The 112,074-nt window shown below is 63.3% G+C and carries 108 protein-coding genes, 5 tRNA genes and 4 pseudogenes (1 of these 117 only partly in view); 32 read left to right on the forward strand and 85 right to left on the reverse strand.

Translation table 11 applies throughout. The annotated features are described in order from the left end of the window. Positions 1–26: 26 nt before the first annotated feature. From DM373_RS03875 to DM373_RS03890, 4 genes are all read left to right on the forward strand, one after another. Positions 27–953 carry a 4-hydroxyproline epimerase gene (locus DM373_RS03875; protein WP_110992315.1) on the forward strand — a complete coding sequence of 309 codons (927 nt, stop codon included), beginning with the start codon at positions 27–29 and terminating at the stop codon, positions 951–953. A gap of 41 nt (positions 954–994) precedes the next feature. After that, positions 995–1,942 carry a dihydrodipicolinate synthase family protein gene (locus tag DM373_RS03880; protein ID WP_110992316.1) on the forward strand — a complete coding sequence of 316 codons (948 nt, stop codon included), beginning with the start codon at positions 995–997 and terminating at the stop codon, positions 1,940–1,942. A gap of 86 nt (positions 1,943–2,028) precedes the next feature. Beyond that, entirely contained in the window at positions 2,029–3,606 is a 1,578-nt protein-coding gene (locus DM373_RS03885; RefSeq protein ID WP_110992450.1) for an aldehyde dehydrogenase (NADP(+)), read from the forward strand. Positions 3,607–3,608: 2 nt separating this feature from the next. After that, on the forward strand, positions 3,609–4,850 hold the full coding sequence (locus DM373_RS03890; protein WP_110992317.1) for an FAD-dependent oxidoreductase: 1,242 nt from the start codon (positions 3,609–3,611) through the stop codon (positions 4,848–4,850). Positions 4,851–4,965: 115 nt separating this feature from the next. Here DM373_RS03890 and xenA read toward each other — a convergent pair whose 3' ends face one another. Continuing rightward, entirely contained in the window at positions 4,966–6,057 is a 1,092-nt protein-coding gene (gene xenA / locus DM373_RS03895) for a xenobiotic reductase XenA (RefSeq protein ID WP_110992318.1), read from the reverse strand. A gap of 89 nt (positions 6,058–6,146) precedes the next feature. Between xenA and DM373_RS03900 the strand changes: the two genes are divergently transcribed. Then, positions 6,147–6,446, forward strand: coding sequence for an ArsR/SmtB family transcription factor (locus tag DM373_RS03900; protein ID WP_110992451.1), 300 nt, complete (start codon positions 6,147–6,149; stop codon positions 6,444–6,446). A gap of 198 nt (positions 6,447–6,644) precedes the next feature. Here DM373_RS03900 and mqo read toward each other — a convergent pair whose 3' ends face one another. The 8 genes from mqo to dapA form a co-directional block, all read right to left on the reverse strand. Next, complete coding sequence (gene mqo, locus DM373_RS03905; RefSeq protein WP_110992319.1) at positions 6,645–8,282, reverse strand: malate dehydrogenase (quinone); 1,638 nt, start codon at positions 8,280–8,282, stop codon at positions 6,645–6,647. Positions 8,283–8,627: 345 nt separating this feature from the next. After that, entirely contained in the window at positions 8,628–8,816 is a 189-nt protein-coding gene (locus tag DM373_RS03910; protein WP_110992320.1) for a YhfL family protein, read from the reverse strand. 371 nt (positions 8,817–9,187) lie between these two features. Further along, positions 9,188–10,738 carry a methyl-accepting chemotaxis protein gene (locus DM373_RS03915; protein ID WP_425272560.1) on the reverse strand — a complete coding sequence of 517 codons (1,551 nt, stop codon included), beginning with the start codon at positions 10,736–10,738 and terminating at the stop codon, positions 9,188–9,190. A gap of 541 nt (positions 10,739–11,279) precedes the next feature. Beyond that, a tRNA-Ser gene (locus DM373_RS03920) sits at positions 11,280–11,369 on the reverse strand. A 91-nt stretch (positions 11,370–11,460) separates the two neighbouring features. Then, positions 11,461–12,171, reverse strand: coding sequence for a phosphoribosylaminoimidazolesuccinocarboxamide synthase (purC, locus tag DM373_RS03925; protein WP_103444794.1), 711 nt, complete (start codon positions 12,169–12,171; stop codon positions 11,461–11,463). A gap of 29 nt (positions 12,172–12,200) precedes the next feature. Beyond that, positions 12,201–12,959: an MBL fold metallo-hydrolase gene (locus tag DM373_RS03930; protein WP_110992322.1), complete on the reverse strand. Its 759-nt coding sequence runs from the start codon at positions 12,957–12,959 to the stop codon at positions 12,201–12,203. Next, entirely contained in the window at positions 12,960–14,075 is a 1,116-nt protein-coding gene (bamC, locus tag DM373_RS03935) for an outer membrane protein assembly factor BamC (protein ID WP_110992323.1), read from the reverse strand. 17 nt (positions 14,076–14,092) lie between these two features. Then, positions 14,093–14,980: a 4-hydroxy-tetrahydrodipicolinate synthase gene (dapA, locus tag DM373_RS03940; protein WP_110992324.1), complete on the reverse strand. Its 888-nt coding sequence runs from the start codon at positions 14,978–14,980 to the stop codon at positions 14,093–14,095. A gap of 260 nt (positions 14,981–15,240) precedes the next feature. Between dapA and DM373_RS03945 the strand changes: the two genes are divergently transcribed. After that, a complete protein-coding gene (locus DM373_RS03945) occupies positions 15,241–15,801 on the forward strand; it encodes a glycine cleavage system transcriptional repressor (RefSeq protein WP_110992325.1) in 561 nt (186 codons plus the stop codon). A gap of 10 nt (positions 15,802–15,811) precedes the next feature. Beyond that, a complete protein-coding gene (locus DM373_RS03950; RefSeq protein ID WP_110992326.1) occupies positions 15,812–16,285 on the forward strand; it encodes a peroxiredoxin in 474 nt (157 codons plus the stop codon). Between the two features lie 133 nt (positions 16,286–16,418). Here the strand turns inward: DM373_RS03950 and DM373_RS03955 are convergent, their stop codons facing one another. Together DM373_RS03955 and DM373_RS03960 are read right to left on the reverse strand one after the other, a co-directional pair. Then, entirely contained in the window at positions 16,419–17,489 is a 1,071-nt protein-coding gene (locus DM373_RS03955) for an AI-2E family transporter (RefSeq protein WP_110992327.1), read from the reverse strand. Between the two features lie 21 nt (positions 17,490–17,510). Continuing rightward, positions 17,511–17,750 (reverse strand): sulfurtransferase TusA family protein, encoded by a 240-nt coding sequence (locus tag DM373_RS03960; protein ID WP_110992328.1) that lies wholly within the window; start codon positions 17,748–17,750, stop codon positions 17,511–17,513. A gap of 106 nt (positions 17,751–17,856) precedes the next feature. Here DM373_RS03960 and DM373_RS03965 point away from each other — a divergent pair, with 106 nt between their 5' ends. Then, a complete protein-coding gene (locus DM373_RS03965; protein ID WP_110992329.1) occupies positions 17,857–19,293 on the forward strand; it encodes a M48 family metalloprotease in 1,437 nt (478 codons plus the stop codon). A gap of 167 nt (positions 19,294–19,460) precedes the next feature. Here the strand turns inward: DM373_RS03965 and nadA are convergent, their stop codons facing one another. After that, positions 19,461–20,519, reverse strand: coding sequence for a quinolinate synthase NadA (nadA, locus tag DM373_RS03970; protein WP_110992330.1), 1,059 nt, complete (start codon positions 20,517–20,519; stop codon positions 19,461–19,463). 277 nt (positions 20,520–20,796) lie between these two features. Continuing rightward, the gene (locus DM373_RS03975) at positions 20,797–22,311 is read right to left on the reverse strand and encodes a YdgA family protein (RefSeq protein ID WP_110992331.1); all 1,515 of its coding nucleotides are present in this window, start codon (positions 22,309–22,311) and stop codon (positions 20,797–20,799) included. 525 nt (positions 22,312–22,836) lie between these two features. Between DM373_RS03975 and DM373_RS03980 the strand changes: the two genes are divergently transcribed. From DM373_RS03980 to DM373_RS03990, 4 genes and pseudogenes are all read left to right on the forward strand, one after another. Continuing rightward, entirely contained in the window at positions 22,837–24,189 is a 1,353-nt protein-coding gene (locus DM373_RS03980; protein ID WP_110992332.1) for an APC family permease, read from the forward strand. A gap of 278 nt (positions 24,190–24,467) precedes the next feature. Then, positions 24,468–25,517, forward strand: a pseudogene (locus DM373_RS29570) (methyl-accepting chemotaxis protein); the annotation flags it as partial. Positions 25,518–25,853: 336 nt separating this feature from the next. Continuing rightward, a pseudogene (locus DM373_RS29575) lies at positions 25,854–26,375 on the forward strand (methyl-accepting chemotaxis protein); the annotation flags it as partial. 173 nt (positions 26,376–26,548) lie between these two features. Continuing rightward, positions 26,549–28,318 carry a phosphoethanolamine transferase CptA gene (locus DM373_RS03990; protein ID WP_279630454.1) on the forward strand — a complete coding sequence of 590 codons (1,770 nt, stop codon included), beginning with the start codon at positions 26,549–26,551 and terminating at the stop codon, positions 28,316–28,318. 143 nt (positions 28,319–28,461) lie between these two features. Here DM373_RS03990 and DM373_RS03995 read toward each other — a convergent pair. The 18 genes from DM373_RS03995 to DM373_RS04080 form a co-directional block, all read right to left on the reverse strand. Further along, positions 28,462–28,537, reverse strand: a tRNA-Lys gene (locus DM373_RS03995). A gap of 60 nt (positions 28,538–28,597) precedes the next feature. Further along, complete coding sequence (queC, locus tag DM373_RS04000; RefSeq protein WP_110992335.1) at positions 28,598–29,272, reverse strand: 7-cyano-7-deazaguanine synthase QueC; 675 nt, start codon at positions 29,270–29,272, stop codon at positions 28,598–28,600. 10 nt (positions 29,273–29,282) lie between these two features. After that, the gene (queE, locus tag DM373_RS04005; RefSeq protein WP_110992452.1) at positions 29,283–29,930 is read right to left on the reverse strand and encodes a 7-carboxy-7-deazaguanine synthase QueE; all 648 of its coding nucleotides are present in this window, start codon (positions 29,928–29,930) and stop codon (positions 29,283–29,285) included. Positions 29,931–30,090: 160 nt separating this feature from the next. After that, on the reverse strand, positions 30,091–30,900 hold the full coding sequence (gene ybgF, locus DM373_RS04010; RefSeq protein WP_110992336.1) for a tol-pal system protein YbgF: 810 nt from the start codon (positions 30,898–30,900) through the stop codon (positions 30,091–30,093). 6 nt (positions 30,901–30,906) lie between these two features. Next, the gene (pal, locus tag DM373_RS04015; RefSeq protein ID WP_008090230.1) at positions 30,907–31,404 is read right to left on the reverse strand and encodes a peptidoglycan-associated lipoprotein Pal; all 498 of its coding nucleotides are present in this window, start codon (positions 31,402–31,404) and stop codon (positions 30,907–30,909) included. Positions 31,405–31,458: 54 nt separating this feature from the next. Next, positions 31,459–32,709: a Tol-Pal system beta propeller repeat protein TolB gene (tolB, locus tag DM373_RS04020; protein WP_244215036.1), complete on the reverse strand. Its 1,251-nt coding sequence runs from the start codon at positions 32,707–32,709 to the stop codon at positions 31,459–31,461. Positions 32,710–32,756: 47 nt separating this feature from the next. Continuing rightward, positions 32,757–33,833 carry a cell envelope integrity protein TolA gene (tolA, locus tag DM373_RS04025; RefSeq protein WP_110992338.1) on the reverse strand — a complete coding sequence of 359 codons (1,077 nt, stop codon included), beginning with the start codon at positions 33,831–33,833 and terminating at the stop codon, positions 32,757–32,759. After that, entirely contained in the window at positions 33,833–34,285 is a 453-nt protein-coding gene (gene tolR / locus DM373_RS04030) for a protein TolR (RefSeq protein WP_110992339.1), read from the reverse strand. Before tolR ends, tolA begins: the two co-directional genes overlap by 1 nt. A gap of 14 nt (positions 34,286–34,299) precedes the next feature. Beyond that, positions 34,300–34,995, reverse strand: a complete 696-nt coding sequence (gene tolQ, locus DM373_RS04035) for a protein TolQ (RefSeq protein ID WP_110992340.1) — start codon at positions 34,993–34,995, stop codon at positions 34,300–34,302. A gap of 2 nt (positions 34,996–34,997) precedes the next feature. After that, positions 34,998–35,450 carry a tol-pal system-associated acyl-CoA thioesterase gene (gene ybgC, locus DM373_RS04040; protein WP_110992341.1) on the reverse strand — a complete coding sequence of 151 codons (453 nt, stop codon included), beginning with the start codon at positions 35,448–35,450 and terminating at the stop codon, positions 34,998–35,000. Between the two features lie 125 nt (positions 35,451–35,575). Next, positions 35,576–36,622, reverse strand: a complete 1,047-nt coding sequence (gene ruvB, locus DM373_RS04045; protein ID WP_110992342.1) for a Holliday junction branch migration DNA helicase RuvB — start codon at positions 36,620–36,622, stop codon at positions 35,576–35,578. After that, positions 36,619–37,236, reverse strand: coding sequence for a Holliday junction branch migration protein RuvA (ruvA, locus tag DM373_RS04050; RefSeq protein ID WP_110992343.1), 618 nt, complete (start codon positions 37,234–37,236; stop codon positions 36,619–36,621). Before ruvA ends, ruvB begins: the two co-directional genes overlap by 4 nt. Positions 37,237–37,344: 108 nt before the next feature. After that, positions 37,345–37,869, reverse strand: a complete 525-nt coding sequence (gene ruvC / locus DM373_RS04055) for a crossover junction endodeoxyribonuclease RuvC (RefSeq protein WP_110992344.1) — start codon at positions 37,867–37,869, stop codon at positions 37,345–37,347. A gap of 122 nt (positions 37,870–37,991) precedes the next feature. Beyond that, entirely contained in the window at positions 37,992–38,744 is a 753-nt protein-coding gene (locus tag DM373_RS04060) for a YebC/PmpR family DNA-binding transcriptional regulator (RefSeq protein ID WP_110992345.1), read from the reverse strand. Positions 38,745–38,843: 99 nt separating this feature from the next. Beyond that, on the reverse strand, positions 38,844–40,619 hold the full coding sequence (gene aspS, locus DM373_RS04065; RefSeq protein WP_110992346.1) for an aspartate--tRNA ligase: 1,776 nt from the start codon (positions 40,617–40,619) through the stop codon (positions 38,844–38,846). Positions 40,620–40,713: 94 nt separating this feature from the next. Then, positions 40,714–40,935 carry an FmdB family zinc ribbon protein gene (locus DM373_RS04070; protein WP_003254776.1) on the reverse strand — a complete coding sequence of 74 codons (222 nt, stop codon included), beginning with the start codon at positions 40,933–40,935 and terminating at the stop codon, positions 40,714–40,716. A 92-nt stretch (positions 40,936–41,027) separates the two neighbouring features. Further along, positions 41,028–41,366, reverse strand: a complete 339-nt coding sequence (locus tag DM373_RS04075) for a ribbon-helix-helix domain-containing protein (protein WP_244215034.1) — start codon at positions 41,364–41,366, stop codon at positions 41,028–41,030. A gap of 183 nt (positions 41,367–41,549) precedes the next feature. Beyond that, positions 41,550–42,023 carry a Dps family protein gene (locus DM373_RS04080; RefSeq protein ID WP_016392255.1) on the reverse strand — a complete coding sequence of 158 codons (474 nt, stop codon included), beginning with the start codon at positions 42,021–42,023 and terminating at the stop codon, positions 41,550–41,552. Positions 42,024–42,326: 303 nt separating this feature from the next. Between DM373_RS04080 and DM373_RS29415 the strand changes: the two genes are divergently transcribed. Then, a complete protein-coding gene (locus tag DM373_RS29415) occupies positions 42,327–42,917 on the forward strand; it encodes a cold-shock protein (RefSeq protein ID WP_110992347.1) in 591 nt (196 codons plus the stop codon). An 18-nt stretch (positions 42,918–42,935) separates the two neighbouring features. On the opposite strand, the gene DM373_RS04090 is transcribed toward DM373_RS29415, so the two are convergent. Both DM373_RS04090 and DM373_RS04095 read right to left on the reverse strand, forming a co-directional pair. Then, entirely contained in the window at positions 42,936–43,142 is a 207-nt protein-coding gene (locus DM373_RS04090; RefSeq protein ID WP_110992348.1) for a SlyX family protein, read from the reverse strand. Between the two features lie 3 nt (positions 43,143–43,145). Beyond that, positions 43,146–43,565, reverse strand: coding sequence for an HIT family protein (locus DM373_RS04095; protein ID WP_110992349.1), 420 nt, complete (start codon positions 43,563–43,565; stop codon positions 43,146–43,148). 748 nt (positions 43,566–44,313) lie between these two features. On the opposite strand from DM373_RS04095, the gene DM373_RS04100 reads away from it, so the two are divergent. The 3 genes from DM373_RS04100 (at position 44,314) to DM373_RS04110 (ending at position 48,442) form a co-directional block, all read left to right on the forward strand. Continuing rightward, entirely contained in the window at positions 44,314–45,594 is a 1,281-nt protein-coding gene (locus tag DM373_RS04100) for an OprD family porin (protein WP_110992350.1), read from the forward strand. A 157-nt stretch (positions 45,595–45,751) separates the two neighbouring features. After that, positions 45,752–47,467 carry a proline--tRNA ligase gene (locus DM373_RS04105; protein ID WP_110992351.1) on the forward strand — a complete coding sequence of 572 codons (1,716 nt, stop codon included), beginning with the start codon at positions 45,752–45,754 and terminating at the stop codon, positions 47,465–47,467. Positions 47,468–47,488: 21 nt separating this feature from the next. Next, the gene (locus DM373_RS04110; RefSeq protein WP_110992352.1) at positions 47,489–48,442 is read left to right on the forward strand and encodes a YceB family lipoprotein; all 954 of its coding nucleotides are present in this window, start codon (positions 47,489–47,491) and stop codon (positions 48,440–48,442) included. Between the two features lie 45 nt (positions 48,443–48,487). Here the strand turns inward: DM373_RS04110 and dinB are convergent, their stop codons facing one another. Then, positions 48,488–49,546 carry a DNA polymerase IV gene (gene dinB / locus DM373_RS04115; protein ID WP_167409798.1) on the reverse strand — a complete coding sequence of 353 codons (1,059 nt, stop codon included), beginning with the start codon at positions 49,544–49,546 and terminating at the stop codon, positions 48,488–48,490. 210 nt (positions 49,547–49,756) lie between these two features. Between dinB and DM373_RS04120 the strand changes: the two genes are divergently transcribed. The 5 genes from DM373_RS04120 (at position 49,757) to DM373_RS04140 (ending at position 54,451) form a co-directional block, all read left to right on the forward strand. Then, positions 49,757–49,833: transfer RNA gene (locus DM373_RS04120), tRNA-Met, on the forward strand. 135 nt (positions 49,834–49,968) lie between these two features. Beyond that, positions 49,969–50,045 (forward strand) — tRNA-Met (locus DM373_RS04125). Positions 50,046–50,176: 131 nt separating this feature from the next. Beyond that, positions 50,177–50,253, forward strand: a tRNA-Met gene (locus tag DM373_RS04130). A 263-nt stretch (positions 50,254–50,516) separates the two neighbouring features. Next, positions 50,517–53,159: a bifunctional lysylphosphatidylglycerol flippase/synthetase MprF gene (gene mprF, locus DM373_RS04135; protein WP_110992354.1), complete on the forward strand. Its 2,643-nt coding sequence runs from the start codon at positions 50,517–50,519 to the stop codon at positions 53,157–53,159. After that, entirely contained in the window at positions 53,159–54,451 is a 1,293-nt protein-coding gene (locus tag DM373_RS04140) for a virulence factor family protein (RefSeq protein WP_110992355.1), read from the forward strand. Before mprF ends, DM373_RS04140 begins: the two co-directional genes overlap by 1 nt. Before the next feature lie 36 nt (positions 54,452–54,487). On the opposite strand, the gene DM373_RS04145 is transcribed toward DM373_RS04140, so the two are convergent. Further along, a complete protein-coding gene (locus DM373_RS04145; RefSeq protein ID WP_110992356.1) occupies positions 54,488–56,398 on the reverse strand; it encodes a potassium transporter Kup in 1,911 nt (636 codons plus the stop codon). 235 nt (positions 56,399–56,633) lie between these two features. Between DM373_RS04145 and rimO the strand changes: the two genes are divergently transcribed. The 5 genes from rimO to tsaA all read left to right on the forward strand — a co-directional run bounded on the left by rimO (position 56,634) and on the right by tsaA (position 60,551). Beyond that, entirely contained in the window at positions 56,634–57,965 is a 1,332-nt protein-coding gene (rimO, locus tag DM373_RS04150) for a 30S ribosomal protein S12 methylthiotransferase RimO (RefSeq protein ID WP_110992357.1), read from the forward strand. A gap of 94 nt (positions 57,966–58,059) precedes the next feature. Then, positions 58,060–58,515 (forward strand): GNAT family N-acetyltransferase, encoded by a 456-nt coding sequence (locus DM373_RS04155; protein ID WP_110992358.1) that lies wholly within the window; start codon positions 58,060–58,062, stop codon positions 58,513–58,515. A 120-nt stretch (positions 58,516–58,635) separates the two neighbouring features. Further along, positions 58,636–59,346, forward strand: coding sequence for an rRNA pseudouridine synthase (locus DM373_RS04160; RefSeq protein WP_110992359.1), 711 nt, complete (start codon positions 58,636–58,638; stop codon positions 59,344–59,346). A 48-nt stretch (positions 59,347–59,394) separates the two neighbouring features. After that, positions 59,395–59,856 carry a YehS family protein gene (locus DM373_RS04165; RefSeq protein ID WP_110992360.1) on the forward strand — a complete coding sequence of 154 codons (462 nt, stop codon included), beginning with the start codon at positions 59,395–59,397 and terminating at the stop codon, positions 59,854–59,856. Next, positions 59,856–60,551, forward strand: a complete 696-nt coding sequence (tsaA, locus tag DM373_RS04170) for a tRNA (N6-threonylcarbamoyladenosine(37)-N6)-methyltransferase TrmO (protein ID WP_110992361.1) — start codon at positions 59,856–59,858, stop codon at positions 60,549–60,551. Before DM373_RS04165 ends, tsaA begins: the two co-directional genes overlap by 1 nt. Before the next feature lie 75 nt (positions 60,552–60,626). Here the strand turns inward: tsaA and fpr are convergent, their stop codons facing one another. Beyond that, positions 60,627–61,406, reverse strand: a complete 780-nt coding sequence (fpr, locus tag DM373_RS04175; protein ID WP_110738446.1) for a ferredoxin-NADP reductase — start codon at positions 61,404–61,406, stop codon at positions 60,627–60,629. 120 nt (positions 61,407–61,526) lie between these two features. Here fpr and finR point away from each other — a divergent pair, with 120 nt between their 5' ends. Beyond that, on the forward strand, positions 61,527–62,453 hold the full coding sequence (gene finR, locus DM373_RS04180; protein ID WP_110992362.1) for a LysR family transcriptional regulator FinR: 927 nt from the start codon (positions 61,527–61,529) through the stop codon (positions 62,451–62,453). A 3-nt stretch (positions 62,454–62,456) separates the two neighbouring features. On the opposite strand, the gene DM373_RS04185 is transcribed toward finR, so the two are convergent. The 3 genes from DM373_RS04185 to DM373_RS04195 form a co-directional block, all read right to left on the reverse strand. Beyond that, positions 62,457–62,822, reverse strand: a complete 366-nt coding sequence (locus DM373_RS04185; protein ID WP_011535182.1) for a diacylglycerol kinase — start codon at positions 62,820–62,822, stop codon at positions 62,457–62,459. Between the two features lie 75 nt (positions 62,823–62,897). Continuing rightward, the gene (gene erdR, locus DM373_RS04190) at positions 62,898–63,548 is read right to left on the reverse strand and encodes a response regulator transcription factor ErdR (RefSeq protein ID WP_110992363.1); all 651 of its coding nucleotides are present in this window, start codon (positions 63,546–63,548) and stop codon (positions 62,898–62,900) included. A gap of 255 nt (positions 63,549–63,803) precedes the next feature. Beyond that, a complete protein-coding gene (locus tag DM373_RS04195; protein WP_110992364.1) occupies positions 63,804–64,514 on the reverse strand; it encodes a tRNA-uridine aminocarboxypropyltransferase in 711 nt (236 codons plus the stop codon). A 213-nt stretch (positions 64,515–64,727) separates the two neighbouring features. Here DM373_RS04195 and DM373_RS04200 point away from each other — a divergent pair, with 213 nt between their 5' ends. Then, positions 64,728–65,150: a quorum-sensing-regulated virulence factor family protein gene (locus tag DM373_RS04200; RefSeq protein WP_110992365.1), complete on the forward strand. Its 423-nt coding sequence runs from the start codon at positions 64,728–64,730 to the stop codon at positions 65,148–65,150. A 1-nt stretch (position 65,151) separates the two neighbouring features. Here the strand turns inward: DM373_RS04200 and DM373_RS04205 are convergent, their stop codons facing one another. Next, positions 65,152–65,352, reverse strand: a complete 201-nt coding sequence (locus tag DM373_RS04205; RefSeq protein ID WP_110992366.1) for a hypothetical protein — start codon at positions 65,350–65,352, stop codon at positions 65,152–65,154. Positions 65,353–65,657: 305 nt separating this feature from the next. Here DM373_RS04205 and DM373_RS04210 point away from each other — a divergent pair, with 305 nt between their 5' ends. Further along, positions 65,658–66,776, forward strand: a complete 1,119-nt coding sequence (locus DM373_RS04210; RefSeq protein WP_110992367.1) for an LOG family protein — start codon at positions 65,658–65,660, stop codon at positions 66,774–66,776. A 224-nt stretch (positions 66,777–67,000) separates the two neighbouring features. Here the strand turns inward: DM373_RS04210 and recX are convergent, their stop codons facing one another. The 24 genes and pseudogenes from recX to DM373_RS04330 all read right to left on the reverse strand — a co-directional run bounded on the left by recX (position 67,001) and on the right by DM373_RS04330 (position 85,156). Then, positions 67,001–67,468 (reverse strand): recombination regulator RecX, encoded by a 468-nt coding sequence (gene recX / locus DM373_RS04215; protein WP_110992368.1) that lies wholly within the window; start codon positions 67,466–67,468, stop codon positions 67,001–67,003. An 8-nt stretch (positions 67,469–67,476) separates the two neighbouring features. Next, the gene (gene recA, locus DM373_RS04220; RefSeq protein WP_110992369.1) at positions 67,477–68,544 is read right to left on the reverse strand and encodes a recombinase RecA; all 1,068 of its coding nucleotides are present in this window, start codon (positions 68,542–68,544) and stop codon (positions 67,477–67,479) included. A 104-nt stretch (positions 68,545–68,648) separates the two neighbouring features. Continuing rightward, a complete protein-coding gene (locus tag DM373_RS04225) occupies positions 68,649–69,131 on the reverse strand; it encodes a CinA family protein (RefSeq protein ID WP_110992370.1) in 483 nt (160 codons plus the stop codon). A gap of 48 nt (positions 69,132–69,179) precedes the next feature. Continuing rightward, positions 69,180–69,677 carry a lysis system spanin subunit gene (locus DM373_RS04230; protein ID WP_167409796.1) on the reverse strand — a complete coding sequence of 166 codons (498 nt, stop codon included), beginning with the start codon at positions 69,675–69,677 and terminating at the stop codon, positions 69,180–69,182. Continuing rightward, the gene (locus DM373_RS04235; RefSeq protein WP_110992372.1) at positions 69,674–70,225 is read right to left on the reverse strand and encodes a glycoside hydrolase family 19 protein; all 552 of its coding nucleotides are present in this window, start codon (positions 70,223–70,225) and stop codon (positions 69,674–69,676) included. The genes DM373_RS04230 and DM373_RS04235 overlap by 4 nt, the downstream gene beginning before the upstream one ends. Positions 70,226–70,253: 28 nt before the next feature. After that, positions 70,254–70,421 (reverse strand): annotated as a pseudogene (locus tag DM373_RS29155) (zinc finger domain-containing protein); the annotation flags it as partial. A gap of 113 nt (positions 70,422–70,534) precedes the next feature. Next, positions 70,535–71,581, reverse strand: coding sequence for a phage late control D family protein (locus DM373_RS04245; RefSeq protein WP_110992374.1), 1,047 nt, complete (start codon positions 71,579–71,581; stop codon positions 70,535–70,537). 51 nt (positions 71,582–71,632) lie between these two features. Then, on the reverse strand, positions 71,633–71,839 hold the full coding sequence (locus tag DM373_RS04250) for a tail protein X (protein ID WP_110992375.1): 207 nt from the start codon (positions 71,837–71,839) through the stop codon (positions 71,633–71,635). Further along, complete coding sequence (locus DM373_RS04255; RefSeq protein WP_110992376.1) at positions 71,814–72,659, reverse strand: phage tail protein; 846 nt, start codon at positions 72,657–72,659, stop codon at positions 71,814–71,816. Before DM373_RS04255 ends, DM373_RS04250 begins: the two co-directional genes overlap by 26 nt. Before the next feature lie 10 nt (positions 72,660–72,669). Continuing rightward, a complete protein-coding gene (locus DM373_RS04260) occupies positions 72,670–74,259 on the reverse strand; it encodes a hypothetical protein (protein WP_110992377.1) in 1,590 nt (529 codons plus the stop codon). A gap of 125 nt (positions 74,260–74,384) precedes the next feature. After that, positions 74,385–74,687 (reverse strand): phage tail assembly protein, encoded by a 303-nt coding sequence (locus DM373_RS04265; RefSeq protein ID WP_110992378.1) that lies wholly within the window; start codon positions 74,685–74,687, stop codon positions 74,385–74,387. 12 nt (positions 74,688–74,699) lie between these two features. Next, on the reverse strand, positions 74,700–75,209 hold the full coding sequence (locus tag DM373_RS04270) for a phage major tail tube protein (protein WP_110992379.1): 510 nt from the start codon (positions 75,207–75,209) through the stop codon (positions 74,700–74,702). Positions 75,210–75,222: 13 nt separating this feature from the next. Continuing rightward, complete coding sequence (locus DM373_RS04275; protein WP_110992380.1) at positions 75,223–76,389, reverse strand: phage tail sheath subtilisin-like domain-containing protein; 1,167 nt, start codon at positions 76,387–76,389, stop codon at positions 75,223–75,225. 302 nt (positions 76,390–76,691) lie between these two features. Then, complete coding sequence (locus DM373_RS04280) at positions 76,692–77,609, reverse strand: phage tail protein (protein WP_110992381.1); 918 nt, start codon at positions 77,607–77,609, stop codon at positions 76,692–76,694. Then, positions 77,606–77,971 (reverse strand): phage tail assembly chaperone, encoded by a 366-nt coding sequence (locus DM373_RS04285; protein ID WP_110992382.1) that lies wholly within the window; start codon positions 77,969–77,971, stop codon positions 77,606–77,608. Before DM373_RS04285 ends, DM373_RS04280 begins: the two co-directional genes overlap by 4 nt. Positions 77,972–77,980: 9 nt before the next feature. Continuing rightward, the gene (locus DM373_RS29160) at positions 77,981–80,431 is read right to left on the reverse strand and encodes a phage tail-collar fiber domain-containing protein (protein WP_244215035.1); all 2,451 of its coding nucleotides are present in this window, start codon (positions 80,429–80,431) and stop codon (positions 77,981–77,983) included. Beyond that, a complete protein-coding gene (locus tag DM373_RS04295) occupies positions 80,424–81,035 on the reverse strand; it encodes a phage tail protein I (RefSeq protein WP_110992383.1) in 612 nt (203 codons plus the stop codon). The genes DM373_RS29160 and DM373_RS04295 overlap by 8 nt, the downstream gene beginning before the upstream one ends. Position 81,036: 1 nt before the next feature. After that, on the reverse strand, positions 81,037–81,918 hold the full coding sequence (locus DM373_RS04300; protein ID WP_110992384.1) for a baseplate assembly protein: 882 nt from the start codon (positions 81,916–81,918) through the stop codon (positions 81,037–81,039). After that, on the reverse strand, positions 81,915–82,241 hold the full coding sequence (locus DM373_RS04305) for a GPW/gp25 family protein (protein WP_110992385.1): 327 nt from the start codon (positions 82,239–82,241) through the stop codon (positions 81,915–81,917). Before DM373_RS04305 ends, DM373_RS04300 begins: the two co-directional genes overlap by 4 nt. Positions 82,242–82,336: 95 nt before the next feature. Beyond that, positions 82,337–82,483, reverse strand: a pseudogene (locus DM373_RS29165) (Com family DNA-binding transcriptional regulator); the annotation flags it as partial. A 32-nt stretch (positions 82,484–82,515) separates the two neighbouring features. Next, positions 82,516–83,097: a phage baseplate assembly protein V gene (locus tag DM373_RS04315; RefSeq protein ID WP_110992387.1), complete on the reverse strand. Its 582-nt coding sequence runs from the start codon at positions 83,095–83,097 to the stop codon at positions 82,516–82,518. Continuing rightward, positions 83,094–83,591 carry a hypothetical protein gene (locus DM373_RS04320; protein WP_110992388.1) on the reverse strand — a complete coding sequence of 166 codons (498 nt, stop codon included), beginning with the start codon at positions 83,589–83,591 and terminating at the stop codon, positions 83,094–83,096. Before DM373_RS04320 ends, DM373_RS04315 begins: the two co-directional genes overlap by 4 nt. Continuing rightward, a complete protein-coding gene (locus tag DM373_RS04325; RefSeq protein WP_110992389.1) occupies positions 83,588–83,941 on the reverse strand; it encodes a phage holin family protein in 354 nt (117 codons plus the stop codon). Before DM373_RS04325 ends, DM373_RS04320 begins: the two co-directional genes overlap by 4 nt. Positions 83,942–84,409: 468 nt before the next feature. Next, complete coding sequence (locus DM373_RS04330; protein WP_110992390.1) at positions 84,410–85,156, reverse strand: LexA family transcriptional regulator; 747 nt, start codon at positions 85,154–85,156, stop codon at positions 84,410–84,412. 141 nt (positions 85,157–85,297) lie between these two features. Between DM373_RS04330 and mutS the strand changes: the two genes are divergently transcribed. Together mutS and fdxA are read left to right on the forward strand one after the other, a co-directional pair. Next, the gene (gene mutS / locus DM373_RS04335) at positions 85,298–87,871 is read left to right on the forward strand and encodes a DNA mismatch repair protein MutS (RefSeq protein WP_110992391.1); all 2,574 of its coding nucleotides are present in this window, start codon (positions 85,298–85,300) and stop codon (positions 87,869–87,871) included. A 139-nt stretch (positions 87,872–88,010) separates the two neighbouring features. Continuing rightward, complete coding sequence (fdxA, locus tag DM373_RS04340) at positions 88,011–88,334, forward strand: ferredoxin FdxA (protein ID WP_110992392.1); 324 nt, start codon at positions 88,011–88,013, stop codon at positions 88,332–88,334. A 468-nt stretch (positions 88,335–88,802) separates the two neighbouring features. On the opposite strand, the gene rpoS is transcribed toward fdxA, so the two are convergent. The 8 genes from rpoS to DM373_RS04380 form a co-directional block, all read right to left on the reverse strand. Continuing rightward, positions 88,803–89,810 (reverse strand): RNA polymerase sigma factor RpoS, encoded by a 1,008-nt coding sequence (gene rpoS, locus DM373_RS04345; RefSeq protein ID WP_110992393.1) that lies wholly within the window; start codon positions 89,808–89,810, stop codon positions 88,803–88,805. A gap of 105 nt (positions 89,811–89,915) precedes the next feature. Continuing rightward, entirely contained in the window at positions 89,916–90,704 is a 789-nt protein-coding gene (locus DM373_RS04350) for a peptidoglycan DD-metalloendopeptidase family protein (protein ID WP_425272561.1), read from the reverse strand. Positions 90,705–90,950: 246 nt separating this feature from the next. Next, positions 90,951–91,589 carry a protein-L-isoaspartate(D-aspartate) O-methyltransferase gene (locus DM373_RS04355; RefSeq protein ID WP_167409799.1) on the reverse strand — a complete coding sequence of 213 codons (639 nt, stop codon included), beginning with the start codon at positions 91,587–91,589 and terminating at the stop codon, positions 90,951–90,953. 38 nt (positions 91,590–91,627) lie between these two features. Continuing rightward, entirely contained in the window at positions 91,628–92,377 is a 750-nt protein-coding gene (gene surE, locus DM373_RS04360) for a 5'/3'-nucleotidase SurE (protein WP_110992396.1), read from the reverse strand. After that, positions 92,365–93,423: a tRNA pseudouridine(13) synthase TruD gene (gene truD / locus DM373_RS04365; RefSeq protein ID WP_110992397.1), complete on the reverse strand. Its 1,059-nt coding sequence runs from the start codon at positions 93,421–93,423 to the stop codon at positions 92,365–92,367. Before truD ends, surE begins: the two co-directional genes overlap by 13 nt. Beyond that, positions 93,420–93,893 (reverse strand): 2-C-methyl-D-erythritol 2,4-cyclodiphosphate synthase, encoded by a 474-nt coding sequence (ispF, locus tag DM373_RS04370; RefSeq protein WP_110992398.1) that lies wholly within the window; start codon positions 93,891–93,893, stop codon positions 93,420–93,422. The genes truD and ispF overlap by 4 nt, the downstream gene beginning before the upstream one ends. 177 nt (positions 93,894–94,070) lie before the next feature. Beyond that, positions 94,071–94,919 carry an S-formylglutathione hydrolase gene (gene fghA, locus DM373_RS04375; RefSeq protein ID WP_110992399.1) on the reverse strand — a complete coding sequence of 283 codons (849 nt, stop codon included), beginning with the start codon at positions 94,917–94,919 and terminating at the stop codon, positions 94,071–94,073. A gap of 10 nt (positions 94,920–94,929) precedes the next feature. Then, entirely contained in the window at positions 94,930–96,042 is a 1,113-nt protein-coding gene (locus DM373_RS04380; protein ID WP_110992400.1) for an S-(hydroxymethyl)glutathione dehydrogenase/class III alcohol dehydrogenase, read from the reverse strand. A gap of 108 nt (positions 96,043–96,150) precedes the next feature. Between DM373_RS04380 and DM373_RS04385 the strand changes: the two genes are divergently transcribed. Continuing rightward, complete coding sequence (locus DM373_RS04385) at positions 96,151–97,047, forward strand: LysR substrate-binding domain-containing protein (protein WP_110992401.1); 897 nt, start codon at positions 96,151–96,153, stop codon at positions 97,045–97,047. A gap of 131 nt (positions 97,048–97,178) precedes the next feature. On the opposite strand, the gene ispD is transcribed toward DM373_RS04385, so the two are convergent. The 13 genes from ispD to lpxD form a co-directional block, all read right to left on the reverse strand. Next, positions 97,179–97,886, reverse strand: coding sequence for a 2-C-methyl-D-erythritol 4-phosphate cytidylyltransferase (gene ispD / locus DM373_RS04390; protein ID WP_110992402.1), 708 nt, complete (start codon positions 97,884–97,886; stop codon positions 97,179–97,181). After that, a complete protein-coding gene (ftsB, locus tag DM373_RS04395; RefSeq protein WP_110992403.1) occupies positions 97,883–98,164 on the reverse strand; it encodes a cell division protein FtsB in 282 nt (93 codons plus the stop codon). The genes ispD and ftsB overlap by 4 nt, the downstream gene beginning before the upstream one ends. A 156-nt stretch (positions 98,165–98,320) precedes the next feature. Beyond that, positions 98,321–99,610 (reverse strand): phosphopyruvate hydratase, encoded by a 1,290-nt coding sequence (eno, locus tag DM373_RS04400; protein WP_110992404.1) that lies wholly within the window; start codon positions 99,608–99,610, stop codon positions 98,321–98,323. 154 nt (positions 99,611–99,764) lie between these two features. After that, on the reverse strand, positions 99,765–100,610 hold the full coding sequence (gene kdsA / locus DM373_RS04405; protein ID WP_110992405.1) for a 3-deoxy-8-phosphooctulonate synthase: 846 nt from the start codon (positions 100,608–100,610) through the stop codon (positions 99,765–99,767). Between the two features lie 3 nt (positions 100,611–100,613). Then, positions 100,614–102,242, reverse strand: a complete 1,629-nt coding sequence (locus tag DM373_RS04410; RefSeq protein ID WP_110992406.1) for a CTP synthase — start codon at positions 102,240–102,242, stop codon at positions 100,614–100,616. A 269-nt stretch (positions 102,243–102,511) separates the two neighbouring features. Next, positions 102,512–103,795 carry a tRNA lysidine(34) synthetase TilS gene (gene tilS / locus DM373_RS04415; protein ID WP_110992407.1) on the reverse strand — a complete coding sequence of 428 codons (1,284 nt, stop codon included), beginning with the start codon at positions 103,793–103,795 and terminating at the stop codon, positions 102,512–102,514. Between the two features lie 119 nt (positions 103,796–103,914). Then, positions 103,915–104,862, reverse strand: a complete 948-nt coding sequence (locus tag DM373_RS04420) for an acetyl-CoA carboxylase carboxyltransferase subunit alpha (RefSeq protein ID WP_110992408.1) — start codon at positions 104,860–104,862, stop codon at positions 103,915–103,917. Between the two features lie 107 nt (positions 104,863–104,969). Beyond that, entirely contained in the window at positions 104,970–108,494 is a 3,525-nt protein-coding gene (dnaE, locus tag DM373_RS04425) for a DNA polymerase III subunit alpha (RefSeq protein WP_110992409.1), read from the reverse strand. Between the two features lie 175 nt (positions 108,495–108,669). Beyond that, entirely contained in the window at positions 108,670–109,293 is a 624-nt protein-coding gene (gene rnhB, locus DM373_RS04430; protein ID WP_110992410.1) for a ribonuclease HII, read from the reverse strand. A 1-nt stretch (position 109,294) separates the two neighbouring features. After that, positions 109,295–110,422, reverse strand: coding sequence for a lipid-A-disaccharide synthase (gene lpxB, locus DM373_RS04435; protein ID WP_110992411.1), 1,128 nt, complete (start codon positions 110,420–110,422; stop codon positions 109,295–109,297). Position 110,423: 1 nt separating this feature from the next. Further along, positions 110,424–111,200, reverse strand: a complete 777-nt coding sequence (gene lpxA / locus DM373_RS04440) for an acyl-ACP--UDP-N-acetylglucosamine O-acyltransferase (RefSeq protein ID WP_110992412.1) — start codon at positions 111,198–111,200, stop codon at positions 110,424–110,426. Continuing rightward, positions 111,197–111,637, reverse strand: coding sequence for a 3-hydroxyacyl-ACP dehydratase FabZ (gene fabZ, locus DM373_RS04445; RefSeq protein ID WP_110992413.1), 441 nt, complete (start codon positions 111,635–111,637; stop codon positions 111,197–111,199). The genes lpxA and fabZ overlap by 4 nt, the downstream gene beginning before the upstream one ends. Before the next feature lie 114 nt (positions 111,638–111,751). Then, positions 111,752–112,074: the final stretch of a UDP-3-O-(3-hydroxymyristoyl)glucosamine N-acyltransferase gene (gene lpxD, locus DM373_RS04450; protein WP_110992414.1), read on the reverse strand. Its footprint extends 733 nt past the window's final position; only the last 323 of its 1,056 coding nucleotides appear in the window; its start codon lies beyond the right edge, outside the window; it ends in the stop codon at positions 111,752–111,754.

The following is a 112,074-nucleotide window of genomic DNA, read 5'->3' on the forward strand; positions in this document are numbered from 1 at the left end:
CCTTAAATCTGCAACGGATAACGCCCATGAAACAGATCCACGTCATCGACTCCCACACCGGCGGCGAACCGACCCGCCTGGTCATGCAAGGCTTCCCGCCATTGACCGGCCGCAACATGGCCGAACAGCGCGACGAACTGCGCGAATTGCACGACCACTGGCGCCGCGCCTGCCTGCTGGAGCCACGCGGCAACGATGTGCTGGTGGGGGCGCTGTACTGCCCGCCGGTTTCCAGCGACGCCACCTGCGGGGTGATCTTCTTCAACAACGCCGGCTACCTGAACATGTGCGGCCACGGCACCATCGGCCTGGTCGCCTCCTTGCAGCACCTGGGGCTGATCGAACCGGGGGTGCACAAGATCGACACCCCGGTGGGCCAGGTCAGCGCCACCCTGCATGAGGACGGCGCGGTCACCGTCGGCAACGTGCCGTCCTGGCGCTACCGCCGGCAGGTGGCGGTCGAGGTGCCGGGCTTTGGCCCGGTGCGCGGCGACATCGCCTGGGGCGGCAACTGGTTCTTCCTGGTCAGCGAACATGGCCAGCGCATCGAACTGGACAACGTCGAGGCCCTGACCGACTACACCTGGAAAATGCTCAAGGCCCTGGAAACCCAGGGCATCACCGGCGAGCACGGCGCACCGATCGACCATATCGAGCTGTTCGCCGACGACGCCCATGCCGACAGCCGCAACTTCGTGATGTGCCCAGGCAAGGCCTATGACCGCTCGCCCTGCGGCACCGGCACCAGCGCCAAGCTGGCGTGCCTGGCCGCCGACGGCAAGCTCGCCGAGGGCCAGGCCTGGGTGCAGGCGAGCATCACCGGCAGCCAGTTCCAGGGCCGCTTCGAGCGCGAAGGCGAGCGTATCCGCCCGTTCATCACCGGCCGCGCCCACATGACCGCCGACAGCACCCTGTTGATCGACGAACAAGACCCGTTTGCCTGGGGCATCTGACCCCGCTTTCTTCCCAACGAACACTGCAAGGAGTGACAACAATGACCGACAACATCTTCACCGGTTGCATGCCCGCCCTGATGACCCCGTGCACCGCGCAGCGCACGCCCGACTTCGATGCCCTGGTGCGCAAGGGCCGCGAACTGATCGAGGCCGGCATGAGCGCCGTGGTGTACTGCGGCTCGATGGGCGACTGGCCGCTGCTGACCGAGGCCGAGCGCCAGGAAGGCGTGGCGCGCCTGGTGGCCGCCGGCATCCCGACCATCGTCGGCACTGGCGCTGTGAACACCCGCGAGGCGGTAGCCCATGCCGCCCACGCGGCCAAGGTCGGCGCTGCCGGCCTGATGGTCATCCCCCGCGTGCTGTCCCGCGGCGCATCGCTGATTGCCCAGAAGCATCACTTTTCGGCGATCCTGGCGGCCGCGCCCAAGCTGCCGGCGGTGATCTACAACAGCCCCTACTACGGCTTCGCCACCCGCGCCGACCTGTTCTTCGAACTGCGCCGCGAGTACCCCAACCTGATCGGCTTCAAGGAGTTCGGCGGCGCCGCCGACCTGCGCTACGCCGCCGAGCACATCACCTCCCAGGATGACGACGTGACCCTGATGGTCGGCGTCGACACGCAAGTGGTGCACGGCTTCGTCAACTGCAACGCCACCGGCGCCATCACCGGCATCGGCAACGCCCTGCCACGCCAGGTGCTGCAACTGGTGAGCCTGAGCAAGCAGGCGGCCAAGGGCGACGCCAAGGCCCGGCGCCTGGCGCGGGAGCTGGAAGCCGCGCTGGCGGTGCTGTCGTCGTTCGATGAAGGCTGCGACCTGGTGCTGTACTACAAGCACCTGATGGTGCTCAACGGCGATACCGAATACAGCCTGCACTTCAACGAAACCGACGCCCTCACCGACGCCCAGCGCCACTACGCCGAGCAGCAGTACGCGCTGTTCCGTAGCTGGTATGCCAACTGGTCGGCCGAGCAGAACCTGGCCTGAGGCCCTGCTCGCCGGCAAGGACGGCTCCTGTGGGAGCCGGCCTGGCCGGTGCCATCCTCCAAACCCTCCGCCCCAAGGACGCCCCCATGCCCCTCACAGGCAACCTGCTGATCGGCCAGCGCGCCGTAACCGGCACCCAGGCCGCGCTCCGCGCCATCGACCCGGCCACCGACACACCTCTCGATCCGCCCTACGCCGGCGCCAACGCCGAGCAGGTGGCCCAAGCCTGTGCCCTGGCCTGGGCGGCATTCGATGAATACCGCGCAACCTCGCTGGCGCAGCGCGCACGCTTTCTTGAAACCATCGCCGAGCAGATCGAAGCACTGGGCGATGAACTGATCCACCGCGCCGTCGCCGAAACCGGCCTGCCCCCGGCCCGCATCCAGGGCGAACGCGGCCGCACCTGCACCCAGCTGCGCACCTTCGCCCGGGTGGTGCGGGCCGGCGAATGGCTGGACGTGCGCGTCGACCACGCCCAGCCCACGCGCCAGCCACTGCCACGCGCCGACCTGCGCCAGCGCCAGGTGGCCCTGGGCCCGGTGGCGGTGTTCGGCGCCAGCAACTTCCCGCTGGCCTTTTCGGTGGCCGGTGGCGATACCGCGTCGGCGCTGGCCGCTGGCTGCCCGGTGGTGGTCAAGGCCCACAGCGCCCACCCCGGCACCAGCGAGCTGGTCGGCCAGGCCATGGCCCGGGCGGTGCAGTTGTGCGAACTGCCCGAAGGCGTGTTTTCCCTGCTGTACGGCGCCGGCCGCGACATCGGCCTGGGCCTGGTCAACGACCCGCGCATCAAGGCGGTCGGTTTCACCGGCTCGCGCAGTGGCGGCGTTGCCCTGTGCCAGGCCGCCCAGGCACGCCCGGAACCGATTCCGGTGTACGCCGAAATGAGTTCGATCAACCCGGTGTTCCTGTTCGACGCCGCCCTGCAAACCCGCGGCGAAGTGCTGGCACAGGGTTTTGTCGCCTCGCTGACCCAGGGCGCCGGCCAGTTCTGCACCAACCCCGGCCTGCTGATCGCCCGCCAGGGCCCGGCGCTGCAACGCTTCATCGCTGCCGCCGGCGAACAACTGCAGCGCACCGCCGCGCAGACCATGCTCACCCCTGGCATCTTCGCAGCCTATGCCGCCGGCGTCGCCGCGCTGGCCGAAAACCGCAATGCCCGACGGGTCGCCAGCGGCCAGGCGCCGCAGGGGCCGAACCAGTGCCAGGCGCAGCTGTTCCTGACCGAGGCTACGGCGTTCCTGGGTGACCCGGCCTTGCAGGCCGAAGTGTTTGGCGCGACTTCATTGGTGGTGGCCTGTGACAGCGATGCGCAGGTGCGCCAGGTCGCCGAGCACCTTGAAGGGCAACTGACGGCCACCTTGCACCTGGACGAGGCCGACTTCGACAGTGCCCGGCAATTGCTGCCGACCCTGGAGCGCAAGGCCGGGCGCATTCTGGTCAACGGCTGGCCGACCGGCGTCGAGGTGTGCGATGCGGTGGTCCACGGTGGCCCCTTCCCCGCCACTTCCGATACCCGCAGCACCTCGGTGGGGACGGCGGCAATCCTGCGCTTCCTGCGCCCGGTCTGTTACCAGGACCTCCCCGATGCCCTGCTGCCCGCTGAGTTGCAACAGGCCAACCCGCTGCATCTGCGTCGTCTGGTCGACGGCAAACGGGAAGGCTAGGCATGCTCGAAACCCCTGAAACCGATATCGCCGTGGTCGGCGCCGGCATCGTCGGCGTCGCCTGTGCCCTGCAACTGGCCCGCCAGGGCAAGCGGGTGTTGCTGATCGACCGCCAGGCGCCCGGCCACGGCGCCTCCTGGGGCAATGCCGGGCACCTGGCCACCGAGCAAGTGTTCCCCATCGCCGACCTGTCGATCCTCAAGCGCCTGCCGGCCATGCTGCTGGACCCGATGGGCCCGCTGCGCCTGGACTGGAAGTACCTGCCCAGGGCGTTGCCCTGGTTCACCCGGCTGCTGCTCAACCTGCGCCCGGCCCCTTTCCAGCGCAGCGTGGCCGGCCTGCGCGCGCTCAACGAGGCCAGCCTGGGCGCCTGGCAGCGTTTGCTGGGCTCGATCGGGCGCGCTGACCTGCTGCATGAGGATGGCTCTTTGCTGATATTCGAACGCGCCGAATCGCGCCCGGCACTGCAGGCCTTGCGCGCACGCCTGCAGCAACAGGCGGTGCCGGTGGACTACTGGTCGGCGCAGGCCGTACACGCCGCAGCGCCACAGTTGAGCCCGTCGCTTCAGGGCGGCCTGTTCTTCCCGCGTACCGGGCATTTCGTCGACCCGTACCGGGTGGTCGGCGCGCTGTTCGACGCCGCCCAGGCGGCCGGTGTGCGGTTCGCCAGGCGGCAGGTAAGCGGTGGCCGGCTGCACGCAGGCGGGGTCACCCTGCACAGTGACCAGGGCGACCTGCAAGCCCGCCAGGTGCTGATCGCCTGCGGTGCGCATTCGGCAAAGCTGGTGCACACCTTGACCGGCAAACGCGTCCCGCTGGACACCGAGCGCGGCTACCACCTGATGCTGCCCAACGAGCAGCAGCGCCTGCCGTTCGCCGTCACTTCGCTGGAGCGCAAGTTCATCATGACGCCCATGGCCGATGGCTTGCGCCTGGCCGGCACGGTGGAGTTCGCCGGGCTCGATGCAGCGCCGAGCATGCAGCGGGCGTGGCAGTTGCATCGGTTGAGCAAGGGGTTGTTCCAGCGCGAGCTGGATGCCGAGGGGGCGACGCCGTGGATGGGTTTCAGGCCGTCGTTGCCGGATTCACTGCCGGTGATCGATCGGGTGGCAGACGGCAAGGTGTTGCTGGCGTTCGGGCACCAGCACCTGGGGTTGACCCAGGCGGCGGTGACGGCGCAGTGGGTGGGGCAGTTGATTGAAGGTTTGCGGATTCCCGAGGCTTACCGGTTGGATCGGTTTTGATAGCGGGGGCCGCTGCGCACCCCTTCGCGGGTAAACCCGCTCCCACAGATTCTGCGCCGACCTGGATGTGGGAGCGGGTTTACCCGCGAAGGGCTGCGCAGCAGCCCCCATTCACTCAGCGATAACGCTCAAGCCAGTGCGCATAAGGCGCAGGCAGCGTCCACGACGCCTTGTCCACCCCCAGCGCCTTGGCCGCGAAATACGGCCAGTGCGGATCAGCCAGGTGCGCACGCCCCACCGAGACCAGGTCCAGCTGGTTGGCCTGCAGCGCCCCTTCGGCCAGCTCCGGCGTACCGAAGCCCCACGCCGAAGTCACCGGCAGTTTCGCTTCCCGGCGTACACGCTCGGCAATCGGCCCCATGAAGGCCGGGCCCCAGGGAATGTTGGTCTCGGGGATGGTGAAGCCGACGCTGACGCTCAGCAGGTCCAGGCCACCGGCCTTGAAACGCCGCGCCAGTTCGATGGACTCCTGCAGGGTCTGCTCGTCGCGCCCGTCGTATTCCAGCACACCAAAGCGCGCCGTCAGCGGCAGGTGCTCCGGCCACACTTCACGCACGGCCGCCAGGGTTTCCAGGAGGAAGCGGCTGCGGTTGTCGAAACTGCCGCCGTAGGCGTCGGTACGCTGGTTGGCATGCTCGGAGAAGAAGCTCTGCCCCAGGTAGCCGTGGGCGAAATGCAGCTCGATCCACTCGAAACCGGCATCACGGGCACGGCGGGCGCCATCGACGAAGTCCTGCTTGACCCGGGCGATGTCATCCAGGGTCATGGCCTTTGGCACTTTCGGCAGGTGGGCGCCAAACGCGATGGCCGATGGCGCGATGGTGTCCCAGCCGCGTGCGTCGTCGGCGGCGATATGGTCGTCACCTTCCCATGGGCGGTTGGCGCTGGCCTTGCGCCCGGCGTGGGCGATCTGGATGCCCGGCACCGAACCTGCGGCCTTGATCGCCTGTACCACCGGCACGAAGGCCTGGGCGTGGGCATCGCTCCAGATACCGGCGCAGCCGGGGGTGATGCGGCCTTCCGGCGACACGGCAGTGGCTTCGACCACCACCAGGCCGGCACCGCCGCGGGCCAGGCCGGCCAGGTGGACGTGGTGCCAGTCGTTGATCATGCCGTCCTCGGCCATGTACTGGCACATCGGCGGGATGGCGATGCGGTTGCGCAGGGTGACGTCCTTGAGGGTATAGGGTTCGAACAGGGCGGACATGTCGTTACTCCGGGGGGGTGAGTTAACTTACGATTGTTCGATCATATTCGAACTATGGCAATTTGTGAAACCCCGTTATCATGTCGGCCATGCGAACCTATACCCACCCCTCCCCCGACAACCTCAGCCTGGAGCGCCTGCTCTACGCCCTGAGCGACCCTGTGCGCATGGAAATCGTCCGCCACCTGGCCAGCGTGCCCGAGGCCAGCTGCGGCGAACTGGATGGCGGGCGGCCGAAGTCGAGCATGTCCCATCACTTTCGCGTGCTGCGCGAGGCGGGGCTGGTGTTTACCCGCAATGTGGGGACCACGCACATGAATTCGCTGCGTAGCGATGAGCTCGAGGGGCGCTTCCCCGGGTTGCTGGGCAGCATTCTCGGGCAGCGCTGACAGGCGAGCACTGCGTGGGAGCGGGCTTGCCCCGCGATGACACCTCACGCTCGACACGCCAGCCTGAGCTGACAGCATCGCGGGGCAAGCCCGCTCCCACGACCGTGTACAAATTTGCAGGCACAAAAAAACCACGAGGCCGCCGGGGGCGACGCTCGTGGTTGGTGTTGCCGGGTTTCCCCGGCAAGCAGCAGGGCCTTACAGCGCCATGTCGTTAGCAGGCTTGCTCTCGACCGCGGCGGCTGGCGCAACGCTGGTGCCGACGCTCTGGTCGATCACTGGCGGCTTCTCCAGCTGCAGTACTTCGGCGGTGTAGTTCCACTCTTTCTGGGTGGCCGCCGGCGAATCGTTCAGCTTGGTACCGTAGCTCGGGACGATCTCCTTGATCTTGGCCTGCCACTCAGGGGTAGCGACCTTTTCCTTGAACACGGTCTGCAGCACGTTGAGCATGATCGGCGCGGCGGTCGATGCACCTGGGGAGGCGCCCAGCAGGCCGGCGATGGTGCGGTCTTCGGAGGCAACCACTTCGGTGCCCAGCTTCAGCACGCCGCCCTTCTCTTCGTCACGCTTGATGATCTGCACGCGCTGACCGGCCTGCCACAGGCGCCAGTCTTCTTTCTTGGCGTTCGGGAAGTAGGTGCGCAGGGCTTCGAAGCGATCGTCATCCGACAGCATCAGCTGGCCGGCGAGGTACTCGACCAGCGGGTACTGTTCGATACCGACCTTGGTCATCGGCCACACGTTGTGCATCGTGGTGCTGCCCAGCAGGTCCAGGTACGAGCCGTTCTTCAGGAACTTGGTCGAGAAGGTGGCGAATGGCCCGAACAGGATGACGCGCTTGCCGTCCAGAACGCGGGTGTCCAGGTGCGGTACCGACATGGGTGGCGCGCCGGTCGAAGCGATGCCGTAGGCCTTGGCCATGTGCTGCATGGCAACGGTCGGGTTCTCGGTCACCAGGAACGAGCCGCCCACCGGGAAGCCTGCGTATTCCTTGGCTTCTGGGATGCCCGACTTCTGCAGCAGCTTCAGCGCGCCGCCGCCGGCACCGATGAACAGGAACTTGGCGTCGGTAGCCGATTCGGTACCGTCCTTCAGGTTTTTGTACTCGACGTGCCAGGAGCCGTCCGCATTGCGGGTGATGTCCTGCACTTCGGTGGACAGCTTGAGGTCGAAGTTCTCTTTGGTCTTCAGGTGGCCTACGAACTGGCGGGTGATCTCGCCGAAGTTGACGTCGGTGCCGATCGGCGTCCAGGTCACGGCCAGCTTCTGGTTCGGGTCACGCCCTTCCATCATCAGCGGGACCCACTTGGCGATCTGCGCGTGGTCTTCGGAGTACTGCATCGGGCGGAACAGCGGGCTGGTCTGCAGCGCGTCGTAACGCTTCTTCAGGAACTTGATGTTGTCATCGCCCCAGACGAAGCTCATGTGCGGGGTGGTGTTGATGAACGAGTGCGGGTTCTTCAGCACGCCCTGGCGCACCTGCCAGGCCCAGAACTGGCGGGAGATCTGGAACGACTCATTGATCTCGATGGCCTTGGTGATGTTGACGTTGCCGTCTTTGTCTTCCGGGGTGTAGTTCAGCTCGGCCAGCGCGGAGTGGCCGGTACCGGCGTTGTTCCAGCCGTTGGAGCTTTCTTCGGCGACGCCGTCCAGGCGCTCGACCATTTCCATCGACCAGCTTGGCTCCAGCTCGTTGAGCCAGACAGCCAGGGTGGAGCTCATGATGCCGCCGCCAACCAGCAGCACGTCAACTTTTTTGGTCTCTGCTGCGTGCGCTTGCATGAAGCTCGCTGCAACAGCCAGACCCAGCAAGGTCTTGCCAGCTTTCTTGAACATTGATCGATTCCAGTGTGTAGAACGGAGGGTGGGCCTGTGGCTGGCCCAGGTATTCCATGTTCTTCAGCGCAGGCTTGTTGTGATCATTGTTCAGCAGCCAGAGAGCATTGGACGCGCCAGCCTTTGGTCGGATTGACCGGCAGGGCTGAAACGATTTACGGATTGTATCTGAATTGCCAGCACAAACAAATTGCGGGGCAACCCGCAAGGCGGTGGGTTGTCACGCGACAAGGTGCCACGCCCCAGCGGGCAGTGGCGGGCGCCAAAAACAAAAACCCCCAGCCACATCCATGGCCGGGGGTCTTGGATCAGGTCGCAAACGACCCGATCGGGGTGCTACCAAGATTACTGCTGAGGCAGTTTGTCGATCGCGCCGCAGCCGCCGATGATCTTGGAGATGGAAACCGATGGGTGGAACAGGTAGTCGTACGAGCAGTTCTTAGGCTGGTTGTAGACCTGGCCGGTGCAGCCGGACAGCAGGGCAACGCCCGAAACGAGAGCAACGGCAACAGTAGCTTTGATCAGCTTTTTCATAAAAAATCCTTTAGTCCATGATCCGCCATCATTCTGATGGCCGCCGGATCATACGGGAAAAGTTGCCCGAGTAGAAGTCAGATAGTGCATTCGTACTAACTGCCCTGCTCGCCAGCAAGTTTCACGGCAGCGACTAATCCATGTTAAAGCAGCGCACTATTGCCGACGCACAGCGCACTGCATGTAATGAACTCAGTACCTGCTGGAATGAACTCGGCCATGCGCTGCCGATAGTTCAGCGATAATCGCCAAACAGCCGAATGCGCTGGGTAAAACAAGGTACATGCTCTTGCGTTTGTGCCTCACTCCACCTGCACCCATGAAAAATAAGCCCGCACAGCCGCCAATTGCACGAGCCATCGATCACCCGATCAGAGCTTGAACTGGCCCACCAAGGTTTGCAGTTCTGCCCCGAGGCGGGCCAACTTGACGCTGGACGCCGCTGTTTCCTCGCTGGCCGCCGCAGTCTGTTCCGAGACCTCGCGCACATTGAGCACACTGCGATTGATTTCCTCGGCCACAGCGCTTTGCTGCTCCGATGCGGTGGCAATTTGCAGGTTCATCGATTCGATAGTGGCCACCGAACGGCTGATATTCATTAATGAACTACCCGCCCGGCGCGTCAATTCGACGCTGTTGCTGGTCAGTTCGCGGCTGCGTTCCAGAATATCGCCCACTTGCTGCGTACCACGGTGCAGGCCGCCAATCAGCCCTTCGATTTCTTCGGTGGAAGTCTGAGTGCGTTGCGCCAGGCTGCGAACTTCATCGGCGACTACCGCAAAACCACGGCCGGCCTCACCGGCACGTGCGGCTTCGATGGCTGCGTTCAAGGCCAGCAGGTTGGTCTGCTGGGCGACCGACTTGATCACATCCAGCACCGTGCCGATCTTGTCGCTCTCGCGCTTGAGTTCGGCCATGGCTTGCGTCGAGTGCCCCACCTCGGAGTCCAGGTGAGTAATCTGCTCGATGGCCTGATTGACCACCACGTCGCTTTCGCGCGCCTCCTGGCTGGCGTTGACCGCCGCAGTCGATGCCTGCTCGGCACTGCGCGCCACATCCTGCACGGTCGAGGCCATCTCGTTCATGGCCGTCGCCACCTGATCGGTCTCGACCTTCTGGCTGCTGACCCCTGCGCTGGTCTGCTCGGTCACGGTGGATAATTCCTCGGCCGCACTGGCGATCTGCACCACACCGTCACGCAACCCACCGATCAGATCACGCAGATTCAGGGTCATGCGCTGCATGCTGGCTTGCAGTTCACCCAGTTCATCACGCCGGGATACCTGAATGTCCTGGCTCAGATTGCCATTGGCGACCCGCTCGACGCTCTGCAGCACCTCTTTCAAAGGCACCACGATCAGGCGGGTGATCGACCAGGCGGCCAGCACTCCGAACATCAGCGCCAGCGCAGCTGCAACGATCAACCGTTGGATGAAGGACTGCACTTCGTTGTCACGCTTGCTCGACTGGCTGTCCGATAACTGCCCGAACGCCTCGAGCAGGCTCTTCAGGTTGGCTTCCAGGGCATCGAGGGCCTGGGCCGCCTGGGCATCGTTGTGCCCGTCGATGGCGCGGGCATAGTCCTGGAAATGGGCGCGGTAAAGTTCGACGGCGTTACTTGCCTGCTTGGTCCAGCGCAGGTCGTCCGGGTCGCTGAGCAATTTGGCGAGCGTATTCACCCGAAGATTGAGCTCATCAAGCGCCTTGACCAAGAGCGTTGCTTGCGCGGCACCAGGAGAGACGGTGTAGTTCAAGCGTGCAATGCGAACCTCGCGCGCCTCTTCATTGACCTTGGCGATACTGCTGAGTTTGGCACTGCGCTCACCCAGACCGTTCAACCCTCCCCACCCAATGCCCGCAATAATGATGGTCAGCAATAAAACCAGTGCAAAGCCCAAGGTCAGTTTCGACCTCACACTCATATCAGCCAGCACCTTCACACTTGCATCGAGCATTTGCACAGCCCTTATATCTATGTTCTTCAGACAACCATCGCCGGGCAATACCCGCAGCAGTCCGGTTGCACGAGGTAGGGATGCCGTCAGGTCCAGCAGAAGTGACGGCGCAAGAGAAATAGAGCAAGGCCCGTACATGATGAATGCGCGCAATTCATGCGCCCTCGCAAACACAAAGGGAAAGCCTGAGCGGATTCGAAGGAATGAAACGACGCGACACATAGCACTAAGCCATCATTCGCCGAGAAATATACAGCTGAGAGGAATTTTCGACAACATAACACCGCGCCATCTGTGACCAATAGCACAATGATATTGTGAACAATATTAAGCTGGCGTCTGCCATGTCGTTGGTGCGACGCCCCGCTTCTCAGGCAAACCTGGCATTACCTGAGACGGCGAGGGGCTGGCGTCGATGCATGACGAAGGGAGGTTATGCTCAAAGCACCCAGAAACGACGAAGCCCCCGAAAACTCAAGGTTTTCGGGGGCTTCGACTACTTCGCGTATGGCGGAGAGATAGGGATTTGAACCCTAGGTACTGTTGCCAGTACAACGGATTTCGAATCCGTCCCGTTCGACCACTCCGGCATCTCTCCAATGGCGCGCATCATACCAGCGATTTTGATTCTGGCAAACCTTTTTTGAAAAAAATTCGCGTGGTATCAGGCGCTTGCGTGAACGAGCCGCTTACAGCGGCACGCCCAGGCGTTTTGCAACTTCTTCGTAGGCTTCGATCACATCACCCAGGCCCTGGCGGAAGCGGTCCTTGTCCATTTTCTTGCGGGTCTCTTTGTCCCACAGGCGGCAGCCGTCCGGGCTGAACTCGTCGCCCAGGACGATCTGGCCGTGGAACACGCCGAACTCCAGCTTGAAGTCGACCAGCAGCAGGCCTGCGTCATCGAACAGCTTGGTCAGCACTTCGTTGACCTTCAACGACAGCTTCTTCATCTCGACCAGTTGCTCGGCGGTGCCCCAGCCGAACGCGACAACGTGCGATTCGTTGATGAAGGGGTCGCCCTTCTCGTCGTTCTTGAGGAACAGTTCGAAGGTGGACGGTTCGAGCTTGATGCCCTCCTCCACGCCCAGGCGCTTGACCAGGCTGCCGGCGGCGTAGTTGCGCACCACGCACTCGACCGGGATCATGTCGAGCTTCTTGACCAGGCACTCGTTGTCACCCAGCAGTTTGTCGAACTGAGTCGGCACGCCGGCTTCTTCGAGCTTCTGCATGATGAAGGCGTTGAACTTGTTGTTCACCATGCCTTTACGGTCGAGCTGCTCGATGCGCTTGCCGTCGAACGCCGAAGTGTCGTTACGGAACAGCAGGATCAAGCGATCGGCGTCATCGGTCTTGTAAACCGACTTGGCCTTGCCACGGTAGAGTTCTTCGCGTTTTTCCATGATGGGCTCCGCTTGCTTGAGTAGGTGGGCTAGGCGATCAGGCGCCAGTCGAGCCCATGGTCTTGATTGGCCACCTGGAGCCAGTCCGGGTCGCACCCGAGGGCGTCGACGAAGCACTGGCGGGCCAGGTGTGGCTGGTTGTTCTTGCTGCTGAGGTGGGCCAGCACCAGGTGCTGAAGGTTCTGCCAGCCCAACTCGGCCACCAGGCTTGCGGCCTGGTGGTTGTTCAGATGTCCTTGGCTGCCGCCGACCCGTCGCTTGAGAAACTGCGGGTAGTGCCCGCGTGCCAACAGGTCACGGCAGTGGTTGGCCTCGATCAGCAGGGCGTCGAGGGCCTGGTAACGCTCCAGCAGGTACATGTCGTAACTGCCAAGGTCGGTCAGCATGCCGAAGCGCCGGCGACCATCGCTGATCACGTACTGCAGTGGCTCGTAGGCATCATGCTCGACCCGTGCGGCGCTGACCTGCAGCTCGCCGACCTGCAGTGTATCGCCACAGCTGAGAAACCCCGCTACTTCAACCGGTTTGCGCAGGCCACGCAAAGTGCCCTGGCTCATGTAGACCGGTACATTGTAGCGACGCGCCAGCAAACCCACCCCATGCACATGGTCGGCGTGTTCGTGGGTGACCAGCACCGCGCTCAGTTGCGTGGCCGACACCCCGAGCAGCGCCAGGCGCCGCTCGGTTTCCCGTAGCGAGAAGCCGCAATCGACCAGGATGAGCGTGTCACCACTGGCGATCAGCGTGCCGTTTCCCTGGCTACCGCTTCCAAGAACCGCGAAACGCACTTAGCCCAGACGGTCCTGGATTGCGCTCAGCACGCGGCGGGCCACATCGGCCGGGGCCACGGTATTGATGTTCTTCTCGACGGTGACCTGGACGTTTTCACCGACCTTGCTCAGGCGTACCTGGTAACGTTCGGCGCGAGCCTCACGCTCTTCCTTGCTCGGTTCGCTGCCGAACAGACGGCTGAGGAAGCCAGGCTCCTTCTGCTTGTCGTCCGGTTTTTCCGACAGGTTGATGTAGTACAGGCCCAGGCTGCGGTTGATGTCCTCGACGCGCCACTCGCCCTGCTCCAGGGCACGGCCCACGCCGGACCAGGCACGGTCGAGGTCGGAGCCCAGGTACAGCACCGGGTTGCCGCTGCCGTCCTCGCTGAGGCTGACCTGGCTCGGCGCATCAAAATCACGCGCGGCCAGCAGCGACACCGAACCGCCCTTCTCGGCGTTGCGGTTCATGCTCGCGAGCATCTCGTCGACCAGCAGCGCGTCGGCGCCAGTGTTGCTCGAAGTGGACGGGAACTCGGGCTCGGCGGTGCTGCCTGCCGGGCGCTCGACGCTGACCACATACACTTCCGAGGTGTTGCGCTGCACGCCAGGTTCCATGCGCACGCGCACCCGGACTTCGCTGTCGGAGCTGCTGGAGGCGCTGGCCAGACGCTGGCCGAGCGACGCGGAGAGCTCGTCGAAACGCTGCCAGCTGGTGCTGAATTCGCCGGTTTGCGGGCGCTCTTCGGCAATGCGGAAGCCGTTGTCTTCGAAGAACTGGTGAGTCACCGGCCAGACTTCGGCCGGCGAGCGCTGGGCCAGCACCCAGCGGCTGCTGCCACTGCGCTGCAGGCTGAAATCGCTGATGTCGGCGGTAGCCGACAGCGGTTGCGGGCGCGGCACTTCGAACTCGCCGGTGGCGTGATCGTCGGCAACGTTGCGCGGGATCGGCAGCAGCGGGTCCATGCGCTTGACGTTGCTGGCGTCCGGCGGCAGTTGCATCGGCGCGGTGGGTTGCGCCTGCAGGTAATCGCTGCCGCGGTCGCGGAAATAGCCATCCTCGCCCCACAGCCAGCCACAACCGCTGGTGCTGGAGATGATCAGGGCAAGGGTGGAAAGACCAGCCAGTCGCTTCATGCGGTGTACTTCCTCGATTAAACCAGTACGCCGGACTGGCGCAAGGCAGTACGGACTTTTTCGTGACAGCTGTCGCTCAGCCAGGTCAGCGGCAGGCGGATACCTTTGTGCATCAGGCCCATTTCAACGAGCGCCCACTTCACCGGGATCGGGTTGGCTTCGCAGAACAGGTCTTTGTGCAGCGGCATGAGTTTTTCGTTGATCGCGCGGGCCTTCTCGGCATTGCCCTCAAGGGCGGCCTCGCACAGGTCGGCCATTTCGCGCGGGGCGACGTTGGCGGTAACGGAGATGTTGCCCTTGCCACCCATCAGGATCAGTTCGACGGCAGTCGGGTCATCGCCGGACAGGACGATGAAGTCGCTGTCAACGCCGTCGAGGATAGCCTTGGCGCGCACCAGGTCGCCGGTGGCTTCCTTGATGCCGATGATGTTCTTGACCTTCGACAGGCGGATCACGGTGTCGGCCTGCATGTCGCAGGACGTGCGGCCGGGTACGTTGTAGAGGATCTGCGGGATGTCGACGGCTTCGGCGATGTGCTTGAAGTGCTGGTACAGGCCTTCCTGGGTCGGCTTGTTGTAGTACGGGACTACCAGCAGGCAGGCATCGGCGCCGGCGTTCTTGGCGTTCTGCGTGAGGTGAACGGCTTCGGCAGTGGAGTTGGCACCGGTGCCGGCAATGACCGGGATGCGCTTCTTGCTGTGCTTGACGCGCTCGACCACGTGCTTGATGACCAGGATGTGTTCTTCTACATCCAGGGTGGCCGACTCACCGGTGGTGCCGACGGCGACGATCGCGTGGGTGCCATTTTCCAGGTGGAAGTCTACAAGTTTGTCGAGGCTGCCCCAATCAAGACGCCCTTGTGCATCCATGGGTGTGACCAATGCCACCATACTGCCCGCAATCATGTAACTGCTCCTGCCGGAAAAAGAGAGCGGTAATGGTACTGGGGGCATCGGCCTTGCACAAGCGAAGCAGGCGGGCGGAGCATTCCCCTTCGCGCCGCTTTTCGCTACCCTTGATCCTTTGATCGGTACAGCGCGGCCCGCCGGGCCGTCGACAGTGCTCCCGGCCTGTGTTCATCGCCATGAAACCGTGGCCGTGCCCCCACGCAAACAGCAGGCTTGTCCCGTCCTGTACCGACCGCTCATCGCTTTAGGAATGCTGCATGTCCACCCCCACCGTTCGCGAACAATTCCTCGTCATCAGCGCCCTGGGCCCCAACCCGATGGAGCTGGCCAATGTTCTGAGCCGCGCAGCTTTCGAAAACCGCTGCGCGGTCGTCACCTCGCGCCTGAGCCGCCACGGCGAAACCAGCGCCCTGGTATTGCAGGTCGGCGGTAGCTGGGACGCCTTGGCGCGCCTCGAGACCACGCTGCCGGGCCTGGCCAAGAAGCACGGCCTGACCCTGGACGTGGTGCGCAGTGCCGAGCAGGAAGTGCGCCCACAGGCCCTGCCTTATGTGGCCTATGTCAGCGCCGCCTATCGCCCGGACATCATCAACGAGCTGTGCCAGTTCTTCCTCGACCACCGCGTCGAGCTGGACGCGATGACCTGCGACACCTACCTGGCCCCGCAGACCGGCAGCAGCATGCTCAATGCCCAGTTCACCGTGATCCTGCCGGCCGGCACCCAGATCAGCTGGCTGCGCGACCAGTTCCTGGACTTCGCCGACGCCCTCAATCTGGACGCGCTGATCGAACCGTGGCGCCCACAGAACCCTGTCTAAGGAAGCCCTCATGGCCGTAGCACTCGACCAACCCGTTGCCGATTTCCAGGTCCAGGCCACCAGCGGCCAGACCGTCAGCCTCGCCCAGCTCAAGGGCCAGCAGGTGGTGCTGTATTTCTACCCCAAGGACAGCACCCCGGGCTGCACCACCGAAGGCCAGGGTTTCCGCGACCAGTACGCGGCGTTCCAGGCCGCCAATACCGTGGTGTTCGGCGTATCGCGCGATGGCATCAAGTCGCACGAGAACTTCAAGGCCAAGCAAGCCTTCCCCTTCGAGCTGATCAGCGACAAGGACGAGGCGCTGTGCCAGCTGTTCGACGTGATCAAGCTGAAGAAGCTGTATGGCAAGGAGTACCTGGGTGTCGACCGCAGCACCTTCCTGATCGACAAGGACGGTGTGCTGCGCCAGGAATGGCGTGGAGTGAAGGTGCCGGGGCATGTGGATGCCGTGCTCGCGGCAGCCGAGGCCTTGAACAAGGCCTGATACCTCTGTGGGAGCGGGCTTGCCCCGCGATGACGCCAGCGAGGCCGCACCTGTTGCCTGGGCAGACGCTATCGCGGGGCAGGTCGCAGCGGCGCACCGCCGCTCCCACGAAGCCCGCTCCCGCGAGTAACCCCTAGAGCATCGGCGCGACCGATGCGTCCTGTCGCGGCCACGCATCCAGCACCGCCTTGAACAGCGTCGCCAGCGGGATCGCGAAGAAGATCCCCCAGAAGCCCCACAACCCGCCAAACAGCAGCACCGCGCAGATGATCGCCACCGGGTGCAGGCTCACCGCCTCGGAGAACAGCAGCGGCACCAGCACATTGCCATCGAGCGCCTGGATGATCGCGTACACCGCCATCAGGTAGATGAACTGATCCCCCCAGCCCCACTGGAACAGCGCGATCAAGGTCACCGGCACGGTCACCACCACCGCCCCCACGTACGGCACCACCACCGACAGCCCCACCAGCAGCGCCAGCAGTGCGGCGTAGTTGAGCCCCAGGCTGATGAAGGCGATATAGGTGGCGACACCACAGATCAGGATCTCGATGCCCTTGCCGCGGATGTAGTTGGCAATCTGCCGGTTCATCTCGTCGCCCACCCGGTTGAGCAGCGCGCGCTCGCGTGGCAGGTAGCCACTGACCCAGCGGCCGATCAGTTCGCGGTCCTTGAGGAAGAAGAACACCAGGATCGGCACCAGCACCAGGTAGATCATCGCATTGACCAGCAGCGGCAGGCTCGACAACGAGAAGGTCAGCGCCCACTGGCCGAACTTGCCGATTTCACCGCGCACCGACTCGATGGCGCGCAGCACCTGCTCGTCCGACACCAGGTGCGGGTAGCGCTCGGGCAGCAGCAGCAACAGCGACTGCCACTTGCCTAACATGCCGGGCAGTTCATTGAACAGGGTGATCAACTGATGCCAGAGCAACGGCACCAGCACCAGCATGAACACCGCCAGGGCGCCCATGAACAGCGCGAACACCAGCCACACCGCCAGCCGTGTCGGCACCTTGAAGCGCTCCAGGGCGTTGACCAGCCCCTGCATCAGGAAAGCCAGGACCATGCCCGCCAGCACCGGCGCGAGCATCCCGCCCAACGTCAGCACCACGGTGAAGGCCAGGAACAGCAGGACCGCCAGCACCACTGCCTCCTCATCGGAGAAGTAGCGCTGCATCCAGTCGCGTAGCACTTTGATCATTGCCGATCCTTGAAAGAAAACTCAGGCCTTGCGCAGCCAGTACGTATACACCCCGGCCTCGGCCGTTTCGTGCAGCAGCGTATGACCGGCAAGCCGGGCAAAAGTGCGAAAGTCGCGTTGCGAGCCTGCGTCGGTGGCGATCACCTTAAGCACCGCGCCACTGGCCAGGCGATTGAGCTCCATCTTCGCCTTGAGCAGCGGCAAGGGGCAGTTCAGCCCGCTGGCGTCGAGTTCGGCGTCGCAGGTCAGGGTGTCGCTCATCGGGCGCGTCTCCACAGGCAGGGCAAAAAGAGCACTAGGATACCGCCACTGGTCGGCATCGTGCGACCCGGCTACAGTAAGGCTTTTGACCGACGCGAGCTTGTGCATGAATCTACTGCGCCCCACCCTGCTGACGCTGGCCTGCCTGATGGCCCTGCCCGGCCACGCCGACGACCTGCCGTCACTGGGCGATGCCAGTTCCGCGATCGTTTCGCCACAACAGGAGCACCAGCTCGGGCGCGCCTGGCTGAGCCTGCTGCGTGGCAACGTCAACCAGCTGAACGACCCGCAACTCAAGGATTTCGTCGAGACCAGCGTGTACAAGCTGGCAGAGACCAGCCAGGTGCAGGACCGGCGCCTGGAATTCATCCTCATCGACAGCAAGGAACTCAACGCCTTCGCCGCACCCGGCGGTATCGTCGGGGTCAACGGCGGATTGTTCCTCAATGCCCAGACCGAAGGCGAGTACGCCTCGGTACTGGCCCACGAACTGGCGCACTTGTCGCAGCGCCACTTCGCCCGTGGCGTCGAAGCCCAGCAGCGCATGCAACTGCCGATGATGGCGGCGCTGCTGGCGGGCATCGTGCTGGCGGCGGGGGGTGGCGGCGACGCCGGCATCGGCGTGATTGCCGGCACCCAGGCGGCGGCGATCCAGGAACAGCGGCGCTTCTCCCGGCAGAACGAGCAGGAGGCCGACCGCATCGGCATCCAGAACCTCGAAAAGGCCGGCTACGATCCGCGCAACATGCCCAACATGTTCGAGCGCCTGGCGCGCCAGTACCGCTACGACGCCAAACCGCCGGAATTCCTCCTGACCCACCCGGTCACCGAATCCCGGGTGGCCGACACCCGCAACCGCGCCGAGCAGGCGCCAGCGGGTGGCGTCGAGGACAGCCTGCGCTACCAGTTGATCCGCGCCCGCGTGCAGCTCACCTACGAAGGCACCCCGGGCCTGGCCGCCAAGCGCTTCCGCGCCCAGCTTGATGAGAACCCGCAAATGGACGCCGCGCGCTATGGCCTGGCGCTGGCACAGATCAAGGGCGGCCAGCTCAACGAAGCGCGGGAAAGCCTCAAGCCGCTGCTGGCCAAGGCGCCCAACGACATTACCTACAACCTGGCGCAGATCGACCTGGACATCACCAACAACCGCCTGGCCGACGCCCAGCAGCGCGCCCAGCGCCTGCAGGCGCTGTACCCTGGCAACTACCCGCTGAAACAGGTGCGCGCCGACCTGCTGGTCAAGCAGGGCAAGCCGGCCGAGGCGGAGAAAGTGCTGGATGATCTGGTCAAGAGCCGCCCGGACGATCCGGACGTGTGGTACGACGTTGCCGAAGTGCGCGGCCTTTCCGGCAACACCATCGGCCTGCACCGCGCCCGCGCCGAGTACTTCACCCTGGTCGGCGACTTCGACCAGGCGATCCAGCAGCTCGACTACGCCAAGCGCCGTTCGGGCAGCAACTTCCCACTGGCCTCGCAGATCGACCAGCGCCAGCGCGAGATCATGGAACAGCAGCGCATGGTCAAGGACATGATGGGGCGTTAGCGCCAACCGCAGGCCTGAAGGTTATTCGATCCCTGTAGGAGCGGCCTTGCGCCGCGAAAGGGGCGCGAAGCGGCCCCAGATCTCAGCTTCGCTACTCAAATCGCCGGGGCCGCCATGCGGCCCTTTCGCGGCGCAAGGCCGCTCCTACAAGGGCCTTGCAAGCAGCTTCAGGCGTTGCCCGACAACTTCAAGCGCGCCGCCTGGGTGAAATCGAGCATGCGGTTGAGCGGCTTGATCGCCTTGGGGATCAGCGTCGGCTCGACGAAGATCTCGTTACTGCCCGTGCGCAGGCAATCCAGCACACGCTCAAGGGTATTCATGGCCATCCACGGGCAGTGCGCGCAACTGCGGCAGGCCGCGCCGTTGCCGGCGGTGGGGGCTTCGACGAATTCCTTGTCCGGGCACAACTGCTGCATCTTGTAGAAGATGCCACGGTCGGTCGCGACAATGTACGTCTTGTTCGGCAGGGTCTGCGCAGCCTTGATCAGCTGGCTGGTGGAACCCACCGCGTCGGCCAGCTCGATCACCGCTTCCGGCGACTCCGGGTGAACCAGGATCGCCGCGTCCGGGTACAGCGCCTTCATGTCGGCCAATTGGCGCGACTTGAATTCTTCGTGGACGATGCAGGCACCGTCCCACAGCAGCATGTCGGCGCCGGTCTGCTTCTGGATGTAGCGGCCCAGATGCTGGTCCGGGCCCCAGATGATGGTCTCGCCGTTGTCCATCAGGCTTTCGACGATTTCCAGTGCGCAGCTGGAGGTCACTACCCAGTCGGCCCGCGCCTTCACTGCGGCAGAAGTGTTGGCGTACACCACCACGGTGCGCTCGGGGTGCTGGTCGCAGAAGTCCGAGAACTCCTTGACCGGGCAGCCCAGGTCAAGCGAGCAAGTGGCTTCCAGGGTCGGCATCAGCACGCGCTTTTCCGGGGTGAGAATTTTCGCCGTCTCGCCCATGAAGCGCACCCCGGCCACGATCACCGTGTCAGCGGGGTGATTCTTGCCGAAGCGGGCCATTTCCAGCGAGTCGGACACGCAACCGCCGGTCTCCTCGGCCAGGGCCTGGATCACCGGATCGCAATAGTAATGGGCGACCAGCACGGCATTTTGCTTCTTCAGCTCGGCGGCGATGGCCGCACGGTACTCGGCCTCCTGCGCGGGCGTCAGCGGGTGGGGCTGCTTGGCGTCAAGGTGGGCCTGTACCAACAGGCGTTCGGAAATCTGGGTCATGATCGCAGGACCTGCAGGGCGCGTACGCGCGTCAATCGAGTGTATCACCCGGCCCTGACAGATCGGCTAGCGGTGCCGGACGGCCAGCTGGGCGGGCCCTCGCGGCCCCTCTGCGGGCGCGGATTATTATCGGACGGCGAAGGCTACAGGCAATCGGAGCGATGCAAAAGGGGTTTTTGCGTGGCGGCTCTGAATGCAATCGCGGGGCAAGCCCGCTCCCACGCTAGAGCCAACGTGGGAGCGGGCTTGCCCCGCGAAATGGGCCTGGAACCTGCGATCAGCCCTGAGGCTGCAGGGCCGCCAGGTGGCTGCTGATCAGCATGGCGAACTCTTCGACGGTCATCTTCTTGCCGTTGAAGTCGACCATGCCATCGGCATACTTCAGGCTCGAAACGACGTCAGTGCCCTGCACCGTGGCCATGCCGCTCTGCACTGCCATCATGCCGACCATTTCACCCGCCTGGCTGGATTGCTGGGCGATGGCCTGCGCGTCGGTCTCGCCACCCAGCAGTGCCTGCAGGGTGGCCAGGTCACCGACCATCGGCTTGGACACGCTCAGCTTGCTGTGCAGGCTGCTGACCAACTGCTTGCCCAACTGATCAGGCGGCAGGTCGAACGAGGTCGGGTTGGCGAAGTCCATTGCCAGGCTGAAGTGGCTCTCGCCGTTGGCAGTCTTGAACGACAGTTTTTCCAGTGCCAACTGCGGCTTGCCGGCAAGCATCTTTTGCAGATCGCCCTGGACCTTGGCCTGTTCTTCAGGCGTCATGTCGAGCGACGGCAACGCCTGCCCTTCGGCGGCCGCCTGCTGAACCTGCGGCATCTTGGTCTGGTACCACTCCATCAGTGCCTGCATGGCCGGAATGTCGATGGACTTCATGGTGAAGACCATCTCGCCGCTGCCCACCTTGCGCCCGGCATAGCTGATGTCGGCCACCTTGTACTCCAGGCGCCCAGACAGCTTGTCCTTGGCTTCGCCTTCGGCGCTGTACAGGTTGTTCTGCTGCAGCCCCTTGAGCACCAGCACTTGCTGATCGGCACCGCTGGTGATCTGGGTATCAGCCAGGGCCAGGTCGATGTTACCGACGTAAATCATGTCGTGGGCGGTCTGGCTGAGCTTGCCGCCAACCTTGAAGCCGCTGAGCAGGATCTTCACCGGCGTCTCTTGCGCATCGGCGAAATTCAGCTCCAGACGGTCGGCATTGGCGTGAATTTCGGCAGCCTTGCCCTCGCGGTCACCGCTCACCAGCAATTGCATGCCGGAGAAGTCCAGGACCTTTTCGCCATCCTGCTCGAGCTTGACCGGCGCCAGGCGGATATCGCTTTCGACCGTGCCGCCATAGCCCAGGCTGACTTGGCCGCTGACGGGCGCTTTGTCACCCGCCGCAGCGAACCACGGCGCGGTGAAGTCGTCCTTTTCCAGTGCGCTGTTGCTGGTGGCCATCACCGGCATCAGCTTGAATGCCTTGACCCGCGACCAGGGGAACGGGCCGTGCTCGATCTGGTCGACCACGCCGACGTCGAAGTTCAGCTTCTCGACCTCGCCCAGTTGGATGTCCTTGGCCTTGAGGCGGTAGTGCGCCGTGCTGGTGAAGAAATGCTGCTCCAGCGAAGCCAGTTCGATGGTCATGCTGCCGCCAGTGCCGACCAGGGCCTTCTTCAGCTCTTGGTTACCCTGCGTGATGGAGCGCTCCAGCTCCGCCGGCAGCTGTTTGCCGGTGTACCAGGCGCCAGCGGTGGTTGCGACGGCGATGGCGACGGCCAGGCCGGAAAGGATGCTTGCTGATTTCTTCATGAATAGAACCGATTGCTGTCCATAAGGGCTGCGCGTGGAGGTACGCGAGGACGCGCAGAATACCACTGTCGGGGTAAACGCATGGCACGGCAGTAGCACACGCACAGGCGAAGCGCCGTACCACCGCCCGTCTTGTCGTAAATATTTATAGACACGAAAATCCGCACAAAACAGGTAAAGCGCCAAAAAAAGGCCGAAAAACCCTTTCGATGTAGATAAAAAACAACATGACCAGTCAGTCTGTCATGTTTAACTTGACACCCTAATGACCATCGTTTTTTATTTCACCCACCTTGCAAGCGCCCATTCCACGAAGAAGAACAATCGCGCCGCCATCATGCCCAAACGCCCCTGCCCGCACGCGCCGCCTTCCTCGTCCCGGCGCTTCCAGCCCTGACACCCGCGCCCTCTCCGCGCACTTCGCAGCTCCAACATAAAAGGTGAACAACATGGAGCCCACCCGCTCGACCTTGCCGTGCCCGCCGCACGCCGTGCCTGCCGTCCAACGCCAGGAGTACCGCGCGCATGCAGCCTGACCACCGCGCCACCGGCAACGGCCAGTTCCGTAAATCCCTGCGCCTCTGGCACGTGGTGATCATCGGCCTGGCCTACCTCACCCCGATGACCGTGTTCGACACCTTTGGCATCGTCTCCGGCATCACCGCCGGGCACGTGCCCAGTGCCTATATCCTGGCGCTGGCGGGCATCCTGTTCACCGCGGTGAGTTATGGCACCCTGGTACGACGTTTCCCGCAGTCCGGTTCGGCCTACACCTACACCCAACGCGCGATCAACCCGCACGTGGGCTTCCTGGTGGGCTGGTCGTCGCTGCTGGACTACCTGCTGCTGCCCATGGTCAACGCACTGCTGGCCAAGCTGTACCTGTCGGCGATGTTCCCCGAGGTGCCGGCATGGATGTGGGTGGCCGGCTTCGTCACCGTGATCAGCCTGATCAACATGCGCAGCATCAACCTGGTGGCGCATTTCAACCTGCTGTTCGTGCTCGTCCAGGTGGCGATCATGAGCGTGTTCGTCTACCTTTGCGTGCGTGGCCTGGATCAAGGAGAGGGCCTGGGCACCGCGTGGAGCCTGGTGCCGTTCGGCGACGAGCAGACCCAGTTCGCCGCCTTGGCCGCGGGTGCGACCATCCTGTGCTTCTCGTTCCTGGGCTTCGACGCGGTCACCTGCCTGTCGGAAGAAACCCGCAATCCTGGCAAGACCATCCCGCTGGCGATCTTCCTCACCGCGCTGATCGGCGGCGTGGTGTTCATCGGCGTGTCGTACTTCATCCAGGCCTACTTCCCGACCATGCAGCGCTTCCACGACCAGGAAGCGGCGCTGCCGGAAATCGCCCTGTATGTCGGCGGCAAGCTGTTCCAGTCGGTGTTCATCGCCTGCACGGTGATCAACACCATCGCCTCGGGCCTGGCGTCGCAGACCAGCGTGTCGCGCCTGCTGTACGTGATGGGCCGCGACAAGGTGATCCCGGCCAGCGTGTTCGCCCGCCTGCACTCGCGCTACAAGACCCCGGTGCTGAACATCGCGATTGTCGGCCTGGTGGCGCTGTCGGCGATCTTCTTCGACCTGGTCACCGCCACATCGATCATCAACTTCGGCGCGCTGGTGGCATTCAGCTTCGTCAACCTCTCGGTGATCAACCACTGCTACCTGCGCGAGGGCAACCGCCAGGGGCTGGCCAACAAGATGAAGTACCTGGTGCTGCCGACCATCGGCTTCTGCATCATCGTTTCGCTGTGGCTGGACCTGAATGAACACTCGTTGTTGTTCGGCGGAGTCTGGGCGGCACTTGGCGTGCTGTACCTGGGCTGGCTGACCAAGGCCTTCCGGGTTGCACCACCGAACTACATCGCTGAATGAACCACACCCGACGCCCGCCTGACCGCGGGCGTTCTGTTTTGATCGAGAAGGAAAAGCCCATGTCGCTGCGCCGCCTCTCCATCCAGTGGAAGATCACCCTGCTTGCCGGCCTGTGCCTGCTGGCCATCGTCGCCCTGCTGGTGGCCACCTCGCTCACCCAGGCCCGGCGCAACGCCGAGCAGGTGTTCCAGGCCAACACCGAGCTGCTCGACCGCAGCGCCCGCCAGCGCCTGCAGGCCCACGGCGAGACCCAGGCGCTGCGCATCCAGCGCTACTTCATGGACGCCTACCAGTACGGCAACGGTTTCGCCCGCCTGGTGCAGGCGCTCAAGGCCCGGGGCGGCGCCGACCTGCGCAACCAGCTCAACCACGAAGCCCGCGCCGCACTGGCCGGCAACCCCGATCTGATCGGCCTGTACCTGGTGTTCCAGCCCAATGCCCTGGACCAGCGCGATGCCCAGTTCGTCGGCCAGGCCGATGCCGGCAGCAACGACAGCGGGCGCTTCTCGCTGTACTGGTCGCAAAGCAGCCCCGGCGCGCTGGAAACCGAGGCCATGCCCGAGTCGATGCTCGCCGACACCAGCATTGGCGCCAACGGCTCCCCCTACAACCGCTGGCTGACCTGCCCGCTTGAAACCGCCAAGGCCTGCGTGCTCGACCCGTACTTCGACGAGATCAACGGCCAGAAGGTGCTGATGACCAGCATTGCCCTGCCGCTGCTCGAAGGCGGCAAGGTGGTTGGCGTGATCGGCCTGGACATCGGCCTGGACAACCTGCAGCAGCTGGCCCTGGCCGGGCGCCAGGAACTGTTCGACGGCCAGGGCCAGGTGAGCATCGTCAGCCCAGTCGGGCTGTTGGCCGGCCATAGCCAGGACGCCCGGCAACTGAGCAAGACCGTGGAGCAGGCCTTCGGCAGCGCCGCCAGCGCCTTTGCCGGCCCCCTGCGCGCCGGCCAGCCGGTCGAACGCCTGGATGGCGGCATGATGCGCATCTCGCGCCCCTTCACCCCGATCCCTGGCGCCGCGCCCTGGCAGGTGCTGCTGGAGCTGCCGGAGAGCGTGCTGCAAGCGCCGGCGGTCGCCCTCAACCAGCGCCTGGACGATCACAACCAGCGCGCCAACCTGACCAGCCTGCTGATCGGCCTGGGCGCTGCCGTACTGGGCCTGCTGCTGGTGTGGCTGACCGCCCGCGGCGTGACTCGGCCGATCCTGGCGGTGGCCGCGCGCCTGAAGGACATCGCCAGCGGCGAAGGCGACCTGACCCGGCGCCTGGACTACGCCCGCGACGACGAACTGGGGCAATTGACCGGCTGGTTCAACCGCTTCCTGGACAAACTGCAGCCAGTGATCGCCCAGCTCAAAGGCTCGGTGCAGGAAGCCCGCGGCACCGCCGACCAGTCATCGCTGATCGCCAGCCAGACCAGCACCGGCATGCAGCAGCAACACCGGGAAATCGAACAGGTGGCCACCGCCGCCAACGAAATGAGCGCCACCGCCCAGGACGTCGCCCATAACGCCGCGCAAGCCGCCCAGGCCGCACGCGGCGCCGACCAGGCCACCCGCGAAGGCCTGGCCTTGGTCGCGGCCACTCGCCAGGCCATCGACCAGTTGGCCAGCGGCATGGATGCAGCCATGGAGCAGGCGCGCTCGCTGGAAAGCCGTGGCGAGCAGATCGGCTCGGTGCTCGAGGTGATCCGCGCCATTGCCGAGCAGACCAACCTGCTGGCACTCAATGCCGCCATCGAGGCCGCCCGCGCCGGCGAGGCCGGGCGCGGCTTTGCGGTGGTCGCCGACGAAGTGCGCAGCCTGGCGCAGCGCACCCAGGTATCGGTGGAGGAAATTCGCCAGGTGATCGAAGGCCTGCAGCAGGGCACCCAGGATGTCGTGGGTGCCATGCACGGTGGCCAGCGCCAGGCCCGCGAGAGCGCCGCGCAGATGGAACAGACCCTGCCCGCCCTGCAACGCATCGACCAGGCGGTAACGGTGATCACCGACATGAACCTGCAGATCGCCTCCGCCGCCGAGCAGCAGAGCGCAGTGGCCGAGGAAGTGAACCGCAATGTCGCGGGGATTCGCGATGTGACCGAATCGTTGGCCGGGCAGGCCGATGAGTCGGCACGAATCAGCCAGGCGCTTAACCGGCTGGCCAACCAGCAACAGGCCTTGATGGAGCAATTCCGCGTCTAGGAACGGCTGCGCACTCGGCATTTCGGGGCCGCATGGCGGCCCTGACAACTGTCACCGGATGTTTCGCGAGCCTTTCATCTCTTGTTGACGATCTTTTCACTTCGCCTCCTCTAGCGTCGCCTCCTTTAAGCAGCCGCCAGCCTGATGGCGGCTATCTGGCTCCTGAGGCGCACGTGACCACCCCATCCCCAACCGCAAAAAAAAACATGGACTGGGCAGGCCTCGGCTGGCTCCTGCTGTTTTTCTGGTATTTCTCCGGCGTCACCCAGGCGCTGTTGCTGTTCAGCGGCACCACCGGTTTCGCCGGGTTTCGCGACGCCTTCATCCTCAGCAGCCTGTGGCTGGCGCCGGTACTGTTGCTGCCACGCCTGACCCGCGGGCTTGCGGCCGTCATCGGCCTGGTGTTGTGGGCCAGCTCGCTGGTGGGCCTGAGTTACTTCGGCATCTACCATCAGGAGTTCTCGCAGAGCGTGATCTTCGTGATGTTCGAATCGAACACCGCCGAGGCCGGCGAGTACTTCAGCCAGTACTTCAGTGTTTCGCTGTGCCTGGCACTGCTGCTGTACACGGCGGTTGCGGTGCTGCTGTGGACCCGCATTCGCCCGGTTACCCTGCCTCTGCGCAGCCGCATCCCCGTGGTGGCCTTGCTGCTGGTGTCGCTGCTGGTCCTGCCGTTCTACAAACAGCTTGTCACCCAGCAACGCACCTTTGCCGAAGCCCGGGAGAAGGTCGAACAGCGCATGGAGCCGGCGGTACCCTGGCAGTTGGTGGTGGGCTACCGGCAATATCGCCAGCAGCTCGACAACATGCAGGAACTGCTGCAAAAGAATGCCGCCCTGCCGCCGCTGCAGAACCTGGCGGACAGCAACGGCGACACACCGCGCACCCTGGTGCTGGTGCTGGGCGAGTCCACCACCCGCGAACACATGCACCTGTATGGCTACAACCGCGACACCACGCCGAACCTCGACGCCCTGGCCGCCAGCGACAAGGGCCTGACGGTGTTCCGCAACGTGGTGTCGCCGCGCCCCTACACCATCGAAGTGATGCAGCAGATCCTCACCTTCGGTGACGAAGAGAACCCGGACCGTTTCCTGACCGATCCGTCGCTGATCAACTTGATGAAGCAGGCGGGCTACAAGACCTTCTGGATCACCAACCAGCAGACCATGACCAAGCGCAACACCATGCTCACCACCTTCTCTCAGCAGACGGACGAGCAGGTGTACCTGAACAACCAGCGCAACCAGAACGCCAGCCAGTACGACGACGTGGTACTCGCCCCCTTCGAAAAAGCGCTGCAGGACCCGACGCAGAAGAAGTTCATCATCATCCACCTGCTCGGCACCCACATGGATTACCGTTACCGCTATCCGGCAGATTACGAGCATTTCAAGGACAATGCCGGCGCCCCGGCGGCGCTGTCGCCGGACAAGGTGCAAACCTACAACTTCTATGACAACGCGGTGCGCTACAACGACTACGTGGTGTCGAGCCTGATCAAACGGTACGCGGCCACCACGCCGAACGGCTTTTTGCTGTACCTCTCCGACCATGGCGAGGATGTCTACAGCTCCGGCCAGCACGATCGCCTGGGGCGCAACGAGGGCGACCCGACCCGACCGATGTACACCATCCCCTTCCTGCTCTGGACCTCGCCAAGCTGGCAGGCCAGCCACCCACGAGACCTGCAGGCGATGGCCTCGCGCCCTTACAGCAGCTCGCACCTGATCCACACCCTGTCCGACCTGGCCGGGCTGAGCTACGACCGCTACGAGCCCGCCAAGAGCCTGGTGAGCACGCAGTTCAGCCCCAGCCCGCGCTGGATCGGCAACCCCTACGTCAAGAACGGCCTGCGTGAGTTCGACCAACTGCCCGACAGCAAGGTGCAACACGAGCAAAGCACTGCATCCAGCAACGAGGTAAAGCCTGGTAAAGGCTGACAGAGACAACGCCCATCAAAAAGCCGATACCCGAGCGATCAGGTACCGGCTTTTTTGTTGTTGCCAGGGCGATAGGGAGAGCTCTCTCCCGGCAGCGGAAACGAAAAAGCCCGCCATGAAGGCGGGCTTTTCGTACTGCAATATGGTGGGTCGTGTAGGATTCGAACCTACGACCAATTGGTTAAAAGCCAACTGCTCTACCAACTGAGCTAACGACCCGTTGGATGGCGCGTATATTACTGATTTCTCAGGGGAAATCAACACCCTATACGCATTTTTTTAAAAATAACGGGTTGGGTCCGCTACACCGGCTGCACTGAAGCCATCGGCCCGCAGGCGGCAGCTGTCGCACTTGCCACAGGCGCGCCCATCGTCATCGGCCTGATAGCAGGACACGGTCAGGCTGTAGTCCACACCGCGAGCGATACCGGCCTGGACAATCTGCGCCTTGCTCAGGTTCTGCAGCGGCGCCTGGATACGAAAACCCTGCCCTTCGACCCCGGCCTTGGTGGCCAGGTTGGCCATGCGCTCGAAGGCCTCGACGAACTCGGGGCGGCAGTCCGGGTAACCGGAGTAGTCCACCGCATTGACGCCAATGAAAATGTCACGCCCCTGAAGCACTTCGGCCCAGCCGAGCGCCAGCGAGAGGAACACGGTGTTGCGCGCCGGCACGTAGGTCACCGGGATGCCTTCGCTTGGCGCTTCCGGCACGTCAATGCTGCTGTCGGTCAGGGCCGAGCCGCCGATGCCGTTCAGGTTCAGGCCAATCACCTTGTGCTCGACCACGCCCAGGTCACGGGCGACCCGCGCCGCGGCCTCGAGCTCGGCACGATGGCGCTGGCCATAGTCGAAGCTCATGGTGTAGCAGGCGTAGCCTTCAGCCTTGGCCATGGCCACCACAGTGGCCGAATCGAGGCCACCAGAAAGCAGGATTACCGCGCGTTTTTCAGTCATGTCTTTTCTCTCAGCGTCCAGGTTCGTCGTTCCACAGCAGCTTGTGCAACTGCAGCTGGAAACGCACGGGCAGGTTGTCGGCGACGATCCAGTCAGCCAGGTCGCAGGCTTTCACCTGATGGTGGCTGGGCGAGAACAGCACCTCGCCGGCACGCTCGGCCAGGTTGTACTGGATCAGTTTGGAGACCGCCCAGTCGTAGTCTTCGCGCGAGCAGATAACGAACTTGACCTGATCGTTGCGGGTCAGCAGCTCGATGTTCTCGTAGCGGTTACGGTGCGACTCTTCGGAACCTGGCGTCTTCAGGTCGACCACGCGGCTGACCCGGGTATCGACGCCGCTGATATCGAGAGCGCCGCTGGTTTCCAGCGAAACCTCGTAACCGGCATCGCACAGGCTGCGCAGCAGCGGCAGCGCATTAGGCTGGGCCAGAGGCTCGCCGCCGGTGACGCAGACATAGCGCGGCTTGAAGCCGGCCACCTGCTCGAGGAGCGAATCGAGAGTACGGATGCTGCCGCCGGTAAAGGCATAGGCGCTGTCGCAGTACTGGCAGCGCAGGGGGCAACCGGTCAGGCGCACGAATACCGTGGGCAGCCCAGCCGTTCGCGTTTCACCCTGCAACGAGTAAAAGACTTCGGTGATGCGTAATGTGTCTTGCATGATCGCCACGGGCGTGACAGCTGAACAGGCTGTCCGCCTCCGTCAGGCACTGTCGCGGACTCGACATGGCGTTATCCGCAGCAGCGTGTTTACGAAAAAAGGGCAGTGATTCTAACGAAAAAACCCGCGACAGGCGCGGGTTTCTTCATGAAGCATTGACTCAGAGCTTTTGCAGGTCACGCTCAGCCAGTTTGGCGGCGGTGGTTTTAGGGTAGTCAGTGACCACCTTCTGCAAAATGCCTTTGACCTTGTCGGTGTGGCCCAGACGGCGCTCGACGTCGGCCAGCTTGTAGAGCGAATCCGGCACCTTGCTGTGCTCCGGATACAGCTGGCTAACCTTGGCAAAGGCCTGGCTGGCACCCTGCAGGTCGCCTTTGGCGAGGTTCACCTCGCCCAGCCAGTATTGCGCGTTACCGGCGTACTGGCTGTTGGGGTATTTGCGCAGGAAGGCGTTGAAGGCCTGGCTGGCCTTGTCGAAGTCCTTCTGCTTGATCAGGTCGAAAGCGGCGTCGTAATAGAGCTTCTCTTTCGCCGGATCACCCGGCTCGCTGCTGGCGGCCGGTGGCTGCGCGGCGCTGGCGCCGGCGGCGGCACCCGTGGCTGCGTTGTTCGCACCACCGGTGGAGGAATTATCGGGAGTCGCGGCAGGTGCCGTTCCGCTGCCGATGCGGCGGTCCAGTTCCTGATAGCGCTCGAGGTTTTCCTGCTTCATGCGCGACACATCGTTCTGCAGCTCTTCGATGATGCCTTGCTGGCGGGAAAGCTGGTCCTGCATCTGCTGCAGCTGCATGAACAGCTGGCCGTTTGCAGAAGCAGGGGCCGAAGCCCCTGCTCCGGCATAGGCGCCGCTCGTGCCATAACCCGCGGGTGGCAAGCCACCTGCGTTGTCATCTACTACGGGAACCGCAGCCCACGCCGAAAGCGGCAGGCTGAGTGCGAGGACGGTTACTACACGGCGGCACATACGCATAGGAACTTACTTACGCAGTTCTACGCGACGGTTCTGAGCCCAGGACTGCTCGTCGTTGCCGGTGGCAACTGGACGCTCTTCGCCGTAGGAGACCAGTTCCAGCTGAGCAGGGGAAACGCCCTGCAGAACCAGGTAGCGCTGAACGGCCTTGGCACGACGCTCACCCAGAGCCATGTTGTACTCGCGGGTGCCGCGCTCGTCGGTGTTGCCTTCCAGGACAACGCGGTTGCCGTTGGACTTCAGGTCCTTGGCGTGAACGTCCAGAGCGCGCATGGCTTCTGGCTTCAGGTCCGAGCTGTCGTATTCGAAGTAGAAGGTGGTGATTGCGCGCAGGGCGGCTTCTTCGCTCAGGGAGCCGTCAACAGCGCCAGTGTTGGCACCGTAGCCAGCGTTCGGATCAACAGCGCCTTCACCAGCGTTGTCACCGCCTTTCGAGGAGCAACCTACAGCTACGGCCATGGCCAGAGCCAGCGCAGCAAATTTACCAAACTTCAGCATTTCCATCTTGAAACTCCTAATGAAACCCCAATGTGTTAAGCAAAACGTGTTACGCCGCAATCAGTTCAGGTAAGGGGACCAGGACGGTTCTCTGACTTCGCCTTGAGCGGTAGGAAGCGGGAGCCTCACGCGGCCGTTAAGCGACACGAGCATCAAGACTCCCCGGCCCTGCTGGCGGGTGGCGTAGATTAGCATGGTGCCGTTTGGCGCAACAGTGGGAGACTCATCAAGACTGGTCTCGGTGAGAATCTTTACACTTCCGCGTTGCAGATCCTGGGCAGCCACTTTGAAGTTGGTGAAACCTTGTTGGCGATGGATCATCACCAGGGTCTTTTCATCCGCCGACAGTTTCGGGTTGGCGTTGTAGTTGCCCACGAAAGTTACTCGCTCGGCACCACCGCCACTCACCGACTGTTTGTAGATCTGCGGCTTGCCGCCACGGTCGGAAGTGAAGTAAAGGGTGTTGCCATCCTTGCCCCAGAACGGCTCGGTATTGATACCGGGGCCGGCGGTGACACGGCTGATCTGACGCGAGGCGACGTTCATTACATAGATGTCCGGGTTGCCGTCTTTCGACAACACGAACGCCAGGCGAGTACCGTCGGGCGACCAGGCAGGCGCGCCGTTCAGGCCTTCGAAGTTGGTGACCTGCTCGCGGCGGCCGGTATCGATGTGCTGGACGAAGATGCGAGGACGCTTCTGCTCGAACGACACGTAGGCGATGCGTTTGCCATCCGGGGCGAAGCGCGGCGACAGGATCGGCTCGCGCGACTGCAGCAGGGTGACCGCGCGGGCGCCGTCGTAGTCCGAACGCTGCAGGGTGTAACGGGTGTTGTTGGTCGAGAAACGCTCGGCGGTCACGTACAGCATGCGGGTAGAGAACGCACCCTTGATGCCGGTGAGCTTCTCGAACGACTGGTCGGCGATGTAGTGGGACATGTCACGCAGCTGATCGACACCGCCCGCGACGCTACCGGTCAGCACTTGCTGCTCGGTGGCGACGTTGAACAGCGCATAGCTGACCTGCAGGCGGCCACCGGCAGGCGCGATGCTGCCGACCATGACGTACTGCGCGCCCAGTGCTTTCCAGTCGCGGAAGATGACTTCGCTGGCCTGGGTGGGCTGGCTGATCATGTTCTGCTTCGGAATCGGCGAATAGTAGCCGGAGTTGCGCAGGTCATTGCCAATGATATCGGCCATGTCCTCGGGCAGCACGCTGCCGCCCTGCACGCCGAAGGGCACGACCGCGATTGGGGTTGCCCGGTCGCTACCGCTGGTGACCAGGATGTTCTTTTCCTCCGCCATGGCCATGCCTGCCACGCAGCAGAGCAAGACCAGGAGTCCTCTCAGACGTTTAATCACAACGCTAGATCCTCAGGTGTAAATGTCATCTTGAATGAACGATACGGATTGAATTCGTTCGGCTTCAAGCCCTGCATCTCGGTCAACCGACCAATGTTCTTCACCGCGGCCACGGCCGAGCTGTCGAACGGACCGTCGCCGCTGGACTTGGCCACGCTCACGTTGGTGAGGGTACCGTCCGGCAACATGTTGATCTGCAGAACTACCGTCATGCCTTTGCGCGCAGAGGGCGGACGCGCCCAGCCTTCGGCTGCTCGCATACGGATCAGGTCGTCGAAATCGCCGGCCACCTGGTCACCCTGCTCATCGGCCAGCGCCTGCTGGCGCTCGGTAGTGTCGGACAACAGCTCGGCAAGTGCCTGAGCCTTCTTGTCTTCCGCCGATTTGCGGGCCGCTTCCTGTGCTTTTTTCTTCTGGGCGTCTGCAGCGGCCTTTTTCTTGGCCTCTTCAGCTGCCTTCTTCTTGGCTTCCTCGGCCGCCGCTTTCTTCTTGGCGTCCTCGGCTGCTTTTTTCTTCGCGTCTTCGGCGGCTTTCTTCTTCGCCTCTTCCGCTGCTTGTTTCTTGGCCTCTTCTTCGGCCTGCTTTTTCGCTTCTTCTTCAGCCTTCTTCTTGGCGATGTCGGCCTGCTGTTTTTCAGCCGCCCTCTTCGCCTCTTCGGCTTTCTTGGCTTCTGCGGCTTTCTTCTGCTCGGTCGCCTTGGCGGCCTCTTCGGCTTTCTTGGCCTCGGCGGCTTCGCGGGCTTCCTCAGCTTTTTGAGCAGCGTCGGCTTTCTTTTGTTCCGCAGCCTTCACGGCTTCCTGCTCGACCTTCTTCTGCTCCAGCTGCTCGACCTCGGTCTGACGCGACGCGGTTTTCTTCGCTTCCCCGGCAATCTTCTGATTGGTCTGGGTGGTCGCCTGGCTTTTGGACTTGAGCTGGTAGAGCGTGGCCTGGACGATCGGCTTGGAGGGTGGCAGCTCAGGCGTCATGGCAAAACTGACGAACAGCATGCCGAACACCAGCACATGCAGGCCAATGGCCCAGACACTGGGCCAGAAGTAGCTTTCCGAGGCGGATGGCTCTCGCTGCTGCATCAGGGCGCCTCGGTAATCAGGCCAACGTTACCGACACCGGCCTTCTGCAACCCGCCCATGGCACCCATGACCGCGCCGTAGTCGACGGACTTGTCGCCACGAATGAAGACCTGGGTCTGCTTGCCCTGGTCGCGGCCGGCGGCAATGATCTTGGTCACCGCGCTGGTCATTTCCGGCAAGGTCATGGCCTTGTCCATCTGCTTGTCGGTGTCGACTTCACTGCCGAGGTTCCAGAAGTAAGTCTTGTCGGCCTTGATCGAGATGGTCAGGATCTGCACGTTGTTGTCTTGCGGCAGGGCTTCGCTGGACACCTTGGGCAGGTCTACTTTCACGCCCTGGTTGAGCATGGGGGCGGTCACCATGAAGATGACCAGCAGCACCAGCATCACGTCGATGTAGGGCACCACGTTCATCTCGGCGACCGGCTTGCGTTTGTGGCGAACTCGGGCCATGGGTTTCTACCTGATCACTCTTCGCTGGTGTGTACTTTGCGGTGCAGGATCGCCTGGAACTCGTCGGCGAAGGTGTAGTAACGACCAATCAGTACTTCACTGCGTGCGGCAAAGCGGTTGTAGGCGATGACCGCCGGGATCGCGGCGAACAGGCCGATCGCGGTGGCAATCAGGGCCTCGGCGATACCGGGGGCCACGGTGGCGAGGGTCGCCTGCTGGGCGCTGGCCAGGCCGCGGAACGAGTTCATGATGCCCCAGACGGTACCGAACAGGCCGATGTACGGGCTGGTGGAGCCGACGGTGGCGAGGAACGGCAGGCTCTGCTCGAGCTTCTCTTCTTCACGGGAAATGGCAACGCGCATCGCACGGCCAACACCTTCCATCACGGCGTCCGGGTCGACACCCGGCTGCTGGCGCAGGCGCGAAAATTCCTTGAAACCGGCACGAAATACCTGCTCGACACCCGAGTCCGGGTCCGGGTTGCTGCCGGCCTGGCGGTACAGCTTGGACAGGTCGATACCCGACCAGAAGCGCTCCTCGAAGGCATCCAGGGCACGACGACCGGCACGCAGCATGGTGCTGCGCTGGAAGATCATGATCCAGGACATGACCGAAGCGGCCACCAGGGTGAGCATTACCAGCTGAACCACGACGCTGGCATTGGCGACCAGGCTCCACATGGAGGTATGGTCGACGACGTTTGCTTCCACGCTTATTCTCCTGCGTTGGATTGAGTACCCGTACCGTCCGCCAGGAACGCATCGCGCAGTTCTGGGGGAATGGCCCGGGGCTTGAAAGTGTCGGCACGCACAGCGGCCACAAGGAACTGCCCTTCGCAGAGCAGCACTTCATCCTTTATTCGCCATACCTGCTGCACGAAGCGCAGGCTGGCGCGATTCAATTCAAGCACTTGCGCGGTTACCCGCAATTCGTCGTCCAGCCGCGCCGGCGCGTGGTAGCGCGCTTCGCTGGAGTGCACGACGAACAGAAGATTGTCACCCGCCAGTTGCGCCTGGGAAAAGCCCAGGTGACGCAGGCGCTCGGTACGCGCTCGCTCCATGAACTTGAGGTAGTTGACGTAGTACACCACCCCGCCCGCGTCGGTATCCTCGTAATAGACGCGACAGCGGTGTGCGAACGGTTCCAGCCCATTTTGCGCGCGCATACTCTAGTGCTTACTCCTGAACTTGCCAATCCGCCCAGGCAACTGTTTTTGCCGGGTTAATGTCGTATTGCCAGCGTTTGGTGGGCATGCCTGCGGTAGGACCACGAAATCGCCGGTTCGATCTGTCATTCGTCGTCCTGGGCGGAATATTCCCCGCCCTCACAGAAGCGCCCGGGAATGTTCAGGCCGAAATGCAGGTAGGCGTGGCGAGTCACCACGCGGCCTCGCGGGGTGCGCATGATATAGCCTTGCTGGATGAGGTACGGCTCCAGCACGTCTTCAATGGTATGGCGCTCTTCGCTGATCGCTGCGGCCAGGTTGTCCACGCCCACCGGGCCACCGTCGAACTTCTCGATCATGGTCAGCAACAGACGCCGGTCGGAATGGTCGAAACCGCGCTCGTCGACGTCCAGCAGGTTGAGCGCCATGTCCGCCACGGCCTTGGTGATTTCACCCTTGCCGCGCACCTCGGCGTAGTCACGCACGCGGCGCAACAGGCGGTTGGCAATGCGCGGGGTACCACGCGCCCGGCGGGCGATCTCGAACGCACCGGTATCCTCGATCGACAATCCGAGAATGCCGGCCGAACGGCTGACGATGGTCGCCAGGTCCCGATCACTGTAGAACTCCAGGCGCTGAACGATACCGAAACGATCACGCAGGGGGTTGGTCAGCATGCCAGCGCGGGTGGTGGCACCGACCAGGGTGAACGGTGGCAGATCGAGCTTGATCGAGCGTGCAGCCGGCCCTTCTCCGATCATGATGTCCAGCTGGAAGTCTTCCATGGCCGGATACAGCACTTCCTCGACTACCGGCGACAAGCGGTGAATTTCGTCGATGAACAGCACATCGTGCGGTTCCAGATTGGTGAGCATCGCCGCCAGGTCGCCCGGGCGCTCGAGGATCGGCCCTGAGGTGCTCTTGACCGACACGCCCATTTCGTGGGCGATGATATTGGCCAGGGTGGTCTTGCCCAGGCCGGGCGGGCCGAAGATCAGGGTATGGTCGAGGGACTCGTTGCGACCGCGCGCAGCCTGGATGAACAGCGCCATCTGCTCGCGCACCACCGGCTGGCCGATGTATTCCTCCAGGCGCAGCGGACGGATTGCGCGGTCCTGGACCTCTTCGCGGTCGCGTCCGGAGGCGGCAATCAGGCGGTCGGTCTCGATCACTTGGTAATCATCCCTTTGAGGCTGCGACGGATCAGTTCTTCACTGCTGAGGTTGGCCTTGCCTTCGATGGCGGAAATTGCCTTGCTGGCCTCCTGCGGCTTGTAGCCCAGCGACACCAGCGCACTGACCGCGTCCGCCTCGGCCGTGTTGACGCTGGCCACCGGCAGTGGGCCGTCGGACACCAGGGCGAACATCGCCGGCGAGGTTTCCCAGGCCTTGAAGCGGTCCTTGAGCTCGACCAGCAGGCGCTCGGCGGTCTTCTTGCCGACGCCCGGCACGCGCACCAGCACGGCGGCGTCCTGCGCTTGCACGCACCGCACCAGATCGTCGACTTCAAGCCCGGACATCAACGCCAGCGCCAGCTTCGGGCCAACGCCATTGAGCCGGATCAGCTCGCGGAACAGTTCACGCTCGCGCTTTTCAGCGAAGCCGTACAACAGGTGGGCATCTTCACGCACCACCTGGTGGGTATGCAGGGTCACGACCTCCCCCACCTTGGGCAGGCGATAAAGGGTGGTCATCGGCACTTCGAGCTCGTAGCCCAGGCCATTGACGTCGACAATCAGGTGCGGCGGCTGTTTTTCCGCCAGGGTGCCGCGCAAACGTCCAATCACGTTCCGATCCTTTCTCTGGGGCGCCGGTCAGAAACCGCACAACCCTATCAGCAAATGCTTCGGGCGAACGGGTCACCCGGACAAAATATGTATCAGCGCATGAAGCGGTTACAGACGCAAGCGCCCGCCGCGCCGCCGCGCCGTGGTCAAACCATGGGGGATCAGGCTGGACCGGGTATGGGCATGGCACAGGGCGATGGCCAGGGCATCGGAGGCGTCGACTTGCGGTTTCTGGGTGAGCTTGAGCAGGTGCATGACCATCAACATCACCTGGTCCTTGTTGGCCCCACCGGTGCCCGCCACCGCCTGCTTGACCTGGCTGGCGGTATATTCGGCGATCTCCAGGCCCGCTTCTGCGGCAGCAACGATCGCAGCACCACGCGCCTGCCCCAGCTTGAGCGCCGAATCGGCATTGCGTGCCATGAACACCCGCTCGATACCCATGGTCACCGGGCCGTGCTGGCGAATGATCTCGCTGACGCCGCGAAAGACGACCAACAGCCGATCATGCAGCTCGCCATCACCGGTGCGAATACAGCCCGAGGCGACGTACTCGCAGCCGCGCGCGGTCTGCCGGACCACACCGAAGCCGGTGATGCGCGAGCCGGGGTCGATACCAAGAATCAGAGTCATAACGCCTACGGATATTTACGAATTTGCCGGCCCTATCGCGGGACAAGCCCGCTCCCACAGCGCGCATGCAAAAGCCGCGTGGGAGCGGGCTTGCCCCGCGATAGCGCCTGTCGCCGAAACTATCAGCCCAGTGCTTCCATGATCTCGTCGGAGATCTGTGCATTGGAGTAGACGTTCTGCACGTCGTCCAGGTCCTCGAGCATGTCGATCAGCTTGAGCACCTTCTCGGCGCCCTCCTGATCCAGCTCGGCACTGGTGGTCGGCTGCATCACGATCTCGGCATCCGAGGCCTTGAAGCCCGCCTCTTCCAGCGCATTACGCACCGCGTAGAAGCTGTTGAACGAGGTGAACACATCGAAGGAGCCATCGTCGTTGGCCACCACGTCGTCGGCATCGGCCTCCATCGCGGCTTCCATCAGCGCATCTTCGTCAACGCCCAGTTCTGCGGCGAAGCTGATCTGCCCCTTGCGCTCGAACAGGTAGGCCACCGAACCGTCGGTGCCCAGGTTGCCGCCACACTTGGTGAAGGCATGGCGCACGGCCGCGGCGGTACGGTTGCGGTTGTCGGTCATGGCTTCGACCATGATCGCCACGCCACCCGGCCCGTAGCCCTCGTAGCTGAGCTCTTCGACGTTGTCGCTTTCGTTGGTGCCGGCACCCCGGGCCACGGCGCGATCGATGATGTCGCGGCTCATGTTGGCACCCAGGGCCTTGTCCAGCGCCAGGCGCAGACGCGGGTTCGAAGCCGGGTCACCACCGCCTTGCTTGGCGGCGACGGTCAGCTCGCGGATCCACTTGGTGAAGATCTTGCCCCTCTTGGCATCCTGGCGCTCTTTGCGGTGCTTGATGTTCGCCCACTTGGAATGACCAGCCATAACGACTCCAAATCCTTGAAACAGAAACAGGTTCCGCCCCGAAGGGCGGAACGCGTGAAATACGTGGGCGCAGCGCTACCGTTGCGCCCGAGGTCGTAGTTACTCGACCTTGGTCTGCTCGCGCAGACGGATGTGCAGCTCGCGCAGGGCCTTGGCGTCGACCAGGCCAGGGGCCTGGGTCATCACGCACGCGGCGCTCTGGGTTTTCGGGAAGGCGATCACTTCACGGATCGACTGGGCGCCGGTCATCAGCATGACCAGGCGGTCCAGACCGAAGGCCAGGCCACCGTGGGGCGGCGCACCGAATTTCAGGGCGTCGAGCAGGAAGCCGAACTTCTCTTCCTGTTCCGCCGCCTCGATACCCAGCAGACGGAAGACCGCCTGTTGCATTTCTTTGCGGTGGATACGGATCGAGCCGCCACCCAGCTCGGTGCCGTTGAGCACCATGTCGTAGGCACGGGACAGTGCAGTGGCCGGGTTGGCCTCCAGCTCTTCCGGGGTGCATTTCGGCGCGGTGAACGGGTGGTGCAGTGCGGTGAAGCTGCCGTCTTCGTTCTCTTCGAACATCGGGAAGTCGACGACCCACATCGGGGCCCACTCGCAGGTCAGCAGTTCGAAATCGTGGCCCAAGCGGATACGCAGCGCGCCCAGGGCTTCGCTGACGACTTTGAACTTGTCGGCGCCGAAGAACACGATGTCGCCGTCGACCGCACCCACGCGATCGAGGATGTTGTTGAGGTTGGCCTCGGGGATGTTCTTGACGATCGGCGACTGCAGGCCTTCGACGCCCTTGGCGCGCTCGTTGACCTTGATGTAAGCCAGGCCCTTGGCACCGTAGATGCCGACGAACTTGGTGTACTCGTCGATCTTGCTGCGCGGCATGCTCGCGCCGCCTGGCAGACGCAGGGCGGTGACGCGGCATTTAGGATCGTTTGCCGGGCCGGCGAAGACCTTGAAGTCCACGTCCTTCAGCTGGTCGGCAACGTCAACCAGCTCCAGCGGGTTGCGCAGGTCGGGCTTGTCGGAACCGTAGCGACGCATGGCCTCTTCGAAGGTCATGTGCGGGAACTCACCGAATTCCAGATCCAGCACTTCCTTGAACAGCTTGCGGATCATGCTCTCGGTGAGGCCCATGATCTCGGATTCGTCGAGGAAGCTGGTCTCGATGTCGATCTGGGTGAATTCCGGCTGGCGGTCGGCACGCAGGTCTTCGTCACGGAAGCACTTGGCGATCTGGTAGTAGCGGTCGAAGCCCGCGACCATCAGCAGCTGCTTGAACAGCTGCGGCGACTGCGGCAGGGCGAAGAAGCTGCCGGCGTGGGTGCGGCTCGGCACCAGGTAGTCGCGGGCGCCTTCCGGGGTGGCGCGGGTCAGGATCGGCGTCTCGACGTCAAGGAAGCCATTTTCGTCGAGGAAGCGGCGGATGCTGGTGGTGATGCGCGAACGCAGGCGCAGCTTCTCGGCCATCTCCGGGCGACGCAGGTCGATGAAGCGGTAACGCAGGCGGGTTTCCTCGCCAACGTCGGAGTATTCGTTCAGCGGGAACGGCGGCGTTTCGGCTTCGTTGAGCACGGTCAGCTGGTAGCCGAGGATTTCGATGGCGCCGGAGGCCATGTTGGCGTTCACCGCGCCTTCCGGACGCTTGCGCACCTTGCCGGTGATCTGCACCACGTATTCGCTGCGCACGCGGTCGGCGGCGGCGAAGGTTTCGGCGCGATCCGGGTCGAAGACGACCTGGGCCATGCCTTCGCGGTCACGGATATCGAGGAAGATCACCCCGCCGTGGTCGCGACGACGATGGACCCAGCCGCAAAGGGTGACTTCCTGGCCGTCCAGGCTCTCGTTCAGTTGGCCGCAATAATGGCTGCGCATCATGGTCGTGGTTTCGCTTCTCGTGATTCGTGTATTCGGTGGAGGTCTTCGCCGCCCAAGGGGCTAATACTGCAAGACCCGGTCGGTGCAATTCAACTCAGTCGGCCTTGTCGCCGCCTGCCAGATTCTTTTTTGCCCCGGTCTTGAAGTCGGTCTCGTACCAGCCGTTGCCACTCAGGCGAAAGCCGGGGACCGACAGCAGCTTTTTCAATGCCGGGGCCTGACACGCCGGGCAATCGGTCAGCGGCGCGGCACTGATCTTCTGCAACACCTCCATGCGGTGTTCGCAGGATGCACATTGATAGTCGTAAAGGGGCATGGTGTCTCTCGTCAACCACATTGCAGGCTGCCCACGGCAGCAAAGAGCGGGATTATATATGGTTAACCGGAGCAGTGCAGCCCGCCCGGCGATCAGCGTGAATCCGGCGCATCCTGCAGCCATGCCACGCAGATCACCCGGACCAGGCCACTGAAGTTCCTCACCCCGCCATGGCGCAGGTGCACTTCACGGTCCACATAGGACAGCACAGCGCTCACCGAACACCGATTGGCCTGGGCAATCCGTTCGAGGATCCGCCAGTAGACCGCCTCCAGGCGCAGGCAGGTTGCAAAACCATTGAGCCGCACGGAGCGCGACACCGGCCCGGCCTGCTGCATGTCGAAATCCACCTTGAACGGGTCAATGCGCGGCCGACCACTGCCCTGCCCCTGCCTGCTCCCAGCATTTACACCTTGCGTAACACCGTACATCGCTTCGCTCCATCGTCACGAACCATCCCCGTCCGTCGCTGCGGGCGGGGTTCTAGACGTCAATGAAGCGCCGCCTGGCATGCGGATAGCAGCAGTAAAGCCTTCCCTCCAAATGAACAGGGCACGGCACCCTCTCTGGTGCCGCTCTCTGCCTTCAATGCTTGCGCAAGAGTCAAGCAGCAATTACTTCCCGTCGAGCAAAACCCGCAGCATCCAGGCCGTTTTCTCATGCACCTGCATGCGCTGGGTGAGCAAGTCGGCGGTTGGCTCGTCGCTGACCTTGTCCACCACCGGGAAGATGCTGCGCGCGGTGCGCACCACCGCCTCCTGGCCCTGCACCAGCTGCCGGATCATTTCATCGGCAACGGGCACACCCTCTTCCTCCTTGATCGACGAATGGCGCGCATAAAAGGCATAGGAACCCGGCGCGGGGAAACCCAGCGCACGGATGCGCTCGGCAATGGAGTCCACCGCCAGCGCCAACTCGTTGTACTGCTCCTCGAACATCAGGTGCAGGGTGCGAAACGACGGCCCGGTGACGTTCCAATGAAAATTGTGGGTTTTCAGGTACAGCACATAGGTATCCGACAGCAATCGGGACAACCCTTCGACGATGGACTTGCGATCCTCTTCACTGATACCGATATCGATAGCCATGACGTTCCCCTCTCCTTAATAGGCCTGGTTGATCAAGCGGGCGTCTGTCACTGCCAAACGCGCCTGCGCGACAACCCTACAAACCCTAGCAAGAGATTCCTCGCCACGCAGGCCGCGATGGCCAGCCGGCGCACGCGGTTTGAGAAGCCTGCGCCTTTGCTGTTAAATAGGCAGCGTGCCACCCGTGCGGACTGTTATTGCCGGGTGCATAGGCTGGCCTGTCACGTTTTTGCGCTTACACCTCACGCGCACCGTGCAGCCAGCTCATCCTGTGATCGGCCTTATCAATGCGAGCCAAATCAAATGTTCAAGATCGTCCATCTGGTGACGGGCGTGGCTGCCTTGCTGCTATCGCTCATACCCAGCCTCAGAACCGACGCCACACCCCTGCTGCAACAACCCGAGGCCGTATACCTGGCCTTGCTCGGGCTGCTCAACCTGATCCTGGCCCCGGCCCTGCCGCTGTACTACAACGGCATGCGCCAGCAATTGCAGCGCGCGACCAGCATCCTGCTGGTACTGGCCGTAGCCCTGCAGACGCTCACCCTGCTGGCACGCCCGGAACTGGGCAGCCTGCCCGCACTGGCCTGCGCCATCCTCGCCAGCGCCTTGCACCTGGCGGCAGGCTTTGCCCGCACGCCACGCAAAGCCCGCAGCCAGGGTGTAGCGCAAGACGCAGGCCTGCGCGATACCGGTACGGTGAAGTGGTTCAATACCTCGAAGGGCTTCGGCTTCATCTCCCGCGATACCGGTGACGATATCTTCGTGCACTTTCGCGCCATCCGCGGCGAAGGCCACCGCGTCCTGGTCGAAGGCCAGCGTGTGGAATTCTCGGTGATGCACCGTGACAAGGGCCTGCAGGCCGAGGACGTGGTCGCGGTCTCGCGCCGCTGACCACTGACTCCGCCGCCTTCAATAATGAGGCGGCGGAGCCTCCTCTCCCTCGCTGCCGTACTGGCCGACCATTTCTTCGTAACGCTTGATCAACTCGGCCACCTGCAATTGCAGGCGCTCGATCACCCGCCCCTGTTCGACCACCACGTCATTCAGCGCCTGGATGGTGTCATCCTGGAACGCCTGTCGGGTTTCCAGTTCGACGATCTGCATTTCAAGCGACATGCCTCAGGCCTCCTTGAAGCTTTCACCGAGCAACGCACGCACGCGCTGGCGAATGCCTTCCACCTGTTCCGGCGCATAGCCGATGGCCGGTACCTTGCCCCACACCGGCGCAGGCCAGGCGGCATCGCCGTGGCGACGGACGATGACATGCATGTGCAACTGACTGACAACGTTACCGAGCGTGGCGACGTTCATCTTGTCGGCAGCAAAGGCATCCTTCAACGCCTCGGCCAACGCATTGGTTTCCTGCCAGAGCTGCTGCTGATCAACCTCGTCGAGGTCGAAAAGCTCGCTGATGTCGGCACGACGCGGCACCAGGATGAACCAGGGGTAGTTGGCATCCTTGCTCAACAGCAAGCGGCATAGCGGCAGATCGCCCAGCACCAGGGAATCCTGCTGCAGGCGCGAATCGAGAGTGAACACGGCGTACCTCCTGAAAACAATGACGCCCCACAGGGCGAAAACAGGGGCGAAGGATACCCTGCTTCCTCTTTTGCCACATCAGCGAGGACACGCACCCAACAGGTACGCGCCCTCGTTTGAACCGGCGACGGTAACACCACGCTACTTTTCGCACCAAAATGATGCCAATCGTCACCGCACCACCACACTTCCTTCACACAAAACACGCAGGATCAACAGTGACGGGTAACACCTTGACTTTGAAGGCAACTGTTGCAAACAAGCAGGACATTGATCCATGGCACACCATAAGACAGGCGTCGCCCCGTGTTTACGGTGATTTCCACCCTGGCGCTTCGGTAACTGTGAAAATTTCATCAAGCGTTCGTGATTTTGAGCACGCTTGTTGCATTCGTTTGACGCCAAGTCGGCACGACACCTGCATCGTCGGGTGGACGCGACAAATAACAACAGCGACATCGGATCCACCAGGGAGTTTTCTGGCCACAACTTTGTGATTACGCACTCTTGATGGCTTGACAACAGCGCTGGCGTTGTACGCCCAACTAAACAGGGCGTGATTTGCGACATGGAAATAACTGTACGCGACACGGCCATAAAGTTATCGAAAGGTTGTTTTTGCCCGTATCGCCAAGAATAGTCAGCGTGATATACATTTTCGCCGACATAACAAGAAAGAGCTGCACCCTATAACTAAAACACCAGGGCGCAGCGGTACTCTTCCTAAAAACCAAAGGAGCAAATCACGATGCGCGTGATGAAGTGGAGCATGATCGCCCTGGCCGTAGCAGCAGGGACCTCGCAATTTGCTGTCGCCTCTTCGCAGGATGAATCCAAGGGTTTCCTCGAAGACAGCAAGCTCAACGTCAAGACCCGGATGCTGTATTTCAGCCGTGACTTCCGCAACAACGAACGCGACAAGGACGGCAACCGTCAGAGCCGCGCGGAAGAAACCGGCCTGGGCTTCCTGGGCACCTATGAGTCCGGCTTCACCCAAGGCACCGTCGGTGTCGGCGTCGACGCCATCGGCATGCTGGGCCTGAAACTGGACAGCGGCAAAGGCCGCGCCGGCACCGGCCTGTTCCCGACCGCACTCGACGGCCACTCGCAGGACGATTACTCGAAGGGCGGCGGCGCGGTCAAATTCCGCGTATCCGACACCGTGCTGAAGGTCGGCGACCAGTTCACTGCACTGCCAGTATTCGCCACCGACGACAGCCGCTTGCTGCCAGAGATCGCCCAAGGCGGCCTGATCACCAGCAACGAAATCAAGGGCCTGACCCTGCACGCCGGTCGCTTCACCAGCCTGACCGCGCAAGCCGAGACCAACCGCGACAGCCTGCACCTCAAGGAAGCTGACGTACTCGGCGGCACCTACGCCTTTACCGATACCCTGAGCACCAGCCTGTACTACTCCAAGGTTGAAGACTACTGGCGCAAATACTACGCCAACATCAACTGGGCACTGCCGATCTCCGACAAGCAAGGCCTGGTGTTCGACTTCAACATCTATGACACCAAGAGCGACGGCGCTGCCCTGGTCAAAGCCTTCGACGGCGACAAACTGGACAACCGTGCATTCAGCCTGTCCGGCGCCTACAACATCGGCGCCCACACCTTCACCCTGGCCTACCAGAAGGTCAGCGGTGACGGCGACTACGCCTACGGCGTGGACGGCGGCGGCACCATCTTCCTGGCCAACTCCATTGCCCGTTCCGACTTCAACGCCGAAGACGAGAAGTCCTGGCAGGCTCGCTACGACCTGAACTTCGCCGAGTACGGCATTCCAGGCCTGTCGTTCATGACCCGTTATGCCCACGGTACCGGCGCCAACGTCGCTGGCACCAACAACGGCAAGGAATGGGAACGCGACGTGGACATCAAGTACGTACTGCAGGAAGGCCCGGCGAAAGACCTGAGCTTCCGCGTCCGTCAAGCCACCTACCGCTCCAGCGATGGCGTGTACTACGGTTCGAGCTCGATCGACGAACTGCGCCTGATCGTCGAGTACCCGCTGAGCATCCTGTAAGCCTGTGCTTGCAACGCTTCGCGAATGAAAAAGCCCGGCCTAGGCCGGGCTTTTTCATGGCTGACACAACCGCATGACTGCTGCATTCTGTACGCTTTCGTCTCGCCCCCGTACAATGCGGGGTCATTTCACACTCAGGCAATCGACACGGCTCACCATGCGCACCAGTCAATATTTGCTCGCCACCCAAAAAGAAACCCCGGCAGATGCCGTGGTCATCAGCCACCAGCTCATGCTGCGTGCCGGCATGATCCGCAAGCTGGCCTCCGGCCTCTACACCTGGCTGCCGATGGGCCTGCGGGTGATGCGCAAGGTCGAGGCCGTGGTCCGCGAGGAAATGAACGCCGCCGGTGCCCTCGAAGTGCTGATGCCAAGCATCCAGCCCGCCGAGCTGTGGCAGGAATCCGGCCGCTGGGAACAGTACGGCCCAGAGCTGCTGCGCCTGAAGGACCGCCACAACCGCGAGTTCTGCGTCGGCCCGACCCACGAGGAGGTCATCACCGACCTCGCGCGCAACGAGCTGTCGAGCTACAAGCAGCTGCCGCTGAACATGTACCAGATCCAGACCAAGTTCCGTGACGAGATCCGTCCGCGCTTCGGCCTGATGCGCGGCCGCGAGTTCATCATGAAGGACGCCTACTCCTTCCATGCCGACCAGGCTTCCCTGCAGGAAACCTACGACCGCATGCACCTGGCCTACAGCAACATCTTTACCCGCCTGGGCCTGGACTTCCGTCCGGTGCAGGCCGACACCGGCTCCATCGGTGGCAGCTACTCCCACGAATTCCACGTGCTCGCCTCTTCCGGTGAGGACGACGTGATCTTCAGCGACAGCTCCGACTACGCCGCCAACATCGAAAAGGCCGAGGCCATTCCGCGCGAAACCGTGCGCCCAGCCCCAACCGAAGAACTGCGCCTGGTCGACACCCCAGACGCCAAGACCATCGCGCAACTGGTGGAAAACTTCGGCCTGGCGATCGAGAAGACCGTCAAGACCCTGATCGTGCATGGTGCCGAAGAGGGCAAGCTGATCGCCCTGATCGTCCGTGGCGACCACGAACTCAACGAAATCAAGGCCACCAAGCTGGAACAGGTTGCCGAGCCGCTGGTCATGGCCAGCGAAGCCGAACTGCGCGACGCCATTGGTGCCGGCGCCGGCTCCCTCGGCCCGCTGAACCTGCCGCTGGAATGCATCATCGACCGTTCGGTCGCCCTGATGAGCGACTTCGGCATCGGTGCCAACATCGACGACAAGCACTACTTCGGCGTGAACTGGGAGCGTGACCTGCCGGTTCCACAAGTCGCCGACCTGCGCAACGTCGTCGAAGGCGACCCGAGCCCGGACGGCCAAGGCACCCTGGTCATCAAGCGCGGCATCGAAGTCGGCCACATCTTCCAGCTCGGCACCAAGTACAGCGAGGCACTCAAGTGCCAGGTACTGGGTGAAAACGGCAAACCGGTAGTGCTGTCGATGGGTTGCTACGGCATCGGCGTATCCCGCGTGGTCGCCGCCGCCATCGAGCAGAGCTACGACGACAAGGGCATCATCTGGAACGACGCCCTGGCGCCCTTCCAGATCGCGCTGGTACCGCTGCGCTACGAAACCGACGTGGTACGCGAAGCCACCGACAAGCTGTACGCCGAGCTGACCGCTGCCGGTTTCGACGTGCTGCTGGACGACCGCGACAAGAAGACCAGCCCCGGCACCAAGTTCGCCGACATGGAATTGATCGGCATCCCGCACCGCATCGTCGTCAGCGATCGCGGCCTGGCTGAAGGCAACCTGGAATACAAGCACCGCACCGAGCAAGACGCCCAGGCGTTGCCGCTCAACGAAGTGCTGAGCTTCCTGCAGGCCCGTATCCGCCGCTGATAAACCGTTGCGCGAGTGATCATGTCCAAGCGAAGTACCTACACCCTGGGGGGCGCCGCACTGTGCGGCGCCCTGCTCCTCAGCGGTTGCGCCAACCAGATGCCCCAGCGCAGCGACCATGAAGAGCGCGTCGAGCGCAAGCTGCTCGAACACAGTCTGCAGATCGATGTCGGCGAGCCCAAGGTCATGGAGCTTCCGCAAAGGCGCGTGCGCATTCACGAACAGCAGCGCTTCGAGGTCACCGAATTCGAGGTGACCCGCCGATACGACCGCTACACGCCCTACCAGCCTTGGCGGGAGATCTACGAGATCCCGCTGGGTGCGGTTGCAGTGGTTGCCGGTATCGGCGCCAACGTGGCCAACGTGTTCGCCCTCGGCAACCTGCCCGAGAGCATGACCCACGACTGGCTCAGCTATGGCGTGGCCGGGCTCAACCCCTTCATGAACACGCCGTCCAATGGCCGGGCGCAACAGAACCTGGCCGGCATCAGCGAAGTGGAGAAAGGCAAGCGCGAAGAGTTCACCAGCGTGCCTTGGAACGAGCGGCTGGTCGAGGTCAAGGCCGGCAAGATGACCCACGAGCTGACCACCGACAAGAACGGTGTTCTACGCCTGAACCTGCTCGACAGCCCGTTCTCCGAGCAGAACCTCAAGCACGTAGGCACCCTGCACCTGCAGGTGGTCGACGAGGACAACGGCGTACGTGGCGATGCCAGCCTGCTGGTAAGCGGCAGCCTGCGTGGCAAGCTGCTGGAAGCGCACGAACTGATTTTCGATGACCTCGAAGACGACGATGTCGGCCAGTGGGTACATCGGGTCAAGCGCCTCTCGGAGCTGGGCCTGGAAGAAGAAGCCAGCGAGCTGGAGCAGAGCCTGATCGAGCTGACTCGCAACGATCCGGAACTGCAGCAGGACTTCCTCAAGACGCTGACCAAGGAAACCGGCCGCCTGGTCGCCGACCCTGGCGCGCAATGAATAGCTTGACGCAATAACAGGAAGGGGCGCACATCGCGCCCTTCTTTATGTGTCGTCGAACAACTCCAGCTGTTCATGGGCACCGCGCAAATCACGCAACCTCACCCCTACACCCAGTAAGCGCACGGGTTTACCCCCGCGGGCGAACGCCTGGCTGAGCAACTGCCGGTAACCCTCAAGGTCACGCCCTGCCCCAGCCTGTTCCAGGGTGGTTTGACTGAAGTCATGGAACTTCACCTTGACGAAAGGTTTGTCGGGCCGGTAGCTGCTGTCCATCCGGGCAATACGCTCGTTCAGGCTGGCCAGCAGGTCGGGGAGTTTTTCCAGGCAACTGGCCAGGTCCGGCAGATCTTGATCGTAGGTGTTTTCCACGCTGACCGACTGGCGACGGCTGTCAATCTGCACCGCACGTTCATCGATACCCCGCGCCAGCCCCCACAAGCGCTCGCCGAAACTGCCGAACTCACGGACCAATGCCAGGCGCGACCAATCACGCAAGGATAGGCATGTATCAATGCCCAGCCGCGACAGCTTGTCCGCCGTAACCTTACCTACCCCGTGCAGACGAGCGACTGGCAGCGCGGCGACGAACGCCTCCACCTGATCCGGCGTAATCACGAACAGGCCGTTGGGCTTGCGCCAGTCACTGGCAATTTTGGCCAGGAACTTGTTGGGCGCCACCCCGGCAGAAACCGTGATGTGCAACTGCTGTGCGACACGCCTGCGGATATCTTCGGCAATGCGCGTGGCGCTGCCGGCAAACCACTGGCTGTCACTGACGTCCAGATAAGCCTCGTCCAGCGACAAGGGTTCGATCAGCTCGGTGTAGTCACGGAAGATCGCGTGTATCTCTCGCGAGGCTTCACGGTAGGCCTCGAAGCGCGGCTTGACGATCTGCAGGTCCGGGCACAGCTTCATGGCATGCCCCGAGGACATCGCCGAGCGCACGCCATAGGCCCGCGCCTCATAATTGCAGGTGGCAATCACCCCACGCTGCCCTGGCTGCCCACCCACTGCCATGGGGCGCCCCACCAGGCGCGGGTCGTCACGCATCTCGATGGCGGCGTAGAAGCAGTCACAGTCGACATGAATGATCTTGCGCAAGGACATGGACGACAGCCAGTACTGTAAATTCATACAGATAGTACCCCAAGCCCCATGAGCGGAGACAGGGTGTACGCGACAATTGGCCTGGAACCCCCGCCAACACTGGGTCAGCCACCGATCTGGCACGCTAAGAGCCTGAACAGGAAAGGTTTTTTTGATTTAAATGTTGACATCGGGAAGGAATTCCGTAGAATTCGATCTCACAGGCGCGGGATGGAGCAGCCTGGTAGCTCGTCGGGCTCATAACCCGAAGGTCGTCGGTTCAAATCCGGCTCCCGCAACCAGATTAAAGAAAAGGCCACTGTTTCGACAGTGGTCTTTTTTATTGATCTCTGAAAAGCATTTCGGATGAACCATCAAGACTTTTGAGCATTAATGCTTGACAGCTTTCGGATAATCCGTAGAATGCGCCCCTCTGACGCGGGATGGAGCAGCCTGGTAGCTCGTCGGGCTCATAACCCGAAGGTCGTCGGTTCAAATCCGGCTCCCGCAACCAGATTCTAGAAAGGCCACTGTTTTTACAGTGGCCTTTTTTATTGCCCGCGTTCAGCTGTTTAGAAAAATCCAAGCAAATCAAGCATTTGTGCTTGACAGCCATTCGCTAATCGGTAGAATGCGCACCACTGACGCGGGATGGAGCAGCCTGGTAGCTCGTCGGGCTCATAACCCGAAGGTCGTCGGTTCAAATCCGGCTCCCGCAACCATATCGTCAGAACAAGCCCCGCCTATCGAAAGATAGTGCGGGGCTTGTTGCATTCCGGCCCATCGCATTGAGCCAATCAGACCAGGCGCAGTGCGCCTCCTGCCTCGCCCCGCCCCTGATCCACATAGCTGAATGAACTATCTTTAACTATCCTGAAACAGATTAACTACATGGGCCGGAGTAATATCTGGACACGTTTTTCCAAAGGGACTTTCACTTGGCCGTAGCTCGCTTGCACCTCGCGCTGACCGCACGGGGTACCCCATGACCGCCCCCACCCCCGAAACCCAGGCACCGCTGACTGCGGCCTTGCCTACGGCTGCGCAACGCCTGCCCTGGCTGGAACGCCTGAGCAAGTACCGCCAACCCCTGGGCCTCGCGCTGACCCTGGTGCTGTTCACCATGGGCCTGATTGCCTGCCGCCACCTGTTGAGCGAGCTGGACATCTACGCACTGCATGACGCCATGCTCAGCGTGCCGTCCAACGCTTTGCTGGGGGCACTGCTGGCTACTGCAGTCGGCTTCCTGATCCTGCTGGGCTACGAATGGTCTGCCAGCCGTTTCGCGGCGGTGCAGTTGCCGCCGCGAACCCTGGTGCTAGGCGGTTTCAGCGCCTTCGCAATTGGCAATGCCATCGGCCTGTCGATGCTCTCCGGAGGTTCGGTACGTTATCGCCTGTATGCCCGCCAAGGCCTGAGCGCCGCGGAAGTCGCACGCATGACCGTGTTCGCCAGCCTGTCGCTGGGCTGTGCGCTGCCGCCGCTGGCAGCCCTGGCCACCCTCAGCGACCTGCCGGCCGCAGCCACTGCGCTGCGCCTGCCCGCGCCGCTGCTGGGTGGGATTGCCGTGGCAGTACTGGCCCTGACCGCTGCGTTGGTAATGGGCCTGTACCGTCGCCGCCTGGCAGAGCAACCGCTCAAGGACAGCCTGCTGGTTCAGTTCGGCCGCCGCACCCTGCGCCTGCCAAGCGCTCGCCTGGCCGCCCTGCAACTGCTGATCACCGCGCTGGACGTAGCCGCCGCCGCCACCGTGCTGTACCTGCTGCTGCCGGAAGCGCCGCCATTCGGTGCCTTTGTACTGGTCTACCTGCTGGCTCTGGCTGCCGGCGTGCTGAGCCACGTGCCCGGCGGTGTCGGTGTATTCGAGGCGATTTTGCTGGCCGCCTTTGCCAACCAGTTGGGCGCCGCACCACTGGCCGCCGCACTGCTGCTGTACCGGCTCATCTACGTTGTACTGCCGCTGCTTGTGGCGTGCGTACTGCTGCTGGCCAACGAAGCGCGCCGCCTGCTGTTCGCCCAACAAGCCATCCGTGCGGCTTCCGGGCTGGCTGCACCGGTACTGGCGATCCTGGTGTTCCTCTCCGGTGTGGTGCTGTTGTTCTCCGGCGCCACCCCCGAAATCGACAGCCGCCTGGAACACATGGGTTTCCTGATTCCGCACCGGCTGATCGATGCGTCGCACTTCGGCGCCAGCCTCATCGGCGTGCTGTGCCTGCTGCTGGCCCAGGGCCTGCGCCGCCGTCTGTCAGCCGCCTGGCTGCTGACCACCGTGCTGCTGCTGGCAGGCGCAGTCCTGTCGCTGCTCAAGGGCTTCGACTGGGAAGAAGCCACGCTCATGTGCCTCACCGCGGCCCTGCTGGCACTGTTCCGCCGTTCGTTCTATCGCCCCAGCAGGCTGCTCGAGCTGCCGTTCTCGCCGGTGTACCTGGTGGCCAGCGCCTGCGTGGTCGGCGCGTCGATCTGGCTGCTGCTGTTCGCCTATCAGGACGTACCCTACACCCACAAACTGTGGTGGCAGTTCACCCTGGATGCCGATGCCCCACGCGGCCTGCGCGCGGCCATGGGCAGCGCCGTACTGTTGGTGATCGTCTCCCTGACCTGGCTGCTGCGCACCGCGCGCCCGGTGATCCACCTGCCCACCGAAGACGAACTGCAACGCGCCAACCGCATCCTGCTGGCCTCCGACCAGCCAGATGGCGGCCTGGCGCTGACCGGCGACAAGGCCCTGCTGTTCCATCCCAGCGACAACGCCTTCCTCATGTACGCCCGCCGTGGCCGCAGCCTGGTGGCGTTGTACGACCCGATCGGGCCGGCCCAGGAGCGCGCCGAGATGATCTGGCAGTTCCGCGACCTGTGCGACCTGCACCACGCCCGCCCGGTGTTCTACCAGGTGCGCGCGGAAAACCTGCCGTTCTACATGGACATCGGCCTGACCGCGATCAAGCTGGGCGAGGAAGCCCGCGTCGACCTGCGCCGCTTCGACCTCGAAGCCAAGGGCAAGGAAATGAAGGACCTGCGCTACACCTGGAACCGCGGTGGGCGCGACGGCCTGAGCCTTGAGGTCCATGAGCCCGGCCAAGCGCCGCTGGCGGAGCTCAAGGAAATCTCCGACGCCTGGCTCGAAGGCAAGAACGTGCGTGAGAAAGGCTTCTCGCTCGGCCGCTTCAGCCCTGAATACCTGCAGCACTTTCGCATCGCGCTGATCCGCTTCCAGGGTCGCCCGGTGGCCTTTGCCAACCTGCTGGAAACCCACAGCAACGAGCTGGCCAGCCTGGACCTGATGCGCGCCCACCCGGACGCGCCGAAGCTGACCATGGAATTCATGATGGTTGGCCTGATCCTCCACTACAAGAGCCATGACTATGGCCGTTTCAGCCTGGGGATGGTCCCCCTTTCCGGCTTGCAGCCGCGGCGCGGCGCACCCTTGACCCAGCGCCTGGGTTCGATGGTGTTCCAGCGTGGCGAGCAGCTGTACAACTTCCAGGGCCTGCGGCGCTTCAAGGACAAGTTCCAGCCGGACTGGGAACCCCGTTACATGGCCGTGCCGGCCGGGCTCGACCCGCTGGTGGCACTGGCTGATACCGCCGCCCTGATCGCTGGTGGCCTGACTGGATTGGTGAAACGTTGATGATCCGACGCTATTGGCTGTACGTACTGATTCCCCTGCTACTGGCCGCCCTGGCCGGCGGCGCGGCCTTCTGGCTGTGGACCCGCCCTGCGCCAGAAGCGCGCCTGGACCACCTGACCCTGGGCGACGGCAGCAGCCTGACCCGGGCCACTCCTGGCGTGCATGCCAAGGCCCGGGTAGCCATCGGCGTGCCGCAGGAGCAGGCCTTGAGCGACAAGCAGCTGCTGGACCTGAGCCAGGCCGGCGAAGCTCAACTGGTGCAGGTGATCCTGCCACCGGCCGACTGCGGCAAACAGCAAGCGGCCATGAATGAGGCACTGGCCCAGTTGTCCGACAAACCCACCGTGGTCGCCGGCATCGGCCCCGGTGCCGCCCAGGCCTGGCGCTGGTTGGCCACACAGAGCGATGACAAGGCCCGCGCCATCTCGGTGGACTTCAACCTTGAACAGCCGGGCTGCCAGGTTGCATTGCCCAAATCCGCCGCCCACGGCCACTGGAACGTGGCCTGGAACGACAACCCGGACGATGCCAGCGCCGCCTTCGTGCGCGACCAGGCCAACGCCGAGACCAGCATTGCCGACTACGACATCCACCTGCCCCAGGTACTCAAGGCCCAGCTCACCCAAGCCCTGGTCGGTCAGGACGGCAATGCCCTGGCGATCCCGGTGGTCGAAGTCCCGGCCGGGCAGACCACCGACACCGTCACCCTGTTCCTCTCGGGCGACGGTGGCTGGCGCGACCTGGACCGCGACGTCGCCGGCGAGATGGCCAAGCTCGGCTTCCCGGTGGTGGGTATCGACACCCTGCGCTACTACTGGCAGCACAAGACGCCGGAGCAAAGCGCCGCCGACCTGTCCGAGCTGATGCAGCACTATCGCCAGAAATGGGGCACCAAACGTTTCGTGCTGACCGGCTACTCGTTCGGCGCCGACGTACTGCCTGCCATCTACAACCGCCTGCCCGAAGAAGACCAGAAGCGCGTCGATGCGGTGATCCTGCTGGCCTTCGCCCGCAGCGGCAGCTTCGAGATCGAGGTCGAGGGCTGGTTGGGCAAGGAAGGCCAGGAAGCCCCGACCGGGCTGGAGATGGCCAAGCTGCCCGCCTCCAAGGTGGTCTGCGTGTACGGTGTCGAGGAAACCGACGAAAGCGGCTGCACCGACAAGACTGCCGTGGGTGAACGCATGAAACTGCCCGGCGGTCACCACTTCGACGAAAACTACCCGGCACTGGCCAAGCGCCTGATCAACGAGATCGAGACCCGCCAGGGGAAGTCCAGCGTCGCTGAAAAATGATGTGAAAAGGGGCCGCTATGCGGCCCCTTGTTCATTCTAGATCTCGACCTGGGTTCCCAGCTCGATCACCCGGTTCAACGGCAGGTTGAAGAAGCGCAGGTTACCGTTGGCGTTCTTGAGCAGGAATGCGAACAGGTTGCTGCGCCAGCGCGACATGCCCTCCAGCCGCGATGCAATCACCGTCTCGCGGCTTAGGAAATACGTGGTGCGCATCGGGCTGAAGTCCAGCTGGTCCAGATGGCACAGTTTCAAGGCCGCCGGCACGTCGGGCTCATCCATGAAACCGAAGTGCAGCAGCACCCGGAAGAACCCGTCGCCATAGGCCTCCACTTCGAAACGTTCGCTCTCCGGGACCCGCGGTCGGTCCTCGCTGACGACCGTCAACAGCACCACCTGGCTGTGCAGCACCTGGTTGTGCAGCATGTTGTGCAACAGCGCGTGGGGCACGGCGTCCGATCGCGCGGTGAGGAACACCGCCGTGCCCTCGACCCGGTGCGGTGGTTGCACTCGGATGCTGCCGATGAACAGCGGCAGCGGCAACGCGCCTTCGTCGATGCGCTCGACCAGGATCTGCTTGCCCCGCTTCCAGGTGCTCATCAGCACGAACAGCACGATCCCCGCCAATACCGGGAAAGCACCGCCCTGGACGATCTTGGGCACGTTGGCGGCAAAGAACAGGCCGTCGACGAACAGGAAGCCCAACAGAATCGGTACCGCCAGTACCGGTGGCCACTTCCACAGCAGCAGCATCACCGCCGACACCAGGATGGTGGTCATCAACATGGTGCCGGTCACCGCCACCCCATAGGCCGCAGCCAGGGCGCCGGACGACTCGAAGCCGATCACCAGCAGCACCACGCCGACCATCAGCGTCCAGTTCACCGCACCGATGTAGATCTGGCCCTGCTCGTCGCTGGAGGTGTGCTGGATCTGCATGCGCGGGATGTAGCCGAGCTGGATGGCTTGGCGGGTCAGGGAAAAGGCACCCGAGATGACCGCCTGCGAGGCGATCACCGTGGCCATGGTAGCCAGGCCCACCAACGGCAGCAGTGCCCAGCTCGGTGCCAGCAGGTAGAAGGGGTTACGGGCGGCTTCGGGGTTCTGCAGCAGCATCGCCCCCTGGCCAAAGTAGTTGAGCACCAGCGCCGGCAGCACCAGGATGAACCAGGCACGGGCGATCGGCTTGCGGCCGAAGTGGCCCATGTCGGCATACAGCGCCTCGGCACCGGTCAGCGCCAGCACCACGGCGCCGAGGATCGCCACGCCCATACCCGGATGAACGATGAAGAAATTCAACGCCCAGCCTGGGTTGAAGGCCTTGAGCACTTCCGGGCTCTGCGAGATGCCATGCACGCCGAGTGCCCCCAGCACCAGGAACCAGGTGACCATGATCGGGCCGAACAGCTTGCCGATCGTCTCGGTGCCGTGCTTCTGCACCAGGAACAGCCCCACCAGCACCACCAGCGAGATGGGCACCACCCAGTGATCGATGCCGTCGAACGCCAGGCCCATGCCCTCCACCGCCGACAGCACCGACACCGCCGGGGTGATCATGCTGTCGCCATAGAACAGCGAGGCGCCGATCAGGCCGCAGATGACCATCAGCGCGCGCAGCTTGGGATGGCTGGCCGTGGCCCGCCGTGCCAGCGCGGTCAGTGCCATGGTGCCGCCCTCGCCCTGGTTGTCGGCGCGCAGGATGAACATCACGTACTTGAACGACACCACCCACAGCAGCGACCAGAGGATCAGCGACAGGATGCCCAGCACCCCATCGTGGTTGACCGGTACGCCATAACCACCGCTGAAGACCTCTTTGAGGGTGTACAGCGGGCTGGTGCCGATATCGCCATAGACCACCCCAACAGCTGCCACGAGCAGGCCCAGCGACCGCGTCGCACCCTGCTTTCCCTCGTGCCCGCCCTCGGCGTGACTGCTTGCCTGAACCATCGACCACTCCCGCAGAAGGCCTGTTAGACCGATTGAATTCCCATCCGCGTCGGGGCATCCCGCAGGCCCCCGCGCAACGGCGCGAAGCATAGCGCAGCGTTCGTCGTATTTCTGCTGGTCAAGCGACCTTGCGCTCGCTAGAATTGCGCACTTTTTGATCAGAGGCGCGAAAAGCGCCCGCCAGGATCGCCCCCGTTACCGGCCGGGCGACCTGTATTCAATACCGAGGTTAGCCATGTCCACCACTCCCGCCACCCCTAAGGTCGGCTTCGTTTCCCTGGGTTGCCCCAAGGCCCTGGTCGATTCCGAGCGCATCCTGACCCAGCTGCGCATGGAAGGCTATGAAGTCGTGCCGACCTACGAGGACGCCGACGTGGTGGTGGTCAACACCTGCGGCTTCATCGACAGCGCCAAGGCCGAGTCGCTGGAAGTGATCGGCGAAGCCATCAAGGAAAACGGCAAGGTCATCGTCACCGGCTGCATGGGCGTCGAAGAGGGCAGCATCCGTGACGTGCACCCGAGCGTGCTGTCGGTCACCGGCCCCCAGCAGTACGAGCAGGTGGTCAACGCCGTTCACGAAGTGGTACCGCCACGCCAGGACCACAACCCGCTGATCGACCTGGTGCCGCCTCAAGGCGTGAAGCTGACGCCGCGCCACTACGCCTACCTGAAGATTTCCGAAGGCTGCAACCACAGCTGCAGCTTCTGCATCATTCCGTCGATGCGCGGCAAGCTGGTCAGCCGCCCGGTCGGTGAAGTGCTGAGCGAGGCCGAGCGCCTGGTCAAGGCCGGCGTCAAGGAAATCCTGGTGATTTCCCAGGACACCAGCGCCTACGGCGTCGACGTCAAGTACAAGACCGACTTCTGGAACGGCCGCCCGGTCAAGACCCGCATGCTCGAGCTGTGCGAAGCGCTGAGCAGCCTGGGCGCCTGGGTGCGCCTGCACTACGTCTACCCGTACCCGAACGTGGACGACGTGATCCCGCTGATGGCCGCCGGCAAGATCCTGCCGTACCTGGACATCCCGTTCCAGCACGCCAGCCCCAAAGTGCTCAAGGCGATGAAGCGCCCGGCCTTCGAAGACCGCACCCTGGCCCGTATCAAGAACTGGCGCGAACAGTGCCCCGAGCTGGTGATCCGTTCGACCTTCATCGTCGGTTTCCCAGGCGAGACCGAGGAAGACTTCCAGTACCTGCTGGACTGGCTGACCGAAGCCCAGCTCGACCGCGTCGGCTGCTTCCAGTATTCGCCGGTAGAAGGCGCCCCGGCCAACGACCTGGGCCTGGACGAGGTACCGGATGACGTCAAGCAGGAACGTTGGGACCGCTTCATGGCCCACCAGCAGGCCATCAGCACCGCCCGCCTGCAACTGCGCATCGGCAAGGAAATCGAAGTGCTGATCGACGAAGTCGAAGAGCAGGGTTCGGTAGGCCGTAGCTTCTTCGACGCGCCGGAAATCGACGGCAGCGTGTTCATCGATGGCGACCACGGCTTCAAGCCAGGCGACAAAGTGCGTTGCCGCATCGTCGATGCCGATGAATACGACATGTGGGCAGAGCCAGTCTGACAGCCCGCCGCACTGAAAATACCCCGCCCACTGGCGGGGTATTTTTTTGCATCTATGTTTGTGCAGAGGCCAACGCACACCGGAGCCGCCGAGGATGAAACCGACGCTGACCCTGCACACACCCCGCTATGCCGACTACCCGGAACTGGTGCGGATCTGGGAGGCTTCGGTACGGGCTACCCATGATTTCCTCCCCGACGCCTACATCCATCTGTTGCGTGAGCATGTGCTGTCCCAGTACCTGGATGCCGTGATGCTGGTCTGCTGCAAGGACCGCGACCGGCGCATCCTTGGCTTTGCTGGCGTGGCCAATGGTCGCGTCGACCTGCTGTTCGTCGCTCCCGAACATTTCGGCCGGGGCGTCGGCCAACGCTTGCTGCGTCACGCAGTGGCAGAACTGAATGCCGAACGCCTGGATGTCAACGAACAAAACCCCCAGGCCCTTGGCTTCTACTTGCACGAAGGCTTCGAGATCATTGGCCGCTCGGCAACGGACGGCCTGGGGCAGCCTTACCCACTGCTGCACATGCAACGGGGCCGAACGCCGTGAAGCGCGGCCTACGAGGTAGCGGTTGTTTGCCGAAATGGCGCAAATGACACCAATTTGCAGCCCCAAACCTGGCGGGGCAGGTACAATGAGCGCTTTCCCTGCCCTGCGAACTCATTGTCCATGTCCGAGCCTATCCGCCTGTCCAAACGCCTCATCGAACAGCTTGGCTGCTCGCGCCGAGAGGCCGAACTGTACATCGAAGGAGGCTGGGTCACGGTCGATGGCGAAGTGGTCGAACAGCCGCAATTCAAGATCCTCGACCAGCGCGTGGAACTGCTGCCTGGCGCCCGCGCCGAAACCCTGGAGCCTGTGACCTTGCTGCTCAATCAGCAAGCCGGCCAGAACGTGACAATCGCCCAGGCAGGCATGTCCATGGCCACCCTCAGCGAAGCCCACCGCGAAGGCCTGCGCCCGCTGCACGGCCACTTCACCCGCCAGGACTGCATCGCCCCACTGCTGCCGGGCGCCAGCGGCCTGCAAGTGTTCACCCAGGACTGGCGCGTCAGCCGCAAGGTCGACGCCGACCTGCGACGCCTCGAGCAGGAATACATCGTCCAGGTCAGCGGCGAGGCCAAACCCGGTGCGCTGGAACGCCTGGCCCGCGGCGTGGAGCGCAAGGGCGTGGAGCTGCCCAAGGCCAAGGCCAGCTGGCAGAACGAACAGCATCTGCGCATGGTGCTGAAGAACCCGCAACGCGGGCAAATTGAGGCGCTGTGCGAAACCGCTGGCCTGAAGGTGCTGGGCATGCGCCGCATCCGCCTGGGCGGCGTGTCGATGGGCAAGCTGCCAGCGGGGCAATGGCGCTATGTCGCCGCCACCGAACGTTTCTAGCATTACTGCCGCGCGGACAGGTGCGGCACTTGAACAGGATTTGCTCCAATGAACCACAACGACGTCATGCGTAGCCTGCGCTACATGATCAAAGCCAACGACCAGAAAATGGCCGAAATCATCGGCCTGGCCGGCCTGCAGGTAAACGCAGAGGCGATTGCAGGCTATGTGAAGAAAGAAGAAGAGCCCGGCTTCGTACAATGCCCGGACAAGGTCATGGCCTATTTTCTCGACGGCCTGGTGATCCATCGCCGCGGCCGCGACGACAGCCGCCCGCCACAGCCTGTCGAGCTGCCGGTGACCAACAACACCATTCTCAAGAAGCTGCGAGTGGCCTTCGAGCTGAAGGAAGACGACCTGCACGCGGTGCTCAAGGCGGTCAACTTCCCGGTGTCCAAGCCCGAACTGAGCGCGCTGTTCCGCAAGGTCGGCCATGACAACTACCGCCCTTGCGGCGACCAGCTGCTGCGCAACTTCCTCAAGGGCCTCACTCAGCGCGTGCGTGGCTGATGCAACACATTGTCTCGCCGGTCGGCATCGTCCGCTCCTGCTTCAAGGAGAAGTTCGCCATCCCGCGCCAGCCACAACTGGCGCCAGCAGCGCGGGGCGTGCTCGAACTGCTGCCGCCGTTCGACCAGGGCGACGCAGTAGAGGGGTTGGAGCAGGTCAGCCACGTTTGGCTGTTGTTCCTGTTCCACGAAGCGCTGGAAGACAAGCCACGCCTGAAGGTGCGCCCGCCGCGCCTGGGTGGCAACAAGAGCATGGGCGTGTTCGCCACCCGCGCCACCCATCGCCCCAACGGCATCGGTCAGTCGGTGGTGCGCCTGGAAGGCGTCGAGCCTGGGCGCCTGCTGCTTTCAGGCATCGATCTGCTCGACGGCACGCCGGTGCTGGATATCAAACCCTACGTGCCCTATGCCGATAGCATCCTGGAGGCGACCAACCAGATGGCTGGCGCGGCACCCGCGCCCATCGCCGTACAGTGGAGTGAAAGCGCCCTGCCCCAGGCTCGCGAACATGCACTGCGCCTGGACGAGCCACTGGTGGCGTTGATCGAACAGTGTTTGGCACAGGACCCGCGGCCCGCCTATCAGGTACCGCCCGTCGAGCGGGTTTACGGGGTGAAGTTCTGGGATGTGCAGGTGCGCTGGCACTATCCTCAGCCTGATCGGATCCGGGTGCTGGAGGTCGTGCGGGATTCATGAGCCTTCGGCTTTGCTGAATCCAGGCATAAAAAAACGCAGGCCAAGGCCTGCGTTTTTTCGTTTACCGCGCTCGCCTTACTTCTCGACGAAGGCGCGCTCGATCAGGTAATCACCTGGCTCGCGCATGCGCGCCGAGATCTTCAGGCCGAAGCTGTCCAGCACTTCGCTGGTCTCGTCGAGCATGCTCGGGCTGCCGCAGATCATCGCGCGGTCATCCTGCGGGTTGATCGGTGGCAGGCCGATATCGCTGAACAGCTTGCCGCTGCGCATCAGATCGGTCAGACGGCCCTGGTTCTCGAACGGCTCGCGGGTCACGGTCGGATAGTAGATCAGCTTGTCGCGTACGGACTCGCCGAAGAACTCGTTCTGCGGCAGGTGCTCGGTGATGAACTCGCGGTAGGCGACTTCGTTCACGTAGCGCACGCCGTGGACCAGGATCACCTTCTCGAAACGCTCGTAGGTCTCGGGGTCCTGGATGACGCTCATGAAGGGCGCCAGGCCAGTGCCGGTGCTCAGCAGGTACAGGTGCTTGCCCGGGTTCAGGTCGTCAAGCACCAGCGTGCCGGTAGGCTTCTTGCTGATGATGATCTCGTCGCCTTCCTTCAGGTGTTGCAGCTGCGAGGTCAACGGACCATCCGGCACCTTGATGCTGAAGAATTCCAGGTGCTCTTCCCAGTTCGGCGACGCGATGGAGTAGGCGCGCATGAGCGGGCGGCCGCTTTCCTGCTGCAGGCCGATCATCACGAACTGACCGTTCTCGAAGCGCAGGCCCGGATCGCGGGTGCACTTGAAGCTGAACAGGGTGTCGTTCCAGTGGTGAACACTGAGGACACGTTCGTGGTTCATGTTGCTCATCGATGGGGCTCCTGAAGAAAAACGCAGCGCGCACAAGGCGCACAGTTGCGCGATAGTTTAGGGGCAGCGACAATATCTGTTAACTGAATTATCAAGATATGTGTTATCGGTTATATAGATATGCGATTTACACTTCGTCAACTTCAGGTCTTCGTCGCCGTCGCCCAGCACCAGAGCGTGTCCCGGGCCGCGGGCGTGCTGGCCTTGTCGCAGTCAGCCGCCAGCACCTCGATCACCGAACTGGAGCGCCAATCCAGTTGCCAACTGTTCGACCGCGCCGGCAAGCGCCTGAGCCTCAACGCCTTGGGCCATCAGTTACTGCCCCAGGCAGTGGCCCTACTCGACCAGGCCAAAGAGATCGAGGACCTGCTCAATGGCAAGTCCGGCTTCGGCTCGTTGGCGGTCGGAGCCACCCTGACCATCGGCAACTACCTGGCCACCCTGCTGATCGGCAGTTTCATGCAGGTGCACCCGGAGAGCCAGGTCAAACTGCACGTGCAGAACACTGCGCATATCGTGCAACAGGTCGCCCACTATGAAATTGACCTGGGTCTAATCGAAGGTGATTGCAACCACCCTGACCTGGAAGTACAGCCCTGGGTGGAAGATGAACTGGTGGTGTTCTGCGCCCCACAGCACCCGCTGGCCAAAGTCGGCCACGCCAGCATCGAGCAGCTCTCCCATGAGGCCTGGATTTTGCGTGAACAGGGCTCTGGCACGCGCCTGACCTTCGACCAGGCCATGCGCCACCACCGCGCCAACCTCAATATTCGCCTTGAGCTGGAACACACCGAAGCGATCAAGCGCGCGGTGGAATCAGGCCTGGGGATCGGCTGCATCTCGCGCCTGGCCCTGCGCGACGCCTTCCGCCGCGGCAGCCTGGTACCGGTGGAAACCCCGGCCCTGGACCTGGCGCGGCAGTTCTATTTCATCTGGCACAAGCAGAAGTACCAGACCTCGGCCATGCGCGAGTTCCTCGAACTGTGCCGCAGCTTCACCGCAGGCGTGCAGCGCAGCGACGAAATCGTCCTGCCGCCGATCGCCTGAAGGTCAGCCCAGCAGGATCACGCCCCACACCACCGCCACCATGGACATCGCCACCAGTTGCGCGGCGCTGCCCATGTCCTTGGCGTTTTTCGACAGTGGATGGCGCTCCAGCGAAATACGATCGATGGCCGCCTCCACCGCCGAGTTGAGCAGTTCGACGATCAACCCCAGCAGGCACACGGCAATCAGGATCGCCCGCTCGACACGGCTCACCGGCAGCCAGAAAGCCGTCGGGATCAGCAGCACATTGAGCAACACCAGTTGGCGGAAAGCGGCTTCGCCCTTGAAGGCGGTGCGCAGGCCGTCCAGCGAGTAGCCGGCAGCATTGAAAATCCGTTTGAGGCCGGTCTGGCCCTTGAATGGCGACATGTGTCACTCACTTCATCGATGAAAGCCTGGCAGGCTAATCCGACGCTGGTCAAAAAAGCGTGAAGGCGCAGGGACTTAGCTGGTCGAAACCGATTCAAGTTGTTGCAACAGCAACGCGGCCTGCGTGCGCGTGCGCACCCCGAGCTTGCGGAAGATTGCAGTCACATGGGCCTTGATGGTCGCTTCCGACACACTCAGCTCATAGGCGATCTGTTTGTTCAGCAAGCCTTCGCAGACCATGGTCAGCACCCGGAACTGCTGGGGTGTGAGGCTTGCGAGGCCCTCGCTGGCGGCCTTGGCCTCAGCCGATACATCGACCTTCTCGAATGCCTGGGGTGGCCACCAGACATCGCCATCGAGCACGTTGCGTACCGCTTCCTGGATCTTGCTCAGCTCGCTGGACTTGGGGATGAAACCACTGGCACCGAATTCACGGGATTTCACCACGACCGCCGCTTCTTCCTGCGCCGACACCATCACCACCGGGATTTGCGGGTACTGCCCACGCAACAGGACCAGGCCGGAGAAGCCATAGGCACCGGGCATGTTCAAGTCCAGCAGGACAAGGTCCCAATCGGACTTTTCCGTCAGGCTGGCTTCCAGCTCGGCGATGCTCGCCACTTCAACCAGCCGCACGTCCGGCCCGAGGCCGAGGGTAACGGCCTGGCGCAGTGCGCTGCGAAACAACGGGTGGTCATCGGCAATCAGGATTTCGTATGTGGCCATCGATCTATGGATCCTGTTCTGTGCCAGGCGAGGGGATACGGGATACGCCTGGCAGGCAACTCAAGGCGCGAACGGCAGGGCCGCCGGCCGGGACGGCACGGCGAAGTCCGGGGTAACAGCAGCTTCGTCGTGCCCGAATCGGCGCCAAGGATGACGAGCACGCACCGAGTGGTCAAGCCAATTGCCCGGTCGTACCCACCTCCCTGGCTGCCAGCTCCGTCAGTATGAACCAATCCGCAGCGCCCGCCCCTTGGACTATAGGAAGGTATGCAAACGCTGGTGTACCTCATCCTGCTCATCGAGCGGCAGGCGCCGCTTGCCACTGAGGTAATGCAGGCTGAACACATCCAGATAGGCATCCAGGGCCTGCGAAGCCTGGCTGTCGCCGGCCAGGTCCAGGCACATGGCCGCCACTTCCGCCGTGCAGAAATGGTCGTCGCGCTTGGAACGACGCAGGCGATAGCGCGACATCTGTTCGGCCTGCAGGCTCAGTACCGGGAATTTGTCGAGGTACGGGCTCTTGCGGAACATCTTGCGCGCTTCGGTCCAGGTGGCATCCAGCAGGATGAACAGCGGGCGCTTGCCCGGTGCGCAGACGACCTCGCCGACCACCCGCTCCTGGGCGACGAACTCACCGGGGAAGACGATATAGGGCTGCCATTGCGGATGTTCCAGCAGCGCCAGCAAACCCTCGTCCACCGACGTGCGCAGCCAGCCGAAGGCCGAGGTGTCCTCGATCAGGTCGGCGATCAGCCAGCCAGTATTGGTAGGTTTGAGTGGCTCGGTGTCATGCATCAGCAGGCACATGCCGGACTCGGCCTGCACCCTGGGCTTCCAGGCACACAGGCAATGCGTGGCGATGACCCGGCACTGCGGGCAGCGTTCGGCACGCGAGCCGCGGGCGACGAAAGGTTTGATGCTGCGGGCCAGGCGCTCGGCGCGCAGCCGCGCTACCGCATGGCTCATGGCTGCAGGCCTTGGCGTTGAGAAGGGACGAACACAAAAAACGACTCTACGGATGACAAGGCGCCAGTCTACCAGAGGCAGCGTCATTTGCCGTGCAGCCCCGCCTGCGGCTCCTTTATAATCGCCGGTTGTGGCGGCCGGAAACACCGAGTTTCAGGGAACGCCGCCTGCCGGCGCAGGTCAAAGCGCCAGTCATCGAACCAGGAGAGATCCATGCTGCGTCTAATTGCCCCGACCCTGAGCCTGCTGCTCGCCCTGCCCCTGGCCGCCCAGGCCGCCTCCAAGCAGGAATACGAGCTGAAACAGACGCTGGAGAAGGTCGCCAAGGAAAGCAGCGTCGGCACCCCACGCGCCATCAACGAAGACATCCTCGACCAAGGCTACACCGTCGAAAAAGGCAAGGCGCTGGTCAACCACCTCAGCGTGCGAGAAAGCCATGCCGAACGCATGCGCGCCAACCCGCAGCAGGTACGCAGCCAGCTGGGTGACAGCGTTTGCCGCAATACCGGCTACCGCCAGCTGATGTCCAAGGGCGCAGTGCTGGTCTATCGCTTCACCGTCTACAAGACCAACCAGCCCATCATGGATCAGGCCTTCGATGCCGCCAGCTGCGTGGCCGGCAACAAGAAGAAGTGATTCAGACCACCTGATCGCTGGCGCGCCGTTGCTCTTCCTCGGCGCGCAATTCGGCCAGCAAGGCCTGTAGATACCGTGATTGCCGTTCTGCACCTTGCAGGCGACGCAGGCATTCACCTTCAATGCTCAGGTGATGGGCCTGCGCCTCGCGCGCCAGCAACTGAAACAGTTGCCCATCCACCTCGATCACCAGTCGATGCATACCGCCACCTCCCGCGCGCGCTTTAACACCCCTCCAGTAAACCAAAGTCCCGTGAAGGCAGGGCCTGATCTGACCGGCGGCCCGCTTGCAGGGCAAGCGGCGCAATGGCGCGCCAGCGTCTAGATTGATAACGAGCCCCACAACAACGACAACAAGATGGAATTGCCACTGCATCATGGCCTTGAAGGCCTACTGCAATGCTCGGGGTGCACACTCGAGCCATAGCAGCCAGCGGCACACGCAGTGCCGCGGCCGGGACACACCATCGACCCGGTCAGAGGTTTTGCTGCAGAAGGAGACGTTGAATGCCTTACCAACCGAATGAGCTTCTGTTCAACCATTTCAGAGACCAGGGTATCGACCTGGGCAACATCGACCAGCAACTGCAGTTGGTCGCCCCGAACAGCCCCAACCTGCCGCTGTACCGCGACATGATGCTGACCATCCTGCGCATGGCTCATGACGACCGCAACCGCTGGAACGCCAAGATCACATTGCAGGCCCTGCGTGAGCTCGACCAGTCGTTCCGCAGCCTCGAACGCTACAAGGGACGGCGCAAGGTGACAGTCTTCGGCTCGGCGCGCACCCCGCTGGAACACCCGATGTACGCCCTGGCCAGGGAACTGGGTGCGACGCTGGCACGCTCCGACCTGATGGTCATCACCGGTGCCGGGGGCGGCATCATGGCCGCTGCCCACGAAGGCGCCGGCGCCGACCACAGCCTGGGTTTCAACATCACCCTGCCCTTCGAGCAGCATGCCAACCCCACGGTCGATGGCACCGATAAACTACTGCCGTTCCACTTCTTCTTCATTCGCAAGCTGTTCTTCGTCAAGGAAGCCGACGCGCTGGTGCTATGCCCCGGTGGTTTCGGCACCCTCGACGAAGCCCTGGAAGTATTGACCCTGATCCAGACCGGCAAAAGCCCGCTGGTGCCTGTGGTGCTGCTGGATTCGCCCGGCGGCAGCTTCTGGCGCGACTGCCTCGATTTCATCAGCCGCCAGCTGGAAGAGAACCGCTACATCCTGCCCAGCGACCTCAAGCTGGTGCGCCTGGTGCACAGTGCCGACGAGGCAGTGGATGAGATCAACCAGTTCTACAGCAACTACCACTCCAGTCGCTGGCTGAAGAACCAGTTCGTCATCCGCATGCACCATCCGCTCAGCGAAGCGGCGTTGCATGACGTCGAGGAAGGCTTCGCCGACTTGCGCTTGAGTGGCCGTTATCACCAGCAACCGGACAGTGGCGCCGAACATGAGGAGGGGAATTTCAGCCACCTGACACGCCTGACATTCGCGTTCAATGGCCGAGACCAGGGGCGCCTGCGTGAGCTGGTGGACTTTATCAACATGCCGGAAAACTGGGCCAAGCCACAGCCGATGCACACCACCCAGCGGGCGCGAGAAGCCTTGAAGGTGAGCTGAACGCAAAATGCCCTGCATGGCCCCGCTTCGGGTGGCCATGCAGGGCATCAGTAGGCTTTGTACGAAAAGTGCCTGCGCGACGATCATGCTGCGTTGAAAACAGGCTGGTGCGCCAGCCCGGTCGGAATGCTCATTTGCAACCAGCAAAGTCGAGCGCGACCCCGGCCGTTCCTCGCCTGTTTTCGCCTTGCCTGATCGCCGCTCGGCGACTTTTCGTACAAACCCTAGTCGTCGAGATCCCGACCGCTGAGCAGCCGCCCGATCATCTCCATGGAAAAACCACGGTAAGCGAGAAAGCGTGTTTGCTGCCCACGGCTGCGTGGGTCATGTGGGCGCTGACCGGCGAACTTGCGCTGCCAGACATCCTGCAACTGCGCCGCCCAGTCCACCTCGCTTTCACGCAAGGCCTGGTCAATGTCACTGCGGGCAAGCCCACGCTGCCCCAGCTCCTCGCGAATACGCGCGGGGCCATAGCCAGCACTGGATCGGTAGCGGATAAAACTTTCGAGGTAGCGGGCCTCACTGAGCAGCCCTTCTTCGGCAAGCCGATCGAGCGCGGGCTCGATCAGCTCATCCGTTGCGCCGCGCTGACGCAATTTGCGCGTCAACTCCACGCGACCATGCTCGCGGCGTGCAAGCAGGTCCATGGCTGTCCGCCGCACGGCGACCGGGGTGTCGAGTACGGCGGACATGGGGCAGATCAATAACCGGCGTCGGCGTCGGCCATGTCGTCGGCATCAGCCTCGACGGCAGCGGCCTTGCCAGCAGCAGCGACGGCGCCAGCAGTGAGCAGCTTCTCGCGGATCTGCTTCTCGATCTCTGCACCGATTGCCGGGTTCTCTTGCAGGTACTTGGCGGCATTAGCCTTGCCCTGGCCGATCTTGTTGCCCTGGTAGCTGTACCAGGCACCTGCCTTCTCCACGAAGCCGTGAGCAACGCCCAGGTCGATGACCTCGCCGTTACGGTAGATACCCTTGCCGTAGAGAATCTGGAATTCGGCTTGACGGAACGGCGGCGAGACCTTGTTCTTGACGATCTTGACGCGGGTTTCGCTACCCACCACCTCGTCGCCTTCCTTGACCGCGCCGGTACGGCGAATGTCCAGGCGTACCGAAGCATAGAACTTCAGGGCGTTACCGCCGGTGGTGGTTTCCGGGCTACCGAACATCACGCCGATCTTCATACGGATCTGGTTGATGAAGATCACCAGGCAGTTGGCGTTCTTGATGTTACCGGTGATCTTGCGCAGCGCCTGGGACATCAGACGCGCCTGCAGGCCGACGTGCATGTCGCCCATCTCGCCTTCGATCTCGGCCTTGGGTACCAGTGCAGCCACGGAGTCGACGATGATCACGTCGACCGCGTTGGAGCGCACCAGCATGTCGGTGATTTCCAGAGCCTGTTCGCCGGTGTCCGGCTGCGAAACCAGCAGGTCGTCAACGTTGACGCCGAGCTTGCCAGCGTATTCCGGGTCGAGGGCGTGTTCGGCGTCGACGAAGGCGCAGGTGGCGCCGTTCTTCTGGGCTTCAGCGATGACCGACAAGGTCAGCGTGGTTTTACCGGAGGATTCCGGACCGTAGATTTCGACGATACGGCCCTTGGGCAGGCCGCCGATGCCAAGGGCGATATCCAGGCCCAGGGAGCCGGTGGAGATGGAAGGGATGCCTTGGCGCTCATGGTCGCCCATGCGCATGACGGCGCCCTTGCCGAATTGGCGTTCGATCTGACCCAGGGCCGCAGCCAAGGCGCGCTTCTTGTTGTCGTCCATTGAAATCCTCACGTGTTCGACTTGGCCCTGACGGCCGGAATAACTGTATAAGTAGCCAGTATTATTCCACAGGGATTCGTTTCCGCAAACCCCCGCTTGGCGATTTACTCCGCGCCAAGCTGTAACAAGCCGTCTAACGCGGCGATTACCGTCTGTCGGCGCACCGCTTCGCGGTCCCCGTCGAAGTGGCGCCGTTCGCTGCGGACATGGGCTCCATCGGCCCAAGCCAGCCACACCGTGCCCACCGGTTTGGCCGGCGAGCCACCATCAGGCCCGGCCACACCACTGACCGCCACGGCAAAGCGTGCGCCGCTGGCCTGCTGGGCCCCGCGCGCCATCGCCTCGACCACCTCCTGGCTGACCGCGCCCACCTCGGTGAACAACGCTTGCGGAACGCCCAACTGGCGGGTCTTCTGGGCATTGGAATAGGTGACGTAACCTGCCTCGAACCAGGCCGAGCTGCCGGGGATACGGGTAATGGCTTCGGCAATGCCACCCCCGGTGCAGGATTCGGCGGTGGTCACCTGGGCATTGAAGCGTCGCATGTGCTCGCCCAGGCGGGTGGAAAGCGCGGTGATCGGGTCCATGACGGGCTCCTGAATGAATGGCGCCCTACCCTAACACCCGGCAAGGGCTCACCGCGACAGGGCACGAACATGGTCCTGGCAGGCACGCAGGGCGATCAGTCCGCGGTCGCCGCTGTCGGTGATGGCGATAATTCGTCGAGCATGCGCTGGGTCAAGTCGGGCGCGTACGGGGCCATGATCCAGGCCGCTGGCGGCGGTGGCGGCAGGCACTGCGCCACAGCCGGCGCCGCGCTCGACCAGGACCGACAGGCGCAGATCGGCAGTAGCAAGGCGGTCACGCAGGCGAGCCTGAGTCTGTTGCGCATCGGTAAGCTCCTGGAAATGTCTCGATTCACTCTCGTGCAGCCGTTGCTCCACCCCCTGGCGCTGTTCACGCTCGGCGAGCAGCAGGCCATGCAGCGCCTCGGCCTGATCCAGCCGTTGCTGCACCAGCTGCTGCTCCTGCTGGGCCAGTAACCGCCCATAGCGCCAGGCCTGCAGTTGCCAGGCCAGCGCCGCCCCCAACAGCAGGAGCAGCGCGCAAAGCCCGAGCTGCCAGCGGCTCAACACAGCACCTCACGGGCCCGCTGCCACAGCAGCAGGCGGTCGGAAAGGCCATTGAGGCCACCATTGATGTGGCGGGTGATGCGATTGAACTCACCTTGGTCGGCCAGCGCGTTCAGCCCCCGCGAGTGCCAGAACCAGGCCGCCGATTCGCAGGCCCAGCGTGGTTGTTCGAGCATCTGCGGCTGCGCCAGCAGGCGTTCGTCACCGAACAAGGCGCGGCTGCAGGCCTGGTAGTTGTTGCGCCCGGTCACCTGGATCAGGCCACGGCCACAATAGCGCTGGCCGTCGCCATCGGCCTCGGGCGTGTTGCCCAGGCGCAGGGCCAAGCTGCCGGTGTCATAGCGTGCCAGGTAACGGTCGCCCCCCAGTTCCTTGACGTAGCGCAGCTGGCCGGACTCATGGCCGACCTGGGCAAGAAACGCGGCGACACGCTTTGGATGGTCGATTTCCCAACGGGCCATGGCCTCATTGAGCGCCGGCAGGAAGGCCGTGACCCGCTGGCCGGCTGCTGGATAGATTTCTTTCAATTGCGGTTCGGTTAACACCATCGATGGTGGCTCCACTGCGGTCTGATCGAATGGCGGCCAGTGCCGCCGGTGATTCGCTCAGGGGCGATGGCTCGAAGCGCATGGCTTTCACATGATTCAAGGTGCGGCAGCGGCCACATTTGATCTGGAGCTCGGAAGCGGGTGTGATGCGGGCCAGCAGCTTGCGGCACTGGCCACAGCGAAAATCGATGAACATAGGCGCAGGTCCTGGCGGGTTGGCCACTGATGGCGGCTTGGGCGGCCTTGCATTCAAAGTCACGCCTGCGCCGACTATAGGAAGCCTGCCGCCCCTCGGGCATCGGGAAACCCTCACCCTGTGCACTGGGCCTTGAGCGACGTCGCGCGGCGCGGCGCCGTGCCCTTGGCCCTGGCCTTGCCCTGCCGGCCACCGCTGCATTGCACGGTGGTGCGCCAACCGCTGCTGGTGAACACCTGCTCCACCGACTCGATCAGGTACGGCCCGTCAAGCCCGGCCAGAAACCCTCGGGCCTCGATTTCACGTTCGGCGAACAGGTCGGTACGCCCGGGCATGTCCAGGCGTACGCTGGCGGTATCGCGGTTGAAGCTGGCCAGGCGCGCCTTCGCGGCCTGTTCGGCTGCGGCCCGGTTGGGGTACAGATGGCGGTCGGTGTGCACCGCCTGCAAGCCATCCGGAGCATCTCCGTTGGCCAGTTCCACGGCCTGCAGGCGACCGCTGGCACTGTCCAGGTGACGGGTGCGGACGGCCTTGTGGGTGCTCCTGTCAGCCAGGCGGAACTGCCACTGGCTGACCTCCTCGCGAGCAATAGTGACCACCCCCAGCGCCTTGCCGCTGGCGCTCTGTCGCCCCTGACGCGGGAGCACCAGCAACTGGCCATTGGCGAGCTTTCCGGTGCAATCGTGCAGGCGGGCCAGGCGGGTGATGAAGTTGAAATCCGACTCGCTGTACTGGTCGACACGCGGTATCTGCACCGTCACCGGGCAGACCGCCTGCCAGCCGTTGCGGGCAGCGATCTCGGCGACGATGCGCTGCAGCGTCACATTTTCCCAGCTGCCGCTGCGAATGGTCTTGCCACTGCCGCGCAGGTCGCAGGCCTTGCCGCGGATCACCAGGGTATCGGGCGGGCCGGACAGTTCCACCTCATCGACGGTGTAACGGCCCAGGCGGCTCAGGGGCTGCCCGGCATAGCCGAGCAACACCTCGAGCACCGCCCCCCGGGCCGGCAGCGCAACGGCGCCGTCACGGGCATCGATACGCAGTTCGAACTCGTCCGATTCAAGGCCCGGTTTGTCGGTGGTACGCATCAGCAACAGGCGATCGTTGATCAGCGTGGTGATGTCCTTGCCATCGGCCTGGATGCTGAACACAGGTTTCATGATTCTGCCTCCCTGGGGGCTACGCTGCGCAATCGGCACCGTAGCCCCCTGTCAGTCCCACAGTTGAAGGGTATTGCTCGCCACCACAGGCCGTTCCAGCAGCACGATCCTTACCCCGGCGCGAAACGGCTGGGCCTCGTCCGCGAGCCCCTGGTTGGCATCCAGCACCGCCTCGACCATCCCTTCGAGCTGCCCGTAGTAGTGCTGGCAGAGGGTGTCGAGCAGGTCGCCTTCAGACGTTATGCAGATCCTGGCCATAGCTCACGAACTCCAGTGAAAAACCTTGTTTGCGTGGAATACCGCCGGCCTGCAGCTGGCTTTGCTCCTCTTCGATACTGGTCAGGCACCAGGTGCCAAGTACCTCGCCATAACCACTGGTCAACGACAGCGGCAACAGCTGACGGCCAATGCTGCGCAGCGTCTGCAGCTGACCAAGGCCGCCCTTGAAACCGGGGAAGATCGCCCCGCGGATACTGATGCTTTCTTCGCCCAGGCTGACCGCCTGCTGTGCGCTGTCGCGGCTCAGGCGTTCCTGCCCGGCCCAACGAAAGCGTGTTTGCCGGCGCAACTGGTCGAAGGCCGCAGTGTCGAGGTTGAAGTAGTACGGTGTGGCCCCGGCCTTCAGGGGTTGCAGCACCAGCAGATGGGGGAATGGCTTGATCGCCTCCGCCGCCGGTGTCACCTGGGGCGCGAAACCCAAGGTCGACAGCACGCCGTTGACGGTCGAACGCACCTCCCCCACCATCCGCCGAATGGCCGCGCCGGCCTTGGCCACATGGCCGGCGAACCCGTCGATGCGCTCACGCACCTGGCGGACCACGGCCACGGCCTGGTCATACTTGGCCACCACCTTGGCCACCCGTGCCTGGGCGGTTTCGATGGCGCGCATCGTGCGCTGCAACTTGGCGCCGATGATCGGACCGACCACCGGCAACCCTTCCAGCTCGACGACCGCACCTTGAGTATGGTCGATCGCCTCGTTCATTGGGTCGAGCATGGCGTCGGCACGCCGACGCCCTGCCTCTCCCGCCTTGACCAGGGCGTGCAGCGTGGCTTGCAGCTGCTCAAGATAGGTCATGAAATGCTCCTCAAACGTGTGCGCTGTCGACCATCTGCGCGGGCTGGGCCCGGGCCATAAGGTCAGTCAAGGTGCGCCGTGCGATCTGCTCCAATTGCTGGATCACCGAAGGATCGTTCAGGCTGTTGTTGAACGTGACGGGCATGTTGGCGGTGAAGGTGAACTGCTGATTAAGCTGAGCGGGCGTTGCTGCCGATTGCACTGCCGGTGCCGATGAGATCGGTTGCACGGGTGTCACAGGCAGCGCTCGCGCCACTTCACCCAAGCCGGGTTTATCGGGCAGATGCTCGGTCGAGCCCAAAGCCTTGCCTGACAAGCCACCGATAATCTCCCCACCCGCACTGCCGAGCACGCCGCCTATCAGCCCACCGATAACCGTACCTATCCCCGGCACCACCGAACCGAAAGCAGCACCTGCGGCAGCACCGGCCAACCCTCCGCTCAAACCACCAACGGCAGTACCGTAGCTTTCGAGCTTCTTATCCGGGGAGACATTGCTGCCATAAGTTTCAGCGAGCTGAAGGCCGGCATCCAGAAGAGCTATGCCAGGAACACGCCTCATCAGCTTCCTTGAAATATTGAGTACTCGGCTCGTAGCCGGACTTGCCCTGGGGCTTGCAGAAGTCACTGCAGTAGGTGCGCTTGTCGCCGCCTCCGGGGCTCTGGCAGAGGTTGACTCCAACTCAGGAGCCGCGGCCCTCTGCTCACCCACTGGCGCCATCAGTTCACCTTCATGCTCAACTGCAGCCTGCTGCTCCGAGGCTTGAGCCGCGTCGACCGTGGAAGCGCTTGTCTGTACCTTGTCTTCGTACATGACCAGGTCGAACAGACCACCACCTGCTTTCTGTCCAAAGGTTTCACCCAACATACCGCCGAGCTTTGGAAGGTATCGCTTGAGCCGCCTATTCTTGAGCCGGCTTGCCAGCGTTGCCCCCAACAGAGCGCCGCCCAACTCGCCAACCGCCGCACCGACACCTTCGGCCCTTTCCTCGCCAGTCTCGCCAGTAAGCATCGCCTTGACAGCCTTGTCCCGCGCCTCACCAGCGCCGGCTTTCCAGGTTTTCCTGACGGCTCTGGTAACCCGTCGACTGGAGTTCGGCGTCCTACCCCGGCCCATCTCGTAGGCAAGGCGCCCCCCGACAATTGTCGCAGCCCCGATAGCCCCTGCGATTTGCATCCGGTCACGAATGCTTCTGGGCGTGCGCTGTGCGCTAGTTGAACCGTCCTTGCCGGGATCGGCCGCAGCAGGCACAGCGCGGCCCGGCGGTGCAGAAGCAGCACCGGCCCATGGAAGGTAACCACCAACCTGCATTAGACGCAGATAGCCCAGGCGCAAGCGCTCGACTTGATCAATCTCCCTGCCCAGTCGAAGAATCTGCGCCTCATGTTGTTCTGCCTGATTCAGAGCCAGCAACCCTTCCATCTGGCGCACCTTGCCCAGCTCCAGCCCCAGGCGAATGACCTCGCCGATCAGGCGCCCGAGCCGGGTGTCATCAGCCTGCCTGCGCAGCCGTTCGAGCGACTGGCGCAGCGCATCGATGGCGCTGCCCAGCGGCTGAGGGGCGGTGACGCCGAGGGTGAATACCGATGTATTCGCCATGCATTCCTCCTTGTCACTCCGCCAGCCACCAGAGCATGTCGCCGTACGACATGCCCATGATCTCGCTGGCGGAAAAGTTCAGCTCCTTGGCCAGCCGCCGTGCGGCGGCCTTCTGCCGGGTTGGATCAAACTTCGTCGTCCTGCACCAGGCGAAAGTAACCGCTCTGCAGGCGGCTGTAGTCCTTCAGGGCCAAGCCTTCGAGGTCCTTGACGCCCACCTCGGCGAGGGAGGCGAACAGGTTCAGCTCACGCTGCTCGTCGTCACCTGCGCCACCGAGCTGCGCGTTACGGATGTCACGCACGGTCGGCGCCCGCAGCGACAGGCTGTCCACCTGCAGGCCATTGGCCTCGCTGGGGCGCGACAGGCGCACGGTCACCCGCTCGGCGCTGAGCATCATCCATTGCGGCAATTTCTTCGCTTGAGCCATTGCAGGTTCTCCTTACAAGCCAAGGGCGGCGCGCTGGGCGGCCAGTTGGTCGACACCGTCGATCACCCGTTTCATGCCCAGAGCGTCGATCTCGTAGACCAGGCGACCGTCGACTTCGAGCTTGTAGTAGGTGACGCCGACACTGTGCTTGATCTCGGCCTTGTCGCCGGACTTCCAGTCACCCATGTCGACTTCCTTGAGGGTGCCGCGCAGGGTGACCACCACCGGGTTGATCTGCCCCTTCAGGCCCTTGAAGGCGCCGCGGAAGGTGCCGTTGAAGCCGTTGCCGTCGGCCAGGCCGAAGAACTTCAGCGACTCGCGGCGCACACCGGTGGTGGTGAAGGCCGCTTCCTGTTTCTCCATGCCCTGGTCCATCTCGACCGCCATGTCCATGCCGCCAGGGCGGTACTCCTCCATCTTCAGGGTGAGCTTGGGCAGGGTCAGGCTGGGTACATCGCCCTGGAAGCTGACGCCATCGACGAACAGGTTCAGGTTGGCCAGGGTTTCGGGAATCATTGCCATGTAAATGCGCTCCTTAAGCGGCGGAATCGAGGACTTCGGTCAGCCACTGGTTGGTGACTTCAACGCGGAAATTGGGGTTTTCGGCAGGCGGCACGTCGGTGAAACGGATGTTCCAGTACACCTTGCCCTGCTCGAGCTGGCTGGCGGTGTTCAACTGCGGGTCGGCGTAGACCTCGAAGTTGATGATCGCGCCTTGGTTCTTCAGGTCGCGCATGAAGGCCTGCAGGCCTTCGGTGACGTCCTTGACGTAGGTGGCGGTGATGGAGCGGTCGACGGCCCACTTGTGGCCGTAGAGGATCGCGTCCATGACGATGTCCATGGTCCGTACCCGGGTGACGAAGGCCCACTTCGGGTCGCTGGACAGGGTGCGGTTGCCCCACAGGCGGAAGCCGTCGTCACGGATGATGGTGGCGATGTTGGCGTTGTTCAGCAGGTTGGCGCGGCAGCTGTCGTCGCCATCGAGGAACTCCACCGCGCGGGTGGTGCCGGTGATGCCGACGAACTCTTTGTTCGACGGCGAAGCCCAGAAGCCGTATTCACGGTCGGTCCAGGCGAACAGGCCGGCGACCCAGGCCGAGCCGGGTGCGTCGACAGTGGCTTCTGCGTCGTTGTCCCAGTAGCGCACGCCCGGGTCGACCAGGAAGGCGCGCTTGGCGCCGAAGTTCTTGGCGTAGGCGATGGCCGCCTCATCGGTGCTGTTGGGGCCGTCGATGATAGCAATGGCGCGCAGCTTGTCGGCCAGGGCCACCAGCGCGGTGCCGACGGCCTGGGTGGCGCTGTGTTTCGGCGCAACCAGCAGGCGCGGCTGGGCGTTGAAGCGGCTTTTGCCGTCGAGCAGCGCTTGCAGGCCGGTACGTTTGCCGTCGGCCAGCACATTGCCGATGATCGCCGAGGTCTGCTCGGCGGCATCCTCGACCTTGGCCACGCCGCAGGCGACGATGACCGCCTTGGCACGGCTGTAGATGGCGCGGCAGGCCTTGGTGATCGGCGCATTCAGGCCGAACGCCGCAACCGCGTCGCGCTCGCTGGTGATCAGCACCAGGTCGTTGGCCTTGGCGGTGACGTCCGGGCCTTCGGTGAAGGTATCGACCAGGCCGATGATCGAGGAAGACGGCAGCGCGATGCTGCGCGCGCCGGTGTCGACGTTGGTCACGGTGACGCCGTGGAAGAATCCACTCATACAGGTTTACTCCAGGTTCGGGTATGAAAAGGCCCTGCGGGTGCAGGGCCTTGAGAGGTTGTTTACGGGTGAAAAAAAGCCCCGGCGATGCGGGGCTTCATGAATGTCGATTGGTAACTAAAGGTGAGGCATGGCCACTAAGTTGCAGGACGAATCAACCTGCACACCTTGCAGATCAAGCCTGTATGCCGAACAGTGCGTTGGCCGACTACCCGGCATCAGGCCCGGCATCACGGTATGCGTTTGTGCGCCGCTGAGGGGGAACCAATTGTTGAACCGGACAGCGATGCAGCCACCCTCCATCAGATCAACTTGATTCGAACGGGATACGCAATGTTTCGCGGGCGCGTCACCCCGAAACCGTTGGGTTGGCTCGTGGCAGTGCTCACAGCGCCCGAAGCCGCCACCGCAACCAGCGAAGCTGCCGCCCCATAGTCCGCTGCCACGACGGGATCAAGCCCGACACGCGATGGTGCACCGCTTTCAGGCGCTGAAGGGTTATACAAACCGGTGACACTCAAGGTGGTCACAGTACTGTCCAGAATCTGCAAGCTGCCCACCTGACGCGAGCCCGCCATCCGCTCCGGATCCAACCCTCGTCCCTCATCCAGCCCGCGCAGGAATTCGCCACGCAAATCAGGCACCCGGAACGTGGCTGCCTCGTCGCCGCGAGTCCAAGCACCCTCCATGCCGCCACGCTGGGCCTCGGTCACGATCAAGCCGGACTGCTGGGCATGGTCCCACAGCCAAGGCCACTCGGCGCGGTTCAGCAGTGAACCGTTGGGTACCCCCCAACCACCCGGGCTTAATGCAGTAGTCGTCTCGAAAATCGGTCGGCCCAGGGCCGTGCCGTCCAGACGGTCCAGAGGCAGCCATGCACCGGCGCCATCGCTACGCAAATGCCAGAAATCGCCAGCGCCCATCAAGACGAAGAATGCATAACCTGCCGCACGCAAGCGGGTGTGAAACTTGACCGTTTCGTCGCTGGCGGCCTGTACCGTCAGGCGGTTATCGCTGTTATCAATGCGCTGTACGCGCACATCCATGGGCCTGTTGGCCGGCGGCAAGGTGATGGTCACGGCACCTGCCGAGGCATCTACCAGCAGCACACCGGTTTCATGGGATGAAAGTACCTTGCTCGCGGTGATCGGGGTGTTGTTCAACCCGCGCACTGCAAGCAGGCCGCGCTCAAGTTCTGCCAGGTCATCGGCACGGCTCATTGCTCAATCCTCATTTTTTCAAGAAATACCGGCGGTAGAGGGCGGGCCGACGAATCCGGGAAGGCGTTTGACTGAGGCCAGTCGCGGAGCTGTTGCATGAAAACCAACAGCTCGCTGAACCGCTCAGTCGTCAAAGAAGTTTCACCACCGATCTCCTGCTGGTCACGGTGGCGATCACGCAACCAGGCCAGTTTGGCCAGCTCGGCGTTGCGCCAGACACGCTCGGCGATAGCTAACTGTGCCAAACCGACTTGCGATAATTCGGGGCTATCATCCTCAACCCATTCCTCGGCGTAGCCGAGTTGCCGATTGGCGAACTGGCCAGTGATCCCGCCATCTTCATTGCGCTTAACAAAGGGCATAACTACTCCTCACAGCAATTCGGTGTAGCCGAGGTTGGTAATTGAATAGAGCCCTTGAAGGGCGTAGGCCTGCATGACAATCGCAGCCGAAAGGTCGGTGAGCACGTCGAACGCCTGTGAGCTTTGCTCAGTGGTGTAGGTATTCATGGTCATACCGACGTTCCAGCCAGCGAGCGCGGCAGCTGTTACATCAGGAATGTAAGAGATGTTCATCGACTGGCTATCAGTCGGACGCAGGTACAGGTTGATGGCGGCGCCGGCGTAGGCGATCTGAAGCTTTACCATCACCCGCACACCGCGCGGCACAGTCAATGTCAGCGCCTGAGTCACTGCCCCCGTCGCGGCGAACGAACCGGCACCTTCCTTGACAGGTGCGGACCAGAACCTTTCTCTGCCAACGTCGATGAACGGGACTACTTCACCCGTCGCGCCGGTCAGGATCGATCCCGTACGCCTGATGGTTTCATAGCCTGGCGGTACGTTTGGCTCGAGACTTAGTGAGAACAGCAAATCAGGCTCGCCACTCTCGACATGTCGAAGGATGAAGACGTGGTACCAGCTGTTTGCCGTCCGTGCCCCGGTATCTAGCTTGCGGCCAGCCGTACCGGCAGACCAGCCACCAGAGGCCTGGAGCACACCACTGATGATGCTGGACAACTCAACCGAGCGCCCCAAGCCACGGGCCAAACCAGGAGCGACATCGATTGTCGACGCCGGCGCGCCAGCGTTGACCGACATCCCAAGGCCAGAATGGTAGTGTTTCGGCATCGCTGTGGCGGCTTGAGCAGCCAGGGCAGCGACATCGATACTCCCCTGATTGACAGGCGCACTCCACGCCTTGATGCACCACATCACCGCCAGGTTTCGCGAGCGCGTTTCCGATCCAGTTCGAGCTCCAGGCGATGCCGCGGAATCAAACTCAAGGTCTTTCGGCCAAGATCCACCCCCGGATGTGGTGTGAGACTGCACGTTGCTGCCGCTCTTTTTCAGCGCGCCCTCACCGGCACCGAAAGCGGTGCCGGAGTTGATGTTATCCAGCCTGCCGGTGATGCGTTGCATCTGGTCAAGCTGAGCGCTTCCCAACGTCCGTCCAGGATCGATCCCGCGCCCATGATCCCAGCCACGCAAGAATTCACCGCGAGAGTCAGGCAAGCGGAAGAACCCGGCCTCCTCGGTGCCGGTGTTGAACGTCGAGCCAAGGTAAGCAGCCAGGTCCGGATAACACGCCGCGCTCTGCGCACTGCCATCGATCTCTAGGAAGCCCAGCGGAACTGTGCTCTTGGGGAACGGCAGCATGGTGCCGACAGGGAGTGCCGAGGCCGTCTTCACCAACATATCCATTTCGGCCTTGGTGTACGTGTCGACCGCCTGAAAAGTGCCGAATGCCAGGATCTCCACCGCCTCCCCCATGCCACAAGGAGCACGGAAGGTGATCTTCTGGCCATCCGCCAGGTAGTCGGTTACTTCCCGGCCATTACGCAGGACGACGGTGCTTCCAATCGAATGCGGGGCATTGAACACCGTTTGCCCCAGCGAGGCCGCGAACGAGAACCTTTCAAAAGCCCGGCCGCTGCTGACACCGCCACCCAGCTGGAAGTAAGTGCCGTCGTAGTTCAGGTCATAGAGCGCCCCGGCGCGCACATCACCGCCGACCAGGTCGACCAGGCCGCCGGTGCCGGCCTTCTTCACCGCCACCGCTGGCCGGCCATTGATGCGTGCCGTTACCGCGCCAGTGTTGGTGGCGACGGCCTGGAACTGGAAGCGCTGGCCAGCCGCGTAGGCAGGTAGCGCCGCCTCGCTGCTCTTGAGCGTCAGCACCAGCGCATCTGCAGTGCCGCCGGCCGCGCCGAGCCAGGCCAGCGGCCCGGCGTCCTTGGCCACATCGGCGCGGCGCAGGTATTGCGGATGCGGGTCGGCGGCCTCCACATGGGCCTTGAGCTGATTGCGTGCATAGAGCTCGGCCGCTTCACGGGCCTTGTCCACGTAGTCGCGGGTGGCCAGGACGATGCTCGGGTCGATCTTCAGGGTGACGTTGGCCAGGTTGCCGAACACCACATGCATGCGAATGGTCTGGGTACGCCCCGAACCTTGGGCCAGCAGTGGCTTGTAACTCGGCGCCGGCTTGGCCACGGCAATGAAGTTGCCGTTGGCGTCTTCCAGCGCAAGTTCGCGGATCCACCAGCCGCCGGTCTCCGGCGGCAGCACCAGTTCGGCCACCAGCACTCCGGGGTCGGCTGGCGACTGGTAGAGCGCGTTGAGTTGCGCACGGTAGACCTGGCGCACCAGCGCGTTCTGGGTCGGTTTCGGGGTCGGGTCGGGGGTTTGCGAGGGTTCGCCGCCGGCATCGCCGATCAGCATGTGGGTGATGTTCCAAGGCAGCCCCAGCGCGGCGGTGTTGGCCTGCTGGGCGATGCCGACGTTGGTCAGGAACCCACCGAATTGGGTGGTTGAGTTAGCCATTGAGGTAGATGTCCAGTATGTCCAGAGTGGTTTCGTTTACCCAGTGCGCAGTGCCCAGGTGCACGTCGATGTCCGCCGCTTCCCAGGGGTACACCTCGAGCAGTTCGCCCTCGTTGAGGGCAACCGCCTGGTAGGCCGGCAGCAGGCTTTCGAGGCTGATATCGAGGCCGATGAGGTGGCGGCTGACCGGTTTGGCGTCGTCGATCAGGCGGCTCAGCTCCTGGTAGGTCTGCTCATCGATACCGGCCTCCTCCACCCCCACCTTGAGGGCGAAAGTGCCGGGTACGCCTACCGGCTCGAGTTGCCACCATTCGCGCACCTCGATCAGGTAGCCGAAGGGCTCGACCACCCTTCGCAACGCGCCGAGCGTGCCTTTGTGGGCATGCACGAAGAACGCCGAGCGGATCACCGATCGCTTGATCGTCTCGCTCCAGCTGTCGTCCCAGCGGTCGACCGACCAGGCCCAGGCAAGTTGATAAAGCAGATGCGCCGGGCAACTGTCGGGGTTGTACAAGCTGCGCAGCCCCGCCTTGAGGTCTTCGTCGGCAGCCGCCTCGAGGGCGCGTTCAAGGGGTGTGCGGTTGAGCGGCAGAAGGCTTTGCATGTCAGCCTCCGCGCTTGAGGTCGAAGCCGCTGCACCAGGCCGCTTGCGCCTTGCTCGGCTGCAGGTCGGCCCAGCCGATCAGCTCGACCCGGCTGACGCCATCGATGTGCAGCAGCGCGTCGATGCCCGAACGCGCTACCTCAACGCCCAGGCGCCGTCGTGGGTTGATCGCACCTTCAAGGCGCCGTCGGCACTCGGCGAGGATCGCTTCGTACTCCGGGCCGCTGCCGGCCATGTGTAGCACGGCATCGATGCGATACGGCAGTATCTCGGCACTGCGCACCACCACCCGGTCGGCCACCGGGCGGATGTCGTCGTCGTTGAGGTAGCTGGCCACTTCGGCCAGCAGTGCCGGGCTGGCGGTACCGTCACCGTCCAAGCTCAGTACGGTGATGTCCACCACGGCTGGCGACGCGCTTTCGGCCGTGGCATCGGCAACCTGCCCTGAGGCATTGCGGGCATGCAGGATGTAGCTGTTGCGCGGGCCGGCGGTGGTCAGGCCTTCGTAGACCAACTGCACCCGCTCGCGCAAGGCGTCGTCGGACTCGAGCAAGGCCTCGACAGGTGGCAAGGCGGTTGGGTCCGCGGCCTGGATGACCAGGCGTTGCAGGCCGACGTTGCCGGCCAACTGCTCCAGGTCACTGCCCTCGGCGTAGGCCAGCAGCAGCGCCTTGGCCGCGTCGTTGATCCGCGCCCGGTTGAGCAGCTTGCGGTAAGCCCCGACTTCCAACAGCTTGGTGACAGGGTCGCTCTCAAGCAAAGCGTTCCAGCCGTCGCCCATGCGGCTGCGGAAGGTGTCCAGGTCGTCCTGGTAGATCGCCTCGAAATCGAGGTCTTCGAGCACCTGGGGCGCTGGCAGCCTGGACAGGTCGACCTGGCTCATACGCTCACCTCCAGCAGTGCGTCGTCGCCCAGATAACGGCCGCTCAGGGCCAGGCTGACCTGGCCATCGAGCACCGCAACCACCCGCACCCGTTCAAGTGCCAGGCGGGGTTCCCAGCGCCCAAGGGCCCGGGCAACCTCGGCCTGCACGGCGCTCTTCCAGCCGTCGTTGACCGGCAGGTCGACGTAGCGGCGCAACTGGCTGCCATAGTCGGGGCGCATGCGCCGGCTGCCGAGGGGGGTGGTGAGGATGTCTTCGATGGATTGGCGAAGGTGGGCGATGCCGCTCAGGGGCTGCCCCGTACGGCGGTCCAGGCCGATCATGGGGCACCTCCCGACGCAGGCGCAGCCCGTTCATGAATATGCATGGCGTTCTCTACCTGTAGAAGAGCGTGATGGCGTGCGCAAAGCTGCGCACTCTGGTCGCTCGCAGGCGATCGCGCAGGGCTCGAGGCCTTGGCATGATTCAAGGTGCCGCAGCGCGGGCACTTGATCTGCAGTTCGGTGAAATCGCCCGTGCGGGCGAGCAGTCGCGCGCAATGGCCGCAGCGCAGGTCTTTGAGCATGGGCGTGCCTCCCTGGCACCGATTGGGTGGGCTCAGTGCTTGTGATTGGCGGTGTTGCCGGCGGTATCGATGATCCGACCGCCGCCGTTGATGTCACCGCTGACCAGCAGCGGGCCATTGATGGCGACGTTGCCAGTGAGGGTGATGGACGTGGCATCCAGGGTGATGGCTGAGGTCTCGAGCGTGATGCCGGCATCGCTGACCTGCAGCGTGCTGGCGCCCACCTTGATGCTGGCGTTGCCATTGGGCAGCTGGATGTCGTAGCGGCTGGCCTGCCAGTCGTAGCTCAGCGAGCCGCCGTCGTCGAAACGCCAGATCTCGACATGCTCGCGGTTGTCCGGCGCAGCCCCGGCATTGCCATACAGGCCCGGCACGAAGGTGCCTTGCGCGGGCTCGCCACTGGGGCTTACCAGAACACCTTGTTCATCCAGGCTGGGCACCCGCCAGTGGCGGGCCTTGCCGGCAGCGAGTGCGTGCCAGCGCACCCAGGTGCTGGTCCAGCCGCCGCCGTCACTCACACGCACCCGGGCAGCGGCCAGGTCCACCGCCACTACCCGGCACGGGATCACCAGGGCGGCCAACATGCGATCGTGCATGGCATTGGCGTAGCTCATGCCAGATCCTCCGGTCTGATATAGCGGCCTTCGTTGCCCGGCCCGGTATCCGGCTCGAAACCCAGCACCAGGCTGCCCGGCGGCTGGTCAGGCCACTCCCAGCGTGGCTCGCCCAACAGCACTGGCTGTTCCCAGCGCACCTTCCACTGGGCCCCGAGGTACTGCGCCTGGACGTTGCGGGTCGCCTCGACGAATTCCAGGCCCCAGAGTTGCTGGCGCAGCAGGTCCATCAATTGCGCCGCCAGTTCGCTGCCTTGCAACCGGGCATCCGTGCTGGCTGCGTCAAGGGTGATATCGGCCTCGAAAGTCACCGCCAGTACCGAACGGCCATCCCGGGGGGCGGCGTCGGCGACCATGCTGACAATGCCGTGGCGCAGGGCCGGCAACGCCGGGTTGCTTCCTGCAATTGCTTCGCCCTCTACCGACGCAAGGTTTGGTATCGCCTCACGAATGGTCTGGGTCAGCGTCGTTTGCAATATCGCCAACTGGCTCATGCATCCTCCTTCCAGGGTTGATCACCGTTGATCGGTTCGCGCAAACCCAGGCGCTTGGCGGCCCATCGTTCGTAAAGGCCGATGGCCACATCAGCGCCGGCCATCGCCGTCAGGCAACCAAAGGCGCTGGCGCTCCATATCGACATGCCCGTTGCATACAGCAGCATGACCGTTGAAACCCCGCAGACCATGCAGGCCCCGGATCGCAGCAGCAGCCGCCTGATCAGCGACCAGCCTCGGGCACCGGCCTTGTCGGCGCGCCACATTTCGCCGCTGAGGCCGCCCAGCAATGCCAGGACGATCACCAGCCAGAGCGGCATTTCCAGCAACGTCTGTTGCTCGTTCGTCACTGTCCTGTACTCCTTGTGTGATGCCCGCCGGCGACATGCCGGCGAACGGATGGTTGTTGCCTTCGGCATTCCAAAAAGCCCGGCTTGCAGGCTTTTCAGTAATGCGTTGGCGAACCGCTGGCCACGACTGGTGACGCCGCGCGGTTCCGCTTCAAATTGGTGTCTCCGACCGCGGCCACCTGCCCGCCGGATAACTGATCGTGGTGCTTTACGCTGCACACCCGGGCCAGTTGCCAACCCTCTGAACAATTGAGGCCTGTTCATCGCTGCCTGTGTAACAACCGGTTGCTGACCGGCTTGAGACACAGGTTATGCATCAATGCATATGCAGTCAATGCATTTATTCAACTATTTATGCGCTGATTTTTGCTTAAATGCATGAAGGGCTTGATGGACGTGGGGGGTAGGACTTTTCTGCGGACGAAAAAAAACCCGCCTGGGCGGGTTTTCGTCGGGAATCAAGGTGGCTCAGCGCGCGTACATGCCCCACCAGAACACGTGGCCCAGCAGGCTGATCTGCTCGTCCTGCATCTGCTGGAAGCTGTAGTCCTCGTCAGGGTGCTCATCACGGTTGAAGCTGCGCAGGCGGATGCCGGTGGGCAACCGGTAGACCTGCTTCACCCGCAGCTGGCCGTTGTGGTTGATGGCGTAAAGATCGCCATCGATGATGTCGCCGATGGTGCACCTGCCGGTGTTGACCCCTACCGTAGCGCCGTCACGCAGCACCGGCAGCATGCTGTTGCCGCGCACCGTCACGCACTTGGCATGGTCGAACTGCACGCCGTTGTGGCGCAGGCTGCGTTTGCCGAAACGCAAGCGTGCGTGCTCGCTTTCTTCGATGACGAATCTTCCTGATCCTGCTGCCAACTCGACCTCACGAAGAAAAGGAACAGACACCTCGTCATCCTCGACGGGGGTTTCATCGTCCCACAGGCTGATATCGCTCAGCGCCGCATGCGCCTCGGTGCGCGGCGCCGCTTCACGGGTGTCGCCCAGTTCGGCACGGCCGCGCAGCTGATCGGTGCTCACGCCGAAATACTCGGCGATCTTCGACACGTGTTTGTCGGAAGGGTCGACGATCTTTTCGCTGAGAATGCGCGAAAGCGTGGATTGCGGGATGCCCGTGCGCCGGTGCAGCTCTGTCGGGGACAGGCCGTGGCGCTCGAGCAGCGCTTTGAGAGTGGATGCTACGTTGCGTTTTTGCATAGCGTGCATAATGCCGCCCGCCCAAGGTAAATGCAATCACCCCGCGGCGCGAAGTTTTGCCCCACCCATACGCCCTGCAGCAGGCGTAAAAAGCCTGTACCATTACGCGTTTCGCAATTTGCCACCAGACCACCCGCTGTAAGGCCCTGAATGTCTGATCTCTCCGCACACACCCCGATGATGCAGCAGTACTGGAAGCTGAAGAACCAGCACCTGGACCAGCTGATGTTCTACCGCATGGGCGATTTCTACGAGATCTTCTACGAAGATGCGAAGAAAGCCGCGAAACTGCTGGATATCACCCTGACCGCGCGCGGCCAGTCGGCGGGCCAGTCGATCCCCATGTGCGGGATTCCGTTCCATTCGCTGGAAGGCTACCTGGCCAAGCTGGTCAAGCTCGGCGAATCGGTGGTGATCTGCGAGCAGATCGGCGACCCGGCCACCAGCAAGGGCCCGGTGGAGCGCCAGGTGGTGCGCATCATCACCCCCGGCACGATCAGCGACGAGGCCCTGCTCGACGAGCGCCGCGACAACCTGATCGCCGCCCTGCTGGGCGATGAGCGCCTGTTCGGCCTGGCGGTGCTGGACATCACCAGCGGCAACTTCAGCGTGCAGGAAATCAAGGGCTGGGAGAACCTGCTGGCGGAGCTTGAGCGCATCAACCCGGTCGAGCTGCTGATCCCCGATGACTGGCCCCAGGGCCTGCCGGCCGAGAAGCGCCCGGGCGCTCGCCGCCGTGCACCGTGGGACTTCGACCGTGACTCGGCGCGCAAGAGCCTGTGCCAGCAGTTTGCAACCAAGGACCTCAAAGGTTTCGGCTGCGACAAGCTGACCCTGGCCATCGGCGCCGCCGGTTGCCTGCTGACCTACGCCAAGGAAACCCAGCGCACCGCCCTGCCCCACCTGCGCAGCCTGCGCCACGAGCGCATGGACGACACCGTCATCCTCGATGCCGCCAGCCGCCGCAACCTGGAACTGGACATCAACCTGGCCGGTGGCCGCGACAACACCCTGCAGTCGGTGCTCGACCGTTGCCAGACCGCCATGGCCAGCCGCCTGCTGACCCGCTGGCTGAACCGCCCGCTGCGCGACCTCAAAGTGCTCAAGGCGCGCCAGGACTCGATCCGCTGCCTGCTCGACGGCTACCGCTTCGAAAAACTGCAGCCGCAGCTCAAGGAGATCGGTGACCTCGAACGCATCCTGGCGCGTATCGGCCTGCGCAACGCGCGCCCGCGTGACCTGGCGCGCCTGCGCGACGCTCTCGGCGCCCTGCCCGAGCTGCAGAACGCCATGGCCGAGCTCGAGGCGCCGCACCTGGCGCGCCTGGCCGCGATCACCGGCACCTACCCCGAACTGGCCGGCATGCTCGAGCGGGCGATCATCGACAACCCGCCCGCGGTGATCCGCGACGGCGGCGTGCTCAAGACCGGTTACGACAGCGAGCTCGACGAGCTGCTGGCGATGAGCGAGAACGCCGGCCAGTTCCTCATCGACCTGGAAGCCCGCGAGAAAGCCCGTACGGGCCTGGCCAACCTCAAGGTCGGCTACAACCGCGTACACGGCTATTTCATCGAATTGCCGACCAAGCAGGCCGAGCAGGCGCCAGGCGATTACATTCGCCGCCAGACGCTCAAAGGCGCCGAGCGCTTCATCACCCCTGAGCTCAAGGCCTTCGAAGACAAGGCGCTGTCGGCCAAGAGCCGCGCCCTGGCCCGCGAGAAGATGCTCTACGACGCCCTGCTCGAAACCCTGATCGGCCACCTGGCACCGCTGCAGGACAGCGCTGCCGCTTTGGCTGAGCTGGACGTACTGAGCAACCTCGCAGAGCGCGCGCTGAACCTAGACCTGAACTGCCCAAGCTTCGTCGACGAACCCTGCCTGCGCATCGAGCAGGGCCGCCACCCGGTGGTCGAGCAGGTACTGACCACGCCGTTCGTGGCCAACGACCTGGGGCTCGACAACAGCACCCGCATGCTGATCATTACCGGCCCGAACATGGGCGGTAAATCCACCTACATGCGCCAGACCGCCCTGATCGTGCTGATGGCCCATATCGGCAGCTTCGTGCCCGCCGCCCGCTGCGAGCTGTCGCTGGTCGACCGCATCTTCACCCGTATCGGTTCCAGCGATGACCTGGCCGGCGGGCGCTCGACCTTCATGGTCGAGATGAGCGAGACCGCCAATATCCTGCACAACGCCACCGACCGCAGCCTGGTGCTGATGGACGAAGTGGGCCGCGGCACCAGCACCTTCGACGGCCTGTCGCTGGCCTGGGCAGCCGCCGAGCGCCTGGCCCAGTTGCGTGCCTATACACTGTTCGCCACGCACTACTTCGAGCTGACCGTGCTGCCGGAGAGCGAGCCGCTGGTGGCCAATGTGCACCTGAACGCCACCGAACACAATGAACGCATCGTCTTCCTGCACCACGTGCTGCCTGGCCCTGCCAGCCAGAGCTACGGCCTGGCCGTTGCGCAACTGGCGGGCGTGCCGGGGCCGGTGATCCAGCGTGCCCGTGAGCACCTGGGCCGACTGGAAACCACCAGCCTGCCGCATGAAACGCCGATTGCCAGCAAGAGCAAGGGCGAGCCAAGCGTGCCGCACCAGAGCGATCTGTTCGCCAGCCTGCCACACCCGGCCATCGAGAAGCTGGGCAAGCTGGAGCTGGACGACATGACCCCGCGTCAAGCTATCGAAATGCTATATCAACTGAAGAACCTGTTATAACGGCCACCCACACAAGCTGGTAGAATCCGGCGCGGTTCGCGAGCGCTGCAGGTTATTAGCCTGGCCTGCAGCCACCACCGTGAACCGCGCTGCCCTGGAAGGAAGGGCAAGCTGCCGTCGCCTGAGGAGAGAATTAGAAATGACCTTCGTCGTCACCGACAACTGCATCAAATGCAAATACACCGACTGCGTGGAAGTCTGTCCGGTGGACTGCTTCTACGAAGGCCCGAATTTCCTGGTGATTCACCCGGACGAGTGCATCGACTGTGCACTGTGCGAGCCAGAGTGCCCGGCCCAGGCCATCTTCTCTGAAGACGAAGTACCCTCCGGCATGGAGAACTTCATCGAGCTGAACGCCGAGCTGGCGGAGATCTGGCCGAACATCACCGAGCGCAAGGACCCTCTGCCCGACGCTGAAGAGTGGGACGGCAAGCCAGGCAAGATCGCCGATCTGGAGCGCTGATCGTCCAGATACCAAAAAGGCCCGCAATGGGCCTTTTTGCATTTTCAGCGGGCAAAAAAAAGGGGCGGTTTGACCCGCCCACATTTTTTCCGTAGTCCCTGTATATCCCACTCATCGTCCTGATGAATCGCTCCCTGCGATGTCCTGGCACTCATCCTGAGCACCTGTGCCTGTCCGTCGGCACAGTTCGAATACTAGCGATTCCCACGGGGCCGACAAGCAGCGAATCTCTCAAGAGATTTCAGGCGCCACAATTGCCAACACAATAAAATCACTTGACATTCAGTAGGTTAGGAAAAGTACGTCAGTGAAAACGACATTGATTTACTAACCCCTACAACGATTGCTTACACAACAAGTAAGCGATTGCTTACACGCAATAGCACAAGGGTAGATAACTAAACATTTAGCCCCCAAGAACAAAAACGCCCCGAAATTATCGGGGCGTTTTTTGCGGCGATGTCAGTGTTACTGGAACAAGGACTCGCTGGACAAACCGTTCTTCTCGAGGATTTCGCGCAGGCGCTTGAGGCCCTCGACCTGGATCTGCCGCACCCGCTCACGGGTCAGGCCGATCTCCAGGCCCACGTCCTCCAGGGTACTGCTTTCATGGCCTCGCAAACCAAAACGACGCACAACGACCTCTCGCTGCTTGTCGGTCAACTCGCCCAGCCACTGGTCGATGCTTTGCGACAGATCATCGTCCTGCAGCAACTCGCAGGGGTCGGTGGGACGGTCATCGGTGAGCGTGTCCAGCAGTGTCTTGTCGGAGTCCGGGCCCAGCGAAACGTCCACCGACGAGACCCGCTCGTTGAGGCCGAGCATGCGCTTGACCTCGGCGACCGGTTTCTCCAGCAGGTTGGCGATCTCTTCCGGTGACGGCTCATGGTCGAGCTTTTGCGTCAGTTCCCGCGCAGCACGCAGGTAGACGTTGAGCTCCTTGACCACGTGAATCGGCAGGCGGATGGTGCGGGTCTGGTTCATGATCGCCCGCTCAATGGTCTGGCGGATCCACCAGGTGGCATAGGTCGAGAAGCGGAAGCCGCGTTCGGGGTCGAACTTCTCCACCGCACGAATCAGGCCCAGGTTGCCTTCCTCGATCAGGTCGAGCAGCGACAGGCCACGATTGACGTAACGACGGGCGATCTTCACCACCAAGCGCAGGTTGCTTTCGATCATGCGCTTGCGCCCTGCGGGGTCGCCCTTCTGCGACAGGCGCGCGAAATGCACTTCTTCCTCTGGCGAAAGCAGAGGCGAGAAGCCGATTTCGTTGAGATACAGCTGGGTGGCATCGAGCGCCCGGCTGTAATCGATGTACTTGTGCTGCTTGAGCGATGCGCTCTGTTTCGACTTGGTCCGAACCGAAGGTACAGCAGGTTCGTCTGACACCACATCCGTTTCCAAAACGATGCCTGTCTCCATCAGGAGCAGGTCGTCGTCGATGTCAAACTCCGGCACTTCTTTACTGAGAGCCATTGTTATAGTCCTTTGCTGAGTTCGAACTCAGACTCGAGCGTCACCTTTCCGTGGTAGCGCTGGAGCCTGTCCCCTCTACGTCGGAGGAACAGGCTGGGACAAGGATCAACGGCGTGGCAGGAACTGGAGTGGGTCGACGGGTTTACCCTGGCGGCGAATCTCGAAATGCAGCTTCACCCGATCAGTGCCCGTGGATCCCATCTCTGCGATCGTCTGCCCTGCCTTGACCTGCTGCCCCTCCCGAACCAAAAGCCTGCGGTTGTGGCCGTAGGCACTGACGTAGGTATCGCTGTGCTTGATGATGATCAGCTCGCCGTAGCCCCGCAAGCCACTCCCCGCGTAAACCACTGCACCATCAGCGGCAGCAAAAACAGGCTGTCCCAAATCACCGGCGATATCAATGCCTTTATTCAAACTGCCGTTTGAAGCAAATTTTCCAATCAGCACGCCGTTAGACGGCCACGTCCAGCCGCCAACGGCGCGCTCTGCGGCGGGCACCTGGGCAACCGTTTGCGAGGAAGACGAAGACGCCGAAGTGGCCGATTTGCCATTGTTCGCCGCAGGTGGCGGGGTACCGACCGGGCGGCGGATGACTGTGGTCTTGCTCGACGAAGATGGGCTGCTGGTGACCACCGTGGTGCTGCCACCGGCACCACTGCTGAAGCGAATCGGCTGGCCCGGGCGAATGGTGTAGGGCGGGGGAATGTTGTTGCGCGCCGCCAACTCCTTGTAATCCCAGCCGTAGCGGAAGGCGATGGAGAACAGCGTGTCGCCGGGCTTGACCACGTACTGCCCAGAGGTGACGGCCGGGCGCTTGGGCGCAGCACTGTTGCGGTCGACCACGCGCGCGCCGCTCGAGCCGGTACTGGAGCAACCAGCCAACAGGGTTCCCATGGCCAGCGCAATCACCACAAGCTTCAAAACCGATCGTTCCTTGCGCTGCCGAATGCCTGTGTGACCCACCCGCGCTCCCCTCATGGTGCCGAAAGATGACGATGCAAAATGCAATAATGTTGCAATTATAACCGAGCCGCCTCGCTTGGGGTGGCCCGTAGTGAACCGGCGAACGCCAGATACCCCGCCAGATAGACAGGGCCCGGCCGCGGGAATTCGTTGCTGACGCAAATATTCCGCGTTTTGTCAGGCCAGCGGGCCGTTGAGCAACGGCACGAAGCGCACCGCCCCCAGCACGCGGCGCGAGAAACCGTGCTCTTCGCGGACGATCAGCATCAACTGCTGCACCTCTCCTGCCGGCCCGACCGGGATGACCATGCGCCCGCCGGGTGCCAGTTGGTCAAGCAGTGCCTGGGGCACCTCCGGCGCCACGGCGGTGACGATGATGCCGTTGTACGGCGCCAGCGCCGGCCAGCCTTCGCAGCCATCGCCCCAGCGGAACACCACGTTGCGCAGGTTGAGCTCGACCAGACGCTCCTTGGCACGGTCCTGCAGGACTTTGATGCGCTCCACCGAGAACACCCGCTCCACCAGCTGCGCCAGGATCGCCGTCTGGTAGCCGGAGCCGGTGCCGATCTCCAGCACCTTGTCCAGCGGCCCGGCCTCCAGCAACAGCTCACTCATGTGCGCAACCATGAACGGTTGCGAGATGGTCTGGTTGTGGCCGATCGGCAACGCGGTGTCTTCATAGGCACGGTGCGCCAGCGCCTCGTCGACGAACAGGTGGCGCGGGGTCCGGCGAATCGCGTCGAGCACCTGGGGGTTCGACACGCCTTCCTCGCACAAGCGCTGGATCAGCCGCTCCCGGGTACGCTGTGAGGTCATGCCGATACCTCGGCGCATCAGATCGTCCTGTTCGCGCATCAGAGCACGCCCTCCAGCCAGCCCTCGAAGCGCTCGAAGGCGTCATTGAAGGTGCGGTCCAGCTGCAACGGGGTGATCGACACATAGCCCTGCATCACCGCGTGGAAGTCCGTGCCCGGCCCGCCATCCTCGGCATCGCCGGCCACGGCGATCCAGTAGCCTTCCTTGCCCCGCGGGTTGACCACCTTGGTCGGTGCCGCTGCGCGTGCCCGATGCCCCAGCCGAGTGAGCTGGATGCCGCGGATATGCTCCAGCGGCAGATTGGGGATGTTGATGTTGAGCACGGTGCGTGGCGGCAGCTCCAGGCGAGCCTGCGCCTCGACCAGGCGACGGGCGATGTAGGCCGCCGCCGGCAGGTTGTCGGTTTGCCGCGAGAGCAGCGAGAAGGCCAGTGACGTGCCCCCCAGGAAGCGCCCTTCGAGCGCGGCGGCGACCGTGCCGGAATACAGCACGTCATCGCCCAGGTTGGCGCCCAGGTTGATACCGGACACCACCATGTCAGGGGTATGCGGCAACAGGCCGTTGAGCCCCAGGTGCACGCAGTCGGTCGGCGTGCCGTTGAGGCTGATGAAGCCATTGGCCAAGGTCTGCGGGTGCAGGGGCCGGTCCAGCGTCAGCGAACTGCCGGCGCCGCTCTTGTCTTGATCCGGGGCAATCACCGCGCACTCGGCGTAATCCGCCAGCGCAGCATGCAGCGCAGCGAGGCCAGGTGCGGTAACACCGTCGTCATTCGAAATCAGAATACGCATGGGCTGTCCGTCTGCCCTGCCGGCACCAGATCGACGAGTTCGCGCACCACCACGGTGGCGAAGCATCCGGCCGGAAGGACGAATTCCAGTTGCAGGATATCAGGCTCGGGATAATGCCACGTCAGCCGCCCAATAGGGAGCCGCAGGATGCGTCGTTCGTGATCCATGCCCGCACGCGCCAGCCATTGGCACAGTGCCGGATGCTGTTCGGCGATGGCCGATTCGATCGCCAGCGTGGCGCCACTGCTCGGGGCATCGCCCTCACCCCACAGCGGGCCGGTGGGGTGCAGGTCGAGAATGGCCAGGCGCGGATCGCTGCACTCGGCCTCCCCCGCCGGGAAGAAGCTGCGGCTGTCGGTGAAGGCCAGCAAATCGCCGACTTGGGCGCGCTGCCAGCTGCCATCGGCCACGCGCGCGGCCAGCACCTGGTTGAACAGGTAGCTGCGCGCCGCCGAGAGCAGCCGCGAACGTAGGTTGCGTTGCTCGGGCAACGCCTGGCGCGCCGCCCAATCCTGGGCATCGTAAACGTTGCCACCGGCATGGCCGAAACGTTGGCCACCGAAGTAGTTGGGCACACCCTGTTGCTTGAGTTGCTCGAGGCGCGCATCGAGGGCCTGGTGGTCGGCCTGCAGCGCAGTCAGGCGCAACGTGAAACCGTTGGCCGCATGGGCGCCACGCTGCAGCTTGCGCTGGTGGCGTACCTGCTTGAGCACACGCAGGGTTTCGTCTTCGGCACGGGACAGGTCAGGGTCGGCCTTGCCCGGTAGGTGCAGGCTGAACCATTGGCGGGTCAGGGCCTGACGGTCCTTGAGGCCGGCATAGCTGATCGAACGCACTGGCACGCCGGCGGCGCGCGCCAGGCGGCGGGCGGCTTCCTCGGTGTTCAGATCACGCTTCTCGACCCACAGCCACAGGTGCTCGCCCTGGCCGGACAGCGGGATGTCGAGCACTTCGTCGACCTGGAAATCTTCGGCCACCGCCTTGAGCACCGCGGTACCCAGGGCCTCACCCGAGGCACGCGGCCCCAGCAGTTGCAGTTCGTTCATACCGCCAGCAACAGGGCAACCGCGTGCACGGCGATCCCCTCCTCACGGCCGGTGAAGCCCAGCTTTTCTTCGGTGGTGGCCTTGACGTTGACCTGGTCGAGCTCGACCTGCAGGTCTTCGGCGATGCGCTGGCGCATGGTTTCGATATGCGGGGCCATTTTCGGCGCCTGGGCGACGATGGTGGCGTCGACGTTGCCGACCTTCCAGCCCTTGTTGCGCACGACACCCAGCACATGGCGCAGCAGCACGCGGCTGTCGGCGCCCTTGAACTGCGGGTCGGTGTCCGGGAAGTGCTTGCCGATGTCGCCCAGCGCCGCAGCGCCAAGCAGGGCATCGCTCAGGGCGTGCAGCAGCACGTCACCATCGGAATGGGCCAGCAGGCCGTATTTGTGGGGGATACGCACCCCGCCCAGGGTAATGAAATCACCGTCGGCAAAACGGTGGACATCGTAGCCATGGCCAATACGCATAGAAGAACGCCCTGATTGAGACAGGGCGTGATTCTACCTGCTTTCATGCCGTATTGGGGCTGCTGTGCAGCCCTTCGCGGGTGAACCCGCTCCCACAAGGAACGCTGCAAGCCGAGGGCTGCAAATAGCCTGTGGGAGCGGGTTTACCCGCGAAAATGCCAACACAGTGCTGTTGGGTCAGACCCTGCCCAGTGCCACCGCATGATGGCGCAGATGCTCATCGATGAAGCTGGCGATGAAGTAGTAGCTATGGTCGTAACCCGGCTGCAAACGCAGGGTCAGCCCATGCCCGCCCTTGCGGGCTGCCTGCTCCAGCACCTCTGGCTTGAGCTGCTTTTCGAGGAAGTCGTCGCGATCCCCCTGGTCCACCAGCAGCGGTGGGCATTCATCTGCCTCGGCCAGCAACACACTGGCATCCCACTCGCGCCAGCGCGCCCGGTCTTCGCCCAGGTAGCGGCTGAAGGCTTTCTCGCCCCAAGGGCAATCCATCGGGTTGCTGATTGGCGAGAACGCCGACACCGAGCGATAACGCCCCGGGTTGCGCAGGGCACAGACCAGCGCGCCATGCCCGCCCATGGAGTGGCCACTGATGCTGCGCTGATCGGACGCAGGGAAGTGCGCTTCGATCAGTGCCGGCAGCTCGTCCACCACGTAGTCGTGCATGCGGTAGTGCTGGGCCCAGGGCTGCTGGGTGGCGTTGAGATAGAAGCCGGCACCCAGGCCGAAGTCCCAGGCGCCCTCCGGATCACCCGGCACGCCTTCGCCACGCGGGCTGGTATCAGGGGCGACGATGATCAGCCCAAGCTCTGCGGCCAGACGCTGGGCGCCGGCCTTCTGCATGAAGTTCTCGTCGGTGCAGGTCAGGCCGCTGAGCCAGTACAGCACCGGCAGCTTCTCGCCCTGCTCGGCCTGGGGCGGCAGGTACACGGCGAACACCATGTCGCAACCGAGCACCTTGGAGCTGTGCCGGTAGCGCTTGTGCCAGCCGCCGAAGCTTTTCTGGCAGGAGATGTTTTCCAGCGTCATGGCAAGGGCCTCAGAAGTGGATAACGCTACGGATGCTCTTGCCTTCGTGCATCAGGTCGAAGGCCTTGTTGATGTCTTCCAGGCCCATGGTGTGGGTAATGAAGGTGTCCAGCGGGATCTCGCCCTTCTCGGACATCTCCACGTAGCTCGGCAGCTCGCTGCGGCCACGCACGCCGCCGAACGCCGAACCGCGCCAGACGCGGCCGGTGACCAGTTGGAACGGACGGGTGGCGATTTCCTGGCCGGCACCGGCCACGCCGATGATCACCGACTCGCCCCAGCCCTTGTGGCAGCACTCCAGCGCCGCACGCATCAGTTGCACGTTGCCGATGCACTCGAAGGAGAAGTCCACGCCGCCGTCGGTAAGGTCGACGATGACCTCCTGGATCGGGCGATCGTAGTCCTTCGGGTTGATGCAGTCGGTGGCGCCCAATTGGCGGGCGATCTCGAACTTGGCCGGGTTGATGTCGATGGCGATGATGCGCGAGGCGTTGGCCTTGACCGCACCGATCACTGCCGACAAGCCAATGCCGCCCAGGCCGAAGATGGCCACGGTGTCACCCGGCTTGACCTTGGCGGTGTTGAGCACGGCACCGATGCCGGTGGTCACGCCGCAGCCGAGCAGGCAGACCTTCTCCAGCGGCGCGTCCTTCTGGATCTTGGCCACGGAGATTTCCGGCAGCACGGTGTACTCGGAGAACGTCGAAGTCCCCATGTAGTGGAACAGCTGCTGGCCCTTGTAGCTGAAGCGGGTGGTGCCGTCGGGCATCAGGCCCTTGCCCTGGGTGGCGCGGATCGCCTGGCACAGGTTGGTCTTGCCCGACAGGCAGAATTTGCACTTGCCGCATTCCGGGGTGTACAGCGGGATCACATGGTCACCGACCGCTACCGAGGTGACGCCCTCACCTACCGCCTCGACGATCGCCCCGCCTTCATGGCCGAGGATCGACGGGAAGATGCCCTCCGGGTCGGCACCGGACAGGGTGTAGGCGTCGGTGTGGCAGACCCCGGAGGCGACCACGCGCAACAGCACTTCACCGGCCTTGGGCATAGCCACGTCCACTTCGACGATTTCCAGGGGTTTCTTGGCCTCGAAGGCTACGGCAGCACGGGACTTGATCATCATGGGTCTCCAGACAGAGTGTCGATATCAGTCTCGCAGTGTAATTCATGCCTATTTGATGAATAATCCGACCTACTAAAAAACATTATTGCCATACAGGGATAATCCATGAGCAGTCGCTGGGAAGGCATCGACGAATTCGTCGCCGTTGCCGAGTCAGGCCAGTTCACCGCGGCCGCCGAGCGCCTGGGGGTGTCCTCGTCCCATATCAGCCGGCAAATCGCCCGCCTTGAAGAACGCCTACAGACCCGCCTGCTGTACCGCAGCACCCGGCGGGTGACGCTGAGCGAAGCCGGGCAGACCTTCCTCCAGCATTGCCAGCGCCTGCAGGATGGCCGTGAAGAGGCGCTGCGCGCCATGGGCGACCTGGCCAGCGAACCCAAAGGCTTGCTGCGCATGACCTGCGCCGTTGCCTACGGTGAGCGGTTCATCGTGCCGCTGGTGACGCGGTTCATGGCGCAGTACCCGCAGTTGCGGGTCGAGGTGGAACTGAGCAACCGGACCCTCGACTTGCTGCATGAAGGCATGGACATGGCGATCCGCCTGGGCCGCCTGCAGGACTCGCGGCTGGTCGCCACGCGCCTGGCGCCTCGGCGCATGTACCTGTGCGCCTCGCCCGCCTACCTTGAGCGTTATGGCCGGCCCCACAGCCTGTCGGAACTGGCGCGGCACAATTGCCTGATCGGCAGTTCCGACCTGTGGGCGCTGCAGCAGGACGGGCGCGAATTCAGCCAGCGGGTGCATGGCAACTGGCGCTGCAACAGCGGCCAGGCGGTGCTGGATGCGGCATTGCAGGGGATGGGCTTGTGCCAGCTACCGGATTATTACGTGCTGGAGCATCTGCACAGTGGCGCGCTGGTGTCGTTGCTGGAGGGGCACCAGCCGCCCAATACGGCGGTGTGGGCGCTGTATCCCCAGCAGCGGCATCTGTCGCCGAAGGTGCGAAGGTTGGTTGATTACCTGAAGGATGGGTTGGCGCAACTGCCGGAGTATCGGCAGGGCTGAAGAGAGGTGCTGATTGTACTGGCCTGTTCGCGGGTAAACCCGCTCCCACAGGATTTCACCGCACCTGAAGTCCGTGAAAACCCTGTGGGAGCGGGTTTACCCGCGAAGAGGCCGGTGCAGGAGTACGACTTTCAACGGCGCCCAGCCCAGCGCTGGCGCAACCACTCCAGGTCTTCCGGCCGGGTTACCTTGATGTTGTCGCTGCGCCCTTCGATCAGCCGTGGCGCGTAGCCGGCCCACTCGATGGCGGAGGACTCATCGGTGACCGCCACATCCGACACCAGGCACTCGGCCAGCGCCCGGTGCAGCATCCCCAAACGGAACATCTGCGGCGTGTAGGCCTGCCAGATGGTACTGCGATCGACCGTGACGCTCACTCGGCCATCGGCGTCGGCACGCTTGAGGGTGTCCCGCGCCGGGACCGCCAACAACCCACCCACGGGGTCATCGGCCAATTCGGTCAGCAACCGGTCCAGGTCGCTACGTGCCAGGTTCGGCCGCGCCGCATCGTGCACCAGCACCCAGTCGTCGTCCGCCGCGCCTTGCGCGTGCAGCAGCAACAAGGCATTGAGCACCGAGTCGGCACGCTCGCGCCCGCCCGGGGCGCGCTGGATGCGCCCATCGCTGGCACAGCGCAGGCCGGGCCAGTACGGGTCTTCATCGGCAATACTGACCACCACGCCCTTGAGCGCGGGGTGGCCTAGAAAACAGTCGAGGCTATGCTCGAGGATGGTCTGCCCGCCCAATTGCAGATACTGCTTGGGCCGGTCGGCAGCCATGCGGGCACCAACGCCCGCGGCGGGAATCACGGCCCAGAAGGCCGGCAATTGCTGAGTCATTTTTGCGGCAGCTGGTAGAGGGTTTCGCCCTCCTTGACCATCCCCAGTTCATGACGAGCCCGTTCTTCCACGGTCTCCATACCTTTCTTCAGCTCCAGGACTTCCGCATCGAGCACGCGATTACGCTCCAGCAGCCGTTCGTTCTCGGCGTGCTGTTCGTCAATCTGCTGCTTGAGCTCGGTCACTTGCGCCAGGCTGCCATTACCCACCCAAAGGCGATATTGCAGGCCGCCGAGCAGCAGGAGCAGAACGAGAAACAACCAATAGGGACTGCGCATGAAGATATCCAGGGTATAAGGCCGCCGCAGCGAGCTTCCGATAGCACGAAGCCTGGCCGAGGCCAGGCTTCGTCGACAGAAACCCGTGTGAAGCATCTGAACATTCAGGACGAACGTTCAGGCTGCCTCGGCTGCTGCCTTTTTACCATCTCTTGCTCAGCCGCGAAACTCGTCGCGGCCACGGTAGACGGCCTTGGCACCCAGTTGCTCTTCGATACGCAGCAGCTGGTTGTACTTGCTGACGCGGTCGGAGCGGCACAGCGAGCCGGTCTTGATCTGGCCAGCAGCGGTACCCACGGCCAGGTCGGCAATGGTCGAGTCCTCGGTTTCACCCGAACGGTGCGAGATCACCGCGGTGTAGCCGGCGGCCTTGGCCATCTGGATGGCTTCCAGGGTTTCGGTCAGCGAGCCGATCTGGTTGAACTTGATCAGGATCGAGTTACCGATGCCCTTCTCGATGCCTTCCTTGAGGATCTTGGTGTTGGTAACGAACAGGTCGTCGCCCACCAGCTGGACTTTCTTGCCGATCTTGTCGGTGAGGATTTTCCAGCCAGCCCAGTCGGACTCGTCCAGGCCGTCTTCGATCGAGATGATCGGGAAACGCTCGGTCAGGCCTTTGAGGTACTCGGCGAAACCTTCGGCGTCGAACGACTTGCCTTCACCGGACAGGTTGTACTTGCCGTCTTCGTAGAACTCGGAAGCGGCGCAGTCCAGGGCCAGGGTCACGTCGGTGCCCAGCTTGTAGCCGGCTTTCTCGACGGCTTCGGCGATGGCGGCCAGGGCGTCTTCGTTGGAGGCCAGGTTCGGCGCGAAGCCACCTTCGTCACCGACGGCGGTGTTCAGGCCACGGGCCTTGAGCACGGCTTTGAGGTGGTGGAAGATCTCGGTGCCCATGCGCAGGCCGTCGGAGAAGGTCTTGGCGCCAACCGGCTGCACCATGAACTCCTGGATGTCGACGTTGTTGTCGGCGTGCTCGCCGCCGTTGATGATGTTCATCATCGGAACCGGCATGGAGTACTGGCCCGGGGTGCCGTTGAGGTTGGCGATGTGCGCGTACAGCGGCAGGTCCAGGTCCTGGGCGGCGGCCTTGGCGGCAGCCAGGGAAACGGCCAGGATGGCGTTGGCGCCCAGCTTGGCCTTGTTCTCGGTACCGTCCAGCTCGATCATGGCGCGGTCCAGGGCCTTCTGGTCGGCCGGGTCCTTGCCCAGCAGCAGCTCGCGGATCGGGCCGTTGATGTTGGCGACGGCCTTCAGCACGCCCTTGCCCAGGTAACGGCTCTTGTCGCCATCACGCAGCTCCAGCGCTTCGCGCGAGCCAGTGGAAGCACCCGACGGCGCGCAGGCGCTGCCGATGATGCCGTTGTCGAGCAGCACGTCGGCTTCCACGGTGGGGTTGCCACGGGAATCGAGAACTTCACGACCTTTGATGTCGACGATCTTTGCCATTGTTGTAAGCACTCCAGAATTGACGAAACTAACGCAACTTTTGGGAATTCTTGCCGTTCACCAGGCGACATGGCACGGGCAGGCCTGGCGAAGGGAGCCCCTGACCGATAGGTCAGGGGTTGGAACGGGCGGTACTTTACCCGAGAAATGAGCTTTACGCGGTTTCTACCGTCGGAAAACTTTTCACCAGGTCGTCCAGCTGCTTGAGCTGGGCGAGGAACGGCTCCAGCTTGTCCAGGCGCAGGGCGCACGGGCCGTCGCACTTGGCGTTGTCCGGGTCCGGATGGGCTTCGAGGAACAGCCCGGCCAGGCCCTGGCTCATGCCGGCCTTGGCCAGGTCGGTGACCTGGGCACGGCGGCCACCGGCGGAGTCGGCACGGCCGCCCGGCGTCTGCAGCGAGTGGGTGACGTCGAAGAACACCGGGTACTCGAACTGCTTCATGATGCCGAAGCCGAGCATGTCCACCACCAGGTTGTTGTAGCCGAAGCTCGAACCGCGCTCACACAGGATAAGCTGGTCGTTGCCGGCTTCGACGCACTTGGCGAGGATGTGCTTCATCTCGTGGGGCGCAAGGAACTGCGCCTTCTTGATGTTGATCACCGCACCGGTCTTGGCCATCGCCACCACCAGGTCGGTCTGGCGCGACAGGAAGGCCGGCAACTGGATGATGTCGCACACCTTGGCCACCGGCTCGCACTGGTAGGGCTCGTGCACGTCGGTGATCACCGGCACGTTGAAGGTCTGCTTGATCTCTTCGAAGATCTTCAGGCCTTCTTCCATGCCCGGGCCACGGTACGAGGCCACCGACGAGCGGTTGGCCTTGTCGAAGCTGGCCTTGAACACGTACGGGATGCCGAGTTTCTCGGTCACCCGCACGTACTCCTCGCAGACCTTCAGGGCCAGGTCACGGGACTCCAGGACGTTCATGCCGCCGAACAGGACGAACGGCTTGTCGTTGGCGATCTCGATGTTACCGACGCGAATGATCTTCTGAGTCATGGATCAGGCCTTGTTCTTCTGTGCCAGGGCTGCCTTGACGAAGCCGCTGAACAGCGGGTGACCGTCACGTGGCGTCGAGGTGAACTCCGGGTGGAACTGGCAGGCGACGAACCATGGGTGGTCCTTGGACTCGACCACTTCCACCAGCGCGCCGTCTTCGGAACGACCCGAAACCACCAGGCCGGCGTCGACCAGTTGTGGCAGCAGGTTGTTGTTCACTTCGTAGCGGTGACGGTGACGCTCGGTGATGATGTCCTTGCCGTAGCAGTCGTGCACTTTCGAGCCCGATGCCAGCTGGCAGTCCTGTGCGCCCAGGCGCATGGTGCCGCCCAGGTCGGAGGCTTCGGTACGGGTCTCGACCGCGCCGGTGGCGTCTGCCCACTCGGTGATCAGGCCGACGACCGGGTGGCCGCTGTTGCGGTCGAACTCGGTGGAGTTGGCGTCTTTCCAGCCCATCACGTTACGGGCGAACTCGATCACGGCCACCTGCATGCCGAGGCAGATGCCCAGGTACGGGACCTTGTTCTCACGGGCGTACTGCACCGCGGTGATCTTGCCTTCCACGCCGCGCAGGCCGAAACCGCCGGGGACCAGGATGGCATCGGCGCCTTCGAGCAGGCTGGTGCCCTGGTTCTCGATGTCTTCGGAGTCGATGTAGCGCAGGTTGACCTTGGTGCGGTTGGTGATGCCGGCGTGGCTCATCGCTTCGATCAGCGACTTGTACGCGTCCAGCAGCTCCATGTACTTGCCGACCATGGCGATGGTCACTTCCTGCTCAGGGTTGAGCTTGGCATCGACCACCTTGTCCCACTCGGACAGGTCGGCACTGTTGCACTGCAGGGCGAAGCGCTCGACGACGAAGTCGTCCAGGCCTTGCGCGTGCAGTACGCCAGGGATCTTGTAGATGGTGTCGACGTCTTCCAGCGAAATCACCGCACGCTCTTCAACGTTGGTGAACAGCGCGATCTTGCGACGCGACGAGGCGTCGACCGGGTGGTCGGAACGGCAGATCAGCACGTCCGGCTGCAGGCCGATGGAGCGCAGCTCCTTGACCGAGTGCTGGGTCGGCTTGGTCTTGGTCTCACCGGCGGTGGCGATGTACGGCACCAGCGTCAGGTGCATCAGCATGGCGCGCTTGGAGCCCACTTCGACGCGCAGCTGGCGGATGGCCTCGAGGAACGGCTGCGACTCGATGTCACCCACGGTGCCGCCGATCTCGACCAGCGCGACGTCGGCATCGCCGGCGCCCTTGATGATGCGGCGCTTGATTTCGTCGGTGATGTGCGGGATGACCTGGATGGTCGCGCCCAGGTAGTCACCACGGCGCTCTTTGCGCAGCACGTGCTCGTAGATACGGCCGGTGGTGAAGTTGTTGTTCTGGGTCATCGTGGTGCGGATGAACCGCTCGTAGTGGCCCAGGTCGAGGTCGGTCTCGGCGCCGTCGTGGGTGACGAATACTTCACCGTGCTGGAACGGGCTCATGGTGCCCGGGTCGACGTTGATGTACGGGTCCAGCTTGAGCATGGTGACTTTGAGCCCCCGCGCTTCCAGGATGGCCGCCAGGGAAGCCGAGGCAATGCCTTTCCCCAATGAAGAAACAACACCGCCCGTGACGAATATGTAGCGCGTCATGAAAAACCCTAGAAGTCTGCGTTAAGGCGGCATGGGCCGCCGGAGAAAGCGAAGGAAGGCCGAAGCCCCCGATCACCTGCGTCAATCACAGTGCATCTCGAACAACTGCCGCGTCTGTACAGACCAGGGGTATCCCCGGCATGGAGCTCGCTCGTCATTTTAAGAATCAGCCCAGCAAAAAACTGCTTGGTAATCGGCAACCCCTGTGTTTTCGAGGAACCCACAGAAGTTGTATCAAGAAGGGAGGGTAGTCTACCGGAATGTACCCTTCAGCTCAAACCTTGCACGCTGGTCGGCGGCTGCCAGTGCAACTGGCAATCTGCCGCCCCCAGCGCGGGCAGGTTGGCCACCGCCAGCAACCGCTCGCCCTGATACAGCAACGGCAGACGTGGGCGCACGAAATGCGGGACCTGCAACTCATTGAGCAGGCGCTTGAGGTCGCGCCGCCCACGGCCGGGAAGGTCCAGCACTTCGCCACCCCGGCGATAGGCTATGCGTAGGCCCGCTGCGACCGATTGCGCTGCCAATCGCACATGGCCGTTGCCCGGCAATGCCAATGGCTGGGTCGGATCCTGCCAGGAGAGCCCCCCCGATGGCGTGCGCTGCCACTCGCCACTCAACCACCAGATGCGTCCATGGCTGCGCTGCAACTCGCCGTCGGTCAGGCGCCACACCGGCCGGGCGTCGGCTGCAGCGTCGCGCAGGTCGTTCCAGCCCGCCCAGTGGCGGCTGTCGGGCAACCGGGTGCGCCGGCCAAGCCAGTATTGCAGGGCATTGCGCTGGCGCGCTGGCGACAATGCCGCGAGGGTGGCGAGGTCGAGGGAGTCCAGCCCGAGCCAGGGCAGCGGCGCATTGCCGCAGGCCGTTGCCAGGTCGGCTGCAGCCAGCTCATCCAGCAGGCCCAATGCCTCCCCCAGGTGCTCGGCGCTGCGCGCCAGGCTGCCTTCTGCCTGGGGCCAGCGCTGCCTCAGCAGCGGCAATACCTCGCCACGCAGGTAGTTGCGGGCGAAGGTGGTGTCGGTATTGGTGGGATCATCGACCCACACCAACCCCTTGCTCCGGGCGTAGGCCTGCAACTGCTCGCGCGACAGTTTAAGCATCGGCCGAACGAGGCCGCCCTGCCCCAGCGGCCGCGCCTCGGGCATGGCCGACAGCCCACGCAATCCGGCGCCGCGCAGCAGACGGAAGAGCAAAGTTTCGGCCTGATCGTCACGGTGCTGGCCGGTGAACAGCACGGCACCTGGAGCGAGCAGCTTTTCGAAGGCGGCGTAACGGGCATCGCGGGCAGCCTGCTCAAGACTGGCATCCAGGGCTACCTGAACGTGGATAACGTCGAGTTCGATGCCCAGGGCATCACAGACGGTTCTGCAGTGGGCCGGCCATGCATCGGCGGCAGCTTGCAGACCATGATGCACATGGACGGCACGCAGCGGCGGCGCGGGGTGGTTGCGGCCGTAGTCGGCCAGCAGGTGCAGCAGGACGGTGGAGTCGAGGCCGCCAGAGAAGGCGACATACCAGGCAGGGGCGTTGAGCCAAGGGGTGAGGTTGAGCATCGGGCCCTCACTTGCGAAAGCATCGCGGGGCAAGCCCGCTCCCACGGGAACGGCGCTTGCTTCAGGCATTGCGCGATCCCGTGGGAGCGGGCTTGCCCCGCGATTGCTGCTGCGGCGTATTAGAGGCCGTAGCTCATCAGGCGATCGTAACGGCGCTTGAGCAGCGCATCGTTGTCGAGCTTGCCGAGCATGTCCAGCTGTTCGATCAGGTCGGCACGGATGCTTGCAGAGACCTTGGCCGGGTCACGGTGGGCACCGCCCAGCGGCTCCTGGATGACCTTGTCGACGATGTTCAGGCTCTTCAGGCGATCGGCTGTCACGCCCATGGCCTCGGCAGCGTCGGCGGCACGGTCGGCGGTCTTCCACAGGATCGAGGCGCAACCTTCTGGCGAAATCACCGAGTAGGTCGAGTACTGCAGCATGTTCAGCTGGTCGCACACGCCAATGGCCAGTGCACCGCCGGAACCACCTTCACCAATCACGGTGGCGATGATCGGGGTCTTCAGGCGCGCCATCACCCGCAGGTTCCAGGCGATGGCTTCGCTCTGGTTGCGCTCTTCAGCGTCGATGCCCGGGTAGGCGCCCGGGGTGTCGATGAAGGTCAGGATCGGCATCTTGAAGCGCTCGGCCATCTCCATCAGACGGCACGCCTTGCGGTAGCCCTCCGGGCGCGGCATGCCGAAGTTGCGGCGAACCTTCTCGCGCACTTCGCGGCCTTTCTGATGACCGATGACCATCACCGGCTTGTCGTTGAGGCGCGCGGTACCACCGACGATGGCGGCGTCGTCGGCGAAATGACGGTCGCCGTGCAGCTCTTCGAACTCGGTGAAGATGTGGTCGATGTAGTCGAGGGTATACGGACGGCGCGGGTGACGGGCCAGGCGAGCGATCTGCCAGCTGGTCAGGTTGCCGAAGATGCTCTCGGTCAGGGTGTTGCTCTTGTCTTGCAGACGGGCAATTTCATCGCTGATGTTCAGCGAGTTGTCGTTGCCTACCAGGCGCAGGCCTTCGATCTTGGCTTGCAGGTCGGCAATCGGCTGTTCGAAATCGAGAAAATTCGGGTTCATAGTCATCCGTCTTGGGTCTACGGCCAGGCGGCCGGCCGGTTGATCCGTTTGGCGCCCTACCTTAAGGGATCAGGCGCATTCAGGTCGAGATTAAATTTTTAGTCGATTCAACGATATTGCAGGAAGACGTTCTCACGCCCGAACTGGTCACGCAGTGCCTGAATCAGGCCATCGGCCGGGTCGATGCACCACTGGTCGCCGAACTGCAGCATGGCCTTGGCGTCGCTGCCGGTGTACTCCAGGGTGATCGGGCAGCCCCCGCGATGGCGGGTAATCAGCTCGCCCAGCCACTTCAGCCGATCGCCCTTGAGCGCCTCGTGGGCGACTTTCAGGCGTAGGCTCTCGGCCAGCTTGGTGCGTGCATCCTCCATGGTCATCACCGTCTTGACCCGCAGGCGCAGGCCGCCGGAGAAGTCATCGTTGCTGACCTCCCCTTCCACCACCACCATGGCGTCGGTCTGCAGCAACGCTTGCGCGGCCATGAAGGCGTCGGCGAACAGCGAGGCTTCGATACGCCCGGAACGGTCGTCCAGGGTCACGAAGCCCATCTTGTCGCCCTTCTTGTTCTTCATCACCCGCAGGGCAATGATCATCCCGGCAATGGTCTGGGTGTCACGCGCCGGCTTGAGGTCGATGATGCGCTGGCGGGCGAAGCGGCGGATCTCGGTCTCGTATTCGTCGATCGGGTGGCCAGTGAGATACAGCCCGAGGGTGTCCTTTTCGCCCTTGAGACGCTCCTTGAGCGTCAGCTCGCGCACCTTGCGGTGGTTGGCGTAGACGTCGACATCCGCCTCGTCGAACATGCTGCCGAACAGGTCGACGTGACCACTGTCGGCGGTATGCGCCGCCTGCTCGGCAGCCTTGACGGCCTCGCCCAGCGCCGACAGCAAGGTGGCGCGGTTGATGTCGATGTTCGCCTGGTAGGCCTTGATCTCGTCATGGAAGTGCGGGCCCAGGCGGTCCAGCGCACCACTGCGAATCAACGCGTCGAGGGTACGCTTGTTGACCCGCTTGAGGTCGATGCGTTCACAGAAGTCGAACAGGTCCTTGAACGGGCCGCCTTGCGCCCGAGCCTCGACAATCGCCTCCACCGGCCCCTCGCCCACGCCCTTGATCGCACCCAGGCCATAGACGATGCGGCCATCGTCGTTGACGGCGAACTTGAAGTCGGAGAAGTTCACGTCCGGCGCATCGAGACGCAGCTTCATGCTGCGCACTTCCTCGACCAGCACCACCACCTTGTCGGTGTTGTGCATGTCCGCCGACAGTACCGCGGCCATGAACGGCGCCGGGTAGTGGGTCTTCAGCCAGGCGGTCTGGTAGGACACCAGGCCATAGGCCGCGGAGTGGGACTTGTTGAAGCCGTAACCGGCGAATTTCTCTACCAGGTCGAAGATGTTACCCGCCAGATCCGCATCGATGTTGTTGCCGACGCAACCCTCGATGAAACCGCCACGCTGCTTGGCCATCTCCTCGGGCTTTTTCTTACCCATCGCCCGGCGCAGCATGTCGGCGCCGCCGAGGGTGTAGCCGGCCATCACCTGGGCGATCTGCATCACCTGTTCCTGGTACAGGATGATGCCGTAGGTGGGCGCCAGTACCGGCTTGAGGCCTTCGTACTGGTAGTCGGCGTGCGGGTAGGCCAGTTCGGCGCGGCCGTGCTTGCGGTTGATGAAGTCGTCCACCATGCCCGATTGCAACGGGCCGGGACGGAACAACGCCACCAGTGCGATCAAATCTTCCAAGCAGTCGGGCTTGAGCTTCTTGATCAGCTCTTTCATGCCGCGGGATTCGAGCTGGAACACCGCAGTGGTCTCGGCCTTCTGCAGCAGCTCGTAGGTCTTGCGGTCATCCAGCGGGATGAAGTCGATGTTCACGTCGGGCAGATTGTTCTTTTTCTGCTCGCGATTGATGATCTCCATCGCCCATTTGATGATGGTTAGCGTGCGCAGGCCGAGGAAGTCGAACTTCACCAGGCCCGCGGCCTCGACGTCGTCCTTGTCGAACTGGGTCACCAGGCCGCCGCCCTCTTCGTCACAGGCGATCGGCGAGAAGTCGGTGAGCTTGGTCGGGGCGATTACCACACCACCGGCGTGCTTGCCGGTACCGCGGGTGACACCCTCGAGCTTGAGGGCCATGTCCCAGATCTCGCGGCCATCCTCGTCGCTCTTGAGGAAGTCACGCAGGATTTCCTCCTGCTCGTAGGCCTTCTCCAGGGTCATGCCCACTTCGAACGGGATCATCTTCGACAGCCGGTCGGCCAGGCCGTACGACTTGCCCTGCACCCGCGCCACGTCGCGCACCACCGCCTTGGCGGCCATGGTGCCGAAGGTGATGATCTGGCTGACCGCATTGCGGCCATAGGCCTCGGCCACGTAGTCGATCACCCGGTCACGGCCATCCATGCAGAAGTCGACGTCGAAGTCGGGCATGGAAATACGTTCAGGGTTGAGGAAACGTTCGAACAGCAGGTCATAGGCCAGCGGGTCGAGGTCGGTGATCTTCAGTACATAGGCCACCAGCGAACCGGCACCCGAGCCCCGGCCCGGGCCAACCGGCACGTCGTTGTTCTTGGCCCACTTGATGAAGTCCATAACGATCAGGAAGTAACCGGGGAAGCCCATCTGGATGATGATGTCCAGTTCGAACTTCAGGCGGTCCAGGTAGACCTGGCGCTTCTCTTCGTAGTTGGGCGTGGTCTCCTTCGGCCAGAGCACCGCCAGGCGCTCCTCCAGGCCTTCGTGGGAGACATGACGCAAGTAGTCGTCGATGCCCATGCCGTTGGGCGTGGGGAAGTCGGGCAGGAAGTACTTGCCCAGCTGCACGGTGATATTGCAGCGCTTGGCGATCTCCACGGTGTTGGCGATGGCGTCAGGCAGGTCGCTGAACAGCTCGGCCATCTCTTCGGCGGACTTGAGGTACTGCTGATCGCTGTAGCCACGCGGCCGACGAGGGTCGTCGAGGGTCCAGCCTTCGCCGATGCAGACCCGGGTTTCGTGGGCGTCGAAGTCCGACTGCTTGATGAAACGCACGTCGTTGGTCGCCACCAGCGGCGCGCCGAGCTTGTCGGCCAGGGCCACGGCGGCGTGCACGTATTCTTCGTCGCCGGCACGGTTGGTGCGCTGCACCTCGACGTAGAAGCGCTCCGGGAACATGCCCATCCAGTCGCCGAGCAAGGCCTCGGCCTCATGCTCGCGCCCCGCCATCAACGCCGCGCCGATATCGCCTTCCTTGCCCGCGGACAGGGCGATCAGGCCCTCGCTGGCCGGGGCGATCCATTCGCGCTGGATGATCACCAGGCCATTGCGCTGGCCGTCGGTCCAACCCCTGGAGATCAGCTCGGTGAGGTTGCGGTAGCCCTGGGGGTTCATGGCCAGGAAACAGATCCGCGACAGCGGTGCCTCGGGATCGCTGCCCGCCAGCCACAGGTCCGCGCCACAGATCGGCTTGATACCGGCGCCCATGGCGGTCTTGTAGAACTTCACCAGCGAGCACATGTTGCTCTGGTCGGTGATCGCCACCGCCGGCATGTTCATCCCGGCCAGGGCCTTGGCCAGCGGCTTGATCCGCACCAGGCCGTCGACCAGGGAGAATTCGGAATGCACGCGAAGGTGAATGAAGGAGACCGACATGGAAAGTCCTGTAGCAGCGCTGAACGACAAGGGCGGGATTGTAGCGTATTGCCGTTCGCTTGCCTCGCCTGGAGGCCAGCGGTTGGTTGCAGAATGCATCGCGGGGCAAGCCCGCTCCCACGCAGTCTTGCCTGGCGTGGGAGCGGGCTTGCCCCGCGATGAATGGTGAAAGCTGTCAGATCAGAGCGTTCGGCTGCCCCTCACGGGCCTCCCAGGCCGCCCGCACCGGCGCGAACGAGCGCCGGTGAATCGGCGTCGGCCCAAGCCGTGCCAGCGCCTCCAGGTGCACCGGCGTCGGGTAGCCCTTGTGCCCGCCGATCCCGTAACCCGGGTAGATCTGCTCGAACGCGCTCATCTCGCGGTCACGGGTCACCTTGGCCAGGATCGACGCGGCGGCAATGGCCGGCACCTGGGAGTCACCCTTGACCACCGGCGCCGCCGGCACCGACAGTTTCGGGCAGCGGTTGCCGTCGATCAGCGCCAGCTTGGGCGTGACGTGCAATCCCTCGACCGCGCGCTGCATGGCCAGCATGGTGGCTTGCAGGATATTCAGACGGTCGATTTCCTCGACCTCGGCGCGGGCGATGCAGAAGCTCAGGGCTTTCTCGCAGATCTCGTCGAACAACGCCTCGCGCTTGGCTTCGGTGAGTTTCTTCGAGTCGTTCAGGCCAAGGATCGGGCGCTGGGGGTCGAGGATTACAGCCGCAGTAACGACCGCGCCGCACAGCGGGCCGCGGCCGACCTCGTCGACACCGGCGACCAGGTCCTCGACCAGGTTGAAATCCAGTCCCATCTGCATGTCAGCGATCCTTCAACAAGGCAAGCACCGCGTCAGCCGCCTGGTTGGAGGCGTCACGGCGCAAGGTACGGTGGATCTGGTCGAAGCTTTCGGTCTGCTGCGAGCCGTCCTTGACCAGCGGTGCCAGGGTCTGGGCCAGGGCTTCACTGGTGGCGGCGTCCTGCAGCAGCTCCGGCACCAGCAGGCGCTGGGCCAGCAGGTTGGGCAGCGACACGTAGGGGCTCTTGACCATGCGCTTGAGGATCCAGTACGTCAGCGGCGCCAGGCGATAGGCCACCACCATCGGCCGCTTGTACAACATCGCCTCCAGCGTGGCGGTACCGGATGCGATCAGTACTGCATCGCACGCCGCCAGGGCTGTGTGCGACCGGCCGTCCAGCAGGGTCAACGGCAGCTCGCGCCCTGCAAGCATCTGCTCGAGTTGGGCACGCCGCGCGGCATTCGCGCAGGGCAGCACGAAGCGTACGCCCGGCACCAGCTCGACCAGACGCTGGGCAGCATCCAGGAACAGTGCGCCCAGGCGCCCTACTTCGCCGCCACGGCTGCCTGGCATCAGCGCCACCACTGGCCCGGCGGCCAGCCCGAGCTCATTGCGGGCGGCTGCGCGATCGGCCTGAAGCGGTATGGTGTCGGCCAGCGGGTGGCCGACGAACCGCACCGGCACGCCCTGCTCTTCATAGAAGCGCGCCTCGAACGGCAGCAGGGTCAGCATCAGGTCGCAGCCTTCGCGAATCTTCAACACGCGCTTCTGCCGCCACGCCCATACCGATGGGCTGACGTAGTGCACGGTCTTGATCCCGGCCTGCCGCAGCTTGAGTTCGATGTTGAGGGTGAAGTCCGGCGCGTCGATACCGATGAAAACGTCTGGCTTTTCGTCGATCAGCGTCTGGATCAGCAGCTTGCGCCGCTTGAGCAGCTCACGCAGGCGCCCCAGCACTTCGACCAGGCCCATCACCGCCAGGCGCTCCATGGGGAAGTAGGACGTCATGCCTTCAGCTTCCATCAAGGGCCCGCCCACGCCGATGAAGCGCACATCGGGGTGGCGGGCCTTGATGGCGCGCATCAGGCCGGAGCCAAGGATATCGCCGCTGGCCTCACCCGCGACCAACGCAACGCAGAGTTGGGCCATATCAGCGGGTGATGCCGCGGGCGGAATCGACGATCGATTTGCGGAACACTTCGACTTCAGGGAACTGGCCAGCCAGTTCCTCGAGTTCCTTCAGTGCTTCCTCGACGGTCAGCCCCTGGCGATAGACCACCTTGTAGGCGCGGCGCAGGGCATGCAGCACTTCGTCGCTGAAACCGCGACGGCGCAAACCTTCGAAGTTCATGCTGCGTGCTTCTGCCGGGCTGCCGAATACCGTGACGAACGCCGGGACGTCCTTGCCGATCGCCGTGCCCATGCCGGAGAAGGCGTGGGCACCGATGTGGCAATACTGGTGCACCAGCGTGTAGCCGGAGAGGATCGCCCAGTCGCCCACATGCACATGGCCAGCCAGCGCAGTGTTGTTGACCAGGATGCAGTGGTTGCCGATCACGCTGTCGTGGCCGATGTGCGCGTAGGCCATGATCAGGTTGTGGTCGCCCAGGGTGGTTTCCGAACGGTCCTGCACGGTACCGCGATGGATGGTGACACCCTCGCGGATCACATTGTGATCGCCGATCACCAGGCGGGTGAGTTCACCCTTGTACTTCAGGTCCGGGGTGTCTTCACCGATGGAGCTGAACTGGTAGATACGGTTGTGCTTGCCAATGCGGGTCGGGCCCTTGAGCACCACATGAGGGCCGATGACGGTACCCTCGCCGATTTCCACATCAGGGCCTACGATCGACCAAGGGCCGACCTCGACGCCGTCGGCCAGCTTGGCCGAAGGGTCGATGATCGCCCGAGGGTCAATCGAATTCATAGGGACTGTTCCGCGCAAGTGATTTCTGCCGAGCAGACGGCCTTGCCATCAACCAGTGCACGGCATTCGAACTTCCAGATCATGCGCTTGCGGCTGATGAACTTGGCTTCCAGCACCAACTGGTCGCCCGGCAGCACTGGCTGGCGGAAACGCAGCTTGTCGGAACCGACGAAGTAGTACAGGGTGCCATCAGCCGGCTTGGCATCGAGCATCTTGAAACCGAGAATCCCGGCCGCCTGGGCCATCGCCTCGATGATCAGCACGCCCGGCATGATCGGGTGCTGCGGGAAATGGCCGTTGAAGAACGGCTCGTTGATGCTGACATTCTTGTAGGCACGAATGCTCTGGGCCTCGAAATCCAGATCCGTCACCCGGTCCACCAGCAGGAACGGGTAACGGTGAGGCAGGTATTCGCGAATCTCGTTGATGTCCATCATTTCGGGGGGAAGCCTGTAATAAGAATAGGGAGCGCAGGTGCTGACCACACGCTCCTTTTGCAGATCCAAAGAGGAGCCAGCTAGCGATTGTGCACGCTTGCTCAGAAAGCGGTATTAGCCTTCTGATGTCGGCTGGCCACCTGAGGTCACTGTATCGACACGTTTTTCCAGCTGTTGCAGACGCTTGGCCGTCTCGTCCAACTGGCGAATCCGCGCGGCACTCTTGCGCCATTCGGCCAGTGGCTGCATGGCCGTGCCAGAAGAATAGCCGCCTGGCTCGGTGATCGAACGGGTAACCATGGTCATGCCGGAAACGAATACGTTGTCGCACACCTCGATATGCCCGACCATGCCGACGCCGCCCGCAATCATGCAATGCTTGCCGATCTTGGTGCTGCCGGAAATACCAACGCAGGCCGCCATCGCCGTGTGGTCAC

Origin of the sequence: Pseudomonas sichuanensis, from assembly GCF_003231305.1 — a bacterium.
In the GTDB taxonomy this organism is placed as follows: Bacteria; Pseudomonadota; Gammaproteobacteria; order Pseudomonadales; family Pseudomonadaceae; genus Aquipseudomonas; species Aquipseudomonas sichuanensis.

Excerpts from the sequence above, each read along its gene's own strand:
- ruvC (WP_110992344.1), bottom strand. The coding sequence starts at position 37,869 with ATGACTCTGATTCTTGGTATCGACCCCGGCTCGCGCATCACCGGCTTC.
- nadA (WP_110992330.1), bottom strand. The coding sequence starts at position 20,519 with ATGACCCAGATTTCCGAACGCCTGTTGGTACAGGCCCACCTTGACGCC.
- DM373_RS04265 (WP_110992378.1), bottom strand. The coding sequence starts at position 74,687 with ATGGCTCAAGCGAAGAAATTGCCGCAATGGATGATGCTCAGCGCCGAG.
- DM373_RS04260 (WP_110992377.1), bottom strand. The coding sequence starts at position 74,259 with ATGGCGAATACATCGGTATTCACCCTCGGCGTCACCGCCCCTCAGCCG.
- DM373_RS04210 (WP_110992367.1), top strand. The coding sequence starts at position 65,658 with ATGCCTTACCAACCGAATGAGCTTCTGTTCAACCATTTCAGAGACCAG.
- DM373_RS04250 (WP_110992375.1), bottom strand. The coding sequence starts at position 71,839 with ATGGCCAGGATCTGCATAACGTCTGAAGGCGACCTGCTCGACACCCTC.
- DM373_RS03900 (WP_110992451.1), top strand. The coding sequence starts at position 6,147 with ATGCGAACCTATACCCACCCCTCCCCCGACAACCTCAGCCTGGAGCGC.
- dnaE (WP_110992409.1), bottom strand. The coding sequence starts at position 108,494 with ATGTCGGTCTCCTTCATTCACCTTCGCGTGCATTCCGAATTCTCCCTG.
- fghA (WP_110992399.1), bottom strand. The coding sequence starts at position 94,919 with ATGACGCTGGAAAACATCTCCTGCCAGAAAAGCTTCGGCGGCTGGCAC.
- DM373_RS03950 (WP_110992326.1), top strand. The coding sequence starts at position 15,812 with ATGGCCGTAGCACTCGACCAACCCGTTGCCGATTTCCAGGTCCAGGCC.
- DM373_RS03910 (WP_110992320.1), bottom strand. The coding sequence starts at position 8,816 with ATGAAAAAGCTGATCAAAGCTACTGTTGCCGTTGCTCTCGTTTCGGGC.
- DM373_RS04385 (WP_110992401.1), top strand. The coding sequence starts at position 96,151 with ATGAGCAGTCGCTGGGAAGGCATCGACGAATTCGTCGCCGTTGCCGAG.
- DM373_RS04350 (WP_425272561.1), bottom strand. The coding sequence starts at position 90,704 with ATGGGAACCCTGTTGGCTGGTTGCTCCAGTACCGGCTCGAGCGGCGCG.
- eno (WP_110992404.1), bottom strand. The coding sequence starts at position 99,610 with ATGGCAAAGATCGTCGACATCAAAGGTCGTGAAGTTCTCGATTCCCGT.
- lpxA (WP_110992412.1), bottom strand. The coding sequence starts at position 111,200 with ATGAATTCGATTGACCCTCGGGCGATCATCGACCCTTCGGCCAAGCTG.
- dapA (WP_110992324.1), bottom strand. The coding sequence starts at position 14,980 with ATGATTGCGGGCAGTATGGTGGCATTGGTCACACCCATGGATGCACAA.
- DM373_RS04100 (WP_110992350.1), top strand. The coding sequence starts at position 44,314 with ATGCGCGTGATGAAGTGGAGCATGATCGCCCTGGCCGTAGCAGCAGGG.
- DM373_RS03885 (WP_110992450.1), top strand. The coding sequence starts at position 2,029 with ATGCCCCTCACAGGCAACCTGCTGATCGGCCAGCGCGCCGTAACCGGC.
- tolR (WP_110992339.1), bottom strand. The coding sequence starts at position 34,285 with ATGGCCCGAGTTCGCCACAAACGCAAGCCGGTCGCCGAGATGAACGTG.
- DM373_RS04105 (WP_110992351.1), top strand. The coding sequence starts at position 45,752 with ATGCGCACCAGTCAATATTTGCTCGCCACCCAAAAAGAAACCCCGGCA.
- xenA (WP_110992318.1), bottom strand. The coding sequence starts at position 6,057 with ATGTCCGCCCTGTTCGAACCCTATACCCTCAAGGACGTCACCCTGCGC.
- rnhB (WP_110992410.1), bottom strand. The coding sequence starts at position 109,293 with ATGCAGATGGGACTGGATTTCAACCTGGTCGAGGACCTGGTCGCCGGT.
- DM373_RS29415 (WP_110992347.1), top strand. The coding sequence starts at position 42,327 with ATGTTCAAGATCGTCCATCTGGTGACGGGCGTGGCTGCCTTGCTGCTA.
- DM373_RS04080 (WP_016392255.1), bottom strand. The coding sequence starts at position 42,023 with ATGGCTATCGATATCGGTATCAGTGAAGAGGATCGCAAGTCCATCGTC.
- pal (WP_008090230.1), bottom strand. The coding sequence starts at position 31,404 with ATGGAAATGCTGAAGTTTGGTAAATTTGCTGCGCTGGCTCTGGCCATG.
- fabZ (WP_110992413.1), bottom strand. The coding sequence starts at position 111,637 with ATGATGGACATCAACGAGATTCGCGAATACCTGCCTCACCGTTACCCG.
- DM373_RS04295 (WP_110992383.1), bottom strand. The coding sequence starts at position 81,035 with ATGCAAAGCCTTCTGCCGCTCAACCGCACACCCCTTGAACGCGCCCTC.
- DM373_RS04300 (WP_110992384.1), bottom strand. The coding sequence starts at position 81,918 with ATGAGCCAGGTCGACCTGTCCAGGCTGCCAGCGCCCCAGGTGCTCGAA.
- DM373_RS04160 (WP_110992359.1), top strand. The coding sequence starts at position 58,636 with ATGTCCGAGCCTATCCGCCTGTCCAAACGCCTCATCGAACAGCTTGGC.
- DM373_RS04275 (WP_110992380.1), bottom strand. The coding sequence starts at position 76,389 with ATGAGTGGATTCTTCCACGGCGTCACCGTGACCAACGTCGACACCGGC.
- rimO (WP_110992357.1), top strand. The coding sequence starts at position 56,634 with ATGTCCACCACTCCCGCCACCCCTAAGGTCGGCTTCGTTTCCCTGGGT.
- ispD (WP_110992402.1), bottom strand. The coding sequence starts at position 97,886 with ATGACTCAGCAATTGCCGGCCTTCTGGGCCGTGATTCCCGCCGCGGGC.
- DM373_RS03945 (WP_110992325.1), top strand. The coding sequence starts at position 15,241 with ATGTCCACCCCCACCGTTCGCGAACAATTCCTCGTCATCAGCGCCCTG.
- tolA (WP_110992338.1), bottom strand. The coding sequence starts at position 33,833 with ATGCAGCAGCGAGAGCCATCCGCCTCGGAAAGCTACTTCTGGCCCAGT.
- DM373_RS03875 (WP_110992315.1), top strand. The coding sequence starts at position 27 with ATGAAACAGATCCACGTCATCGACTCCCACACCGGCGGCGAACCGACC.
- fpr (WP_110738446.1), bottom strand. The coding sequence starts at position 61,406 with ATGAGCAACATGAACCACGAACGTGTCCTCAGTGTTCACCACTGGAAC.
- DM373_RS29160 (WP_244215035.1), bottom strand. The coding sequence starts at position 80,431 with ATGGCTAACTCAACCACCCAATTCGGTGGGTTCCTGACCAACGTCGGC.
- fdxA (WP_110992392.1), top strand. The coding sequence starts at position 88,011 with ATGACCTTCGTCGTCACCGACAACTGCATCAAATGCAAATACACCGAC.
- DM373_RS03965 (WP_110992329.1), top strand. The coding sequence starts at position 17,857 with ATGAATCTACTGCGCCCCACCCTGCTGACGCTGGCCTGCCTGATGGCC.
- DM373_RS04165 (WP_110992360.1), top strand. The coding sequence starts at position 59,395 with ATGAACCACAACGACGTCATGCGTAGCCTGCGCTACATGATCAAAGCC.
- DM373_RS04270 (WP_110992379.1), bottom strand. The coding sequence starts at position 75,209 with ATGGCAATGATTCCCGAAACCCTGGCCAACCTGAACCTGTTCGTCGAT.
- ybgF (WP_110992336.1), bottom strand. The coding sequence starts at position 30,900 with ATGCGTATGTGCCGCCGTGTAGTAACCGTCCTCGCACTCAGCCTGCCG.
- DM373_RS04090 (WP_110992348.1), bottom strand. The coding sequence starts at position 43,142 with ATGTCGCTTGAAATGCAGATCGTCGAACTGGAAACCCGACAGGCGTTC.
- ftsB (WP_110992403.1), bottom strand. The coding sequence starts at position 98,164 with ATGCGCAGTCCCTATTGGTTGTTTCTCGTTCTGCTCCTGCTGCTCGGC.
- tilS (WP_110992407.1), bottom strand. The coding sequence starts at position 103,795 with ATGCTCAACCTCACCCCTTGGCTCAACGCCCCTGCCTGGTATGTCGCC.
- queC (WP_110992335.1), bottom strand. The coding sequence starts at position 29,272 with ATGACTGAAAAACGCGCGGTAATCCTGCTTTCTGGTGGCCTCGATTCG.
- DM373_RS04280 (WP_110992381.1), bottom strand. The coding sequence starts at position 77,609 with ATGAGCCGTGCCGATGACCTGGCAGAACTTGAGCGCGGCCTGCTTGCA.
- DM373_RS04075 (WP_244215034.1), bottom strand. The coding sequence starts at position 41,366 with ATGTACGGTGTTACGCAAGGTGTAAATGCTGGGAGCAGGCAGGGGCAG.
- DM373_RS04200 (WP_110992365.1), top strand. The coding sequence starts at position 64,728 with ATGCTGCGTCTAATTGCCCCGACCCTGAGCCTGCTGCTCGCCCTGCCC.
- tolB (WP_244215036.1), bottom strand. The coding sequence starts at position 32,709 with ATGGCCATGGCGGAGGAAAAGAACATCCTGGTCACCAGCGGTAGCGAC.
- DM373_RS04355 (WP_167409799.1), bottom strand. The coding sequence starts at position 91,589 with ATGACCTCACAGCGTACCCGGGAGCGGCTGATCCAGCGCTTGTGCGAG.
- truD (WP_110992397.1), bottom strand. The coding sequence starts at position 93,423 with ATGAACGAACTGCAACTGCTGGGGCCGCGTGCCTCGGGTGAGGCCCTG.
- DM373_RS04140 (WP_110992355.1), top strand. The coding sequence starts at position 53,159 with ATGATCCGACGCTATTGGCTGTACGTACTGATTCCCCTGCTACTGGCC.
- DM373_RS03975 (WP_110992331.1), bottom strand. The coding sequence starts at position 22,311 with ATGAAGAAATCAGCAAGCATCCTTTCCGGCCTGGCCGTCGCCATCGCC.
- DM373_RS04205 (WP_110992366.1), bottom strand. The coding sequence starts at position 65,352 with ATGCATCGACTGGTGATCGAGGTGGATGGGCAACTGTTTCAGTTGCTG.
- bamC (WP_110992323.1), bottom strand. The coding sequence starts at position 14,075 with ATGAAGCGACTGGCTGGTCTTTCCACCCTTGCCCTGATCATCTCCAGC.
- DM373_RS03955 (WP_110992327.1), bottom strand. The coding sequence starts at position 17,489 with ATGATCAAAGTGCTACGCGACTGGATGCAGCGCTACTTCTCCGATGAG.
- DM373_RS03980 (WP_110992332.1), top strand. The coding sequence starts at position 22,837 with ATGCAGCCTGACCACCGCGCCACCGGCAACGGCCAGTTCCGTAAATCC.
- DM373_RS04320 (WP_110992388.1), bottom strand. The coding sequence starts at position 83,591 with ATGAGCCAGTTGGCGATATTGCAAACGACGCTGACCCAGACCATTCGT.
- DM373_RS04225 (WP_110992370.1), bottom strand. The coding sequence starts at position 69,131 with ATGGACCCGATCACCGCGCTTTCCACCCGCCTGGGCGAGCACATGCGA.
- DM373_RS04245 (WP_110992374.1), bottom strand. The coding sequence starts at position 71,581 with ATGAAACCTGTGTTCAGCATCCAGGCCGATGGCAAGGACATCACCACG.
- surE (WP_110992396.1), bottom strand. The coding sequence starts at position 92,377 with ATGCGTATTCTGATTTCGAATGACGACGGTGTTACCGCACCTGGCCTC.
- DM373_RS03890 (WP_110992317.1), top strand. The coding sequence starts at position 3,609 with ATGCTCGAAACCCCTGAAACCGATATCGCCGTGGTCGGCGCCGGCATC.
- DM373_RS03915 (WP_425272560.1), bottom strand. The coding sequence starts at position 10,738 with ATGAGTGTGAGGTCGAAACTGACCTTGGGCTTTGCACTGGTTTTATTG.
- ispF (WP_110992398.1), bottom strand. The coding sequence starts at position 93,893 with ATGCGTATTGGCCATGGCTACGATGTCCACCGTTTTGCCGACGGTGAT.
- DM373_RS04380 (WP_110992400.1), bottom strand. The coding sequence starts at position 96,042 with ATGATCAAGTCCCGTGCTGCCGTAGCCTTCGAGGCCAAGAAACCCCTG.
- ybgC (WP_110992341.1), bottom strand. The coding sequence starts at position 35,450 with ATGCGCGCGCAAAATGGGCTGGAACCGTTCGCACACCGCTGTCGCGTC.
- rpoS (WP_110992393.1), bottom strand. The coding sequence starts at position 89,810 with ATGGCTCTCAGTAAAGAAGTGCCGGAGTTTGACATCGACGACGACCTG.
- DM373_RS04285 (WP_110992382.1), bottom strand. The coding sequence starts at position 77,971 with ATGCCCTTTGTTAAGCGCAATGAAGATGGCGGGATCACTGGCCAGTTC.
- DM373_RS04255 (WP_110992376.1), bottom strand. The coding sequence starts at position 72,659 with ATGACCTATCTTGAGCAGCTGCAAGCCACGCTGCACGCCCTGGTCAAG.
- DM373_RS04060 (WP_110992345.1), bottom strand. The coding sequence starts at position 38,744 with ATGGCTGGTCATTCCAAGTGGGCGAACATCAAGCACCGCAAAGAGCGC.
- DM373_RS04330 (WP_110992390.1), bottom strand. The coding sequence starts at position 85,156 with ATGCACGCTATGCAAAAACGCAACGTAGCATCCACTCTCAAAGCGCTG.
- queE (WP_110992452.1), bottom strand. The coding sequence starts at position 29,930 with ATGCAAGACACATTACGCATCACCGAAGTCTTTTACTCGTTGCAGGGT.
- finR (WP_110992362.1), top strand. The coding sequence starts at position 61,527 with ATGCGATTTACACTTCGTCAACTTCAGGTCTTCGTCGCCGTCGCCCAG.
- aspS (WP_110992346.1), bottom strand. The coding sequence starts at position 40,619 with ATGATGCGCAGCCATTATTGCGGCCAACTGAACGAGAGCCTGGACGGC.
- recX (WP_110992368.1), bottom strand. The coding sequence starts at position 67,468 with ATGTCCGCCGTACTCGACACCCCGGTCGCCGTGCGGCGGACAGCCATG.
- recA (WP_110992369.1), bottom strand. The coding sequence starts at position 68,544 with ATGGACGACAACAAGAAGCGCGCCTTGGCTGCGGCCCTGGGTCAGATC.
- DM373_RS04420 (WP_110992408.1), bottom strand. The coding sequence starts at position 104,862 with ATGAACCCGAATTTTCTCGATTTCGAACAGCCGATTGCCGACCTGCAA.
- DM373_RS04155 (WP_110992358.1), top strand. The coding sequence starts at position 58,060 with ATGAAACCGACGCTGACCCTGCACACACCCCGCTATGCCGACTACCCG.
- DM373_RS04195 (WP_110992364.1), bottom strand. The coding sequence starts at position 64,514 with ATGAGCCATGCGGTAGCGCGGCTGCGCGCCGAGCGCCTGGCCCGCAGC.
- DM373_RS04305 (WP_110992385.1), bottom strand. The coding sequence starts at position 82,241 with ATGATCGGCCTGGACCGCCGTACGGGGCAGCCCCTGAGCGGCATCGCC.
- DM373_RS03880 (WP_110992316.1), top strand. The coding sequence starts at position 995 with ATGACCGACAACATCTTCACCGGTTGCATGCCCGCCCTGATGACCCCG.
- mprF (WP_110992354.1), top strand. The coding sequence starts at position 50,517 with ATGACCGCCCCCACCCCCGAAACCCAGGCACCGCTGACTGCGGCCTTG.
- DM373_RS04070 (WP_003254776.1), bottom strand. The coding sequence starts at position 40,935 with ATGCCCCTTTACGACTATCAATGTGCATCCTGCGAACACCGCATGGAG.
- kdsA (WP_110992405.1), bottom strand. The coding sequence starts at position 100,610 with ATGACTCAGAAGATCATTCGCGTCGGTAACATCGAGATCGCCAACGAC.
- DM373_RS04235 (WP_110992372.1), bottom strand. The coding sequence starts at position 70,225 with ATGGTGTTAACCGAACCGCAATTGAAAGAAATCTATCCAGCAGCCGGC.
- mqo (WP_110992319.1), bottom strand. The coding sequence starts at position 8,282 with ATGTTCAAGAAAGCTGGCAAGACCTTGCTGGGTCTGGCTGTTGCAGCG.
- erdR (WP_110992363.1), bottom strand. The coding sequence starts at position 63,548 with ATGGCCACATACGAAATCCTGATTGCCGATGACCACCCGTTGTTTCGC.
- DM373_RS04410 (WP_110992406.1), bottom strand. The coding sequence starts at position 102,242 with ATGACGCGCTACATATTCGTCACGGGCGGTGTTGTTTCTTCATTGGGG.
- lpxB (WP_110992411.1), bottom strand. The coding sequence starts at position 110,422 with ATGGCCCAACTCTGCGTTGCGTTGGTCGCGGGTGAGGCCAGCGGCGAT.
- DM373_RS04185 (WP_011535182.1), bottom strand. The coding sequence starts at position 62,822 with ATGTCGCCATTCAAGGGCCAGACCGGCCTCAAACGGATTTTCAATGCT.
- DM373_RS03960 (WP_110992328.1), bottom strand. The coding sequence starts at position 17,750 with ATGAGCGACACCCTGACCTGCGACGCCGAACTCGACGCCAGCGGGCTG.
- DM373_RS04315 (WP_110992387.1), bottom strand. The coding sequence starts at position 83,097 with ATGAGCTACGCCAATGCCATGCACGATCGCATGTTGGCCGCCCTGGTG.
- DM373_RS04145 (WP_110992356.1), bottom strand. The coding sequence starts at position 56,398 with ATGGTTCAGGCAAGCAGTCACGCCGAGGGCGGGCACGAGGGAAAGCAG.
- tsaA (WP_110992361.1), top strand. The coding sequence starts at position 59,856 with ATGCAACACATTGTCTCGCCGGTCGGCATCGTCCGCTCCTGCTTCAAG.
- DM373_RS04110 (WP_110992352.1), top strand. The coding sequence starts at position 47,489 with ATGTCCAAGCGAAGTACCTACACCCTGGGGGGCGCCGCACTGTGCGGC.
- mutS (WP_110992391.1), top strand. The coding sequence starts at position 85,298 with ATGTCTGATCTCTCCGCACACACCCCGATGATGCAGCAGTACTGGAAG.
- purC (WP_103444794.1), bottom strand. The coding sequence starts at position 12,171 with ATGGAAAAACGCGAAGAACTCTACCGTGGCAAGGCCAAGTCGGTTTAC.